The sequence below is a fragment of the Cutibacterium nasicola genome, from assembly GCF_051303185.1.
Classification (GTDB): domain Bacteria; phylum Actinomycetota; class Actinomycetes; order Propionibacteriales; family Propionibacteriaceae; genus Cutibacterium.
This window is the reverse complement of the sequence record NZ_JBPPGE010000002.1, coordinates 1-113,236: the sequence shown is the minus strand read 5'-3', so window position 1 is coordinate 113,236 and position 113,236 is coordinate 1. Positions and strand designations below refer to the sequence as shown.

Annotated in this window: 106 protein-coding genes, 5 tRNA genes, 3 rRNA genes, 6 pseudogenes and 1 riboswitch (1 of these 121 cut by a window edge); of the genes and pseudogenes, 70 read left to right on the top strand and 50 right to left on the bottom strand. The window is 62.8% G+C overall.

Annotation, left to right across the window (positions count from 1 at the left end; genetic code table 11):
* Positions 1-327: the 5' portion of a precorrin-6Y C5,15-methyltransferase (decarboxylating) subunit CbiT gene (gene cbiT, locus ACSJJT_RS04340; protein ID WP_202724899.1), read on the bottom strand. 270 nt of this gene lie to the left of the window's left edge; the window shows 327 of its 597 coding nt (coding positions 1-327); the start codon lies at positions 325-327; the stop codon falls past the left edge of the window.
* Positions 328-350: 23 nt separating this feature from the next.
* Positions 351-487: riboswitch (cobalamin riboswitch) on the top strand.
* Positions 488-527: 40 nt separating this feature from the next.
* Between cbiT and cobO the strand changes: the two genes are divergently transcribed.
* The 3 genes from cobO to cobA are packed head-to-tail and all read left to right on the top strand — an operon-like array spanning position 528 to position 4,350.
* On the top strand, positions 528-1,142 hold the full coding sequence (gene cobO / locus ACSJJT_RS04335; RefSeq protein ID WP_036979703.1) for a cob(I)yrinic acid a,c-diamide adenosyltransferase: 615 nt from the start codon (positions 528-530) through the stop codon (positions 1,140-1,142).
* Entirely contained in the window at positions 1,142-3,574 is a 2,433-nt protein-coding gene (gene cobBC, locus ACSJJT_RS04330; RefSeq protein WP_435917152.1) for a bifunctional hydrogenobyrinic acid a,c-diamide synthase/histidinol phosphate aminotransferase CobBC, read from the top strand. The genes cobO and cobBC overlap by 1 nt, the downstream gene beginning before the upstream one ends.
* Entirely contained in the window at positions 3,574-4,350 is a 777-nt protein-coding gene (gene cobA / locus ACSJJT_RS04325) for a uroporphyrinogen-III C-methyltransferase (protein ID WP_435917151.1), read from the top strand. Before cobBC ends, cobA begins: the two co-directional genes overlap by 1 nt.
* Here cobA and ACSJJT_RS04320 read toward each other — a convergent pair.
* Positions 4,344-5,096 carry a cobalt-precorrin-6A reductase gene (locus ACSJJT_RS04320; RefSeq protein ID WP_435917150.1) on the bottom strand — a complete coding sequence of 251 codons (753 nt, stop codon included), beginning with the start codon at positions 5,094-5,096 and terminating at the stop codon, positions 4,344-4,346. The two genes, cobA and ACSJJT_RS04320, sit on opposite strands and share 7 nt — an antisense overlap.
* A 225-nt stretch (positions 5,097-5,321) precedes the next feature.
* On the opposite strand from ACSJJT_RS04320, the gene cobT reads away from it, so the two are divergent.
* The 4 genes from cobT (at position 5,322) to ACSJJT_RS04300 (ending at position 8,744) form a co-directional block, all read left to right on the top strand.
* Positions 5,322-6,992 (top strand): nicotinate-nucleotide--dimethylbenzimidazole phosphoribosyltransferase, encoded by a 1,671-nt coding sequence (gene cobT / locus ACSJJT_RS04315; RefSeq protein WP_435917149.1) that lies wholly within the window; start codon positions 5,322-5,324, stop codon positions 6,990-6,992.
* Positions 6,989-7,828 carry an adenosylcobinamide-GDP ribazoletransferase gene (locus tag ACSJJT_RS04310; RefSeq protein WP_279186939.1) on the top strand — a complete coding sequence of 280 codons (840 nt, stop codon included), beginning with the start codon at positions 6,989-6,991 and terminating at the stop codon, positions 7,826-7,828. Before cobT ends, ACSJJT_RS04310 begins: the two co-directional genes overlap by 4 nt.
* Positions 7,825-8,589, top strand: coding sequence for a helical backbone metal receptor (locus tag ACSJJT_RS04305; RefSeq protein WP_435917147.1), 765 nt, complete (start codon positions 7,825-7,827; stop codon positions 8,587-8,589). Before ACSJJT_RS04310 ends, ACSJJT_RS04305 begins: the two co-directional genes overlap by 4 nt.
* 79 nt (positions 8,590-8,668) lie before the next feature.
* Positions 8,669-8,744 (top strand) — tRNA-Thr (locus tag ACSJJT_RS04300).
* A 188-nt stretch (positions 8,745-8,932) separates the two neighbouring features.
* Here ACSJJT_RS04300 and ACSJJT_RS04295 read toward each other — a convergent pair.
* From ACSJJT_RS04295 to ACSJJT_RS04285, 3 genes are read right to left on the bottom strand one after another with little or no spacing between them, the layout of a single operon-like run.
* On the bottom strand, positions 8,933-9,397 hold the full coding sequence (locus tag ACSJJT_RS04295; RefSeq protein WP_435917146.1) for an S-ribosylhomocysteine lyase: 465 nt from the start codon (positions 9,395-9,397) through the stop codon (positions 8,933-8,935).
* A gap of 44 nt (positions 9,398-9,441) precedes the next feature.
* Positions 9,442-10,623 carry a mannose-6-phosphate isomerase, class I gene (manA, locus tag ACSJJT_RS04290; RefSeq protein ID WP_435917145.1) on the bottom strand — a complete coding sequence of 394 codons (1,182 nt, stop codon included), beginning with the start codon at positions 10,621-10,623 and terminating at the stop codon, positions 9,442-9,444.
* A 48-nt stretch (positions 10,624-10,671) separates the two neighbouring features.
* Complete coding sequence (locus ACSJJT_RS04285) at positions 10,672-10,956, bottom strand: DUF3263 domain-containing protein (protein ID WP_435917144.1); 285 nt, start codon at positions 10,954-10,956, stop codon at positions 10,672-10,674.
* 336 nt (positions 10,957-11,292) lie between these two features.
* On the opposite strand from ACSJJT_RS04285, the gene groL reads away from it, so the two are divergent.
* Positions 11,293-12,924 (top strand): chaperonin GroEL, encoded by a 1,632-nt coding sequence (gene groL, locus ACSJJT_RS04280; protein WP_435917143.1) that lies wholly within the window; start codon positions 11,293-11,295, stop codon positions 12,922-12,924.
* A gap of 70 nt (positions 12,925-12,994) precedes the next feature.
* Here groL and ACSJJT_RS04275 read toward each other — a convergent pair whose 3' ends face one another.
* On the bottom strand, positions 12,995-13,546 hold the full coding sequence (locus ACSJJT_RS04275) for a hypothetical protein (protein WP_435917142.1): 552 nt from the start codon (positions 13,544-13,546) through the stop codon (positions 12,995-12,997).
* A gap of 266 nt (positions 13,547-13,812) precedes the next feature.
* A complete protein-coding gene (locus ACSJJT_RS04270; RefSeq protein ID WP_435917141.1) occupies positions 13,813-14,367 on the bottom strand; it encodes a hypothetical protein in 555 nt (184 codons plus the stop codon).
* Between the two features lie 649 nt (positions 14,368-15,016).
* Here ACSJJT_RS04270 and ACSJJT_RS04265 point away from each other — a divergent pair.
* Positions 15,017-15,808 (top strand): CPBP family intramembrane glutamic endopeptidase, encoded by a 792-nt coding sequence (locus ACSJJT_RS04265; protein ID WP_435917140.1) that lies wholly within the window; start codon positions 15,017-15,019, stop codon positions 15,806-15,808.
* A gap of 4 nt (positions 15,809-15,812) precedes the next feature.
* Positions 15,813-16,499 carry a copper homeostasis protein CutC gene (locus ACSJJT_RS04260; RefSeq protein WP_435917139.1) on the top strand — a complete coding sequence of 229 codons (687 nt, stop codon included), beginning with the start codon at positions 15,813-15,815 and terminating at the stop codon, positions 16,497-16,499.
* A 13-nt stretch (positions 16,500-16,512) separates the two neighbouring features.
* On the opposite strand, the gene ACSJJT_RS04255 is transcribed toward ACSJJT_RS04260, so the two are convergent.
* The 4 genes from ACSJJT_RS04255 to ACSJJT_RS04240 all read right to left on the bottom strand — a co-directional run bounded on the left by ACSJJT_RS04255 (position 16,513) and on the right by ACSJJT_RS04240 (position 21,955).
* Positions 16,513-17,331, bottom strand: coding sequence for a serine hydrolase (locus ACSJJT_RS04255; protein ID WP_435917382.1), 819 nt, complete (start codon positions 17,329-17,331; stop codon positions 16,513-16,515).
* Positions 17,332-17,551: 220 nt separating this feature from the next.
* On the bottom strand, positions 17,552-19,201 hold the full coding sequence (locus ACSJJT_RS04250) for a DNA repair helicase XPB (protein WP_435917138.1): 1,650 nt from the start codon (positions 19,199-19,201) through the stop codon (positions 17,552-17,554).
* A gap of 253 nt (positions 19,202-19,454) precedes the next feature.
* Positions 19,455-21,584: a helicase-associated domain-containing protein gene (locus ACSJJT_RS04245; protein WP_435917137.1), complete on the bottom strand. Its 2,130-nt coding sequence runs from the start codon at positions 21,582-21,584 to the stop codon at positions 19,455-19,457.
* A complete protein-coding gene (locus ACSJJT_RS04240; protein WP_435917380.1) occupies positions 21,584-21,955 on the bottom strand; it encodes a hypothetical protein in 372 nt (123 codons plus the stop codon). Before ACSJJT_RS04240 ends, ACSJJT_RS04245 begins: the two co-directional genes overlap by 1 nt.
* A gap of 571 nt (positions 21,956-22,526) precedes the next feature.
* Between ACSJJT_RS04240 and nagB the strand changes: the two genes are divergently transcribed.
* From nagB to ACSJJT_RS04225, 3 genes are all read left to right on the top strand, one after another.
* A complete protein-coding gene (gene nagB, locus ACSJJT_RS04235) occupies positions 22,527-23,312 on the top strand; it encodes a glucosamine-6-phosphate deaminase (RefSeq protein WP_435917136.1) in 786 nt (261 codons plus the stop codon).
* 141 nt (positions 23,313-23,453) lie between these two features.
* Positions 23,454-23,837: a cold-shock protein gene (locus tag ACSJJT_RS04230; RefSeq protein WP_435917135.1), complete on the top strand. Its 384-nt coding sequence runs from the start codon at positions 23,454-23,456 to the stop codon at positions 23,835-23,837.
* Positions 23,837-24,637, top strand: coding sequence for a DUF3027 domain-containing protein (locus ACSJJT_RS04225; RefSeq protein WP_435917134.1), 801 nt, complete (start codon positions 23,837-23,839; stop codon positions 24,635-24,637). Before ACSJJT_RS04230 ends, ACSJJT_RS04225 begins: the two co-directional genes overlap by 1 nt.
* A 24-nt stretch (positions 24,638-24,661) precedes the next feature.
* Here ACSJJT_RS04225 and ACSJJT_RS04220 read toward each other — a convergent pair whose 3' ends face one another.
* Complete coding sequence (locus ACSJJT_RS04220; protein WP_435917133.1) at positions 24,662-24,940, bottom strand: DUF2530 domain-containing protein; 279 nt, start codon at positions 24,938-24,940, stop codon at positions 24,662-24,664.
* A 123-nt stretch (positions 24,941-25,063) separates the two neighbouring features.
* Here ACSJJT_RS04220 and ACSJJT_RS04215 point away from each other — a divergent pair, with 123 nt between their 5' ends.
* Complete coding sequence (locus ACSJJT_RS04215) at positions 25,064-26,467, top strand: NCS2 family permease (protein WP_435917378.1); 1,404 nt, start codon at positions 25,064-25,066, stop codon at positions 26,465-26,467.
* Here the strand turns inward: ACSJJT_RS04215 and ACSJJT_RS04210 are convergent.
* Positions 26,442-27,151, bottom strand: a pseudogene (locus ACSJJT_RS04210) (hypothetical protein). The gene ACSJJT_RS04215 and the pseudogene ACSJJT_RS04210 overlap by 26 nt on opposite strands.
* Before the next feature lie 303 nt (positions 27,152-27,454).
* Here ACSJJT_RS04210 and ACSJJT_RS04205 point away from each other — a divergent pair.
* Positions 27,455-28,294 (top strand): hypothetical protein, encoded by an 840-nt coding sequence (locus tag ACSJJT_RS04205; protein ID WP_435917377.1) that lies wholly within the window; start codon positions 27,455-27,457, stop codon positions 28,292-28,294.
* On the opposite strand, the gene serC is transcribed toward ACSJJT_RS04205, so the two are convergent.
* Positions 28,291-29,409, bottom strand: coding sequence for a phosphoserine transaminase (gene serC, locus ACSJJT_RS04200; RefSeq protein ID WP_435917132.1), 1,119 nt, complete (start codon positions 29,407-29,409; stop codon positions 28,291-28,293). The genes ACSJJT_RS04205 and serC overlap by 4 nt on opposite strands.
* A gap of 96 nt (positions 29,410-29,505) precedes the next feature.
* On the opposite strand from serC, the gene ACSJJT_RS04195 reads away from it, so the two are divergent.
* From ACSJJT_RS04195 to ACSJJT_RS04175, 5 genes are all read left to right on the top strand, one after another.
* Positions 29,506-30,636 carry an N-acetylglucosamine-6-phosphate deacetylase gene (locus ACSJJT_RS04195; protein WP_435917131.1) on the top strand — a complete coding sequence of 377 codons (1,131 nt, stop codon included), beginning with the start codon at positions 29,506-29,508 and terminating at the stop codon, positions 30,634-30,636.
* A 127-nt stretch (positions 30,637-30,763) separates the two neighbouring features.
* Positions 30,764-31,486 carry a metal-dependent transcriptional regulator gene (locus ACSJJT_RS04190; RefSeq protein WP_435917130.1) on the top strand — a complete coding sequence of 241 codons (723 nt, stop codon included), beginning with the start codon at positions 30,764-30,766 and terminating at the stop codon, positions 31,484-31,486.
* Between the two features lie 20 nt (positions 31,487-31,506).
* Entirely contained in the window at positions 31,507-32,586 is a 1,080-nt protein-coding gene (locus tag ACSJJT_RS04185; protein ID WP_435917129.1) for a hypothetical protein, read from the top strand.
* Between the two features lie 108 nt (positions 32,587-32,694).
* Entirely contained in the window at positions 32,695-33,078 is a 384-nt protein-coding gene (gene trxA, locus ACSJJT_RS04180; RefSeq protein ID WP_435917376.1) for a thioredoxin, read from the top strand.
* 176 nt (positions 33,079-33,254) lie between these two features.
* The gene (locus tag ACSJJT_RS04175) at positions 33,255-34,871 is read left to right on the top strand and encodes an MFS transporter (protein ID WP_435917128.1); all 1,617 of its coding nucleotides are present in this window, start codon (positions 33,255-33,257) and stop codon (positions 34,869-34,871) included.
* A 3-nt stretch (positions 34,872-34,874) separates the two neighbouring features.
* Here ACSJJT_RS04175 and ACSJJT_RS04170 read toward each other — a convergent pair.
* Positions 34,875-34,947 (bottom strand) — tRNA-Arg (locus ACSJJT_RS04170).
* Between the two features lie 154 nt (positions 34,948-35,101).
* Here ACSJJT_RS04170 and ACSJJT_RS04165 point away from each other — a divergent pair.
* The gene (locus ACSJJT_RS04165) at positions 35,102-36,496 is read left to right on the top strand and encodes a UTP--glucose-1-phosphate uridylyltransferase (RefSeq protein WP_435917127.1); all 1,395 of its coding nucleotides are present in this window, start codon (positions 35,102-35,104) and stop codon (positions 36,494-36,496) included.
* The gene (locus ACSJJT_RS04160; RefSeq protein ID WP_435917126.1) at positions 36,493-36,864 is read left to right on the top strand and encodes a hypothetical protein; all 372 of its coding nucleotides are present in this window, start codon (positions 36,493-36,495) and stop codon (positions 36,862-36,864) included. Before ACSJJT_RS04165 ends, ACSJJT_RS04160 begins: the two co-directional genes overlap by 4 nt.
* 6 nt (positions 36,865-36,870) lie before the next feature.
* Here the strand turns inward: ACSJJT_RS04160 and mscL are convergent, their stop codons facing one another.
* The 4 genes from mscL to ACSJJT_RS04140 all read right to left on the bottom strand — a co-directional run bounded on the left by mscL (position 36,871) and on the right by ACSJJT_RS04140 (position 39,111).
* On the bottom strand, positions 36,871-37,239 hold the full coding sequence (mscL, locus tag ACSJJT_RS04155) for a large conductance mechanosensitive channel protein MscL (RefSeq protein WP_435917125.1): 369 nt from the start codon (positions 37,237-37,239) through the stop codon (positions 36,871-36,873).
* Positions 37,240-37,350: 111 nt separating this feature from the next.
* A complete protein-coding gene (locus ACSJJT_RS04150; protein WP_435917124.1) occupies positions 37,351-38,010 on the bottom strand; it encodes an SAF domain-containing protein in 660 nt (219 codons plus the stop codon).
* Between the two features lie 94 nt (positions 38,011-38,104).
* Positions 38,105-38,407, bottom strand: a complete 303-nt coding sequence (locus ACSJJT_RS04145) for an FmdB family zinc ribbon protein (RefSeq protein ID WP_435917123.1) — start codon at positions 38,405-38,407, stop codon at positions 38,105-38,107.
* Between the two features lie 83 nt (positions 38,408-38,490).
* The gene (locus ACSJJT_RS04140; protein ID WP_435917122.1) at positions 38,491-39,111 is read right to left on the bottom strand and encodes a 5-formyltetrahydrofolate cyclo-ligase; all 621 of its coding nucleotides are present in this window, start codon (positions 39,109-39,111) and stop codon (positions 38,491-38,493) included.
* A 70-nt stretch (positions 39,112-39,181) separates the two neighbouring features.
* On the opposite strand from ACSJJT_RS04140, the gene ACSJJT_RS04135 reads away from it, so the two are divergent.
* The 6 genes from ACSJJT_RS04135 to ACSJJT_RS04110 all read left to right on the top strand — a co-directional run bounded on the left by ACSJJT_RS04135 (position 39,182) and on the right by ACSJJT_RS04110 (position 43,423).
* Positions 39,182-40,489: a MoeA family protein gene (locus ACSJJT_RS04135; protein WP_435917121.1), complete on the top strand. Its 1,308-nt coding sequence runs from the start codon at positions 39,182-39,184 to the stop codon at positions 40,487-40,489.
* Between the two features lie 67 nt (positions 40,490-40,556).
* Positions 40,557-41,216: a GNAT family N-acetyltransferase gene (locus ACSJJT_RS04130; RefSeq protein ID WP_435917374.1), complete on the top strand. Its 660-nt coding sequence runs from the start codon at positions 40,557-40,559 to the stop codon at positions 41,214-41,216.
* 66 nt (positions 41,217-41,282) lie between these two features.
* Positions 41,283-42,074, top strand: a complete 792-nt coding sequence (locus ACSJJT_RS04125; protein WP_435917120.1) for a hypothetical protein — start codon at positions 41,283-41,285, stop codon at positions 42,072-42,074.
* A gap of 36 nt (positions 42,075-42,110) precedes the next feature.
* Positions 42,111-43,142, top strand: a complete 1,032-nt coding sequence (locus ACSJJT_RS04120) for a TlpA family protein disulfide reductase (RefSeq protein ID WP_435917119.1) — start codon at positions 42,111-42,113, stop codon at positions 43,140-43,142.
* A gap of 51 nt (positions 43,143-43,193) precedes the next feature.
* A tRNA-Ala gene (locus tag ACSJJT_RS04115) sits at positions 43,194-43,266 on the top strand.
* A 34-nt stretch (positions 43,267-43,300) separates the two neighbouring features.
* A complete protein-coding gene (locus ACSJJT_RS04110) occupies positions 43,301-43,423 on the top strand; it encodes a hypothetical protein (RefSeq protein WP_435917118.1) in 123 nt (40 codons plus the stop codon).
* Between the two features lie 121 nt (positions 43,424-43,544).
* Here ACSJJT_RS04110 and ACSJJT_RS04105 read toward each other — a convergent pair whose 3' ends face one another.
* From ACSJJT_RS04105 to ACSJJT_RS04090, 4 genes and pseudogenes are all read right to left on the bottom strand, one after another.
* A complete protein-coding gene (locus ACSJJT_RS04105) occupies positions 43,545-43,748 on the bottom strand; it encodes a hypothetical protein (protein ID WP_435917117.1) in 204 nt (67 codons plus the stop codon).
* Between the two features lie 168 nt (positions 43,749-43,916).
* Entirely contained in the window at positions 43,917-44,237 is a 321-nt protein-coding gene (locus tag ACSJJT_RS04100; RefSeq protein ID WP_435917373.1) for an ATP-binding cassette domain-containing protein, read from the bottom strand.
* A gap of 229 nt (positions 44,238-44,466) precedes the next feature.
* Positions 44,467-44,688, bottom strand: a pseudogene (locus ACSJJT_RS04095) (ABC transporter ATP-binding protein); the annotation flags it as partial.
* 105 nt (positions 44,689-44,793) lie between these two features.
* The gene (locus tag ACSJJT_RS04090) at positions 44,794-45,210 is read right to left on the bottom strand and encodes an ATP-binding cassette domain-containing protein (RefSeq protein ID WP_435917116.1); all 417 of its coding nucleotides are present in this window, start codon (positions 45,208-45,210) and stop codon (positions 44,794-44,796) included.
* Between the two features lie 571 nt (positions 45,211-45,781).
* On the opposite strand from ACSJJT_RS04090, the gene ACSJJT_RS04085 reads away from it, so the two are divergent.
* A complete protein-coding gene (locus ACSJJT_RS04085) occupies positions 45,782-46,048 on the top strand; it encodes an AAA family ATPase (RefSeq protein ID WP_435917115.1) in 267 nt (88 codons plus the stop codon).
* 530 nt (positions 46,049-46,578) lie between these two features.
* Here the strand turns inward: ACSJJT_RS04085 and ACSJJT_RS04080 are convergent.
* Positions 46,579-46,848, bottom strand: a pseudogene (locus ACSJJT_RS04080) (alcohol dehydrogenase catalytic domain-containing protein); the annotation flags it as partial.
* Positions 46,849-47,018: 170 nt separating this feature from the next.
* Between ACSJJT_RS04080 and ACSJJT_RS04075 the strand changes: the two are divergent.
* The 6 genes from ACSJJT_RS04075 to ACSJJT_RS04050 all read left to right on the top strand — a co-directional run bounded on the left by ACSJJT_RS04075 (position 47,019) and on the right by ACSJJT_RS04050 (position 52,598).
* Positions 47,019-47,474 (top strand): MarR family winged helix-turn-helix transcriptional regulator, encoded by a 456-nt coding sequence (locus tag ACSJJT_RS04075; RefSeq protein ID WP_435917114.1) that lies wholly within the window; start codon positions 47,019-47,021, stop codon positions 47,472-47,474.
* A gap of 133 nt (positions 47,475-47,607) precedes the next feature.
* Entirely contained in the window at positions 47,608-48,258 is a 651-nt protein-coding gene (gene deoC / locus ACSJJT_RS04070) for a deoxyribose-phosphate aldolase (protein ID WP_435917113.1), read from the top strand.
* A gap of 1 nt (position 48,259) precedes the next feature.
* Positions 48,260-49,591: an L-fucose:H+ symporter permease gene (fucP, locus tag ACSJJT_RS04065; RefSeq protein ID WP_435917112.1), complete on the top strand. Its 1,332-nt coding sequence runs from the start codon at positions 48,260-48,262 to the stop codon at positions 49,589-49,591.
* A 27-nt stretch (positions 49,592-49,618) separates the two neighbouring features.
* The gene (locus ACSJJT_RS04060) at positions 49,619-50,635 is read left to right on the top strand and encodes an aldose 1-epimerase family protein (protein WP_435917111.1); all 1,017 of its coding nucleotides are present in this window, start codon (positions 49,619-49,621) and stop codon (positions 50,633-50,635) included.
* Positions 50,636-50,637: 2 nt separating this feature from the next.
* Positions 50,638-51,564: a ribokinase gene (gene rbsK / locus ACSJJT_RS04055; RefSeq protein ID WP_435917110.1), complete on the top strand. Its 927-nt coding sequence runs from the start codon at positions 50,638-50,640 to the stop codon at positions 51,562-51,564.
* Entirely contained in the window at positions 51,564-52,598 is a 1,035-nt protein-coding gene (locus tag ACSJJT_RS04050) for a sugar-binding transcriptional regulator (protein WP_435917109.1), read from the top strand. The genes rbsK and ACSJJT_RS04050 overlap by 1 nt, the downstream gene beginning before the upstream one ends.
* Before the next feature lie 313 nt (positions 52,599-52,911).
* On the opposite strand, the gene ACSJJT_RS04045 is transcribed toward ACSJJT_RS04050, so the two are convergent.
* Together ACSJJT_RS04045 and ACSJJT_RS04040 are read right to left on the bottom strand one after the other, a co-directional pair.
* Positions 52,912-53,760 (bottom strand): MFS transporter, encoded by an 849-nt coding sequence (locus ACSJJT_RS04045; protein WP_435917108.1) that lies wholly within the window; start codon positions 53,758-53,760, stop codon positions 52,912-52,914.
* Complete coding sequence (locus tag ACSJJT_RS04040; RefSeq protein ID WP_435917107.1) at positions 53,757-54,272, bottom strand: MFS transporter; 516 nt, start codon at positions 54,270-54,272, stop codon at positions 53,757-53,759. The genes ACSJJT_RS04045 and ACSJJT_RS04040 overlap by 4 nt, the downstream gene beginning before the upstream one ends.
* Before the next feature lie 365 nt (positions 54,273-54,637).
* Between ACSJJT_RS04040 and ACSJJT_RS04035 the strand changes: the two genes are divergently transcribed.
* Positions 54,638-55,921: an IS256 family transposase gene (locus ACSJJT_RS04035; protein WP_435917106.1), complete on the top strand. Its 1,284-nt coding sequence runs from the start codon at positions 54,638-54,640 to the stop codon at positions 55,919-55,921.
* Between the two features lie 1,112 nt (positions 55,922-57,033).
* Here ACSJJT_RS04035 and ACSJJT_RS04030 read toward each other — a convergent pair.
* The 6 genes and pseudogenes from ACSJJT_RS04030 to moaA form a co-directional block, all read right to left on the bottom strand.
* Positions 57,034-57,186 (bottom strand): hypothetical protein, encoded by a 153-nt coding sequence (locus ACSJJT_RS04030; RefSeq protein WP_435917105.1) that lies wholly within the window; start codon positions 57,184-57,186, stop codon positions 57,034-57,036.
* Positions 57,183-57,620, bottom strand: a complete 438-nt coding sequence (moaC, locus tag ACSJJT_RS04025; RefSeq protein WP_435917372.1) for a cyclic pyranopterin monophosphate synthase MoaC — start codon at positions 57,618-57,620, stop codon at positions 57,183-57,185. Before moaC ends, ACSJJT_RS04030 begins: the two co-directional genes overlap by 4 nt.
* A gap of 44 nt (positions 57,621-57,664) precedes the next feature.
* The gene (locus ACSJJT_RS04020) at positions 57,665-58,975 is read right to left on the bottom strand and encodes a molybdopterin molybdotransferase MoeA (protein ID WP_435917104.1); all 1,311 of its coding nucleotides are present in this window, start codon (positions 58,973-58,975) and stop codon (positions 57,665-57,667) included.
* Entirely contained in the window at positions 58,972-59,394 is a 423-nt protein-coding gene (locus ACSJJT_RS04015; RefSeq protein WP_435917103.1) for a molybdenum cofactor biosynthesis protein MoaE, read from the bottom strand. Before ACSJJT_RS04015 ends, ACSJJT_RS04020 begins: the two co-directional genes overlap by 4 nt.
* On the bottom strand, positions 59,395-59,634 hold the full coding sequence (locus ACSJJT_RS04010; protein ID WP_435917371.1) for a MoaD/ThiS family protein: 240 nt from the start codon (positions 59,632-59,634) through the stop codon (positions 59,395-59,397). It lies immediately after the preceding gene.
* Positions 59,635-59,636: 2 nt separating this feature from the next.
* Positions 59,637-60,763, bottom strand: a pseudogene (gene moaA / locus ACSJJT_RS04005) (GTP 3',8-cyclase MoaA).
* 144 nt (positions 60,764-60,907) lie between these two features.
* Here moaA and ACSJJT_RS04000 point away from each other — a divergent pair.
* The 3 genes from ACSJJT_RS04000 (at position 60,908) to ACSJJT_RS03990 (ending at position 63,908) form a co-directional block, all read left to right on the top strand.
* On the top strand, positions 60,908-61,336 hold the full coding sequence (locus ACSJJT_RS04000; protein WP_323459898.1) for a TOBE domain-containing protein: 429 nt from the start codon (positions 60,908-60,910) through the stop codon (positions 61,334-61,336).
* Positions 61,333-62,118 (top strand): molybdate ABC transporter substrate-binding protein, encoded by a 786-nt coding sequence (modA, locus tag ACSJJT_RS03995; protein WP_435917102.1) that lies wholly within the window; start codon positions 61,333-61,335, stop codon positions 62,116-62,118. Before ACSJJT_RS04000 ends, modA begins: the two co-directional genes overlap by 4 nt.
* A 122-nt stretch (positions 62,119-62,240) precedes the next feature.
* Positions 62,241-63,908 carry an ATP-binding cassette domain-containing protein gene (locus tag ACSJJT_RS03990; RefSeq protein ID WP_435917370.1) on the top strand — a complete coding sequence of 556 codons (1,668 nt, stop codon included), beginning with the start codon at positions 62,241-62,243 and terminating at the stop codon, positions 63,906-63,908.
* Positions 63,909-63,920: 12 nt separating this feature from the next.
* On the opposite strand, the gene ACSJJT_RS03985 is transcribed toward ACSJJT_RS03990, so the two are convergent.
* The 6 genes from ACSJJT_RS03985 to ACSJJT_RS03960 all read right to left on the bottom strand — a co-directional run bounded on the left by ACSJJT_RS03985 (position 63,921) and on the right by ACSJJT_RS03960 (position 72,665).
* Positions 63,921-64,586, bottom strand: coding sequence for a helix-turn-helix domain-containing protein (locus tag ACSJJT_RS03985; RefSeq protein ID WP_501040128.1), 666 nt, complete (start codon positions 64,584-64,586; stop codon positions 63,921-63,923).
* 80 nt (positions 64,587-64,666) lie between these two features.
* Entirely contained in the window at positions 64,667-65,350 is a 684-nt protein-coding gene (narI, locus tag ACSJJT_RS03980; protein ID WP_435917101.1) for a respiratory nitrate reductase subunit gamma, read from the bottom strand.
* The gene (gene narJ, locus ACSJJT_RS03975) at positions 65,347-65,931 is read right to left on the bottom strand and encodes a nitrate reductase molybdenum cofactor assembly chaperone (RefSeq protein WP_435917368.1); all 585 of its coding nucleotides are present in this window, start codon (positions 65,929-65,931) and stop codon (positions 65,347-65,349) included. Before narJ ends, narI begins: the two co-directional genes overlap by 4 nt.
* 82 nt (positions 65,932-66,013) lie before the next feature.
* Positions 66,014-67,561, bottom strand: coding sequence for a nitrate reductase subunit beta (gene narH, locus ACSJJT_RS03970; RefSeq protein ID WP_435917100.1), 1,548 nt, complete (start codon positions 67,559-67,561; stop codon positions 66,014-66,016).
* Positions 67,561-71,292, bottom strand: a complete 3,732-nt coding sequence (locus ACSJJT_RS03965; protein WP_435917099.1) for a nitrate reductase subunit alpha — start codon at positions 71,290-71,292, stop codon at positions 67,561-67,563. Before ACSJJT_RS03965 ends, narH begins: the two co-directional genes overlap by 1 nt.
* A 56-nt stretch (positions 71,293-71,348) precedes the next feature.
* On the bottom strand, positions 71,349-72,665 hold the full coding sequence (locus ACSJJT_RS03960) for a nitrate/nitrite transporter (RefSeq protein WP_435917098.1): 1,317 nt from the start codon (positions 72,663-72,665) through the stop codon (positions 71,349-71,351).
* Between the two features lie 422 nt (positions 72,666-73,087).
* Here ACSJJT_RS03960 and mobA point away from each other — a divergent pair, with 422 nt between their 5' ends.
* From mobA to ACSJJT_RS03945, 3 genes are all read left to right on the top strand, one after another.
* Entirely contained in the window at positions 73,088-73,726 is a 639-nt protein-coding gene (gene mobA, locus ACSJJT_RS03955) for a molybdenum cofactor guanylyltransferase (protein WP_435917097.1), read from the top strand.
* 364 nt (positions 73,727-74,090) lie between these two features.
* The gene (locus ACSJJT_RS03950; RefSeq protein WP_435917367.1) at positions 74,091-74,591 is read left to right on the top strand and encodes a MogA/MoaB family molybdenum cofactor biosynthesis protein; all 501 of its coding nucleotides are present in this window, start codon (positions 74,091-74,093) and stop codon (positions 74,589-74,591) included.
* Between the two features lie 136 nt (positions 74,592-74,727).
* Positions 74,728-75,030 carry a DUF6457 domain-containing protein gene (locus tag ACSJJT_RS03945; RefSeq protein ID WP_435917096.1) on the top strand — a complete coding sequence of 101 codons (303 nt, stop codon included), beginning with the start codon at positions 74,728-74,730 and terminating at the stop codon, positions 75,028-75,030.
* Positions 75,031-75,486: 456 nt separating this feature from the next.
* Here the strand turns inward: ACSJJT_RS03945 and ACSJJT_RS03940 are convergent, their stop codons facing one another.
* The 8 genes and pseudogenes from ACSJJT_RS03940 to ACSJJT_RS03905 form a co-directional block, all read right to left on the bottom strand.
* A complete protein-coding gene (locus ACSJJT_RS03940) occupies positions 75,487-76,335 on the bottom strand; it encodes a HesA/MoeB/ThiF family protein (RefSeq protein ID WP_435917095.1) in 849 nt (282 codons plus the stop codon).
* Positions 76,332-76,787, bottom strand: a pseudogene (locus tag ACSJJT_RS03935) (hypothetical protein). Before ACSJJT_RS03935 ends, ACSJJT_RS03940 begins: the two are co-directional and overlap by 4 nt.
* A pseudogene (locus tag ACSJJT_RS03930) lies at positions 76,776-76,973 on the bottom strand (sulfur carrier protein ThiS); the annotation flags it as partial. The pseudogenes ACSJJT_RS03930 and ACSJJT_RS03935, both read right to left, overlap by 12 nt.
* A 175-nt stretch (positions 76,974-77,148) precedes the next feature.
* Positions 77,149-77,424 (bottom strand): glycine oxidase ThiO, encoded by a 276-nt coding sequence (locus ACSJJT_RS03925; protein ID WP_435917094.1) that lies wholly within the window; start codon positions 77,422-77,424, stop codon positions 77,149-77,151.
* Positions 77,425-77,476: 52 nt separating this feature from the next.
* Positions 77,477-78,136, bottom strand: a complete 660-nt coding sequence (locus ACSJJT_RS03920; protein ID WP_435917093.1) for an FAD-dependent oxidoreductase — start codon at positions 78,134-78,136, stop codon at positions 77,477-77,479.
* A gap of 48 nt (positions 78,137-78,184) precedes the next feature.
* Complete coding sequence (locus ACSJJT_RS03915) at positions 78,185-79,204, bottom strand: magnesium and cobalt transport protein CorA (RefSeq protein ID WP_435917365.1); 1,020 nt, start codon at positions 79,202-79,204, stop codon at positions 78,185-78,187.
* Between the two features lie 84 nt (positions 79,205-79,288).
* Positions 79,289-80,791 carry a uracil-xanthine permease family protein gene (locus ACSJJT_RS03910; RefSeq protein ID WP_435917092.1) on the bottom strand — a complete coding sequence of 501 codons (1,503 nt, stop codon included), beginning with the start codon at positions 80,789-80,791 and terminating at the stop codon, positions 79,289-79,291.
* Positions 80,792-80,876: 85 nt separating this feature from the next.
* Positions 80,877-82,406: a dolichyl-phosphate-mannose--protein mannosyltransferase gene (locus tag ACSJJT_RS03905; protein WP_435917364.1), complete on the bottom strand. Its 1,530-nt coding sequence runs from the start codon at positions 82,404-82,406 to the stop codon at positions 80,877-80,879.
* Positions 82,407-82,520: 114 nt separating this feature from the next.
* Between ACSJJT_RS03905 and rsmI the strand changes: the two genes are divergently transcribed.
* From rsmI to ACSJJT_RS03880, 5 genes are read left to right on the top strand one after another with little or no spacing between them, the layout of a single operon-like run.
* Complete coding sequence (gene rsmI, locus ACSJJT_RS03900; protein ID WP_435917091.1) at positions 82,521-83,378, top strand: 16S rRNA (cytidine(1402)-2'-O)-methyltransferase; 858 nt, start codon at positions 82,521-82,523, stop codon at positions 83,376-83,378.
* A complete protein-coding gene (locus tag ACSJJT_RS03895; protein ID WP_065673643.1) occupies positions 83,375-84,283 on the top strand; it encodes a TatD family hydrolase in 909 nt (302 codons plus the stop codon). Before rsmI ends, ACSJJT_RS03895 begins: the two co-directional genes overlap by 4 nt.
* Complete coding sequence (rsmA, locus tag ACSJJT_RS03890; RefSeq protein ID WP_435917090.1) at positions 84,280-85,176, top strand: 16S rRNA (adenine(1518)-N(6)/adenine(1519)-N(6))-dimethyltransferase RsmA; 897 nt, start codon at positions 84,280-84,282, stop codon at positions 85,174-85,176. The genes ACSJJT_RS03895 and rsmA overlap by 4 nt, the downstream gene beginning before the upstream one ends.
* A gap of 23 nt (positions 85,177-85,199) precedes the next feature.
* Positions 85,200-86,168 (top strand): 4-(cytidine 5'-diphospho)-2-C-methyl-D-erythritol kinase, encoded by a 969-nt coding sequence (locus tag ACSJJT_RS03885; RefSeq protein ID WP_435917089.1) that lies wholly within the window; start codon positions 85,200-85,202, stop codon positions 86,166-86,168.
* Positions 86,165-86,686 carry a MarR family winged helix-turn-helix transcriptional regulator gene (locus ACSJJT_RS03880; protein WP_435917088.1) on the top strand — a complete coding sequence of 174 codons (522 nt, stop codon included), beginning with the start codon at positions 86,165-86,167 and terminating at the stop codon, positions 86,684-86,686. The genes ACSJJT_RS03885 and ACSJJT_RS03880 overlap by 4 nt, the downstream gene beginning before the upstream one ends.
* On the opposite strand, the gene ACSJJT_RS03875 is transcribed toward ACSJJT_RS03880, so the two are convergent.
* The gene (locus ACSJJT_RS03875; protein ID WP_015583165.1) at positions 86,668-87,300 is read right to left on the bottom strand and encodes a TetR/AcrR family transcriptional regulator; all 633 of its coding nucleotides are present in this window, start codon (positions 87,298-87,300) and stop codon (positions 86,668-86,670) included. The genes ACSJJT_RS03880 and ACSJJT_RS03875 overlap by 19 nt on opposite strands.
* 130 nt (positions 87,301-87,430) lie before the next feature.
* Here ACSJJT_RS03875 and ACSJJT_RS03870 point away from each other — a divergent pair.
* The 5 genes from ACSJJT_RS03870 (at position 87,431) to pth (ending at position 91,261) form a co-directional block, all read left to right on the top strand.
* A tRNA-Gln gene (locus ACSJJT_RS03870) sits at positions 87,431-87,509 on the top strand.
* Between the two features lie 93 nt (positions 87,510-87,602).
* The gene (gene glmU, locus ACSJJT_RS03865) at positions 87,603-88,901 is read left to right on the top strand and encodes a bifunctional UDP-N-acetylglucosamine diphosphorylase/glucosamine-1-phosphate N-acetyltransferase GlmU (RefSeq protein ID WP_435917363.1); all 1,299 of its coding nucleotides are present in this window, start codon (positions 87,603-87,605) and stop codon (positions 88,899-88,901) included.
* Positions 88,898-89,866, top strand: a complete 969-nt coding sequence (locus tag ACSJJT_RS03860) for a ribose-phosphate diphosphokinase (protein WP_435917087.1) — start codon at positions 88,898-88,900, stop codon at positions 89,864-89,866. The genes glmU and ACSJJT_RS03860 overlap by 4 nt, the downstream gene beginning before the upstream one ends.
* 184 nt (positions 89,867-90,050) lie before the next feature.
* A complete protein-coding gene (locus ACSJJT_RS03855; protein ID WP_435917086.1) occupies positions 90,051-90,662 on the top strand; it encodes a 50S ribosomal protein L25/general stress protein Ctc in 612 nt (203 codons plus the stop codon).
* Positions 90,659-91,261, top strand: a complete 603-nt coding sequence (gene pth, locus ACSJJT_RS03850; RefSeq protein ID WP_435917085.1) for an aminoacyl-tRNA hydrolase — start codon at positions 90,659-90,661, stop codon at positions 91,259-91,261. The genes ACSJJT_RS03855 and pth overlap by 4 nt, the downstream gene beginning before the upstream one ends.
* Before the next feature lie 3 nt (positions 91,262-91,264).
* Here the strand turns inward: pth and ACSJJT_RS03845 are convergent, their stop codons facing one another.
* Positions 91,265-92,404: a PrsW family intramembrane metalloprotease gene (locus ACSJJT_RS03845; protein ID WP_435917362.1), complete on the bottom strand. Its 1,140-nt coding sequence runs from the start codon at positions 92,402-92,404 to the stop codon at positions 91,265-91,267.
* 26 nt (positions 92,405-92,430) lie between these two features.
* Here ACSJJT_RS03845 and mfd point away from each other — a divergent pair, with 26 nt between their 5' ends.
* The 15 genes from mfd (at position 92,431) to ACSJJT_RS03770 (ending at position 105,885) form a co-directional block, all read left to right on the top strand.
* A complete protein-coding gene (gene mfd / locus ACSJJT_RS03840; RefSeq protein ID WP_435917084.1) occupies positions 92,431-96,087 on the top strand; it encodes a transcription-repair coupling factor in 3,657 nt (1,218 codons plus the stop codon).
* A gap of 103 nt (positions 96,088-96,190) precedes the next feature.
* Positions 96,191-96,568 (top strand): hypothetical protein, encoded by a 378-nt coding sequence (locus ACSJJT_RS03835; RefSeq protein ID WP_435917083.1) that lies wholly within the window; start codon positions 96,191-96,193, stop codon positions 96,566-96,568.
* Positions 96,569-96,617: 49 nt separating this feature from the next.
* Entirely contained in the window at positions 96,618-97,340 is a 723-nt protein-coding gene (locus ACSJJT_RS03830) for an ATP-binding cassette domain-containing protein (protein WP_435917361.1), read from the top strand.
* A complete protein-coding gene (locus tag ACSJJT_RS03825) occupies positions 97,337-98,605 on the top strand; it encodes a DUF7224 domain-containing protein (protein ID WP_435917082.1) in 1,269 nt (422 codons plus the stop codon). The genes ACSJJT_RS03830 and ACSJJT_RS03825 overlap by 4 nt, the downstream gene beginning before the upstream one ends.
* A gap of 89 nt (positions 98,606-98,694) precedes the next feature.
* Positions 98,695-99,225, top strand: coding sequence for a hypothetical protein (locus ACSJJT_RS03820; RefSeq protein ID WP_435917081.1), 531 nt, complete (start codon positions 98,695-98,697; stop codon positions 99,223-99,225).
* Positions 99,226-99,289: 64 nt separating this feature from the next.
* On the top strand, positions 99,290-99,820 hold the full coding sequence (locus tag ACSJJT_RS03815; protein WP_117188739.1) for a hypothetical protein: 531 nt from the start codon (positions 99,290-99,292) through the stop codon (positions 99,818-99,820).
* Between the two features lie 5 nt (positions 99,821-99,825).
* Positions 99,826-100,458 carry a nucleoside triphosphate pyrophosphohydrolase gene (locus ACSJJT_RS03810; protein WP_435917080.1) on the top strand — a complete coding sequence of 211 codons (633 nt, stop codon included), beginning with the start codon at positions 99,826-99,828 and terminating at the stop codon, positions 100,456-100,458.
* 37 nt (positions 100,459-100,495) lie between these two features.
* Positions 100,496-100,627, top strand: a complete 132-nt coding sequence (locus tag ACSJJT_RS03805) for a hypothetical protein (RefSeq protein ID WP_435917079.1) — start codon at positions 100,496-100,498, stop codon at positions 100,625-100,627.
* Between the two features lie 84 nt (positions 100,628-100,711).
* A complete protein-coding gene (locus tag ACSJJT_RS03800; RefSeq protein ID WP_435917078.1) occupies positions 100,712-101,248 on the top strand; it encodes a hypothetical protein in 537 nt (178 codons plus the stop codon).
* 83 nt (positions 101,249-101,331) lie between these two features.
* On the top strand, positions 101,332-102,612 hold the full coding sequence (eno, locus tag ACSJJT_RS03795) for a phosphopyruvate hydratase (protein ID WP_435917077.1): 1,281 nt from the start codon (positions 101,332-101,334) through the stop codon (positions 102,610-102,612).
* A 293-nt stretch (positions 102,613-102,905) separates the two neighbouring features.
* Entirely contained in the window at positions 102,906-103,346 is a 441-nt protein-coding gene (locus ACSJJT_RS03790) for an FtsB family cell division protein (RefSeq protein WP_435917076.1), read from the top strand.
* A 7-nt stretch (positions 103,347-103,353) separates the two neighbouring features.
* Positions 103,354-103,878 carry a DUF501 domain-containing protein gene (locus ACSJJT_RS03785; protein WP_435917075.1) on the top strand — a complete coding sequence of 175 codons (525 nt, stop codon included), beginning with the start codon at positions 103,354-103,356 and terminating at the stop codon, positions 103,876-103,878.
* Positions 103,879-103,890: 12 nt separating this feature from the next.
* Positions 103,891-104,871, top strand: coding sequence for a Ppx/GppA phosphatase family protein (locus ACSJJT_RS03780; RefSeq protein ID WP_435917074.1), 981 nt, complete (start codon positions 103,891-103,893; stop codon positions 104,869-104,871).
* A tRNA-Leu gene (locus ACSJJT_RS03775) sits at positions 104,836-104,908 on the top strand. The genes ACSJJT_RS03780 and ACSJJT_RS03775 overlap by 36 nt, the downstream gene beginning before the upstream one ends.
* A 140-nt stretch (positions 104,909-105,048) precedes the next feature.
* A complete protein-coding gene (locus ACSJJT_RS03770) occupies positions 105,049-105,885 on the top strand; it encodes a Bax inhibitor-1/YccA family protein (protein WP_435917073.1) in 837 nt (278 codons plus the stop codon).
* Between the two features lie 50 nt (positions 105,886-105,935).
* Here ACSJJT_RS03770 and ACSJJT_RS03765 read toward each other — a convergent pair whose 3' ends face one another.
* A complete protein-coding gene (locus tag ACSJJT_RS03765) occupies positions 105,936-106,565 on the bottom strand; it encodes an NUDIX hydrolase (protein ID WP_435917360.1) in 630 nt (209 codons plus the stop codon).
* 145 nt (positions 106,566-106,710) lie between these two features.
* Positions 106,711-107,676, bottom strand: coding sequence for a hypothetical protein (locus ACSJJT_RS03760; RefSeq protein WP_435917359.1), 966 nt, complete (start codon positions 107,674-107,676; stop codon positions 106,711-106,713).
* Positions 107,677-108,150: 474 nt separating this feature from the next.
* On the opposite strand from ACSJJT_RS03760, the gene ACSJJT_RS03755 reads away from it, so the two are divergent.
* The 3 genes from ACSJJT_RS03755 to rrf form a co-directional block, all read left to right on the top strand.
* Positions 108,151-109,676: ribosomal RNA gene (locus ACSJJT_RS03755) — 16S ribosomal RNA — on the top strand.
* A gap of 263 nt (positions 109,677-109,939) precedes the next feature.
* Positions 109,940-113,022, top strand: a 23S ribosomal RNA gene (locus ACSJJT_RS03750).
* 98 nt (positions 113,023-113,120) lie between these two features.
* A 5S ribosomal RNA gene (gene rrf / locus ACSJJT_RS03745) occupies positions 113,121-113,236 on the top strand; the annotation flags it as partial.

Here is a 113,236-nt window from a genome sequence, read left to right as displayed (position 1 = left end):
CGGCAGCCCCTTGGCGAGGTCGGCGTCGATGACCTCGAACTGGCCGGGCAGAGTGAGTTCTGCGGCATTCGTGCGGGCATTGGCGGCCCGTTCTGCCTTGCGCTCCACCCCGATGGCTCGGCAGGTCGGATCGGTGCGACACCACTCGACACCGATCGACCCGGCGCCGGTGCCGAGGTCCCACAGCAGCTGGCCCGGCATGGGTCGCAACGCTGCCAGAGCGACGGCCCTCACCGGATGTTTGGTGATGAGGCCGTCATGGGCGAAGTGCGTCTCGTCGAGGCCAGGCGTGCGTCCGAGGAGGGTGGCGTCAGGATCATGGGTCATGAGGGAAGCTTAGGGCAGTGCCGGGTGAGGACAACCCGACCCGTGTGACACAATCGACGATGGCCCTCGGGGAGGAATCCGGTGTGAATCCGGAGCGGTCCCGCCACTGTGAGCGCCTCAGCGCGAGCCAGGTCGATCCTGCGGGTCAGGTCACGGAAATCCCGTGACCCGACGGGCGCGGACCCGCAAGGAGGTCGTTCATGCCGCACGCGCGCAGTGGCGCCACACCAGACGACGGGCTGTCCACCAGACAGCGACGATTACGGCCAGTTCTTGCTGTGAACACCGGCGAGGGCAAGGGCAAGACGACAGCGGCGATGGGTACCGCCCTGCGCGCCTGGAACCAAGGGTGGAAAGTCGGCGTCTTCCAGTTCGTGAAGTCCGGACGATGGCATGTCGGCGAGCAGGACGCCCTGCAAGCTCTCGGGAAACTCCACGAGGAGACCGGTGCCGGCGGTCCCGTCACATGGGAGGTCATGGGGACTGGATGGTCCTGGGCACGCTCCTTCGATGCCGCCGATGACCCCGAGGCCGCTGCCCGCGAGGGGTGGCGACACGTGTCGGAACTCCTGGCCAGCGAGGCGCTTGATTTCTACCTTCTTGACGAGTTCACCTACCCGCTGGACTGGGGATGGCTCGATGTCGACGAGGTCGTCGACACACTGGTCAACCGCCCCGGCACCCAGCACGTCGTCATCACTGGCCGTCGCGCCCCGGCAGCCCTCGTCGAGGCCGCAGACCTCGTCACCGAGATGACCAAGGTCAAGCACCCCTTCGACGCCGGTCAGCGTGGTCAGGCGGGAATCGAATGGTGATGCGCATTCCACGAATCCTCATCGCCGCCCCGGCGTCGGGAGGCGGTAAGACGACCGTCGCGACAGGTCTCATGGCAGCCCTGCGTGCCACCGGCCGGACGGTGGCGCCGTTCAAGGTCGGGCCGGATTACATCGATCCCGGTTACCACTCGATGGCCAGTGGTCGTCCGGGCCGCAACCTGGACTCCGTCATGTGTGGTGACGAGCTCATGGCTCCGCTGCTGGCCCATGGTTTCGTCACCCCCGATGCGGCGGACATTGCGGTCATCGAGGGAGTGATGGGCCTCTTCGACGGCCAGCTCGGGACCGGACGCGGGTCCAGCGCCGAGATCGCCACCTCGACCCAGACCCCGGTGGTCGTGGTCGTCGACACCGCTCATGCGTCCCTCACCCACGCCGCAGTGGTGGCAGGTCTGGCGACGTTTGATCCGAATGTCACGATCGCCGGTGTGATCCTCAACCGGGTCGCCTCTCCTCGTCATGGTGCCGAGGTCGTGCGCGGACTCGACCGACTCGGCATCCCGGTGCTGGGGCGGATTCCGCGCACCGAGTCGATCTTCGTGCCGTCTCGCCACCTGGGCCTGGTCCCGGCGGGGGAGTGGGAGCACTCCGCCTCCAAGGTCGCCGGCCTGGGTGACCTCATCGCCGAACACGTCGATCTCGACGCCGTTATGGACCTGGCCGATTCCGCACCCGACCTCGACGTCGAGCCTTGGGATCCGCGAGCCGCTCTGCAATCAGCTGGCTGGCAAGGCCATTCCTTCGACGAGCCGCCGGTGGTCGGAATCTTCGCGGGGCGAGCCTTCACCTTCCGTTACCCCGAGACCACCGAGATGTTGCGGGCGGCCGGGTTCCGGGTCGTCGACGTCGATCCCCTCACCGATCGACGTCTTCCGGACGGCATCCAGGGCCTGTACCTGGGCGGTGGATTCCCGGAGATGCACGCCACGGATTTGGAGGACAACACCGAGCTCGCGGCAGATGTCCGCGCCCATGCCGAGGCCGGGATGCCGATCGTCGCGGAGTGCGCCGGGCTTCTCTACCTCTGCCGTCACCTCGACGGGCGCGACATGGCCGGCGTCCTTCCGATGGACGCGGCGATGGCGACGAGGCTGACGATGGGGTACCGGGTCGCCACCCGCAACTCCATCAGCGTCGTCGGCCACGAATTCCACCGCACCACGACGACGCCATTGGCTGACGTCGACCCGGCTTGGCACATCGCCATGCCCGACGGCACCGATCGTGCCGAGGGAGCTCTGGGAGACCCTGCTTCTCTGGGGCGTCCCACCGTTCAGGCCTCCTACCTGCACCTGCACTGGGCCGGTCACCCCTCCCAGGCGGCGTGGTTTGCCCGTGAGGTGGCGAGGTTCCACGAGGGGAGAGGGGCCCAGGAGGGCGAGCCTGACCTCAATCACCACGGGGACAGCGACATTGCCGACGGTCTAGTCGACCTGGCCGTCAACGTCCGCGTCCTCGAGCCGCCGCAGTGGCTTCGCGACGCAATCACCTCCACCGAGCACGACTGGGCGCGTTACCCTGACGCCGCCCCGGCCCGGGACGCCCTGGCCACCATGCACGGTGTGGGAACCGACATGGTTCTGCCCACCTCCGGAGCAGCCGAGGCCTTCCCCCTCATTGCGACCACGCAGCCGCACCACGCTGCGGTCATCCATCCTCAGTTCACCGAGCCGGAGGCAGCTCTGAGATCAGCCGGGATTGACGTCGACCGAGTCATCCTCAATGCCTCCGACGGGTTCGCACTGGATCCGGCCCTCGTCCCGGAGGATGCCGACCTCGTCATCGTCGGTAACCCCACGAACCCCACCGGTCGGCTGCACCCGGCGTCCGACCTGCTGACCCTGCGCCGCCCTGGTCGGATCCTCGTCGTCGACGAAGCCTTCATGGACGCCACTGACGAGTCCCAGTCCCTCATCGGCAACGACATGGGCAACCTGCTGGTGCTGCGTTCCCTGACGAAGACCTACGGCCTGGCCGGAATCCGTGCCGGATACGTCGTCGGGGATCCGCGACTCATCTCACGTCTGGCGGCTCACCAGACCCCATGGTCGGTGTCCACCCCGGCCGTCGCGGCCATGGTCTCCTGCACCTCCGAGGAAGCGTCTCGGTTCCGCAACCAGCTGCGTGACGAGATTCCCGCGGCCCGCGCCGACCTCGTCGGACGCCTTCGAGAACTCGGTCTGACCATCGTCGATTCCGAGGCTCCCTTCGTGCTCGTCGACACCTCGTCAATCAGCGGCGAATCGGTGCGTCTTCCCCTGGCTGATCGCGGGTTTGCCGTGAGGCGCGGGGAGACCTTCCCCGGTCTCGGTCCCAGCTGGATCAGACTCGCCGTCCGTGACACGAAGACACATGCTGAGCTCGCCCGAGCCATCTCCGATCTGACAGCACACCAACCCAAGGAAAACTGATGTCCTACTCCCCAGAACTCGTTCCCGGCACTGTCACCCTCGTCGGAGGTGGCCCCGGTGATCCCGGGCTGCTGACCGTTGCAGGGCTGGAGGCAGTGCGTCAGGCCGACGTCATCCTCCACGACCGTCTCGCTCCGGTCGTCGTCATGGACGAGAATCCGGACGCCGAGAAGATCCCGGTCGGCAAGGTGCCGCGCGGGCCCTACGTCCCGCAGGAGCGAACCAACGAGCTGCTCATCGAGCATGCCAGGGCCGGGCGCAAGGTGGTGCGCCTCAAGGGTGGCGACTCCTTCGTCTTCGGACGTGGTGGCGAGGAGTGGCAGGCCTGCGCCGCAGCCGGCGTCCCGGTGCGCGTCATTCCCGGAGTCACCTCCTGCGTGGCCGGCCCCGAGCTCATGGGAGTCCCACTGACCCACCGTCACCTGGTCCAGGGATTCACCGTCGTCTCGGGGCACGTCGCCCCCGGCGACACCCGGTCCGAACTCGACTGGGCACAGATCGCCAAGACTGGCACCACTCTCGTCATCCTCATGGGCGTGGCGCACATCGGTGACATCGCTGCACGCCTCATGGAAGGTGGACTTGCCGGTGACACCCCCGTCGCCGTCGTCGCGGACGCCTCACTGTTCACCCAGCGATCCCTGACGACCACCCTGGAGAACGCCGCTGAGGACATGGCCGAGGCTGGCATCAAGCCGCCGGCCATCACCGTTGTCGGAGACGTCGCGGGCCTGGACCTCGACGAGACCCAGGTCCACGAACCGTCTGATCACTGAGATTTCACCGTCGCGAGGTGGGCGTTGATCCACTGCACCGCCTCGTCGACCTCGCTGAGCTCGTCCCCCCAACCAGGGGCCGGGCCGCGTGACACCATGACGATCTGGACGTCGGTCTCGGCTGCCAGACGGAGTTTGGGGTCCAGCTCGGTGCCCCCGGAGTCCTTCGAGACGACGGTCTCCACACCCCCGGAGAAGATCTCACGCTCCCGGGCTATGGTGAAAGGGCCACGCTCCTGCAGCACCGTCCAGCCCTCGGGAAGCTCCTCCTCGGGGGCGTCAACGCAGCGCACGATGACCCGACGCGGGCCAAGGCGCAGGTAATGGCTGATGGGTTGGCGTCCCACCGTCAGCAGGACGACATCAGGCAGGTCCGCAAGGGCTCGTGCGGCGGCGTCGTGATCGTCCACCCAGTGCCAGGTTGCGGCTTCGGGTTGGGTACGCCAGCTCGGCGGTGCGAGCCGGGCCAGCGGCAGGTTGAGATCGAGACACGCCTGTGCGGCGTGGCCGTGCATGGTCGCGGCGAAGGGGTGTGAGGCGTCCACCATGACCTTGACCTCGTTGGCGGTGAGGAAGTCCTTGAGACCGTCGACACCGCCGAACCCGCCCAGTCTCGTCGGTCCTGGGACGGGTCGTGGGGACTTCGTGCGTCCCGCCAGGGATGTGCACAGGTCGATCCCGTCATCGACCAGTCGAGTGGCCAGCTGCCGGGCCTTTGTCGTGCCGCCAAGAATGAGGACGTCCATGACTCCATCAAAGCAGGCTGTGGGACAATGATCCTCGACCGCGGTGGAACACCGGTGTGAATCCGGGACGGTCCCGCCACTGTGACGCCATCGAGGCGAAGTCAGACCAGAACCGCGCACACCTGCCCCGACCGGGGTGGGACCACATTGCGACGCACGTGCGTGGCGTCCGGGACTGCGAGGACACAGGCCCGGGGGATGCGGCGGCGTCCCCGACGATGGAGCATGATGGCCCGACTGTCTGAATCCGTGTCCGCTGAGAGCCTGCTTGCCCGTACAGTGCGCGGCATTCGAGGAGCTGACGCCAAGGCCCTGGAGGCTGCCCGAGCCCGTCAGCAGGTGCTCACCAAGCCCGAGGGTTCGCTCGGGCTGTTGGAGGATCTCTCGATCCGGCTGGCGGGAATGTACGGACAGGTACCGGTCCCTGTCCCGAGCCACCCGGTCGTCGGGCTGTTCGCAGGCGACCACGGGGTGTGGGCCCAGGGAGTCTCCCCGGATCCTCAGGAGATCACCACCCAGCAGATGGCCAACATGGCGGCCGGCGGGGCAGCGATCAGCGTGTTGTCGCGGCAGATGGGTGCGCAGCTGTGGATCACCGACGTCGGTGCCCTCCACGAGGTCGACGCGCCCATTCGCCAGCGTTGCGTGCGACGAGGCACCGATGACATCTCCCAGGGCCCGGCCATGAGTGCTGACGAGGCCGTCCAGGCCCTTGAAGTCGGTATCGAGACCGGCCTGGAGGCTGTCGAGGGGGGAGCAGACATCCTCGTCACTGGCGAGATGGGCATCGCGAATACGACGCCGGCCTCGGCACTCATCAGCGTCTTCACCGGGTGCTCTCCTGCTGAGGTGACGGGTAAGGGCGCTGGGTCGGACGACCGTCGTCACCAGCACAAGATCGGTGTCGTGTCCCGCGCACTCCAGGTCAACCGGCCCGACGCCGACCACCCGGTTGAGGCATTGGCGAAGGTGGGAGGTTTCGAGCACGCCGCCATGGCGGGGTACATCCTGGCCGCGGCCTCCCGGCGTGTCCCGGTGCTCATCGACGGGGTTATCGCCTGCTCGGCAGCTCTGACGGCCACCGCGATCTGCCCGGAGGTACGCGACTTCGTCATCACCAGCCATGCCGGCGCCGAGCCGGGAATCACCGCGTCCACCAGCGCACTCGGTCTTCCGGCCCTGCTGGATCTGGGGATGCGGCTGGGGGAGGGGTCGGGGGCCATCCTCACCCTGCCAATCGTTCAGGCCAGCGCCCACATCCTCAACGAGATGGCCACCTTCGAGGACGCCGACGTCACCGACATCAAGGTGACTGGGGAGACCGATCTTCCCGATGCCCTCGATACGAGCGCTCCCCCTTGTCGAGTCCTGGTTCTGGGGGGTGCGCGATCCGGGAAGTCGACCTTCGCTGAGTCGAGGTTGCCCCGTGACTCCAAGGTCACCTACGTCGCCACCTCCGAGCGGAATCCCGACGATGCCGAGTGGGAGGAACGAGTCCGACTACACCAGGCCCGGCGCCCGGCGACCTGGAAGACCGTCGAGACCCCGGATATCGCGTCCGTGCTGCTGGCTGACGACGACTCTCCGGTACTCGTGGACTGCCTCGGGGTGTGGATCACGCGGGTCCTCGACGAGGTCGGAGCATGGGTTGCTGATCCCGGGGACGAGTCGTGGCAGAGGTCCTTGAGAAATCGCGTCGATGAACTGACCGACGCCATCCGTCGTACTCGGCGCGACGTCACCTTCGTCTCGAATGAGGTGGGGATGGGCGTCGTGCCTGACACCCCGGCGGGACGGCTTTTCCGCGACGAGCTGGGGCGCCTCAATGCGGCTGTCGGGGATGCCTGTGACGAGGTGTGGATGTGCGTGGCTGGAATCCCGAAGAGGTGGGCATGAGCGACGAACAACATGCAGATCTTGGGAAGCTGGGACCCCTGCGTGGAGTGGCCGAGGCCCTGTCCCTCTTCACGATCCTGCCTGGGCCATACCTGAACGACATCGATCGTTCGCTGGCTCGGCGGGCCATCACGGCTTTCCCCTGGCTGGGACTGTGCCTGGGAGTGGTGGCCGGCGGAATCGTTGCCCTGGTGCTCGGGTTGGGGGCTGGGTCGTGGTTGGCCGGGGTGCTCGCCGTGTGTTGGCTGGCGGGAGCGACCGGAGGCTTCCACCTCGACGGAGTCGCCGATACTGCTGACGGTCTGGGCTCGCGAGCAGCGCCTGACAAGGCCCTCGAGATCATGAAGAAGTCCGACATCGGTCCGATGGGTGTCATCAGCATCGTCCTGGTACTGATCGTGGACGCGGCTGCCGTGGTGAGCCTGGCCGGAACGACCGTTTCGGGGGCATGGTGGCGTGTGGCGATGGTGGTTGCGCTCGGGCCGGCCATCGGTCGAGCTGCCATTCTCTTCGCCACGATGACCGGCGTGCCCTGCGCTCGTCCGGGTGGATTCGGGTCCCTCGTCGCCGGGGTGACGACTCCTGAATCAGCCTCGATCAACCTGACGGTTCTGGGAGCTGTCATGGCCTTGGCGGGTTTTGTCGCCGGAGGCTGGCGGTGGTGCCTGGTCGCCCTGTTTTGCGCCGCATTGGCCCTGCTCATAGCGTGGGCCTGGATTCATCACCTGGTGAGGCGTCTGTCCGGGATGACGGGGGACACCTTTGGAAGCATCAATGAGGTGACGCAGATGAGTTTCTGGGTGCTGTCCGCCCTGGCCGTGGCGGTGGTGTCATGATCGACGATCTTGGTGCCGACGTGCCGGTGAGCGGACGAGTGCAGCGGGTGGTGAGCCTGGTGCCGTCAATCACCGAGGCGATTGCGGCGACGTGTCCGCAGACTCTGGTGGGATGCACGGATTACTGCATTCGGCCTGCCAACCTGGACGAGGCTGTCGGCCACGAGGTGGCGCGAATCAGGGGGACGAAGAATCCTGATCGGGCAGCTATCACCGACCTGGAACCAGATCTGGTCGTCGCCAATCAGGAGGAGAACCGCGAGCACGACGTCACCTTGTTGCGGAAGGCCGGTGTGCCGGTGTGGGTGACGCGGATCGACACGGTGTCCGAGGCGATCTCAAGCCTGACGAGGCTTTTCATGGAAGGGTTCGGCGTCCGGCGACCGCGGTGGTTGCGCGATGCCGACGAGGAGTGGAGCCAGTCGTGGACCGGCGAGGTGCGCAGTGCCGTGGTTGCGGTGTGGCGGGATCCGTGGGTGTGCGTCGGACAGGACACCTACATCGCCGACGCGCTGAGGCATGTCGGGGTGGAAGTGATCGATCTACCGGGGGAGTCCCGTTACCCCCACGCCGAACTGGCCGACCTCATCTCCGCCCGTCCAGACCGCGTCATCCTGCCCGACGAGCCCTACCACTTCGGCCCTGACGACGTCCCAGCTTTTCCGGGCCTTGACGTCCGTCTCGTCGATGGTCAGAAGCTGGCTTGGTACGGGCCCGCGATGGTCGGTGCGCGTCGGTACCTCGCACAGGCGTTGGCCTGACGACACTGTCGGCACATGCGTCAGTGACGTCTTGGGGGCGATGTGTGCCACAATGTTCCACGTCGTCGTGAGGCGACAGGCCTCTGTAGCTCAGTTGGTAGAGCGCCGCTCTTGTAAAGCGATGGTCGCGGGTTCGAATCCTGTCAGAGGCTCCACAACAGCCACGAGCTGGACCCGGTTGTGAATGGTTCCCCATTGACGCCGCACCACGCACCATCGCTTCGACCTGGTCAAATCGGCGGGACTGGGTGTGCAAACCGTCTATTCCGGGATCTCGAGTGACCGACCACCAACCGGTCGAAGGGCGACGTGAACGGTGAGCCCTTGAGCCATGATCACCTTCTCAGGCCATCACCCGTTCCCACTGGTCACGATGATCCAGCATCCGTCGGGCGGCGTCCTGAGCGGCTTCGATCGAATGGTTGGTTCCCCAGCCGCACTGCACCTCATTGGCCGCGGGGGTGGCGTCGAGCTCGAGGATGTCGCGCAGGGTGGTCTCGACGAGCTCACAGGTGGCCGGGACGTCCGGCTCGCCAACCATGATGAGGTAGAACCCGGTCTGGCATCCCATCGGCCCGAAATCGATGACGGATTCCGAGTGATTGCGCACGCACTCGGCGAAGGAGTGCTCGATCGAGTGGACCGCAGGCATCTCCAGATGGTCCTTGTTCGGCTGGCAGAACCTCACGTCGTACTTGGTGAGGGTGTCTCCAGCAGGCAGGTGCTTGATGTCGGCCACCCGCACGAACGGGGCCGCCACCTTGGTGTGGTCCAGGTTGAAACTCTCGACGTTCATCTTGTGTGCCATGGGTCCATCCTCTCGTAAGCTCGCGAATTCCACACGGGGTCGCGTCACACCCCAGCAGCAGCGAGGAATCCGTCGCAGTTCCCGTCCACCTGTACCTGTTCGCCAGCGGGAACCCAGACGGCCTGTCCATGCACGATCTCGTCAGTGCCCTGGGAACTCGAGCACACCGCGTACCCACCGGTGATGAGCAGGATTCGGGCCAGATCGCTGGCCGGCAGGATGGCTGGACGGGCGGTGTCGAGGTCGAGTTCCCACAGCCGGAACTGGTCATCGGTGCTCGGGAAGACCCGCAGACCGGGATCTGCCTCCTCGGCCGCCATGACTCGTGGTTCCTGGGTTTGGAAATCCACGATCCCTATCAGGGAGTCGACGTCAATGTGTTTGTCGGTGAGTCCGCCACGCACGACGTTGTTGGAGTCGGCCATGATCTCGATGCCCGTGCCTGACAAGTAGGAATGCATGAGACCGGGAGGGACTGTCAGCGATTCGCCGGGCTTGAGATGGATCCGGTTGAGCATGAGTGCCGCCAGGATCGACGGATCCCCGGGGAAATACTCGTCGAGCTCGACGGCCGTGCGAGCGAACTCACCCAGCGGCGTGTCCTCTCCAACGTGGTTGACGGCCCCTGACACCACCTCGGTGACGATCTGTCGGCGCAGGTCATCCCCGGTGATGCAGTCAAGGAAGGTCTCAGCCAGCGCCGCCGGGCCGGAACGCTCGGTGAGCGACCCCAATACCGGGTCCGTCGGGGTGTGCACGTCAAGCCCATCGAACAGCTGGCGTGTCTCATGCGGATCGCGGAACCCGCACAATCCTTCGAAATCGGTGAGGGCAACGAGGAGTTCCGGCTTGGGCCAGTCGTCGACGAAGGTGCGCTGGGGATCGTTGACGTCGACACCGGCCTGGTTCTCGCGCGCGAACCCCTGTCGCGCCATGCGTGCGTCAGGATGGGCCTGGAGGCTCAGCGGGCGGCGAGCCGAGAGGATCTTGAGCAGGAAGGGCAGCCTGGATCCGAAGGCATTGCGGCTGCGCTCACCCAGCTCGTCGGGGTGAGCCTTGAGGTATTCGGTGAGGGGAATGCCGTCAAGGGTCGACGGTGAGGTTCCATGGGCTCCGAGCCAGTACTCGGCCCAGGGCTCGCCGTCGGCTTCTTTTCCCAAGATGTTGGGGATGGCGTCATAGGAGCCCCAGGAGTACGTCCGGACCGTACCGGTCAGGCGTTTCATAGTGTGCCTCTCGTCAATGGTGGCGCATCGTAGACAATGCCGCGTGTGTCATCCGAGCAGCTGTGCGCTGCGGTTCCTGCGCTGTTGATTGCGGATTCGTTGCAGCCTCCCGATGAGGGAAGGCGCATATCGCGCGGCCGGCTCATCGTCGATCAGCTCGTTGAGCCGTAAGTGGTAACGGGGGGACGACATGCCGAGCTTCTCGCGGATGACGGTCTCCTTGTCAACACTCGGATTCCCGGCCTGCCAGGATTCCTCGAGATCCAGAATCGCGCGGTCCGATGCACTGAGTTCGCCGGACGTCACGGTTTCGGAAGTGGGGGAATCTGACACAGACCCAGTGTAGGACCCGTACCACACACATCATCTGGTGACGGGGCTCAATCTGTCTGAGGCCATCGTCAACACCACAATCGGCCACCTTCCGCTCGTCAACCCTTTGCACTCGCCGGGTGCGAGTGCTAAACATGATACTGGCACTCGGCAAGCGAGAGTGCTACTGCCCGGGTCGGTGTTGCGAGCGCCGAACGAGGGTGGTCATCCCGGTGATGAGATCACCAGATCGTCCGTCGCGGGCATCACGGGGAATCAGAACGCGGGGTCGCTCCCGCCACATCATCTGACGTCCACGGGCTGCCAAGCCCACCGGAGCGGAGGAATCCCCTAAATATGGCAAAACTCATCGAATTCAACATCGAGGCCCGCCGCGGACTCGAGGCGGGTATGAACACCCTCGCCGACGCGGTCAAGGTCACCCTCGGCCCCAAGGGCCGCAACGTCGTTCTCGAGAAGTCGTGGGGCGCTCCCACCATCACCAACGACGGTGTATCCATCGCCAAGGAGATCGAACTCGACGATCCGTACGAGAAGATCGGCGCTGAGCTCGTCAAGGAGGTCGCCAAGAAGACCGACGACGTCGCTGGCGACGGCACCACCACCGCCACCGTCCTGGCTCAGGCCATGGTTCGTGAGGGCCTGCGCAACGTCACCGCCGGCGCCAACCCGATGGGCCTGAAGAAGGGCATCGAGACCGCCGTCGAGGCCATCAGCGCTCGCCTGTCCGAGATGGCCATCGACATCGAGACCAAGGACCAGATCGCCTCCACCGCCTCCATCTCGGCTGCCGATCCCACCGTCGGTGAGATCATCGCCGAGGCCATGGACAAGGTCGGCAAGGAAGGCGTCATCACCGTCGAGGAGTCCAACACCTTCGGTCTGGAGCTCGAGCTCACCGAGGGCATGCGCTTCGACAAGGGCTACATCTCGCCCTATTTCGTCACCGACACCGAGCGCATGGAGGCTGTCCTCGAGGATCCCTACATCCTCATCGTCAACTCCAAGATCTCCTCGCTGAAGGATCTCCTGCCGGTCCTTGAGAAGGTCATGCAGTCCGGCAAGCCGCTGTTCGTCATCGCCGAGGATGTCGAGGGTGAGGCCCTCGCTGGTCTCATCGTCAACAAGATCCGCGGCACCTTCAAGTCCGTCGCCGTCAAGGCTCCGGGCTTTGGCGACCGTCGTAAGGCCATGCTCAACGACATCGCCATCCTCACCGGTGGCCAGGTCATCTCCGAGGAGGTCGGTCTGTCCCTCGACGCCGTCACCCTCGACCTGCTGGGCCACGCCCGCCAGGTTGTCGTCACCAAGGACGAGGCCACCATCGTCGACGGTGCCGGCGACTCCGAGCAGATCGCCGGACGCGTCGCCCAGATCCGCAAGGAGATCGAGAACTCCGACTCCGACTACGACCGCGAGAAGCTGCAAGAGCGTCTCGCCAAGCTCGCTGGCGGCGTCGCCGTCATCAAGGTGGGTGCTGCCACCGAGGTGGAGCTCAAGGAGCGCAAGCACCGTATCGAGGACGCCGTGCGCAACGCCAAGGCTGCCGTCGAGGAGGGCATCATCCCTGGTGGTGGTGTCGCCCTCATCCAGGCTTCCAAGGCTGCCAGGATCGAGGGCCTGGAGGGTGACGAGCTCACCGGTGCCCAGATCGTCGTGACCGCGTGCTCCGCCCCCCTCAAGCAGATCGCCATCAACGCTGGTCTCGAGGGTGGAGTCGTGGCTGAGAAGGTCGCCGGCCTGTCCGTCGGAGAGGGCCTCAACGCCGCCACCGGCGAGTACGTTGACATGGTCAAGGCCGGTATCATCGATCCGGCCAAGGTGACCCGCTCGGCCTTGCAGAACGCCGCCTCGATCGCGGCTCTGTTCCTCACCACTGAGGCCGTCATTGCTGACAAGCCCGAGCCCGTGAAGGCTGCTCCGGCTGGCGGTGACATGGACATGGGTGGCATGGGCGGAATGATGTGATCCAGTCCACCTGACTAAATGGGGCGGCTCCGATTGGAGCCGCCCCATTGTTTTTGTCGGTGACAACGGTTCAGAGGTGATCCGTGGATATCCTGCGCGATGGTGCCGGTGTTCGGACGAGGTGAATGATCGATACTGCCAGTGCTGCGACGAGCAGCACCATGCCGATGATGACGCCTGCCCCCATGTTCACACGCAGTTGGTCCGGTGTGCCCGCAAACGCCTTGTTGAGAGCGTGCATGGCGTTGGCGGTGAGCACCAGCCAGATCAAAGCCATGCATCCGGAGGACACAGCGGCGATGACGTCACCGAGTTTGCTGGTTGTCAGAGCGGTGACGACCCCGGCGGCAATGAGGATTATTCCTGTCCAAATGAGCATGGTGTGGATCGGATTGGTAACTGCCGGTAACCATGAATTGATCAAACCAAGTGTCTGGATATCGTCACTACTTTGATCCTCGACGGAACTGATCGAGATGTGACCCATGCCATTCATGGTGGCGCTGCTGTCAGTAGCGCTCACAGAGAGCCATGTGAACATGGGGATGAAGAAAAGCAGTATTCCCACAAGTACCAAGGCCCCGCTGAATAGGAGTGACGCCTTGTCCTGCTTGAGCCACATCGTGAAATGGTGGGATGACTTTGGTGTGTTGGATGATGCGCCCGGGTAATACGGGCCAGACTGCCTGTATTGCTGGGGGTTGGATTGGCTGTACTGCCCGGGATTGGGCTGGCCGTATTGCTGTCCCGTGGGATACGGCGTGGGAGGCTGTTGGTGGGGGCGTGAGCCGTCAGGGTGAGGGGCTCGTTGAGGGCCAGGCCGGTTCGGGGATGGCGTCCACGATGGCGCAGGGCTGATGCGGGTCTTGTCGAAATCGCCGTTCTCACTCATCGAATGGCCCCCTTCATGGTCTTGGTTCCGTGGATGATGATCCAAGCAGCGATGACAATCAGAGCGACGACGGCAAGAATCTCCGAAACGATGATGAAATTTGTTCCGGCTCCGTTCTTTATCGAGATCGATGACAGGATCTGTGAGAATTCGGTGATCTCGCCTGAATCATCATCGTCAAAGGCTGCAACACCGAGCATCTGTGTTAACGATGACGTGACTCGTTCTGCCAGCCCCGTGATGATGCCAGCGGGGATGCGTGCTGCTACGCACATGTAGACTGCGCCGACGGTCATTCCAGTTGTGACGAGCACATTGCGACGGAGAAGAAGAAGGATGCCTGTGGCGATGAACAGCAAGGCGGCAAGCAAAGACGTGATGCCGGTGAAGTTTGTCATAGATGACACTGCGTCGAGGAAGGCCTTGGTGTCAGCGTCAGCTGTCATCGCTCCCAGATCAATTCCCTCGAACGGTTTGACAGACGCATCATGTGGAATGCCGTCTGGAACATTGGAAGCGTGCAATGTGACCATGGACAGCATGAGGCTCAACAAGGTGAGGATGCCACACAGAATTGCCGTGGCGCCTACGCTGAACCGAATCCAGTCGGCTGCTGGTCGCGACGTTGTGCGGAGTTGTTGCTGTGGGGCTGGGGATAAGGCTGACTCGACCCGTACGGGGACTGCCACGTAGGTTGCTGTGGTTGCGGTCCCTGGGGCCATCCACCGCTCGGTGGCTGCCTGGTCATGGGGGAGGTCCTCTCTGGCATGAAAATGTGCCACGTGAGAAACAATGAGCGCGTACAGAGTACGGCACCTCGACTCATGAATTGGAAGGAGTGTGCAGAATATGGAATGGTCCGCATCGTGCGATTTCTTTGGGCGAGTCCCCTGCGCTTGGGGGTCTCCGGTGGCCATGACGGTGTTGTCCTGGATTAGTATCCCCCTACAGACCTGATCGTTGCAGGCTGGGCTACAAGGTCATGGTCGCGCGGATCCACGGTTTTGGCCGTGCCAAAGGGGTGGTAGGGCGGTTGGCGTGTGGTGTTCTCGTCGTCTTGCCGCACTGAAGTGGTGGTTGCCTGCCGTCAAGTACTCTCGTGTAGTGCACCTGAATACCCGATGCCCGCAAGGAAGCCGGTTCTCCACATTTCTTGCTGGAGCTGGAACTCTCCATCCGCTGTTGTCATTGTTGGCGGCAATGACCATACTCGGGGTGGGACAAGGCGGTTTCGCTTGTGTGCTGACAGCGTCAGTGGGCGGTCCTCCAGACTCTCAAACCTCGACAATCCTGCTGTTGGCATCCTTCGCCGGGGTCTGGCTGGCGCTCTGGGCATGGATGCGTTTCGTCGAACAGCGACCTATGAGCTGTCTTGGTTTTCGGGGCCATGGCGACGACGTGTGGATTGGGCTCGTCATCGCGGTCGTGATCCTCGGTATTGACGTCGCGGTCATGACGGCCAGTGGCCAGGCGACGATGTCGTGGGGACGGCCGAGTGTCATGGCGGTGGTGCTCATCGTCGCCGCGATTGTGCTGTTTCTGGTGCAGGGATGCGCCGAGGAAGCCGTGCTACGCGGCTACCTCATGCAGTCAGTAGCCGCGAAATGGGGAGTTCTCGCCGGACTGGCCATTCAAGCTGTCGTCTTCGCCGCGCTGCACGGTGCCAACCCCGGTACGACATGGGTAGCTTTGGTGAACATCGCAGGATTCGGCCTCATGCAAGGGTTGCTAGTGGTGTGGCGGGGTAACCTGCTTGCGGCGATGGCGTTCCATACCGCTTGGAATTGGTTGCAGGGGATGGTGCTGGGTTTCGACGTGTCAGGCCTGCACTTTGATGAGAGCGTCATGACGACCGCGAGGACACCTGATTCTCGCTCCTGGCTCACTGGCGGAACGTTCGGGGCAGAAGGATCCGTCGTCAGCATGATCGTCTTGGTGGCCCTGATTACCGTCCTTGTGGTGACGATTCGACGCGACTGGCGCAACAATTAGGGCTATGCTATTGCTCGAGGTCATATGTCTGCACGAACACGACGCCAAGCGGGCAGCGGAAGGGGGTGCCGATCGCGTCGAGTTGGTTGGCACCATGGACGACGAGGGGCTGGCGCCAAGCCCTGAGCTGTTGGCACGCACCCTCAGCGCCGTCGACATTCCAGTGCGACCGATGCTGCGTCTCGATGGTGGATTTCGGGCTGATCCACGTCGTCAGGACGAGGCCTTACGCCTGGCCAGCGCATACCGTGACTTGGGCGCCGACGGCCCAGTACTGGGATTTCTCGATCCGGCGACTGGAGTTGATGTCAAGACCGTCACCGAGCTGACAGCGGGGTACCAGCATTGGACGTTTCATCGTGCCATCGATAACAGTCTGGAGCCGGACAAGGCGTGGGCGCAATTGCTCGGCTTGCCTGCGCTCGATCAGGTACTGACCGCTGGATCACCACGAGGTGTCGAGCACGGCATCGACGATCTCATTGCCCGAGCGAAGGCGGACCCTCGAGTTGCCAACCTCGTCATGGCTGGCGGTGGGCTGCGTGCTGAACACGTTCCGTGGCTGTACCAGGCCGGCATCCGGGCCTTCCACATTGGTAGCCCAGCGCGGCCTCAAGGGTCGTGGAAGGCGTGGGTCAATGCTGATTTGGTGAGGTCGTGGCGACATCTCCTCGACCGCTTGGCCGGGTGAGGCCAACCTTGCGTCAGTATGCCTGGATCCACACATCTCGGGTTCCCGGCGCCCGAAACTGAGCATGGCCATGGTCGCCCCTGACAGTCTGAGGAGCCGGGGAACCGGTCTGTTGCGCCGACGAGGCTGAGGTGCTGTGCTGATGGCGGGCGATGATTCGTGCCATTCCTTCGATGGTTTCGACGAGGTCGTCCATCGATGCGGTGGCGGAATGGGTGAGCCCCACGGCGGTGTACCCCGTTGTCCCGGTGGAGGCCACTGAATTGACGTGCCAACCATCGTCGCGCGGCAACCATCCATTCTTGACGAAGGGGGACTCCATGCCTGCCGTCATGCCCCAATTCTGGTCATCGTCGACGCTGGACATGAGCTCGCGGGCGTACGCACGCATGGATTCGGGAATGATCGTGTTAGGGCAGAAAATGTGATCGGCGAGCACAACTTGGTCAGCGGCGGTCGTTGACGTCAGGCCCCAACGGTTTTCGGGATCGAAGGTGGTGTGCGTGGCGCCCATGCGGCGCATCGCCGTACGGACCCCGCCAGCCTTGCCAACCTGCTTCCACAGCGTCGTCGTGGCATCGTTGCTCGAGCTTTCGATCATGGGGACGAGAAGGCTCTTCTCGTCCCTGGTGAGTGGGCGCTTGTCGTCAGAAGCCTGGATCAGCACGGTTTCCATGATCGCGAGTTTGATGATGGACGCGGTGATGTATGTGGTCGCGCCGTGATCGAGAACGTGGATGTCGCGCTGCCCGTGCACCCGCATCGCCACGGACTGCTCTCCCCTACGGGCCTTGAGGTATTTCTTCAGCTCATTCTGGTAAGGAAACGGCACATAGGGTCCGGGACCTGCAAGGTTTGCCGCCTTGGCGGGTGCAAGCTTGTGGGGTGCAGGCTTCTCCGGACGATTTTCGGCACGCACCATGGGCACACCGATGGCAGCCCCGCCAGCGACGACCAGGCCCCCTAGCGCTGCACGTCTGGTGATGAGAGCCTTCGCGGACAAGGCGTCCTCCTTCGTGGGCCTAGTGCTTTCACGTCTATTGTCACGCCGCTCAGTCGAGCGCGTCCAAGTCGCCCGCGTCAATGATGCGGTAAGAATACCCCTGCTCGGCCAGGAACCGCTGACGGTGGCTGGCAAAATCGGCATCAACGGTATCGCGCGAGACAACCGCGTAGAAACGAGCTACCAGGCCGTCCTTTGGACGCAGCAGACGGCCTAGACGTTGGGCCTCCTCCTGGCGTGATCCAAAGGCGCCGGAGACTTGGATGGCGACTTCGGCGCTTGGTAGATCAATGGAGAAGTTCACGACCTTGGAGACGACGAGCAGGTCGACCTGCCCCTCTCTGAAATCCTGGTAGATCTCCTGACGTCGAGTTGGCGTCGTTGACCCGGAGATGATGGGGCATCGCAATTCCTTGGCCAGTTCCTCCAACTGGTCGACATATTGGCCGATGACGAGGGTGGGCTGGCCACGATGACGCGCCACGAGGTCTTTCACGACCTTATTCTTGATGGGCAGGGTCGCGGCCATCCGGTAGCGGACGTCGGGTTCTGCCATCGCGCAGGCCATCCGGTCAGACTCAGGCAGGCTCACTCGAACCTCCACGCAGTCGGCTGGCGCAATCCACCCCTGGGCCTCGATCTCCTTCCACGGAGCGTCGTAGCGCTTGGGGCCAATGAGGGTGAAGACGTCGTCCTCATGCCCGTCCTCCCGCACCAAGGTGGCCGTCAGACCGAGACGCCGACGTGCCTGCAGGTCAGCCGTCATTCGGAAGACAGGGGCTGGTAGCAAGTGGACCTCGTCGTAGATCACAAGTCCCCAATCGCGCGCCTCGAACAGCTCCAGGTGAGGGTGCACGCCGTGACGCTTGGTGGTGATGACCTGATACGTGGCGATCGTCACCGGGCGCACCTGCTTGCGCGACCCGGAATACTCGCCGATTTCGTCAGGGGCGAGCGAGGTGCGTCGAACGAGTTCCTCTTTCCACTGTCGAGCTGAGACGGTGTTGCTGACGAGGATCAGGGTCGTGCAGCGGGCGAAGCTCATCGCGGTGGCCCCGACAATCGTCTTGCCGGCACCGCACGGCAGCACGACGACGCCGGATCCCCCGTCCCAAAAAGACTCCGCCGCGACCTTCTGGTAGGGCCGTACGCTCCATCCGTCCTCGTTGAGGGCGATGTCGTGGTGCTCGCCGTCAACGTATCCGGCAAGATCCTCGGCAGGCCAGCCGAGTTGCAACAACGCCTGTTTGAGAGTGCCGCGCTGCGACGGGTGGATCACCGCCGTCTCGTCGTCAATCTGGTCGCCGACAAGACCGCGTACTGACCTTGACCGCAGCACTTCGGTGAGCACGGCACGGTCTGGTGACACCAGCACCAGCCCGTGGGTGGGGTGCTTTTCAATTCGCAGCCGGCCATAGCGTGACATCGTCTCTGTCACGTCGATGAGCAGGCCGGACGCCACGGGGTAGCGTGAATACCGCATCAGGATGTCGACGACCTGTTCTGCGTCGTGTCCAGCGGCCATGGCGTTCCACAGGCCCAGCGGGGTGAGTCGGTAGGTGTGGATGTGCTCAGGGGCACGTTCCAGCTCCGCGAATGGAGCGATGGCATGACGGCACTCCTCTGCCTGCGGGTGATCTACCTCCAGCAGAAGGGTGTGGTCGGACTGGACAATGAGTGGGCCGGGTACGGGAGTCATCACCTCAAGTATCGCCCCATGGCTCGTGTTTGTTCCCGATGAGGTGGGCGGTGTCGGAGCTCGTGTGGCAATCGTGCGCGCAGTGGACATGCCTGCCACCGCACCTGGCAGCGATGGCGTTTTCGGGCCAGATCGCCACAGCCAGGGAGCGGGCGACGACGATGGCACCAATGCTGATGACCCTTGGCTGTGCGGTACAGATTTGTTCAGGCGGCCACCTGGACAACACCCATGCCGGGGCGGACCGGCCTGGTCAGGCAGGCTGGCAGGAGGTGATCCGGGACACCGGGACAATCGCCACCCCGCCGCCACCACGGATGACGCAGCGTACTGCTCCTGCTGCGACTGCCATGATCCGCACCGTCTGACGCACCGCAGTGCCATCGTCGATGACTCGCTCGATCTGCATCCACGCTCCCTCCTGTTGGGCTTGGTGCAATTGTGCGAGAAGCTGACGGCAATCCGAGAACCCGCGGCCCTTGTTGTTGAGCAGCGACGCGGCAAGGCCGTTCGGATCGGCGTGCGGATCCGTTGACGTGGGGGCATCGACCTTGGCACGTGGTGGCGGGGGAGCCGAGAACACGTCGCCATGGGAATCGCGGGCCACCGGGGACATTCCCAACTGGCGCAGGCCTGCCAGTACCTGGTCAGGTTCTGCCTGGGCCACTAGTACCTGCGGGCCGACTCGACGCAGTCCGACATCGGTGGCCAGCGAACTGCGCAACATCGCCTCGACGGCAGCCGGGTCGTCGACCTCCAGCAGGGCACCGGCGGCGGCCACTGACACCCGGCCGTGGTCACGTACGACGTCGTCAAGGAGGACCAGCAGGCCTTGGGGAACATCGCTGAGGGAGTGATCCGTCCACCACTGACGCACGCGTTCCCCAGTCCATCCGGCGTCCAGGGCGCGACGAAGGCTGGTCCGGTTGAATCGCCGTACGCCGGCGATGCCGGTGGACTCCCGGTCAGCCAGCAGAGCCAGGTCAGCGGCGGTGTCGGGGGTCAGCGGACCGGGAGCGACAGCGGTGAGATCGGACTGAAGGATGACCTCGTCGGTGCGCTCCGGCATGCCAGCACAGGTGAGGGAATCGACGAGATCGGTGCGTGCCCCCAGAGCGATCATTCCCAGCACCTGGCACTCGTCAAGGACAGCCTGGACCAAGGAGTCATCGACCGTGGTGCCCGGTTGACGCCACCGGATGCGGTCGGCGAGGAGGCCAGCCTCGATGGGAGTTCCGGGTTCAGATGTACTCAATTCCTCGTGGACGAGGCGTCGCCATGCTCGGGCGGTTGCCGGCGATGGGGCGTCCAGGGTGTTGTCCAGGGTGCCGGGAAGCTGCTGGATGCGTCTCCAGGCATCCCGCAAGCTCACCCACTGACCCCACAATGAATCAGTGCGCCAGCGGTCCGCGAGCGAGGTGGGTAGCCAGCCTCGTCCGTCGGCCCCGATGAATCCGCCAGCTGCTGCGACGGCGAGATGTACCCAGCCATCGTTGCCCGGTGCCACTCGCGACAGCACGGTGCGGGCGTCTCGCTTGGCCATGCCGCCACGGGCCAGCAGAGCACAGTCGTGACGCTCGACGCCCTCCAACAGGGCGGACATCGCGCTGACCGCCTCCAGCGCCGTCCCAAGGCCGGCACGGTTGACCAGGGTGGTCTGGCGGGGCTCAGGCCATGCCGGTGGGGTGGGGCTGGGTTGTTCGGCAAAGAGACGATTCCCGCGCAGGGGTAGGGCCACCTCGCGGGGCAGGATGACGGTGTCGTCGTCAAGGGGACGCAGCAGGCGGTGAGCCAGCGCTGTCTCGACGGGGGTCGTCGCAGTCTCGGGCATCACCGTGCGTCGGGCATTGGGGACGTGCCCGGTGGGGGACCACACCAGACGCTTCACCACGGCGCGCGCCGTGGGGCCTGCGCAAGCCAGTCTCTCGGCTACTTCGTCGGAACCCATGGGCATGGCGGAGACCGGTGCCAGACCGGCCGGGTACTCGGACAGGTGAGTGGTGACGACCTGAATGACGTGCAGGTGGCCGGAGCCTTCCAGGACGAGAGCCATGTCGAGCAGATCGGAGACGCCGTCCGCGACGTCTGCACGGATGGTGTCGGGCTCGGTCGGCCATCCCTGGCACATGGCGTCAGTCAGTTCAGCCAGTGTGAGATCTCCGAGTGCGGCCAAGGCGGTCAGCAGCCTCAGTCGCCACTGGTCAAGGCTGGAAATCGCAGCATTGATGGAGGCATGGGTACCAGCCCGCGAAGAGACTTCAGCGAGGTCACGGGGAGTGGGGTTCGTCAGGTCAGGACGCAGGGTCAGCAGTCGAGAGAGTCCCTGGGTATCCAGATCCCGAATCGTGGAGGCAAGGGTCGTCGGTTCATCAACCGCACTCATCAACGTGACCTCGGCTCTCGAGGTGTCAGCTGACGATCAATGAGGATGAACCCGAGCGCGAGCATCACGACGCATCCCAGGCGAGACATCCATGCGAACTGGGCCAGTACGGTTCGTACCGGCGACTCGATCGCACCACCGATGATGACGACGACCGTCACAGCGGTGAGAGCCTTGTTGAGGCGTCCGGCAGCGAAGGGGTGACGCCATGCCAGCCACCATGCGAGGAGCAGAGCCGGTATCGACAGCGGGGACCACACGCATCCCAGGGCGAGCACGACGATCCACGACCAGCCCAGCCCTCGACACAGGTCCATGAAGGACCGACTACCAGCGGTAGCGGGCATGCGCGGATCAAGCCGACGGGGCATACGAACAGTCTTGAGACGCGGCGGGGGAGTCGTCGAGACGGGGGCTTCCGACGGAGCTGCCCAGGTCGAGGAGTTACTGGTCAACCGGCTGGCGCGGATGGGTTCGCGTGGGTCCCGATGCTCAATGCGAGGGCCAGTCAGTCCTGCCTGGGTGGAGAAGGGCTCATGCGGTTCGTGGCTGCGTCGACGCTGCGGTATCAGCTCGGCTAGCGGACGGTAGTTCCCACTCTGATAACCACGGGGAGCGATCGATGGCTTCCCGGCAGCCGGGTTGGCCGGAATGCTCGGGGTTTCGAGGGGAGCGACCCGCGGGGCTTGGAAGGCACTCGGAGCAGGACGGGAACCGACGACGTCGATGGGCGCTCTCATGTCGGTGCTCTGTGCCATGTCTCCATGGTAAGGGGTAGGGCTCCATGGTAAGGGGTAGGGCTGGCCACGCAGTGTGCTCAGAGTGTGCGCAACGCTTACAGGTGATGATTGTGATCGTCCAGGAATGTTCACCGGGTCATAATCTTGATCCGGACACGACTATGACGCGCGGTGTGGCCGCGCATGTGAGGGAGGGGCCGACATGGAGGTCATCATCTGCGCTGACGAGCAGGCCGTCGGACGGATTGCCGCCGAGCGTATTGCCAAGGTTCTGGCCCGGGCCAAGACACCGGTGTTGGGAGTTGCCACCGGATCGACTCCGCTGACGACCTACTCCTCGCTGGTGGCTCTCGCTGGGGAGGGCAAGGCCGATTTCACCGGTCTGCGCGCCTTCGCCCTGGATGAGTACGTCGGTCTTCCTGCTGATGACGAGCGCTCCTACGCAGCCACCATCCGACACACCGTCACCGAGCAGCTCGGCCTGGACCCGGCTGATGTGCACACTCCCGACGGCATGGCGGACGACCTCGACGCGGCATGCGCGGATTACGAGAAGGCGATCAAGGAGGCTGACGGCGTCGATGTCCAGATCCTCGGTATCGGGGCCAACGGCCACATCGGCTTCAACGAGCCGACCAGCTCGCTGTCCTCGCGGACTCGCGTCAAGACCCTCGCCGAGCGGACCAAGGCTGACAATGCTCGCTTCTTCGAGGAGGGTGAGAAAGTTCCCAGTCACTGTGTCACCCAAGGACTTGGGACGATCATGGACGCCCGCAATGTCGTTTTGCTGGCCGTCGGTGCCAACAAGGCTGATGCCCTCGCCGGAGCCATTGAGGGTCCGGTCTCGGCGATGTGCCCGGCCTCGGTTCTGCAGTTCCACCCCCATGTTCTCGTGATCGCCGATGAGGCCGCAGCCTCCAAGTTGACGATGGCTGACTACTTCAGGTGGGCTGATGGGCAGCGGGGTGATCTCTCCGGCGTCATGTGAGACCCGTCAGCGTGATGCTCCTGACCTGCCGGGAACCTTCCCGTCGGGCCGTGAAAGGATTGTGAGTGGTGGACCGTCGACAAGGCTGTAGCCTTGTAGGGCGGTCCATTGACCGTCATGACCAGAAGGAGTGAGCCAGAGATGCCAACCGGAAAGGTGCGTTTCTACGACGCCACCAAGGGGTTCGGTTTCCTGACGAAGGACGGCGGCGGTGACGTGTACGTCAACGCTTCCGCCTTGCCCGCAGGGGTGAATACCCTGAAACCCGGTCAGAAGGTTGACTTCGGGGTTGTTGAGGGACGTCGAGGAGAGCAGGCCCTGTCCCTGCAGATCGTCGAGACCCCGGCCTCGCTGTCCAAGGTGAGTCGCAAGCAGCCACAGGAGATGGCGGTGATCTGCGAGGACCTCATCAAGATGCTCGACAAGATGGGCAATGGCTACCGGCACGGACGTCACCCCGATCCGCGCACCGCCGGCGCGGTGGCCAAGATGCTTCGTGCTGTTGCCGACGAGTTGGAGCTGTGATGACACAGGTGACGTCGAAGCCGCGCACTGCGACCCGGGCCATCAAGACTGACGCGACGATCGCGAAGGCTGTCGACCAGGCCCGGGAAGCGGCCGAACGTCGGGCGGGTGACTTCGGAGTGGGTGAGCACGTCGGGATGATCGTCGAGGATGAGCGCGTCCTGACCCACCTCTTCGAGTGCCCGCATCCGGGATACCGGGGCTGGCGGTGGGCCGTGACGATGGCGCGCGCCCTGCGCGGACGCAACGTCACCGTCAATGAGGTCACCCTCATTCCCGGCGACGACTCCCTGTTGGCCCCTGAGTGGGTGCCGTGGCGCGACCGAGTGCGTGCCGGGGACATCACCGCCGGCACCCTCATGCCCACCGCCGACAATGATCCACGCCTGGAGCCTGGTCACACCGGTGGTGAGCTCGCCGCCGACGAGGATCCCGCCGAGTGGGCTGCCACCCGAGCCGTGGCATCCGAGTTGGGGTTGGGCCGTGAGCGTGTGCTGTCGCGTGAGGGTCGTGACGTCACTGCTGAGCGTTGGCTTACCGGTGAGGGCGGCCCTGACAATGCCATGAGTCGTCATGCCCCTGCCAGCTGCGTCACCTGTGGCTACTTCGTGCGCCTGCAGCACTCCCTGGGGCGGGTCTTCGGGGTGTGTTCCAATGAATTCTCGCCCTCTGACGGCTCAGTGGTCCACGTCGATCATGGCTGTGGCGGTCACTCCGACGTCGTCGAGAAGCATCGCGGTATCGAACTGCCCGAGCCGGTCTTCGACACCATCTCCATCGACGACTCGTTGTTCGACTGAGTTGTGAGCCTCCGGTGGAGCGGCTCAGCAACGGGATCGTAACCAGCAGTATCCCGTGCCGACGATACCCAGAGCGGTGCCCGTCAGGCAGATCCAGAGCCAGTCGCGGTAGCCGGTTCCGGTGAGGCGGTCGAGCATGATCCAGCAGACGATGGACGCCACAGCGAAAGCGATGGTTCCCACGATGCCGACCGCCACCCCGTTCTCGTCAACGGGGGCGACATTGGCCTGGGTTAGCAGGTGTTCACGCTGGTTCGCCACGATCCCATCGTAATGCCCTGCAACGCTGCCGTGACATCTCATCCCTAGAATGCCCCCGTGTCCAGCAACACCGCATCAGCAAGACTCGACAATTGGTTTCATCTGACAGAACGAGGATCGACGAGACCCCGCGAGGTTCGCGGCGGCATCGTCACCTTTTTCACGATGGCCTACATCCTGGCCCTGAACCCTCTCATCATCGGTACCGCGGCCGACAAGAACGGCAAGCTCCTCAACGGTGCCCCGAAGTTCCTCGACGCCGCTGGCACCACTCTCAACACGGCTGCCATTGACGACAACAAGATGATGGTCATGGCCGTTACCGCCTTGGTGGCCGCGGTCATGACGATAGCCATGGGTATCTGGGGACGATTCCCGATGGGTATCGCAACTGGCCTTGGCATCAACTCTCTGCTCGCCTACGTCGTCGCCCCAACGATGACATGGTCCCAGGCGATGGGCCTGGTGGTCTGGGAAGGCGCCCTCATCCTCATCTTCGTCCTCACCGGCGTCCGGGAAATGATCTTCCGGGCTGTCCCGAACTCCCTACGTTCGGCGATCAGCGTCGGAATTGGCCTGTTCATCGCCTTCGTTGGTTTCGTGGATTCCGGCGTCGTCCGCCGCGGTTCCGGCACCCCGGTCACCCTGGGCGTCGGCGGCAGTCTGGAGGGCTGGCCGATCTTCCTGTGCCTGTTCGGATTCCTGCTTCTCGTCGTCCTGCACCAGCGTCACGTCAAGGGATCCATGCTCATCGCCATCATTGGTACCTCGCTGCTCGGTGTCATCATCGAAGCCATCGCGCACCTTGGACCACAGAGCGAGGAGAACCCCACCGGTTGGGCCCTCAACGTTCCGCGGCTGCCCGGAGCAGCTGACTTCCGCCTGCCCAATCTGGGCCTGCTGGGTCACGTCGACCTGTTCGGCGGCTTCCTGGCTGACGGGCATTTCCGCGTCGGAGTGTTCCTGGGAACCCTGCTGGTCGTCTTCTCCCTCATGCTTGCTGATTTCTTCGACACCATGGGAACAGTCGTCGCCATCGGTGACCAGGCCGGCATCCTTGACGAGACCGGCAATCCCGAGCACCTCAAGGGGATCCTCGTCGTCGACGCCCTGGCTGCCGTCGCTGGCGGTCTCGGCTCGGCCTCGTCGGCCACCGGTTACGTCGAATCCGCTGCTGGCGTGGGGGAAGGAGCCCGAACGGGTATCGCCTCCATCGTCACCGGTATCGGATTCCTGTTGGCGATGTTCCTCGCGCCGATCGTCTCGATCATTCCTTCGGAGGCGGCCGCACCAGTGCTGGTCTTCGTCGGATTCCTCATGATGGCCCAGGTCACCCACATCGACTGGAAGCACGTCGAGGAGGGTCTTCCGGCCTTCCTGGGCATGGTGCTCATGCCGTTCGCCTACTCGATCACCACGGGTATTGGCGCCGGCCTCATCATGTTCTGCATCACCAAGACCATCGCTGGCAAGGCGCGCAAGATCCATCCGCTGTTGTGGGTTGTTGCGGCCCTCTTCGTGGTCTACTTCGCCCAGTCGCTGCTCATGAGACTGCTCGGCCAGATGTGAGGCTGGTGGGTTGAAGCCCACTGACGGTGTCCGGTTGCCAGACCACCAAGAGGCCTGGCGCCGGACGCCCCAGGTCGCCGGCGAGGTCCATCCACCCCGGAATGAGTTGAGGAAACCCAGGACGGCGTCACCTTCACCTTGCCGCTCGACCGGTATTTTGTCGACGACGCCAGTCAGTCCGAGCCGAGTTGTCAGAACCTGCTCGGTGCTCGCATGGCCGATCCTCATGCCGGGTGCCGGTCGTAGCGGAATCCGCGGATCCTTGACCATGAGCCGCTCGATGGCACAGGTGCTGGGCAGGCCGACAGCCGCCAGATCGGAATTGAGCTCATGGAGCCGTGCCACCGACATCGGGATCTCGGTCCATCCCCACGACAGGTGGGTCAGCCACTCATTGACGAGTCGCCAGCAGCGGCCCAGACGATCAGCCTCGATGGAACGGCCACGGACCAGGTCTTCGACGTCATTGGGAGTTGGCCATCCCACCGGCAGCATCGGGTCTTCAACATTGGGCTTGTAGAGCGGGTGGAACGGGCTGTGCCACCCTGATCGACGATGGTGGTGGACGGGCACGCTGAAAGTGGCCTCGGTCCATGTGCGTAGCTTCGTTGCGAGTCCCTCGTCAGCCTCAAACATGTCGCGAACTTCGTCGATCGCGATGGTGTTGAGTCTCAACCCACCCATGGAAACAGGTTATTCGTCACGAGGTCAGCATAAGGTGTAATCCATGAATCCACGCCCCAGGCAGCACACCATCAGCGGGGTTCTCATCATCCTCGTACTGCTCGTCGTGGTGGGATCCCTGCTGTCACAGGTCGATCCGGCATGGCAGGATGTCTCTTCGTGACCCGACGATCCAGGACCCGACGTTCCCGCTGCGTGAGTGCGCTGGTGGCCCTGGGATGTGCCTGGGGGCTTTCGACTGGCCCCGCTGCCGCCGTCGATCTCACCGTCACGACGGACAAGGAGCTCGGCAATCCGGTGGGCATGGCCGCCGACCTCGACAACGACTGGTACTGGGTCACCGATGGTTCTCCGTCGACGGTCCGCTCCCTGCTTGCCCTCGACAAGACGGGTAAGCAGGTCCATCGGGTGAAGTGGGACCCGGCCTTCCACGACGTGGAGGCGATGTCATGGGCCAATGGAGTCCTCTATGTCGCCGACATCGGTGACGAGAAGGCCACGCGTCGCGGCATCCGAGTGATGTCTCCCACCGCGACGGCCGCCAGTCAATCCACCTACTACGAGTGGATGTTCACCTACCCTGACGGCGCCCACGACGCCAAGGCCTTGGCAGTCAGCCCGAAGGGGACCTTCTACATCATCACTGACGGCCCCCACCCGGCGATCTACCGTGGCGGCCCGCAGGTCAGCCGCACGGAGTCCAACCCCCTGGAAAAGGTGGCCGACGCCCCCGCTGGGGTCAAGGACGCCACCTTCCTGCCGGACGGGTCACGGATGGCCATGCTGACCGACCATGAGGTTCGCGTCGTTGACGCCTACTCCTGGAAGACGGTTGCCAACGCGGCGTTCTCGGGTGGGCAGGCCATCACCACCGACACCACTCAGAAGACCTTGGAGGTCGCGACCTCGGGCAGCAAGGTACAGGGAATTGACTTCCCGACGAAGCTGACTTCGATCTCGCCGACCCCCTCGTTGACTCCGAGTTCCAGGGCAGGGGCAACTCAGGCCACCGGAAAGCCCACCTCCAAGGCGCGCTCGGGCACCCTCATCGCGGTGTTGGGAGCGGTCGCGGTGGCGCTGTGCGCCGGCATCGTGACCTTCCTGCACGACCGCTCCCAGGACACCACCTGGCGACACCGTTAGTCGCGGTGCTCCAGGAGCCAATCCAGGCAGGCCGTCAACGCCTCGATGTCGCCCGGCTCGATCGAGCTGAAGGTGGCCACCCGAATCTGGTTGCGGCCCAGTTTGCGATAGGGCTCGATGTCGAGGATCCCGTTCTCGCGGGCGCGGGCACACAGCCGGACGGCGTCGACGGACTCGTCGATGTCGATCGTCACCACCACCGGGCTGCGCAGCGCCGGATCGGTGACGAACGGGGCCGTCAGCGGGTTGTCCTCCGCCCAGCGGTAGAGGATCCCCGAGGTCGACGTGGTGCGGGATGCCGCCCACGTCATGCCGCCCTTGTCCAGCAGCCAGCGGCACTGCGCCTCCAACATGACGAGGGTGGCCAGCGCAGGAGTGTTGAGGGTCTGATCAGCCCGGGAATTCTTCACCGCGACGCTGAGATCGAGCATCTGCGGTACCCAGCGGGCCGAGCCAGTCAGTCGTTCCGAGCGTTCGATCGCTGCTGGTGACAGAATTGCGAGCCACAATCCGCCGTCCGAGGACAGGTTCTTCTGCGGTGAGAAGTAGTAGGCGTCGGTCTGCGCCACGTCTGCAGCAACTCCTCCGGCGGCTGACGTGGCATCGATGAGAACCAGGGAATCCTGGTCAATCTCATCCGGTCGACGGACCGGGGCGATGACCCCGGTGGAGGTCTCGTTGTGAGCCCACGCATATGCATCGATCTCTCCGAGGGCTTGCGGCAGGGCAAGCTTGCCGGGCGGGGCCTGGAAAACTGCCGGATCAGCGAGGAAGGGGGCCCTCTGCAGAGCAGAGGAGAACTTCTTCGTGAACTCGCCATAAACGCCAGTTGCGGCGCGCTTCCCCACCAGGCAGACGGTCGCCATGTCCCAGAAGAGGGTGGCTCCGCCGTTGCCGAGGGCAACCTCGTGTCCGACCGGAAGGTCGTAGAGGGTGGAGAGCTCCTCGCGGATCGCGGCGACCACATGGCGAACAGGTGGTTGGCGATGGGACGTACCCATCACCGATCCCGGCTCGGACAGACTGGCCACCACCTCCCGTCGGATCCGGGACGGGCCACACCCGAAACGGGGGTCCGAGGGCAGGAGGTCACTGGGAATCCTTGGCTCAGCCATGCTCTGATCCTCGCAGATCCTGGGCCGGACGAAGCCCGAGTTCACGCTGTGGCCATGTGACAGTATGTGGAAAAACCCGCTGCCAAGGAGGCATCGATGATCAGCCGTATTGCTTCACACCACGTTGTCGCCCGTGACGGAAGTGAGTCACCGGCAACGATCACCGTCGAGGCCGGACGCATCATCAAGGTCGGCGAGGGCATCGATCCGCAGGCTGAGCTCGTCGACGAGTGGATCCTGCCCGGTTACGTCGACACCCACTGCCACGGTGGCGCCGGTGCTGACTTCACCGATCCTGATCGCGACGCCGCACTGCGGGCCGTCCACTACCACCGTAGTCAGGGCTCGACCACCCTGTTCGCCTCCACCGTGACCGCTGCCATTGGCGACGTCGTCGACCAGATCGGGCGACTCCGCCAGCTCATGGACGACGACGAGATCGCCGGCATCCACCTCGAGGGGCCTTTCCTCGCCGAATCGCGCAAGGGAGCCCACGCCGTCGAGCTCTTGTGTGATCCCGACCCGGCGTCGGTGGACCGACTCATCACAGTAGGCGGGTCTGCTCTCAAAATGGTGACGATCGCCCCGGAGCGCGAGCACGGCTTGGAGGCCGTCGCCACCTTCACCAAGGCCGGGGTGCACGCCGCCATCGGTCACACCGAGTGCGACAACATCACTGCCAGCGCTGCCGTCGACGCTGGATCTGACGTCATGACACATCTGTTCAACGCGATGCCGTCCATCCATCACCGCAAGCCCGGTCCAGTTCCGCCGATGCTCACTGACTCGCGTGTGGTCTGCGAGCTCATCTGTGACGGTGTGCACCTGGCGCCCGACGTCATTCGGATGGCCATCTTGGCTGCCGGACCGCAGCGCATCGCCCTGGTCACCGACGCCATGAGTGCCACCGGTCAGCCTGACGGCGATTACATCCTGGGCAGGTTGCCGGTGAAGGTCGTGGATGGTCGCGCCCGACTGCTGGCCGCCGACGGTTCGCTGGGAGCGATCGCAGGATCCACTCTGACGATGGGCCGCGCGGTCGAGTTCGTCACTGCTGTCGTGGGCCTGCCGCTGGGCCAAGTCGCCGTCATGGCAGCCACCACACCGGCCGAACTCCACGGTTTGAACGAGGTCGGCGTCCTGGAGGAGGGGCACTGGGCTGACATGTGCCTCACCGACGAGAAGGGCCATCTGGTTCGCGTCATCCGTCGCGGTGAGTCCGTCTGACGGTCATCGCAGGTACTTGAGCACTAAACTTCATGACGGGAGGTCACTCGGGCGTGAGCAATGACGCCCCGACCGTTTTGTCAGACAGCCTGTCCGGTGGGCAGGTGGCCAGCGACGCCCCTCGGCTGTGAGGGCGGGGAAGAGGTGCACCGTGAGCAGTGAGCTCGTTGATACCACGGAGATGTATCTGAGGACTCTCTACGAGCTGCTCGAGGAGGGTGTCGAACTGCGCCGAGCTCGTATCGTCGAGCGATTGCACCAGTCGGGCCCCACCGTCTCCCAGACCGTGGCTCGTATGGAACGTGACGGTCTTGTGGTCGTCGGGGCGAACCGCTCGATTTCATTGACGCAGGAGGGCCATGACGTGGCCGAGACGGTGATGCGCAAACATCGTCTGGCTGAGTGCCTGCTCACCGAGGTCATTGGTCTTCGACCCGACTTGGTCCATGACGAGGCGTGCCGTTGGGAGCACGTCATCTCCGGTGAGGTTGAGAAGCATCTCACCGAGATCCTCGACAACCCTGATGTCTCTCCGTACGGTTGCCCCCTTCCTCCCGAGCAGATCGGTCGTCGCCCGGACGACTCCGCGCGTTTCCGCGACGACTCCAAGCCCCTTGACGAGATCATTGCCGAGGCCGGTTGCCCGGTCAGCGTGACCGTCACCCGGTTGTCGGAGTTCTTCCAGGCCACCGAGGGTAATCTCACCGACACCTACGCCGCTGGTTTGCTGCCGGGCAGGAGCATTGAGGTCGACGATGATGCCGACGGCATCCGCTTGACGGGTCCGGACGGTTCGGTCGTCGTCGATCCCGAGGTCCTTTCCGGTCTGTTCGTCGTCCAGAACTGCTGAATCGCGGTGACGATGCCGCGATGAGTGTGCCCCAGACCCTGTGGCCCAGTCAGCTGCCAGATCTGAACCAGATCGTCACGCTCTGTGAGGCGGGTTGGTATGACACCGCCGATTCCATGTTGCGGATGGCGCGGGCGTCCGAATGCGACGATCCCCACCTGGTGCAGGCTGCTGCGGTGACGGCGGTGGCCCGCAGGGTCCTGGCCCTTGATGCCGAGGACTTCGAGGAGATCGGGGATCCTCTGCCTGCTGACCTGCGGTCCCGGCTCACTGACGCGGGTTTTCCGCATCATCCGCGGGCAACTGTGAGGGGAGCACTGGGAGACCTGGTGCCCCTCTACGAGCTCATGCTCGAGGTCCTCGACATCCGAATGCACCGTGAGGAGCCCCAGCAGGTTGTCGTGACCTGCCACATCCTGGGGGAGTACCTGGGCCAGCTGGCCTGGCAGCCGGTGCTCAGAGACGGCGGGGACCCGCTCACCCTGCCCGGTAAGGTGGGGGAGAAGTGGGGAGGCGACGGTCAGGATTGCGCCCACACCTCGGCCATGAATGCAACGGCTCGACGCAGCCTCCATGCTGCTCAGGGTGACCAGGAGGGTTACACCTCGTACCTGGACAAGTTCCATTCCAGGTTGGGCGAAGCCTTGGGTGTATGCGCGATGAACCACGCCACTATTGATGTCGGTGAGCGTCCGGACGTCGGTATCACCTGTCCGCACCCGTGCCAGTGGGTGCTCGCCGGTACATCGGAGGAACGCCGGGCCTTGGACTCCCGGGTGCGTCTGGCCCGTATTTTTCAGGAATCCGGTCTGGTGGCCCTGCGCCATCATGCCCCGGTGGGTCACTTCTTCGGGGTGCCGTCGGGCAGCGAGATCGGCAATGCCTGGGTGACGACCTGGAACAAGCTCAACGAGCAGTGGGCGGACGGGTCCAACCCAATGCTGGACCCCGCGGCTCCCGGCTACGACGTCAACGTCTCCGACGAGGCATTGCCGGGATTGTCCCGTGTGGTGTCGGTCATTGCCGCGCGGCCCGTGCGTGCCGGTCACCTGCTGCGTGATCTGGGAGCGACGGCGATTGCCGAGTTGAAAGGCGCGTGACATCCAGGTGAATACGGATTGGCACATTGGGAATACACCAGCACCTGACGCTGTTGCATCACACATGGGCCGAGGCGCCACGGCGTTGCGGTCGACCGAACCCAAGCAATTACCGGGAGGTACAACGTGGCTACCGTCGCATTGACCAAGGACAACTTCTCCTCGACCGTCGACTCCAACGATGTCGTCCTCATCGACTTCTGGGCATCTTGGTGCGGACCGTGCCAGCGCTTCTCGCCCATCTACGAGGACGCCAGCGAGCGTCACACCGACGTGACCTTCGCCAAGGTCGACACCGAGGACCAGCAAGAGCTGTCCGCCGGTCTGGAAATCACCTCCATCCCGACGATCATGGCCTTCCGCGCCGGGTACCTCGTCTTCCGTCAGTCCGGCCTGCTGCAGGGCCGTCAGCTCGACGAGCTCATCGAGAAGGTCAAGGGGATCGACGTCGAGGATCTCAAGAAGCAGGCTGAGACCCAGAAGCAGGGCTGACATCGGGGTTTCTCATTCCCGCCACTGTGTGCGGGTACGGGGGCCGACGACAGGATGGTAACGTCCTGCCGTCGGCCTTCTTCGTGTCATACGTGATTGAGTTATGGCTGCCGGTCGGGTCGCGGTGCCGAGCCCAGTGGTGCGTCGGTGCGACATCCCGTTCATAGGAGCTGTCCGTGACATCGAGAGCCGAGGTCGCCGAGCTCGTCGAAACGACGCAACCGGCAGGCCCGAAGCGCCGTGTCGGTGTGGTGGCGGCAGTTGCCACCCTGGGCTCCCTGCTCTTCGGCTATGACACCGGAGTCATCTCTGGCGCGCTACCCTTCATGTACCTGCCACATGCTGCTGGCGGCCTGGCCCTGACGGTGGGCCATGAAGGCGCCATCGGGGGAACACTCACCCTTGGTGCGGCCTTCGGCGGGCTCGTAGGCGGCATGATGAGCGATCGCTGGGGACGCCGGCACAACCTGCTGACCCTCGCCGTCCTGTTCATCACTGGTGCCCTCGGCACAGCCGTGGCTCCCAGTATGTGGGTGATGTATCCCTTCCGGGTGGTGCTCGGCTTTGCCGTGGGTGCGGCCTCGGCAACGGTGCCGGTCTATCTGTCGGAGACCTCTCCGAAGCGGATGCGTGGTCGCATCGTCGCTCTTGACCAGTTCATGATCGTCTTCGGTCAGCTGCTGGCCTTTTCCGTCAATGCCGCCATTTCTGCGGCACACGGCGGCCCGAGCCTGACGGTGACCGCCGACCCGTCCGGTCGGCTCGATCCCGGAACCTACTCCTGGGACAAGCTGCAGGCCCTGACGACGTCCCACGGCGGGACGATGAGTGACGAGGCATTCCATGCCTTCCTCGCCCAGCTGTCGGTGTCCGCTGGATCCGGCGGTGCATGGCGCTGGATGCTCGTGGTCTGCACCCTGCCGGCCATCGCTTTGTGGATCGGCATGAGGAAGATGCCCGAGTCGGCTCGCTGGCACCTCAGCCATGGTCAGCTCAGCGAGGCGATCGCCTGCCTCAAGCAGGTTCGCGAGGAGGGGGTCGACGAACCGCTCGTTGACGAGATCACCGAGATGGTCGAGCTCCACGGTGCGGGCGGCAGGCTCACTCATCGTCAGCAATGGGCCCTTGTCGTGGAGTTGCGCTGGACCCGACGGCTGCTGCTGGTGGGGATCTTCCTCGCCGCAGTCAACCAGACCACTGGCGTCAACACCGTCATGTACTACGCGCCGAAGGTACTGGAATTCGCCGGTATGAGCACCCAGGCCTCGATCATCGCCCAGGTGGCCAACGGCGTCATGTCCGTCATCGGCGCCGGCGCTGGCCTGTGGCTCATCGAGCGGTTCGATCGTCGTCACCTACTGATCTTCGACGTGACCGCCGTCGGTGTCTGTCTGCTCGGCATCGCTGCCACCTTTGGATTCGCGACCGCTCCCCAGATGGGCACGGGAGTGCCGAAGTGGGCACCCATCCTCGTGCTCGTTCTCATGAGCTTGTTCATGCTCATCGTGCAGTCCACCAACGGCACGGTGGTGTGGACCATGCTCGGCGAGATGTTCCCGACCCGGATGCGTGGAGCCATGAATGGTGCCGCGGTCTTCTGTGGCTGGTTGGCCAACGCGACGATCACCTGGACCTTCCCGGTCATGCTGGCAGACTTGGGAGGTGCCGGAACCTACCTCACCTACGGCATTGCCAACCTCGTCATCGCGCTCATCCTGGTGAAGGTGATGCCGGAGACGAGGGGACGCTCATTGGAGGAGATCGAGGTCGACATGAAACGGCGTTACGCCTGAGGGCGGCCCCGATAGGATTCGAACCTACGGCACATGGTTTAGGAAACCACTGCTCTATCCCCTGAGCTACGGGGCCCTGCCCACAAAGGGCCACACCAGCCTAGTCCGGTGTGGTGGGAAGGGCCAACCTCACCCACCAACCCCGACCACATCGGGGTGGCATGCTCCACCGTGCCGGTGGAGCCTCCTCGATAGACTGGTGACGTCTGTCTACCAGCAAGGGAGCAACAATGAGCGAAGAAGGACTTGAAGCTGCGCGCCGGAAGATGGCCGAGGCACGTGTCGATCCCGTCGCCATTGATGTCTTCACCTCCTACTATCACCAGCTCGAGACCGGTGACACCGGGCTCATCCGCGAGGACACCATCTCCCCGATGACTGATCCGCCGATGCTCGACGACGTCGAGGTCAGTGAGGAGCAGGCCGCCGAGGCGCTCGACAAGACCGTCATCATCAAGCTCAACGGTGGCCTGGGAACCTCGATGGGTCTGGACCGCGCGAAGTCCCTGCTCGAGGTGCGAGACGGGAAGTCCTTCCTCGACATCATCGCCACTCAGGTGCTGTCGGCTCGCAAGCAGTTCGGCGCCCGTTTGCCGCTGATGTTCATGAATTCCTTCAGCACTCGTGAGGACACCCTCAAGGTTCTTGAGAAGTACCCGGATCTGGCTGTCAAGGGATTGGACCTGGACTTTCTGCAAAATCAGGAGCCCAAGCTCGACGCCGAGACTCTCACCCCGGTCGAGTGGGAGAAGGACCCCTCCCTGGAGTGGTGCCCGCCGGGTCACGGGGACCTCTACACCGCCCTGTTCGGATCCGGTGTGCTCGACAAGCTGTTGGACGCTGGGTTCACGTACGCCTCGGTGTCCAACGGCGACAACCTGGGGGCGGTTCCCGACGGTCGTCTGGCCGGCTGGTTCGCCGCCTCGGGCGCCCCGTACGCCGCCGAGTTGTGCCATCGCACCATCAACGACAAGAAGGGTGGCCACCTGGCCGTACGCAAGTCCGACGGTCAGCTCATCCTGCGCGACACCGCCCAGACCGCCGATGAGGAGATGGAGTACTTCACCGACGAGAACCGTCATCCCTACTTCCACACCAATAACTTGTGGTTCGACCTCGAGGCCCTCAAGAAGGTCCTCGACGAGCGTCACGGCGTGATGGGTCTGCAGATCATCCGCAACGACAAGACCGTCGACCCAAAGGATTCCTCCTCAACCCCGGTCATTCAGATCGAGTCCGCCATGGGTGGTGCCATCGAGGTCTTCGAGGGCGCCACCTGCATCTGCGTGGATCGCTCCCGGTTCCTGCCGGTCAAGACGACCAATGAGCTGCTGCTGCTGCGCTCCGACGTGTACGACCTTGATGATTCCGCTCACCTGGTCAAGATGACTGACGACACCTGCGCCATCGACCTTGACAAGGAGTTCTACAAGAAGGTCAGTGACTTCAACGATCGCATCCCGGAGCCGCCGTCGCTGCGCAAGGCCACCTCTCTCACGGTCAGGGGAGACTGGACCTTCGGGTCGGGGGTCGTCGTCGAGACAGATGCCACCCTCAGCACCGAGAGGCCTCAGAGGATCCCTGACGGCACCGTGCTCACCGGCGAGCGTTCAGGTCAGAAGTGACATCTGATCAGCAATGTTGGGAGGCGGTGGCCGCGGCCCTCACCGGACAGCGGCTTACCGCCCCTGACGGGCCAGGTTGGGAGGCCGCCGACCTGGTGGATTGGCTGGCCGAGCAGGGCTGGCCGGCCTCACGACTGACGCAGCGGCGAGCTGAATGTCAACAGACCGGACGCTCGTGGCCCGACTCGCTCCCCGACGACCTGGCCTCCGGACTTGAGTTCGCCCGCTATGGAGCGGTGCTCGCCCAGACGCGTCGGATAGCCGGGCTGGACGGGTTGAGCTCGACAGTGCATCGCGGTGCGGTGGTCATCGGGCCTGACGAGGCTCGTCTGTTGTCCGAACGACCACCACACAGCGTGTTGCACTGAGTCAGGTCACTGAATCGGACGGGAGCGCAGCTCATCGCGGATCTCGATGAGGAGATCGGCGATGGTGGGGGCAGCCGCCGGCTCCTCCTCGGTGTGGTTGAGTTTCTTCGTTGCGATCTCCACGGGCTTGATGAGCCCGAAGTAGATGACGAAGGACATCACGAAGAAGGAGATGACGTCGGTGATGAAGGCACCGACATGAACCCCGCCCGGGACCCAACCGGAGAAGTTCGGGGTGCCCCCGACCTTGCCGAATAGATCCATGATGACCGCGGTGAATGACTTGACGACGGTGGAGAACGCGCCGCCAAGGATGAATGCCACAGCGAGCTCAATGAGGTTGCCGCGCATCAGGAAGTCCTTGAATCCCTTCACGGGTCTCCTTTCGAGTTGGTACTGCCCCGATGTTCTCGGGCCCGTTGAGAACCGTAACGGGACATCAGAGGTGCGGCTAATACCGTTTCCGCTGTTTCGCCAGATGCGAACTCACTCCACAACCAGTCCCAAGGGCTGCCCCTGGCCAGCCACAGCGATCGCCGCGGCATCGGCCGATCCAGTAGACACCACCACCAATTCCGTGGACGGGGAACCTTGTGCGAGTCCACCGCCGCTGGTGGGCAGGCTACGGATGATTGCGCCACGGGTGAGGATGTGCGGTGTTCCGTCCTCGCTAGGTGAGACGACAGATACCCGTTGGCCTACCTGCAGCATGCCGACCATTGACGAGTCGGCGAGATGAATCCCCACCAAGGCTTTTCCGGTTCCGACGCTGGAGCCGGACAGCACGGCTGATGCCGTCAGGATCGTTCCCTCAGTGATACGAGCTGATGCTTGGCGACCCTCCACCTGCGCGAGGGTCGCTGTTTCATGCGGTAGGACGGCAGGATCCATTCGGACGCTACGTAGGTCGGAACGTTGAATGGTGCGTCCGCCCTCGATGGGATGGGCGGCAACGATGACCTCTCGACCGGAAGTTGTCATGGCCTTTCCGGGGGAGGCCACGAGCAACACGGCCAGTGCGGCGAGAAGGGCCGCCAATCCGCGTCGATGACGGACGACGAGGACATGCAGACGCCGTCGCGCGGTGGTCTTGTGCTTACGGGTCGATTCTCGAGGGGCCTGGGAGTTTTTCGATGTCAGTCTCACACCCACAGTTATCGCCGAAGGAGACGACATCGTTCAGTTGTCCACAGGGCAGTTTTCGTCCACAGGAGGTTCTCGCCCTGCCAGGACCCGTCACTCAGGATGCGTTGTCGGAGGTCTTCGTCGTCGAGGAGGATGACGAGGACGACGTCGACTCGGATTTCGTCGAGGAAGAATCGGAGGAGGACGAACTCCCGGCAGTGGCCGCCGTGGAGCCTGCCTTGGTGTGATTGTCGGTGGAGTAGAAGCCCGACCCCTTGAAGACCACTCCCACCGCGCTGAAGACCTTGCGCAGCTCGCCCTCACAGGTGGGGCAGACAGTCAGCGAGGGGTCGCTGAACTTCTGCACGACCTCGAGGTCACGGTCGCAGTCGTTGCATCGGTATTGGTAGGTGGGCATGATCTCCTCGTTCCGGCCCGATCGGTGTCAGGCGCCTGTCGAATGATAGGCGCGCTGTCGGGTACCAGGAAATTCCGCGTCGTTCACTGGCCCAACAGGTGCAGGCCAGTGGGAGCGAGAGCAGCGGTGATCGGCTCGTCCCATGGATCATGGGGAACCTCGTCGACGATTTCGTCATCATTGACGACCGCCCACACCGGAACCCCAGGGGCTCGCTGGGGGAGGACACGGTCGTACCAGCCGCCTCCCACGCCGACCCGGTAGCCCGTCCGGTCGACCAACAAGGCCGAACACAGCACAACCTCGGCCTCGGCGATGGCCGAGTCCGGCAACACAGCAGCGACCGGCTCGGGAATCTCCCACAGTCCGGTACGCACGTTCATACCGTCGTACCACGCCCACGCTGGTTCATGCAGGGAGTGACCGTGGCCGTCGGTCAACACTGGAGCCAGGACTTGTTTTCCCATCATGACGAGGGTGTCGGCCAGTCCCACGGTGTCCGGTTCATCCCCACGAGACAGGTAGAGGGCGACCTTGTGGGCCCACAGCAGCCGACTCATGGCGTGCTCGGTGCGGCGGTCGTCCCTGCTGATCCTGGTTTGGTGGTCCACGGCTGCCCGGCGGGCCTGGCAGCGCCGTCGGAGCTCCTCCTTGCCGAGCCGAGGATCAGAGGGGTCCTCACTGGCGGGGCTGTGGTGCGTCATCACTCCCTCATGCTACGCCCTGGCCGAGTCGCTGCCGGGCAGACCGCGCCATGACCTCTAGGGTGATGCCATGGCCTTGTTCCACAGGAAGAAGCAGATCGATGCCCCGGAGCCCGAGGAGGAACCTCTCGGCCTTCCGGGAGCGCCCGAGACGGACATGTCCGGGCGTCGGTCAATCGTCGATCATCGCGACTACTTGTGCAGCCTCGTCCAGGCCGTTCCACCAGTCGCCATGGATGTGCCGCGGGCTGTGGGGCTGGCGGTGTGTGAGGACATCCACGCACCTCATGACGTGCCCGTGGTGACGACGGCTGTCATTGACGGTTATGCCCTCGATTCTGCGTCCACCAAGATGGCAGGGCGTTCCGGCTCCGTGGAGATCCAGATCGATCGTCGCCCTCCCACTCCAGTCACCCCGGGCACCGCTGTGCGCGTCATGGCTGGGTCGCTGTTGCCAGAGGGTACCGACTGCGTCCTCCCACCGGACCTGCTCGACGCCGATGGCGACATCGTGCTGTTCTCTCCGGTCAAGAGGTGGGCTGGAGCTCGTCTCGCAGGGTCGGACTACGGAACAGGCGAGGTCCTGGTACGCAATGGGACGATCCTGCATCCCGGAATCATCTCAATGCTGGCCTCAGCCGGTATCGACGAGGTGTTCGTCCGACCGCGTCCCAAGGTCGTCATCGTGGCGGTACGAGCTGATGAGGGCCAGCGTGAGGAGATCGAGAGGCGAGCCCGCGCCAATGGCGCCGAAGAGATTGCCTCCCTTGATGCCACGGCTGCAGCTATCGAATCCGCCACCCGCGCCCTCGACGCCGACGTCACCGTCATCTCCACCAACACCTCGTGCGACAGTGAGTTGACACGGCTGCTGTCCGATGCCGTACGCGGTGCGGACCTCGTCCTGGCCACCAGCGATCGCATGGTCGTTGGTCAGCAGGACGCCGTCTCGTCGGTACTGCCACGAATGGGGGGTACTGACTTCGCCAGGGTGGCGATGGAGCCGGGGGCCAATCAGGAATTCGCCCTCATCGACCCGAGCTTGGTCCCCCTAGTCGTCCTGCCAGCAGGCCCCGGGCCAGCTCTCATCTCGTTCATGGCCTTTGTGCAACCTCTGCTGCGCAAGCTGTCAGGCCTGCCGCCGGCTGATGTATTCAAGGCCGAGACGGATCGGCCGATTGCCCGTCACCCGGACTCCACGACCTTCGTCCCGGTGCGCCTGGCTCGAGTCGGAGGTCGTCCGGTCCTCTCACGAGCGGGAATGGGTGACGTCACCCACGCCGTCGACCTGTCGATGGCTGACGCAATCGCCGTCGTCGGGGCGGGCGATGAGCCGGTTCCGACCGGTATGCCACTGGTGTGCTGGTGGTTGAGGTGACGGCATGACCTCATCTCGTCTGCCGTGGGGAGTGACGATGCCACGTCACCATCACTGGCCGGTGACCCTGCAAGCCGGTGGGGTGGTGTTGCGTCCGTTCCGGCGAGCCGACGAGGTGAGGTGGACAACCACGCGTGAACTCGACTGGCAGTGGCTCGGCCCGTGGGAGGCGACGAAACCACCGGGGTCCCACGAGCGCATTGGCGGGTATCTCACGATGGTTTTGAGAAACCGCAAGCGTGCCAAGGAAGGCAGCAGCCTGCCGTGGGCCATCGGCTGGGACGACGGATGGCCCGATCATCGAACCGTCAACCGTGCCACGACGCCACTCATCGGACAGCTGACGGTGTCGTCGGTCTCCTTGGGATCGGCCATGACATGCTCGATGGGTTACTGGGTGGCGTCCGCCCATGCGGGTAAGGGTGTGGCGCCGACAGCGGTGGCGCTGGCGTGCGACTACCTCTTCCAAGTGATGGGGCTGCACCGAGTCGAGATCTGCGTTCGTCCCGAGAATGCCAAGAGCCTGCGCGTGGTGGAGAAACTCGGCATGGCGGAGGAAGGGATGAGGCCTGCATACCTGCACATTGACGGTGAATGGCGCGATCACCGGGTGTTTCGTCTGCTGGCCGACGACTACCCCGATGGCGTCCTGTGCCACTACCTCGCCAACCACCTTCTTCCGGGGTCGCCGATGGTGGAGGACGAGGACCGAACCACGCCGTTGTAATTCGTTTCTCGACACTCCGCGTGTGGTCCACGCGACACGCCGAGGAGCCCCCGTAGCGTGTCACTCGTGCAAGCCGTACAAGCCGTCCTCATCGCCATCGTCCTCGTGGGATGGATCGCCTATCTCGTCCCGATGGTCGTCAACCGTCGACGTTCTCAAGAGGTGCCCGATGACGCGCACGAGGACTTCCCGGACACCATGAACGTGGTCTCCCGAGGCTCCTGCACAGTTACCCCCGACACGACCGATGACGGCCCCGAGGTGGAGTTGTCCACCCCGTACACCAGGTCGTACGCCCGTCGCGACGTGAGGCGATCCTGGGCGGTGGCCGCCAAGCGTCGGATGACCACGATGTTGGTGCTGTTGAGTTTGACGGTGCTCTTCACGGTGCTTGCCATCGCCGACGTCACGCCGTGGTGGCTGGTGGCGGTCCTCGCCCTTCTTCTGGTCGGATTCTTCGCCCTGGCGCGGTGGTCCGTGGTGGCGATGGCGAAGCGTTTTGATCGTCGTTACGCCCTCATCGACAGGGGATGGGACGAGGACACCGTAGTCCTGGAGGTGAAGACGGAACCCTTTCGCACCGAGGACGAGCCCACCTCCTGGACGATCGACCTCAACCCTCCGGTGACGGCCCCGGAGGGCTCGCTGTGGGACGACGTCGTCGTCACCGCTCCGACTTATGTCTCGACGCCGTTGAGTGCTCGGACCGTTCGCACCATCGACCTGTCCGCTCCTGGCCCGGTTCCAGGCCAGGTCGACACCCCCGTCGTCACCGAGATCGAAGCCTCCGACGACCAGCAGGCATTCTCGCAGGATCGTGAGGGTCCCTCGGGGATTGTTCGAGCCTCCTCGGCCTGAAGCTCGGTTCTGACATAGGCCAGATGAGATGACACAATGGCACCCGTGTTTTCCGGTCTGACGCTGTGCACGGTGCTTGCCGCGGTTGTCCTCCTCGTCTCGGGGGGCAGCAAGGTTCAGTCTCACGACACAGTCAGTGATGCCCTCGACGCACTCGGCCTCCCCGGTTCGCAACTGCCGTCGGGGGTACTGTCCATGCTGCCCTGGGCAGAGATCGTGCTGGGGGCCCTGCTGCTCATCGTCGGTGGGGTGTTCGGAATCGTCGTCGCCTCCTGCGCTGTCGCGCTGTTCTGCCTCTACCTCGGCATCATCATTCGGGCAGTCGTGACGATTCCCGATCCGGTGGACTGTCATTGTTTTGGCGATCTGGCTCCCGGTGACGTCGGGATCCGAACCATCATGCGCAACGTCCTGCTGGTCGCAGCATCGGTACTGGCCCTCATCGCGGCCATTGACGACCGTCGTCCGGCCGTCGAGAGGATCATCAAGGCTTCGGCCGGTGATCTGTGGTGGTGGCTTGCCGCCGTGCTGACCGCCGCTGTCCTCGCGACGGTGCTCTACCGCCCGGTCGACGAGGTGGCCGAGGAGGATGACGACGAGGAGATTGCCGACTACGAGTCTGTGCCGATCCCGCTGGCATCGGTGACGGATGCCGAGGGACGCACCACGACCCTGCGCGGCCTGGTGGGACAGCGTCCGGCCTTGCTGCTCTTCGTGTCTCCCGGTTGCAGCCCGTGTGAGACACTGATGGCGAAAGTTCCACGATGGATGACGCTGTTGCCCGAGGTTGACGTGCGATGCCTGGTGATGGGCGAGTCTGCTCGCGAGGCACTTCCGGAGTCGCTGCGCCCGCTGTCCTTGGTCGACGAGGGCGGGTCCGCCAACTTGGTCTTCGAGGTTCACGGATACCCGACGGCATGGTTGCTGGGCGTGGACGGTCGTGTTGCAGGTGGACCGCAGAAGGGTCCGTCAAACATCGAGACGATGGTCCAGGACATGCGCACAGCCCTTGATGACGTCGCCAAGGAGCAGGAAGAGTCCGGAGCTGACGAGGTCCTTGTCGACTGAGTCGCGCCCGTGGCGCGGGTTGCCCGGATGTGGTAGCGTAACCGCGTTGTTGGGGCATTGGCGCAGTTGGTAGCGCGTCTCGTTCGCAATGAGAAGGTCAGGGGTTCGAATCCCCTATGCTCCACCCCACCACAAGGCCCGAACCCTTGCCATCCTCGATGGTTTCGGTTCGGGCCTTGTTGCTGTCTTGGGCTCAGGTGATCGTGCCCAAGCGCAAGCGCCGTCTGGACGGGATCGATCAGACCGTGCTGTTGGTGACCGTGCGGGTTGATGACTGGTGAGATCGTCACACACTTCGACGAGGTTTGTGGGACGACGGCCTCCACACACACCATCAGCCAGATCACGGAGAAGGCCACCGGCGGAACCCACCCAATGGGCGAGCAGACCGCTGAATGCGATCTATCCGGTGATCTTCGTCGACGTGATCGTGGTGATGGTCCCTGACGGGGCAAGTCCGTAACCCCCGTTCCATGCCGTGAAGGGCGTCACGGTGAATCGGGCCACGCCATCCTCGCCATCTGGGCTGGCGACGGCACAGCGGGTGCTCGGTTCTGGCTGCAGGTGCAGTTGCGCCTCGATTCGGTGCACTGTGCTTGTCAGCACGGTTCAGGGAGTGTCAGCCGTTGACCCTGCCATCGTTTGCGCAGCCACCGGTCGTGTGAGGCAACGACGACGGTGCCAGGGTATTGGACGAGTGCATCTTCGAGTGCGGTGACGAGGCTGAGCGAAAAGTGGTTGGTCGGCTCATCCAGCAGCAGGATCTCTGGCGGGTCAGCCAGCACTACCGCGAGGGCAACGACGTTGTTGGCCGACGCTGAGTTCCTGCACACGTCGGGTGTGGTCTCGACTAGCGATCAGCCCGAAGGTGCTCAGCGGCACCCGTGCCGCACGTTCCGCACCGACCAAATCTGTGTAAGCGTCGAGCACCGTGCGTGTAGGACCGCGATCGTAGGGGTCAGGTAGCGCGGTTTCTTGCGCAAGCAGCCGTACGCGGTCCACCGGGGTGCGCGTGACCTGCCCACTGCTTGGTTTCAGCGTGCCGGCGAGCAGGCCGCGCAAGGTCGATTTCCCTGATCCGTTCGGGCCGGTGATGAGCCATTTCTCGCCTCGGCTGATGCTGAGCGACGTGGCCGGGAACCGATCTTTCAGAGCCGCGTTGACGGTGGTGAGAGATGACCTGCGCGTTGCGGTCAGCGTAGAACTTCTTCGCCATGCGCACCTCGGAACGCGGGCGCCAATCCGAGTGTCCCACCATCTGCTGATCCTTTACCGCGGCACGAAGCCGGGAAAGCTCGGCTTGTTCATCGCGATACCACCGTTCCCATCTCTGCCGTGCTTCAGCTCGTGCGGCGAGGTAGTCGCTGTAGCTGCCGGTGAAGCGGGTGAGGCCGATCCCGGTTCCCGTGCCGTCGTCAACCAGCGGCCCCGCGACCGTGTGCGGGAGTGGCGACGGGTCGAGGTCGAGCAGCGACGTGGCCGTCTCATCAAGGAAAGCCCGATCCTGACTGGCAATAAGTAGCGGCCCTCTCCACGCCGTGAGCACGCTGACGAGATATGCGGTCGCGGCATCGTCAAGATGGTTCGTCGGCTCGTCCAGCAGCAGCACATCCGGTGCGCTCAGCAGCAGCCACGCCAGAGCGAGCCGAACTCACTGCCCACCGGAGAGCGTCCCTATCGACCGGTCGCGGTCGATTCCCCCGAGCCCGAGTCCAGTCAGCATCGCTGAGACCCTCGCCTCGATCTCCCACACCCCAAGACGCTCGGCCGTTTCCAGGGCACACGCATAGGCGTCGGCGGTGACTGGATCATCGGGGTTGTTCGCAGGCGCGGCACCGAGCCTGCTGACCTTTTCGGCTGCGCGTCGCGACGGGGTAACCACAGTCTCCATGGCATTCTCGATGATCTCAGCTGCGGAGAACGGGGACTCCTGATGAAGCAGCCCAATCACTGGTACATCGGCATCCGGTGCATTCACGGCGACCGTTCCCGATGTCGGCTCCAAGAATCCGGCGAGCACCCTGAGCAAGGTCGATTTCCCCGACCCGTTTTCCCCGATCAGCCTCACCCGGTCACCAGCAGGTACGACGAACGACAAATTCGTGAGTACCCGCCGATCAGGGTAGGAGAACGAGAGACCGTCCACTCGCAGATGCGAGCCCGTGGCAGTGAACGACGATGAAGCAAGTACGTGAGGCATGAGCAAAATCCCGAAGACGTGAAAGAACCTGCCGGGCAGACGGCCTCGGACGCAGGTCAGGGAAATGCTCAAATGATCACGACTCGACTCTACCGAGGTTTGTCATCGGATCAACCAAGCCGGAACCCGTGGGCGGTGCGGACCATTCCCGACGCCAATTCCGGTGATCGGCGGTTCGCAAGGTTGGTAGCTGGGTTCGGTCATCGCTGCCCTGGGGCATGGTGGACTCGCGCTTGGTTTGCAGGTGTCGGACGCGCATCGTCAGCCGTTGGTTGGTATGGGTCGCGATCCCGATCATGGGTGATCTGTTGGGGCGCGTATCCGGTGTACAACTCGACGGCTGATCGCGTTGCGCTGGACCTGTCGCCTGATCCTGAGCGGGGTCGCGACGTGCGGTCGCGGGGTTTGATGTGACGCCCAGTGTGCCGAGTCGGCGTTGGTGTGGCAGGCGGTTGCAGGTGCGGGGACACAGGTGTTGATTGCGCAAGTCCATCATGAATCGGTTGCGGCGCAAGTGCTGGCCGGCGATCTGGGGATCGTCACGGAGAACACCGCCAAGTGGTGGACCACTCACCAACACACCGGGGCCACCTTCCGGTCTGGGCAACTCGTCATCATCGACGAAGCCTCCCTCGCCGGCACCCTCTCCTTGGATCGCATCACGCAGGCTGCGCAGGAGGCGGGGCCAAGGAGCTCATGGAATTGATCTGCAAGTTCGTGCGGGAAGAGCAGATGATGCTCCCGACAGGGAACATCGACTTCGAGCTGCTGCTGCACCTGGCGACGAGAGCTGCACGCTTCGCCTGGCCGTGAGGTTACGTAACGTGTCTTGGCGTGCGTTGCTCTTCAGCAATGGTCCTGCTGTGCCTTCGGGGCTGTTCCACGACCGTGCGGTCGCGCAGCATGACGCCAGCGGTGATCAAGTGCTTGCGAACTGATCCCACTGTGTAGCCAAACTTGTCGCCCACGCATTCCAGGGAAACCCCCATACTCATGCATGGAGCGCATCGCCGAATCTCGCTGGTCGATGGTGAGTGGTTGCGGAGGTTGACGCCGCGTTCTCGCAGGAGGCGAGAGAGTCGCTCGTATCCAAGGCCAACCTGTGTCGGGTCGAACAGTTTTACCTCCGATCCTTGGCGCTGAGAGCGACCCTCGCCTACGGAGCAGCACCGACCCCAAGGGCTTCAGACGTGCGGATTTGGCGGATCGGGGCAGTTTCTGACGGTTGCTGGTCCGTCAGGGGTGATCCACTGCCAGTGTGGTCGCCACGGCGTAGCCACCACACTGCCAGCCCGAGGCACGCGACGGCGACTGCAATGGCCAAGGCGATCGCGTGGAGTGCCTCGGCATATGCGGCAGGATGCCTGCTACTCGGTCGCCAACGCGCAGCTCGGCAGGGGCATGGGCGGGTAGTTGTTCCACGGTGCCGACGAAGTCGTAGCCGGGGACGAACCCACTGCGCGGATGGAGGAGGTAGTCCCCATGCGCGGCGAGCGCATCGGTGACTCCGACTGCGGTGTGTGACGTGTACGAGCGCTCGCTGGGCTGGAACTACCAGCGGTTCATGTACGAGGCGCGGTGCTGCGGTGAATTGTTGCACTCGTAGAGCGGTGCGCTCCCGCCGTGGCTGTGATACGTAACATGTCATGTAGTTGATCGTAGTGAAAGTAGGTCACATGTCACATAAATCGACGGTGGTGCTCGAGTTTTCCAGCGAGCTTAAGCGTTTCGTTGCTGAGCTCAATGCGGCACTTGCTGCGTTGTTTCGTCCACTTGGGTTAACCTGCGTGCAGGCTGATGCGCTGATGACCCTCGGTGAGCTCGGTCCGGTGTCGCTCAAGGAACTTGCGGGCTGCTTGGTTGCTGAGTCGGGGCATCCGAGCCGTCTTGTGTCGCGGCTTGTTGATCTTGGTTACGTCACCCGGTCTGCCTCATCAGATGACGGTCGTGCGGTCATCTTGACGCTCACCGAGGAGGGGGCGTCTCTCGCTGCGGCGGCAGCGGACGTGCGGGCACCGCTGCTTACGGCGATAGCCGAGGGTTATGCCGCCCGGCTTGCTGAGGCGACGGCGTTGCTGCGTGAACTCCGTGCGGAGCTGGAAGACGACTCACCTCGGGGCATTGGCGGGTGAGGGATTTGTCACTATGACGCCATGCATGGGCTGCTTCTTCACGGAGTTTTGGGAACGTTCGCGAAGTTTAGGATTTACAAATGTTCCCATTGGTGGTTGTGTGGTTCCTGTCAACGCGATCAAAGGAGAACGCATGCCATCGAAGGCACATCTCATCGACCACACCCTGCTGGCCCCCACTGCTACTCGCGACCAGGTACTCAGCCTGTGCGAGGAGGCCAAAGAGGCCCACTTTGCCAGCGTGTGTGTCAATCCCTATTGGGTTCCCACAGCTCATGACGCGCTGCAGGGGTCTGGTCTAGCTGTATGTACGGTGATTGGCTTTCCGCTAGGTGCGACTACCACTGCCACGAAAGAGGCTGAGACTCGAGAGTCGGTGGCACACGGCGCGAACGAGATCGACATGGTAATGAACCTGGGGCTGGCAAAGGCTGGCGACTGGGAGGGGGTTCAGGATGATATTCGTGCCGTCGTCGAGGCAGCAGACGGCGCACTCGTCAAAGTCATCCTCGAAACGTGTCTGCTGGACAATGGCGAGATCGTTGAGGCCTGCTGTCGATCTGTGGCTGCGGGCGCTCACTTCGTCAAGACGTCGACGGGGTTCTCCACCTCCGGCGCGACGGAAGGCGCCGTCCGCTTGATGCGCGAAACGGTGGGGCCAGATTTCGGCGTCAAAGCCTCCGGTGGAATTCGCACAGCTGAGGATTTCACTCGGATGGTTGAAGCTGGTGCAAATCGGATCGGTGCTTCCGCCGGGCTCAGAATCATCAAGGAAGGCAACTGACATGCTCATCAAGCACAGCGCAGTGCAACAGGATGACGGTTATCTGGATCGAACGCCGATCTTCCAGTACATCCTTCTATCGATCTGCTTCCCATTATGGGGAGCAGCGGCGAGTCTCAATGACATTCTGATTACACAATTCAAGACGATCTTCACTCTCTCGGATGCGGCTTCTGCCTTTGTCCAGAGTGCCTTTTATGGCGGGTATTTTGTCATCGCCATTCCTGCATCGAGAGTGATCAAAAAGTGGAGCTACAAGCTCTCTATTCTCATTGGCCTGACGCTGTACATCGTCGGCTGCATGTTGTTCTTCCCGGCATCGCACATGGCGACGTACTCGGTGTTCCTCGTCGCTCTGTTTGCCATTGCGGTCGGTCTCAGCTTCCTCGAGACGTCCTGCAACACGTATTCATCAATGATCGGTCCCAAGAAGTCCTCCACGCTCCGGTTGAACATCTCGCAGACCTTCTATCCGCTTGGATCTATCTTTGGCATTCTGCTCGGCAAGTACTTGATTTTCTCCGAAGGGGATCGCTTGCAGGGGCGAATGTCCGGACTAGACGCGGAGAAGAAACGGGCCCTTGCTGAGGAGATGCTTGCGCGCACCCTCCTGCCCTACAAGTACATCGTCATGGTCCTCGTCGTGATGCTGATTCTCGTGGCTATCACCCAGTTCCCCCACTGCAAGCCCTTACGGCATACAAACTCAGGAGAGGATCAAGAGGCCAGCGCTAGCATTGGGGAAACGTTACGTTACCTCGTTCGCAATAAGACTTTCTGTCGCGGAATTTTCGTTCAATTCCTCTACGTGGGTTTGCAGACGGCGCTCTGGTCATTCACTATTCGCCTGGCTTTGTCTCTCGATCACACTATGAACGAACGAACTGCTTCTAATTTCATGATATGGGCGTTCATTGCATTCTTTCTCGGGAAATTCCTGGCGAACGTTCTCATGACTCGCATTGGCCCGAATAAAACGATCATCATCTACTCGACGCTGGGCTGTCTCGCGCTGCTGTACGTGATGCTCGTCCCCAACATGAGTGCAGTATGGGCAGCAATCCTGACCTCGGGTCTGCTCGGACCCTGCTGGGCCACGATCTACACCCGTACTTTGGACGCGATCACTGACAAGCGGCATACCGAAACTGGCGGCGCTGTCATCGTCATGTCCATCGTTGGCGGCGCAATAGTTCCACTCCTCCAAGGCATGGTCTCCGATAGGACTGGCTCGATGCCGTTCAGTTTCGTAGTGCCACTGGTTTGTTTCGCGGCTGTGCTGACGCACTTCATTCTCCTGCAGCGCTCCGATTCAGCGGCTGTGGCCGACTAACCATTTATCTGAATAAGGAAGTCTCTCATGTACACAATTCCATTGCATGAATCACTCTTCACCGCTGGGCGTGACACTGTTTTGTTGTCATCTGATGAGTTCACCGTCACCGCAAAGCGTTACGAAAGTGGCGTGGCGTCTGTGACAGTTTCGAACTCCCGTGGGCACGTAGAAGTTCTGCCGTTCATGGGTCAGATCATCTGGGACGTGGTCTTCGATGGTGTCTCACTCACGATGGACAACATGTTCTCCCAGCCTCAACCCGCGGATGTCATCGTCAATACTTATGGCTGCTTCGCCTTCCACTCAGGACTGCTCGCCAATGGCTGTCCAGCCCCTGAGGACACGCATCCTCTGCACGGTGAGTTCCCTTGTTCTCGTTTTGATGAGGGATGGCTGGAGGTCAGTGGTGGCACCATCGCCGTGAGTGGTCGTCGTGAATACGCCCAAGGGTTCGGGCACCACTACCAGGCTGTTCCTCGTGTGTCGCTTGCTACCGGGGCCACGATGATCGACATCGATCTGAGCGTGACCAACCTGTCGCACTACCAGCCGATGCCGTTGCAGTACATGTGCCATATGAACTACGCATGGATTGACGGTGCGCGCATGAGCCAGTCGATTGGTGACGTTTTCCAGCTGCGTCGCAGTGTTCCTGCCCATGTTTCACCCACGCAGGATTGGTTGGCATTTAACGAGGAGATTCTGGCTGGCGGAGTTGATTCTCAAGTTCTCGCTGACGGTAGCCGTTACGACCCCGAGATCGTCTATTTCGCCGATGATCTTCCGCAGTATGGCTCCACGGCACGTTTTGAGATGAGTTTGCCTGAGGGCGGGCGCTTCGTGACAGAGTTTTCGACCGAAGAGTTCACCACTGCTACGCGCTGGCTGTTGCACAACGCCGACCAGAGGGTGTGCGCGTTCGTGCTTCCCGGAACATGTCGCCCTGAGGGGCGCAACGCCGCGGAGGCGTCAGGCACCCTCATCAACTTGGAAGCGGGGGAGACCCGCCACTTCCACGTTCACACAGGAATGGACAAGTAGTCATGGACATCGCTGTCATCGGATCCAACATGGTTGACCTGATCACCTACATCAACCGGATGCCCGTGCTGGGGGAAACCCTCGAGGCGCCCGACTTCCAGATGGGCTGTGGAGGGAAAGGAGCCAACCAAGCTGTCGCCGCCGCCCGGTTGGGGTCTCAGGTGATGATGCTGACGAGGGTCGGAAACGATGTGTTTGCTGAGAACACGGTTCGCAACTTTGCTTCCAACGGCATCGACACTCGCCACGTGATGCGGACCGAGGCTTCCTCCGGGGTGGCCCCGATCTTCGTCGACCAGGAGTCACACAACTCCATTCTCATCGTCAGGGGGGCCAATGCTCTTCTCACACCCCAGGACATCGACGCGGCTATCGACGACATCAAGTCCTGCCGTCTGATCGTTTTGCAGTTGGAGATCCCGCTCGACACTGTGTATCACGCGATTGAGGTGGGGCACGGACTTGGGATCCCCGTCCTGCTGAACCCCGCTCCGGCGACTGCCAACCTCGACTACTCGCGGATCGCTTCAGTCGACTACTTCGTTCCAAACGAGACGGAGCTGGCGCTGCTGACTGGGAAGCCGGTTGACACCCTCGAGGAGATCACCGAGGCCGTGACCGAGCTCGTCGCGAAGGGTATGCACAACGTGATTGTCACTCTCGGGGAACGCGGTGTGTTGTGGGTCAGCGAGAAGGGGACCCAGTTGATTCCACCCGTCAGCGTCGATGCGGTAGACACAACCGGCGCAGGAGACGCCTTCATCGGCTGCTTCAGCCATGCTCTTGTCTCAAGGTGGCCCATCGCCGATGCTCTTGAAATGGCCAACGCGTACGCTGCCGACTCCGTCACCCGGAGAGGAACCCAGTTCTCCTACGCCACTGCCGAGGATTTCACCGCACGGACGGGGGTCAGTATGGACAAGCGGTAATGAAGTACGAGTTTGTGGGCGCTAGTCTCGCTGGTGCGGCCAGCAATCCGCTGGCCGCACTCGGCATCGTGACCGCAAGGATCTTTAGCATGGACGAGCGAGACGCCCAAGCCCTCGACGTGGTCCGCCTCTACTACGAGAGCGGCCTATCGCAAAGCGACATCGGCATCCAGATGGGAATCTCCCGGCCCACCGTCTCGAAGCTCATCCAGCACGCAAAGGACCGTGGCTTCGTCACTATTTCCATTAATGATCCTCGAGAGGACAGTTCAGTGCTCGCCGACGCACTGAGGACCCACTATGGGCTCACGGAGGTTCACGTGGTGGTCCCTCCGGTCGATGATGAGGCAGAGGTGCTCAAGGCTCTGGGACGGGGCGGCGCCCGCATGCTGGAGGATGTCGTCGCCGATGGGATGACCCTCGGACTGTCCTGGGGAGGCACCATGTTTGAAGTGGCTCGCCAGCTTGAGCATCAGGACCGCCGAGGTGTCGAGGTCATCCAGCTCAAGGGAGGGATGTCACAGTCGGACATCCCCACCAACGATGTCGAGACCATCGCCGCTGTATGCGAAGCATTCAACGCTTATGGTCGCTATTTGCCTTTGCCGGTGATCTTCGACTCTTTACAGGTGAAGCAACTGGTCGAGACGGAACGCCACATTGCCCAGATTCTGAACCTGGGCAAGCAAGCTGATGTTGCGGTCTTCACCGTGGGAGCGATGGACCGTGACGCGCTGTTGCTGCACATGGGCTATTTCACTGATGACGAGCTCAACCGGTTGCGCATGCAGGCGATAGGGGACATCTGCTCACGCTTCATCAATGCTGATGGTCAGCCCTGTAGTCCGGAGATCGATGCGAGAACGGTCGGCATTCAGCTGGATGAGCTGCGCCTCATACCAACTCGCGTCCTGGTGGCGGGAGGGCGCCGAAAGACCGAGGCGCTTCACACAGCACTCCGGACTGGGTACGCCACGCATCTGGTTACCGACAGATTCAGTGCACGCCGATTGCACGAACGTATGGGTGGCTGATCCAGGATCCCCGGAGTTTCTGCTGTCCCGTCAGGGGATGTAGTCTGCGTGACACGCTTCCTCTTCCAGATCGATCTGTGTAGGCATCGCTCTGCGTCCTCTCTGTAACGACGCGGGCCTCATCCCACGTGGATCGCTGGTTTGTAGATGTCTCCATCTGCCCCCAAAGATGAGGAAGTGGTCGGAACAGTGTGTGAATAATCCATCATGGGCGGCGGTGAGCGTCGTGCCTTCAAACGCTCTAATGCTTGCTGGAGAGGTTCGAAGGAGACCACGTCAAGGTCGTTGAGGCTAAGTAGGTTATGGGCCTGAGCTAGTTTCGTACGACTTCACCGTCCGGCAGTCTCACGGCCGTGACCGTCATGAGAGCGGTGACGGCCGTGAGCGCGGCGAAGGTGACCGGGTGGATTCCGTCAGTTACCGCGACGAGTAACGCACAAGCCGCGACGCCAGCCGCACTACCGAACTGGGTGGCGAGTCGTCCAGCAGTACTCGCGTGGACGATCTCGTCGGCGTCGAGCTGGTGGTAGGTCGCGGACATACAGAGCACGGTGAGCGCTCCGAGCCCGCCGCCCCGCAACAATAGGCCAGCCACTTGTGAGACGAGCAAGAGTGGCGCGCTGCCGCTTGAGAACGCAAATGGCAGTGTGCCGAGCACGGTGCTTCCGATATACAGATATGCGCAGGTGCGCGTACCCCACCGAGTTGTGAGCGTGGGTGCGAACGAACGGCTCCCGAACGCGCCGAGGCTCTGCACTGCCAGCAACAAGCCTGCGGTCAATGCTGACGTGCCAGCGTTCTGCTGATAATGCAGAGGGATAAGGAAAAGCCCGCCATAAAACACAATGCTCGCGAGTGCGAGTGTTGTCCACGCCGACGTGAAGGTGCCGCGGCGGAAAAGGCGCACATCAATGAGTGGTTCGGTGGTTCGCACTGCCTGGATCAGATACCCCCCGAGCAAGAGCACACCAATGCAGAAGACCCCGAGACTAAACCAGTGCGGGGCAGTACCGACGCTGTTGAGGCCGAACACTGTGATGACGAGCGCAGGTGCGAGCAGTAAGTAGTCGACGATGCTCAGCCGGGCGGCGGTGTTTGCGGGTGAGGGGCCAAGATAATGGAGAGCGAGCGCAATAGCGGCGATGCCGATCGGTAGATTCATGAGGAAATCGCGCGCCAGCCAAGCGTGTCAATGAGCATTCCGCCGAGAAGGGGCGCCACCGCGGCGCAATCACTGCGGGTAACCCGATCGCAGTCATCGCTCGGGTTGCCTGCGCCTTGCCCGCACTGGTCACCAACGAGCGTTTGCATGATTGGTATTGAGAATCCGGTGGCGAATCCCTGAATGACTCGAAAGGCAATAAGTGCTCCGATGCTCCAGGCGCTCGCGCACAGAGCTGACGCCAGTGTGAACACGCTCAGCGCAGTAAGCCATACGCGGCGGGCTCCGAAGCGCCGGGTTGCCCAGCCGCTGAGCGGGATCGCAAGGGTTGAGGCGAGGCCGTAACCGCTGATCACCCACTGACTGACGGCTACGGATGTGCCGAATGAGTCGCCGAGTCCGTGAATGGCGACGTTACTGATGCTCGTGTCGAGTAGCGGCAGGATGGCACCGAATACGAGCGCGACAACGACGTGACGGGTGGCGGGAGTGAGGCGGTCTTGGGTGGACATGTAGCTCCTTTCAGACGGAATCGCACGGAAAATGGGCGCACGAAGCCCACGCTGCGGCGCAGCGTGTGGTTGGGAAGTACTTTCGTTAGTTAGCGAATGGTCCGGTTTGAGTGAGTGCGCTCAGCATCCTTGCGAACTCGGCGCGGGTAGTCGCTGGCCAGCCTGAAAGGAACTCATCGAGCAGCACGACGAGGCGATGGCGCATCTCGTGTACGGCGTCGCGGCCTGTTTGCGTGAGTGTGAGCTGTGTCCAGCGCGGGTCACGCGGATCGGCGGCGCGTACGACGAGCCCTGCTGATTCAAGTGTTGATGCATGTCGCGAAACCACTGAGCGGTCGAGGGTCAACGAGATCAGCGAGAAGCTGATGGAAAATCCTGAGCTCGCCAGCTTGATCAGCGAGCTGTCGACCTCCGCTGATGATGCCAGCGAGCTGGTCAAAGGCCTGCTGCAGGCATCGATCAACGCTGGTCTGCAGGCACAGATGGATGCGCATTTGGGCTATAGCCATTCTGACCGCAAGACCAAAGCCCAAGTGGAAACCGCACAGGCGAACAATTACCGCAATGGGTCGTACACCAAGACCGTCAATTCTGGCTACGGCGCGGTGGAAGTGACCGTGCCCAGGGATCGTGCCGGCACGTTTACGCCCCGGATGGTGCCCAAGGGCGCACGCCGGCTCACAGAACTCGACGACATGATCGTCTCGCTATACGCCGGCGGGATGACAGTGCGCGATATCCAGCATCACCTCGCGACCACGCTCGGGGTGGATATGAGCCCGGATACGATCAGCACCATTACCGATGCGGTGTTAGACGAGGTCATGATTTGGCAAAACCGCCAGCTCGACGAGTTTTACCCGGTGATCTTCCTCGACGCGCTACGCGTCAAGATCCGTGACGGCCACCGCGTGGTCAACAAAGCCTGCTACATGGCGGTTGGTGTCGACATGGACGGCATCAAGCACATCTTGGGATTGTGGATCGCCGACAACGAAGGCGCTGCATTCTGGGCATCGGTGTGCGCGGATCTGGCCAACCGCGGTGTCCAGGACGTGTTCATCGTGTGCTGCGACGGGCTCAAAGGCTTGCCGGAAGCCGTGGGGGCCACCTGGCCGAATTCCATGGTGCAGACCTGCATTGTGCACCTGATTCGGGCTGCGAACCGGTGGGTGTCCTACCAGGACCGCAAACCCGTCTGCCGGGCGCTGCGTGAGGTCTACACGGCCGCAAACGAGGACACCGCCCGTGCCGCCTTGGATGCGTTCGAAGCCAGTGAACTGGGCCGGAAATACCCCCAGTCGGTCAAAGTCTGGCGCGACGCTTGGGAGCGGTTCGTGCCGTTTCTACAGTTTCCGCCGGCGGCACGCCGGGTGCTCTACACCACCAATTCAATCGAGTCGCTCAACGCTGAACTGCGTAAAGCTACCCGCAACAGGGGCCAGTTCCCGAACGATACCGCGGCGCTGAAGACGCTTTGGCTGATGATCTGCAACATCGAAGACAAGCGCGCTGCGCAGCGAGCGAAGAAAGCAAAGCGCGACGTTGAGTGCAACGGCTATATTGAAGGAGCGAAAGCCACCGGGTGGAAACAAGCCATCAACCAACTAGCCGTGGCTTACCCCGACCGATTCGCGGACTACTTGTAAACCAACCCCCCGCACACAAAGAATCGGACACTCTCAGCGCTAGCGCTTCCGCGATCTGTGTACCTGGAGTGTCCATGCCTTCGCTGTAGGCGTGCACAACACACGCGTGCAAGATGCACGAATAGTTTTGTTTTGTTGCTCTGACGAGTGAAAGGAGACCGAGGCGTTTTATCGGCGCCACCACGGTGGCTCTTCATAGGATCTGATCGCCTGACGCGCTCTTCCAAGTTATGGACAACGCCCAGGTATCACCCCACTTGTTGACCGTGTTAGTTAGCGCGGTGTGGAGCACATGTTCGCAGAGTCGTCTCTCGGGGGCCGGTGCCTGCGGTCCGTCGCCCTGCCACGGCCCGGATCCTGTCCAACAGTTTCGTGACCGATGTGACGATCCCAAGTATGACGGTGTGGAGTAAGCCGCCAATACGACATGGGAGCTACAACTATGGATGACGACGTTCTGATCTCCCTCGCTAGCCATGGGCAGTGAAACCGCGTACACGATGAAGCACTGCTCCGCCCCCAATGCCGTCGACGACAACGGCAAGACCCCTCTAGAGGCGGCCGGTGGACATCTCGGCTGAAGACTGACGCAATGAAATCGTCAGTGAGCTGTTGGATCAAGATATTGATGTGCCAAGTGCAAGCCGTGGCTCGGTCGGGGCGATGTCAATCTTCTTCGCGGCGTAGTACACGGATCTCGCGGCCAGCCCTGCGGTCGCGGAACGGCTGCTGAAGGCCAGCGCAGGTAGCGGACAGCTATCCGGCCACGACAGGAGAACCCCTCGATGGAGTTAGCCATTACGCGAATTCCAGAAGAGTGCCTTTCTGTGGTCTTATGGCCTCTGGCTCGCCCGAGACGATCTGCAATTGGGACGCACCACGAGCACCGGGGCCAACGCCCTCGACCAGGCCCGTAAGCTCGGCAAGACCGAGTTTGTACGCCGGGCTGAGGAGTGGCGGCTGCCCACCCTGACCAGGCCGAGTGGTGGACTCCATCCGTCATGCATACGCTGATGGGCCTCACACCGCTTCGTCGTTCGGCAAGGCGTAACAGAACGGGCCCACCTGGATGCGAGCGGATGCCGCCCCTGGCCATTCGTTGATCATCCCCACTAGTGTGCTGAGTCGTTCGGGGCCGGGGCCGTGCGATGCGACGACTCCAAGGTGGTGAACGTGGCCGCGAAGGTATCGAGATCATCGTCGGACGCCTCGTGGATGAAGCCGGCGCCCGGCCCGTTGTCGGGGGTGATGCCGCCGGGATTCACTTAGCGTCCTCTCGGGTCCATTCGCCGCTGCGGCCACCAGCCTTATGAGTAATCACTGCGTGTTCGATGGCGAAGCCACGATCGACACCCTTGACCATGTCGGCCACTGTGAGAGCGGCTACCGTCACCGCGGTGAGTGCCTCCATCTCGACCCCGGTGCGATCAGCGGTGCGCGCTGTGGCGCGGATACGTACTCGGTCGTTTTCGAGCCACAGGTCCACCTCGGCTCCATGCACGCCGATACGGTGCGCCAGGGGGATGAGGTCAGGTGTGTGTTTGATGGCCTGGATGCCTGCGATGCGGGCCACGGCCAGCACGTCTCCCTTGGGGACTGATTCGTTGTGCAGTGCGGACATGATCGGCTCGGAGCACGCTACGCAGCACTCTGCTGTCGCCTCACGCACGGTGGGGGTCTTGTCGGTCACATCGATCATGTGGGCCGACCCGTCACCTCGTAGGTGGGTGAAAGGAGACGCGCTCATGTGCGATCCCTCCTGGTCAACAGGATGCTCAATTCGTCGCCAATGTCGACGTGATCAACGCCGGGGCCGACGATGGCCAGTCCGTCGGTGGCCGGCAGAGCCGTCACCACGTGTGACTGTGAACCCAACGAGTGTACCGGAGCGACTCCTCCGGCGACCCAGCGCACGGGCATGAACTGTGTCTTGGAAACCGGAGAGCGCCACGATGCAGCAGCGGGAGCCCGCTTGATGGGGCGATTCAGCACTGGATCAAGGATGACAGACGTTTCGGCGGGCATCTCGTGAGTACCATCTGGAGGGAGGCCACGTAGCCGGGCCATCAGTGGCACGACGTAGACATGGAAGCTCACGTATGCTCCGACCGGGTTTCCGGGCAAAGCCATTACGGGCGTCGAGCCAATGAGACCTATCCCCTGTGGGCCGCCGGGTTGCTGGGCGACGGGGTGGAAAGTAAGTTCTGGCAGCCCTTGGCGCACGACCTCGTAAGCTCCCATGGAGATGCCTCCCGCCGTGACAACGAGATCTACCTGCCAAGAGGTGATGAGTTCACGCAACCGGGTCGGGTCGTCGGGCACCTTCGCCTGCTCGGTGATGATTCCACCGTATGAGTGCACCAAGCCTGCGAGCAGGACGCCATTGGAGTCCGGGATCTTCCCACGATCCAGAGGCTCACCGGCCTCGCTGAGCTCTGAGCCCGTCGTCAACACGCCGATCCGTGGTGCCGGATGCACCCTCAGATCACCGTATCCAACTGCGGCGGCAGCTGTGAGCGCCTCGGGAGTGAGGCTCGTCCCGGCTGCCAGCACCAGATCCCCAACGGTCAGCGCCTCGCCGCGGTGACGCACGTTAGCGCCAGCTGCGGGGGAGCGCATGATTGTCACCGTTGCAGGGGCATCAAACACGCCGGCGGCATGATCGGTGTCTTCCACCTTGACAACGGTGTCAGCTCCCTCCGGCATGTGAGCACCAGTCATGATGCGCTGGGCAGTGCCGACCTTCAACGGATAGTCGGCTGGAGAACCGGCTGGCACGTCGGCAGTCACCGGGAGAGTGACAGGTGTGTTTGGGGTAGCTGCGGAGACGTCATCGAAGCATACCGCGAATCCATCCATCGCAGAGTTGGTGAACGGCGGCACCTCGAGCCGGGCAACGATGTCCTCGGCTGTGACCAGTCCCAAGCACATGGACAGGGGCAACGTGACCGTCCCCGGTGTGGCGGGGAGGGCGGAGACCAGTTGCAGATGCTCCTCGATGCTCACTCGCTCGGGTGGAGTCACGGGCAGGACGAGACTCGATGTGTCGATCATAAGGCTTTCCTGGACAACCCGGTCCACTCGTGGGAGCCGTCGGCGAGCCACTGGCACTTCCACACCGGAAGTGTCGCTTTGACGGAGTCGACGAGATCGCAGGCTGCGTCGAAGGCCTGCCGGCGGTGTTCCGCAGACACCGACACGATCATCGCGATCTCACCGACGGCCACATGGCCGGTCCGGTGCACGGCGGCGACACCGTGCACCCCCTCTCGAGCACCGTACTGTGTGACCAGTTTTCGGAGGATCAGGTCGGCCTGTGGGTGGGCGCTGTAGTCGATGGCGACGACGGCGTGGCCAGCATCATGGTTACGCACAATGCCGGTGAAGGTCACCACGGCACCGCTGCGGTCGTCACCGCGAAGGCTGACGATGCGGGCGGCGTCGAGCGGCTGCTCGGAAATTTCGGCGTACATTCACCCTCCTGCAAATGGCGGAAGCACGTCGACCTGGGCGCCATCTGGCACCGTTTGGTCACCTCGGGCTGCAAATCCATTGACGAATAAGGTGCACACTCCCAGTACCCGCCCCAAATCGGAATGGAGCTTGCCGAGGTGCTCCAGCACCTGGTCAACGGTGAGGTCAACAGGCAACTCGATCATCTCTTCGGTGGTTCCCGCAGCCTCGGCGGTGCCACCGTAGTAATGCACCAGCACCATCACCCTCCTATGGCAGACATTCGACGTGAGGAATCGGCGAAATCGCCAGCATCGACACCGTGATGAGCATTCTTGCGCCACATCTCACCTTGCCACACCTTGATGACCTCGTCATCGTCGCCACCGGAACGCAACACCGAACGCAGGTCCGCCTCATGGGTCGCGAACAGGCAGCTGCGAATCTGACCGTCCGCGGTGAGCCTGGTGCGGGAACAGTCACCGCAGAATGGTCTGGTCACCGAGGCAATGGCACCCAGCCAGCCGGAGCGTCCATCTGGGGCGGTCACTCGCCATCGCTGCGCGGGAGATGAGCCGCGGGGCAGCTCGTCGGCGGTCAGGGTGAATCCCCCTGCTCGTACCGTGTCGAGGATGTCGTCGGCACTCACGGTGACCTCGCGTCGCCAGCCCGGGGCACCGATGGGCATGAACTCGATGAATCTCAGCTCCAAGCCGCGGTTCAGGCAGAACTCCAGCAGCTGCGGGACGTCGGTGCGGTACGAGTCGGCCTGGGGGACGGCGTTGATCCTCACTGGCAGTCCTGCGGTCAGGGTGGCGTCAATCCCGGCGATGACCTCACCCAGTCGATTGCGCCGTGATACAACAGCGAACCGTTGGGGATCAACGGTGTCCAGGGAGATGTTGACCCGGTTGAGCCCCGCGTCAACGAGCCCTGCGATGCGTCGGTGCAGGCCAATGCCATTTGTCGTCATCGCCGTCACCGGTGGGGCGTCATCTGCGCAGCGCATTGCTGCCGTCGCACGGACGAGGTGCTCCAGGCTGGGGCGCAGCAGAGGCTCTCCGCCGGTGAAGCGCACCTTGGTGATGCCGAGTCGTTCCACCCCGATGCGGATGAGACGGATGAGTTCATCGTCGGTGAGCATGTTGGCTCCCGGCAACCAGTGCATGCCCTCGGCGGGCATGCAGTAGGTGCAACGTAGGTTGCACCGGTCCGTCACCGAGACACGCAGGTCGGTGGCAACTCGTCCGTAACGGTCAGACAGGCGCCGTGAGGTGGGAGTGGTGGGTGGGGCAGTCACTCGGCTCACGGCTCACCGTCCTCCCGGTCTGCGTCTGGTGTCGATCCGGCATCGCTGTGAACATGAGGATATACGGCAGGCGTACCCAGACGAAGTGTGTTCAGTCCTGTCGTGCGCAAGGACGGCTGACATTGTGGGATGGCTTCACTAGAATTACTTCTCAAGTAAGACAGAAAGAGCCGTTTTCCACCGTAGAAACGGATTGAGTGGTGAAGAACATGGAGTTCCCTGACATGAACCCACCCAATTGTCATGCGCCTTCGCACCGAATCTCGGATGTTGCGACATTGCTGGGTGTCTCGGACGACACGGTGCGACGTTGGATCGATCAGGGGCAGGTGCATGCTGCCAAGGACGAGAGCGGTCGATTACGAGTGAATGGCGCCAGCCTTGCGGCCTTCCTCGCCTACCAGCAGCAGGAGCGTCACGGCCTGGTCGACGGCTCCCGTGCGCAGTCGATGCGCAATCACATCCAAGGTGTCGTCGCTGCCGTCACTTCCGACGCCGTGATGAGTCAGGTGGAACTTGTCACCGGTGATCTGCGCATCGTCTCGCTCGTCTCCACCGAAGCCGTACGAGAGCTTGATCTGCAGGTCGGTTCGATTGCTGTTGCTCAGGTGAAGGCAACCAATGTGTCCCTCCAACTTCCACGAACCAGGTGATCATCATGATTCGAGTACGCGCCTTCCTGGCCAGTGTCGCAGCAGCTGCCATGACGGTGTCGACGACAGCGTGCGGCGGTGGTTCCCCCTCGTCCGACCCTTCTGCGGACAGGACGAGATTGACGGTTTTCGCTGCCGCATCCCTCACGAAATCCTATGAGAAGATTGGTGAGCAGTTCGAGAGGACTCATCCGGGAGTCGACGTGCAGTTCTCCTTCGAAGGGTCCCAGGACCTTGTCGCCCAGCTGGCTCAAGGGGCCCCGGTCGACGTGCTGGCCACCGCTGACACCAGGAGCATGACCAAGGCATCCGATCAGGAACTGGTGGGTCCCTCGCGTGAGTTCGCCACCAACGTCCTCACCCTCATCACCCCAGCCGGTAATCCGGCGAAGGTGACCGGGCTGGACTCCTCCCTGGTCGGTGCCGATCTCGTCGTCTGTGCAGCCGAGGTGCCGTGTGGCAGCGCGACGTCGATCCTCGCCAGAAAACTCGGTGTCACCCTCGCTCCGGTAAGTGAGGAGCAGAAGGTCACTGATGTGCGCGGCAAGGTTGAGTCCGGGCAGGCTGACACAGGTATCGTTTACCGCACGGACGCCAAGGCAGCTGGCAACAAGGTGGAGATCGTACCGATCAACCGTGCGGGAGAGGTCGTCAACCACTACCCGATCGCAGTGGCAGCGAATGCTCCCCATGAGGCTTTGGCCAGCGAGTTCATCGACCATGTCATGTCTGACGAGGCCCAGAAGGTGTTGACAGACGACGGATTCTCCCCGGCGCGGTGATCGTGTCGGGTGAGGGGACGGGGGACGCCAAGCATGTCGAGGCGACGCTGGCTGAGGAGAGGCCGACTGTGGGCAGGTCCGGGCGGAAGATCTCAGGATGGCGCTCTTTCGACCCCACCCCACTGCCGGTGTGGACCACTGTCATCGCAGTGGTGGGCATCTGTGCCCTCGCTCTCCCCCTGGTGGGAATGGGCAACCGGGTGCCGTGGACACGCATCCCGCAGATCGTGGCTTCCTCGGAGGCTCGGGACGCCCTGTGGCTGAGCATGCGCACCTGTGTGGCAGCCACCGTCATCGATCTGATCCTGGGGGTGCCGATCGCGCTGCTTCTTGCCCGTGACTGGCCCGGTGTGGCAGCGGTGCGAGTGTTGGTGCTGCTGCCACTTTCCCTGCCGCCGGTGGTTGCAGGCTTGGCGCTACTGGCCACCTTCGGCAGACGGGGCATGATCGGTTCTTCCCTGCATGCAGTGGGGATCACCATCGCGTTCTCCACGGCAGCCGTCGTCATGGCACAAGTGTTCGTCTCACTGCCATTCCTCGTCACCACGCTCGAGTCGTCTGTACGAACCCGCTCGTGGGGTCTGGAACAGACAGCAGCAGCGCTGGGAGCTGGATCCTGGCGGATCCTCACGACGATCACGCTGCCCACCGTGGCCCCAGCCCTTGGCCGAGGTGCGGCTCTGGCCGCAGCGCGCTGCTTGGGTGAGTTCGGCGCCACGATCACCTTCGCCGGATCCCTGCAAGGGGTCACCCGAACGATGCCTCTGGAGGTGTACTTGGCTCGGGAAACCGATTCGGACACTGCCATGGCTCTGGGACTCGTCCTCGTCCTCGTCGGTGCAGTCGTTGTCGGACTCACCCAGCGGGCACCTGGTGGACGTTCCACGCCGCCGCGTGGGCCCGTCTCCAGTACAGCAGTGGGTGGGGCGGTCGGTCAGCGTATCCAGCGATCATCAGCCCAGGAACGGCCCCCGGTTCGTGCCCACGACCACTCCTTCCAGATGTCGTCCGATCCTTCCAACTCCACCACCACGGGATCGACCTCCACCGGTCTGGCCTCAGTTCATGTCGACGGCCAGATGTTGGCCCGCGACTGGTACGTGAGGCTCGACATTGACCCCGGTCAGGTCGTTGCCGTCATGGGGCCCAATGGGGCAGGCAAATCCACGCTCGCAGGGGTCGTCACCGGGCTGCTCGCCCTCGACGGCGGGCAGGTGCGCATCGGTGAGCGCATCGTCGACGCGGGTAATGGCCGTGTGCTGCGACCGGGACGTCGTGGGGTGGCCCTGCTCACCCAGGACGCGCGGGTCTTCGGACACATGTCCGTGCTCGACAACGTTGCCTATGGGCCACGTAGTCACGGACAGGGCCGGATGAGGTCACGGGCCATCGCTCTTCGACAATTGGAGGCGCTCGGGTGTGCCCACCTTGCCGCACGACGTGGCGGTCAGTTGTCCGGCGGGCAGACGGCGCTTGTCGGCCTGGCCCGTGCCTTGGCCGTCGACCCGGCCGTCCTCGTGCTCGACGAACCCACCGCTGCCCTCGACATCGACACGCAGATGCTGGTCCGCAGGCAGCTGCGCTCCCGATTGGAGCAGACCAGCACGACGACGCTGCTCATCACGCACGACGTTGCGGACACAACCTCGGTGGCTGACCGGCTGGTGGTGCTCGAGCGTGGTAGGGTCGTTGAGGATGGCACGGTTCAGCAGCTGCTGAACGATCCTCGCACCCCCTTCACGGCTCAGCTCGCCGGGCTGATGAGATTCACTGGGCAGGTGCCGGGCTGAGGGCCGTTGCCGTTACTCGACATGATTGGCGTTGAGGATGAGTTCACAGTTCATGGTGTCCGCATCCTGACGTATCGTGGCTGTGGCCAGGTTGCCCGCCGTGCATTCCATCACTCGCAGCAACATCCCGCGCTGAACCGCCAGCGCCACCGGGTCAGAGTATCCAGGATCGACGAACGGGCAGGCGCGTAGTACCAGGGCAGTGGGGAGACTCGGATGCGGTTCTGCGGAAAAACCGAAGGCGGTGAGAAATATCCGGATCTTCGTCATGTGGGCTGCCAGGCTGAACTGCGGGGAGGCTGCGAGGGTGGCGTGGTCCGGCACCTTGGCCGCGGCCAAGGCGTCATCCTCCAGATGACGTCCCAGGTCCAGCCCGGCGGTGATGGGATCGTCGCAGGAATTGTGGATCCACGTGATCGTCGATCTTGCAAGGTGACGCAGCAGGTCCACCGGTGAGCCCGGCCCCGACAACGTCCGATTCACATATCCCCAAGAAGGGCGACCTCGCCCGGTCACCGGCATGCGCTCCCGCTCCACCAGCCTCAGCGACACCAAGACGTTGAGTGGTTCGCGTATCGTGTTGACGTGCAGTCCACACTCACGGGCCAGATCGGTGATCGCCACCGGGCCGCAGTGGTTGGACACCGCACTGAGAACGGCTTGTTGCGCCGGGGTCAATGACGCGATGGCAGACAAGATGTCGTCGAGTCCTTGTACGTTCACGGCCTCACCACTCCACAGGGGCCGGCGGACCCCAATTACTCGCCTCGAGAGCGATACACGACATATGGTCTCGTCACGTAGCCCAGCGGTGCGGATACAGCATGCACGAGCCGGGTGAATGGCCACACGCTGATCAGGACCATCGCCGCCAGAACATGCATTTTGTAGTCCAACGGTACCGATGCCATCAAATCTGGTTGAGGGTGCAACAAGGCGATGGAGCGGAACCAAGGGCTGATCGTCTGTCGGTAATCGTATCCCCCACCTAACACCTGCTGGTGCAGCGTAGCCCAGCATCCCATCACCATTGCCACGGTGAGCAGCACATAGGTGACGATGTCCATTCGCGTCGTCGCCATTCTCACGGATCCCACGACGAGCCTGCGGTACAACAGGCCGAGAAGCCCCACGAAGGCGCACGTTCCGGCCAGACTGCCCAGAACGGTTGCCGTGACGTGGTACCCATCTTCGGTGATCCCGATGGCTGCGGTCCAGGATGCCGGTATCACGAGCCCCAACACATGGCCCAGAAAGACGAAGAGGACGCCGAAATGGAACAGTGGTGACGACCAGCGCAGGATGGCTGGTTCGTTCCACTGGCTGGACCGGCTCGTCCAGCCGAACTGGTCAGTACGGTATCGCCATATCATCCCCACAATGAGCAGAACGATGGACAGGTAGGGCAGTACCAGCCATGTGAGCATGGATCCCGTGTTCATGGTCTACTCCCAGTCGTGGAGTCCAAGGCAGTACGACCCACCAGCTCGAAGGGTGGGCCTTGGCTGATGAGACGCTGGTAGCGGGCGAGGGTCTGCTCGTCCAACGGTGACAGGAGGAGACACAATGCCTGCAGGAGATGTGCATATGGGCTGATTGCCGACCTCAGTGCTGATCGGATGACCTCCAGACCCTCTCGGTTGGCGCGGAGAAGTTCTTCACCGTCATCAGCGCGAGCTGCGAACTCCAAGACTACTGGAAGGTAGTCGGGAAGCTCATGTGGACTGGTCATCTCAAATCCGTTGCGTCGCATCACCTCGCGGAACCCCAGGATCGCAGCTCCTCTTTCCCGGGTGTCACCGGCGGAATAGTAACTGAGGTACAGAGCGCAGCGTCGCCGCTGATCGAAAGTCTCCACGTAGTGCTCCTGGAGGGCGCGCAGTCCCCAGTCCTCGGCGGTACGGCAGAAGATCATGATCTCCTCGCTGATTTGAGCAGGCATGAGATCACGTTCGTGACGCACGGCAGCGATGATGTCGGTCAGTCGTTCATCGGGGTAGTCCAGCAATAGACTCACCGCCATCTGCACGATGCGACGTTGGACGGGGGAGGAGTCCACGTGCGTCCTCGTCGGCATGCGTGCAGCCCCCAGGAAGACGCCCATCTCAGATCACCTCCAGAGGAAGGGTACGAGTCCCAGGTGGGGCAGAAGCCGGGGACGACATGCTGACCGTGTCATCGGTGCACAGATCTGTCGAGCAGCGGGGCACCTGGCTCACAGGGCAGTCGTCCAACTCCCTGATCCCGTTCGGCAGGTTGGTGCTGGTCGTGGGGATGACATAGCGGTCGTCGTACTTGGCGATGGACAGCAGTCGGTACATGTCCTGCATGTCGGCGCCGGTCATTCCGACCGTTGCGGGGATCGCCTCGTCACCTTCGTCGCCCAGGAAGATGTCGCGCATGTAGGAGCGCATAGTGGCAAGACGACGCAGCGAGAGCTCAACCGGGGCGGTGTCCCCGGCGGTGAACAGCCCGGCGAGGTATTCCAAGGGGATGCGCATCTGGCTGATTGCCGCCAGCAGCACCTTGTGGTTCTCACCGTCGTTTCCCGAGGCGGTGACGGTGTCGATGACCGGCGACAGCGGCGGCACGTACCAGACCATCGGTAGGGTGCGGTACTCCGGGTGCAGTGGCAGGGCAATCTGATAGCGGCTGATGAGCTGCCACACCGGTGACATTTGAGCTGCTTTGATCCAGGAGTGTGGGACGCCGTCGGCCCTGGCCTGTGTGATGACCTCGGGGTCGTTGGGGTTGAGGAGGATTTCTCTCTGGGCGGCATACAGGGTATGTGGGTCAGGTTGGGATGCAACCCGGGTGACTTGATCGGCGTCGTAGAGGAGCACTCCCAGGTAGCGCAGTCGTCCAACGCAGGTTTCCGAGCACACTGTTGGCTGTCCGGCCTCCAGACGTGGGTAGCACAGTGTGCATTTCTCGGCCTTGCCGGTGTGATGGTTGAAGAACACCTTCTTGTACGGGCAGCCGGACACGCACATGCGCCAGCCGCGGCAACGGTCCTGGTCGACGAGGACGATTCCATCCTCGGCGCGCTTGTAGATCGCTCCCGATGGGCACGACGACACGCAGGTCGGGTTGAGGCAGTGCTCGCAGATGCGTGGTAGGTAGAACATGAACGAGTCTTCGATGGATTTGCGCACCGTGAGGTTCATCTGGTGCAGCACCGGGTCCTGGTCGAGAATCTCCATGGATCCGCCAAGGTCGTCGTCCCAGTTCGGGCCCCAGTCGATGGTGTTCCGGTACTCACCGGTCAGGGCAGATGTGGCCCGGGCGGTGGGAACGTGTGGTGACGACGGTGTCGACAACAACTTGTCGTACTCGTAGGTCCAGGGTTCGTAGTAGTCGTTGACACCGGGAAGATTGGGATTGGCAAAGATCTTGCCCAAGGTTGCCATGCGTCCACCCTGACGTGGTACCAACCTGCCGGTACGAGTGCGTCGCCATCCCCCCTTCCACCGATCTTGGTTCTCCCAGCCGCGTGGATATCCGACTCCCGGGCGGGTCTCGACGTTGTTGAACCACATGTACTCGGTGCCCTCGCGATTGGTCCAGGCCTGCTTGCAGGTCACCGAGCAGGTGTGGCAGCCGATGCACTTGTCAAGGTTCATGACCATCGCGATCTGTGCCATGACCTTCATCAGAACGTCACCTCCTGGTCGCGACGCCGAATGAGCGTCACCTCGTCACGTTGGTTCCCGGTGGGGCCGTAGTAGTTGAAGGCGTAGCTGAGCTGGGCGTACCCGCCGATGAAGTGGCTGGGTTTGAGCATGATTCTGGTGAGTGAGTTGTGGGTGCCGCCACGCTTGCCGGACCGTTCACTGAGTGGGGTGTTCACGGTGCGTTCCTGACCGTGGTACATGAACACCGTTCCCTCGGGGATTCGGTGGCTGACGATGGCCCGGGCATCCACCGTGCCGTTGCGATTGTAGGCTTCCACCCAGTCGTTGTCGGTCACCCCGATCTTCTCGGCGTCCTTCGGCGACATCCAGATCGTCTGGCCACCACGGGCCAGGGTGAGCATGTGCAGGTTGTCGTAGTACTGGGAGTGGATGCCCCATTTGTTGTGCGGGGTCATGTAACGCACCGACACCACGGCGGCACCGTCGGAGTCGGTGCCCAGGTGTCCGACCGGTGGTTCGTCGTAGATGTGGGCAACGTCGAGTGGAGGTCGGTAGATTGGTAGGTTCTCACCTATGTCACGCATCCAGTCGTGGTCCAGGTAGTAGTGCATCCGCCCGGTGAGGGTGTGCCAAGGCTTGTGTCGTTCCATGTTGATGACGAAGGCCGAGTAACGGCGTCCACCATGTTCGGAGCCTGACCACTCCGGTGACGTGATGACTGGTTGTGGTTGGGTGACGGTGTCGGAGAAGGTTATCCTACGGTCCTGGGATCCGGCTGACAGGTCGGCCATCGTGGTTCCGGTACGCGCCTCCAGCTGCTCGAACCCAGTGGTGGCCAGACGACCGTTTGTGGTACCTGATGTGGCCAGGATCGTGTCGCAGGCCTTGATGGCGGTGTCGAGGAGTGGACGTCCGGCGCCGGGGCCGGTGTCGGCCACGCCGTGGCGTCGTGCCAGTTTGGCAACCTCCTTGTCGGGGTGGAAAGTCACGCCCTTTGTCGTCATGCCCAACTTGTCGGTGAGCGGCCCAAAGGTGTCGAACTTGGCCCCTACCTGGGTGTAGTCACGCTCGACGGTGATGAGTTTGGGCATCGTCACACCGGGTGTCCACTGCTTGTCGTCGCCTTCGTCACATTTCACGGTGCCGGCTGGGGTGGTCATCTCGTCGGGTGTGTCGTGCATGAGCGGGGCTGCGACGACGTCGGTACGGGTCCCCAGATGGGTACGTGCCATCTGTGAGACGAGGTGGGCGAGCGTCCGGAAGGTCTCGAAGTCGGTGCGTGCCTCCCACGGTGGGTCCACTGCCGGATTGAAGGAGTGGATGTAGGGGTGCATGTCCGTGCTCGAGAGGTCGTGTTTCTCGTACCAGGTGGCTGCCGGTAGGACGACGTCGGAGTGCAATGTGGTGGACGTGTTGCGGAAGTCTGCTGTCCACATGAGATCGAGTTTTCCGGCAGGGGCATCGTCGTGCCAGCGGATGCTGGTGGGACGTCTGTCCTCGGGCAGTTCGGTGGCACCGACGTCGTTCTCGCAACCGAGCATGTGTTTCATGAAGAACTCGGTGCCCTTGGCGCTGGAACCAAGCAGATTGGTACGCCAGTTCGCCAACAGACGTGGATGGTTCTGTGGTGCGTCGGGATCCTCACAGGCGAAACTCAAGGTGCCGTCCGCCAGTCTCTCACTGATGTACTCGGCTGGTTTCATGCCGGCTGCGGCAGCCTCGTCGGCCAGGTCGAGTGGGTTGCGGGTGAAGGTGGGATAGCTTGGTGTCCACCCTCGCCGGGCCGAGTCAATCATGCAGTCGGCTGTGGTACGTCCGGCAAGGGATCCGGCACCCAGCGGTGAGGCGATGCTCTCAGCTCGAGCCCCGTCGTAGCGCCACTGGTCGGTGGTGAGGTAATACCAAGCTGTGGCGATCATCTGACGGGCTGGTCGTGCCCAGTCCAGGGCGAAGGCGTAGTTGGCCCATCCCGTGAACGGGCGCACCTTCTCCTGACCCACGTAGTGTGCCCAGCCGCCGCCGTTGACTCCTTGGGTGGCGCACATGTTGGTCAGCGCCAGGAGAGTTCGGTAGATCTCGTCGGCATGGTAGAAGTGGTTGACACCGGCACCCATGAGGATCATGGATCGTCCGCCGGTCTGCAGTGAGTTGATGGCGAACTCGCGTCCGATCCGTTCGGCGGCAGCTGCCGGGACCCCGGTGAGCTCGGCTTGCCAGGCCGGGGTGCCAGGGACGGTCGGGTCGTCGTAGCCGGTGGGCCACTGACCGGGCAGCCCCTCACGATGGACGGCGTACTGGGCCAGCAACAGGTCGTAGACGGTGGTGACGAGATGGCCGTTGATCCTCCGGGCTGGTACACCACGGTGCACAGTCCCGCCCCCCAGACTCGTCTGGTCCGCGGTGGAGGGCAGGTCGAAGCGAGGTAGGGAGATCTTCACCGGCTGCCAGGAGTTGGTGTCCATCATGGTCGTCACCGGGTCGACACCGTCCATGTCGAGGTTCCAGTGCCCGACTCCGGACGTGGAGAACCGATCGGCCAGGGTACCCCCGGGATCCTTGGGCGATCCATCGGCTTCCATGACGAGCGGGCGGAACTCCGGATGCTCCGGACGGGTGTCGAGCTGTACCTTGTCAGCGGTGAGGAACTTTCCGGGGACGAAGGTCGTGGAGTCGTACTCGTCAAGTTCGACGAGGAAGGCTGCGTCGGTGTAGCGGCGCATGTAGTCCAGGAACATGGGTTCCCGACGACCGACGTGGAACTCCGAGAGGATGACGTGGCCCATGGCCATGGCCAGTGCCCCGTCGGTGCCCGAGGCGACGCGCAGCCACTCGTCGGCGAATTTCGTGTTGTCGGCGTAGTCGGGGCTCACGACGACGACCTTCTGGCCGTGATAGCGCGCCTCGGTCATGAAGTGGGCGTCGGGTGTGCGGGTCACCGGTACGTTGGACCCCCACATGATGAGGTACTGGGAGTTGAACCAGTCGCTGGACTCCGGCACGTCGGTCTGGTCCCCGAACACCTGGGGACTGGCTGGGGGCAGGTCGGCATACCAGTCGTAGAAGCTCAGCATGGTGCCACCGAGCAGTTCGGTGAACCGGGAGCCGGCACCGTAGGACACCATGGACATGGCTGGGATGACGGAGAACCCGGCGATGCGGTCGGGCCCGTGGGCCTTGATGGTGTGCACATAGGCCGCCGCGATGATTTGCGTGGCTTCCTCCCATGTCACACGTACCATACCGCCATGGCCGCGGGCACTCTTGTAGGCTCGGGAACACTCAGGGTCGTCGACGATGGCGGCCCAGGCGTCAACCGGATCGCCGAGTTCAGCCAGTTTCTCGCGCCAGAAGTCGAGCAGGACCGAACGCACGTAGGGATGACGGATGCGGGTGGGAGAGTACTCGTACCAGCTGAATGCTGCTCCACGAGGACAACCACGTGGTTCATAGTCGGGCATGTCGGGGCCGGTGGACGGGTAGTCGGTCTGCTGGGACTCCCAGGTGATGATGCCGTCCTTGACGTAGATCTTCCACGAACACGACCCGGTGCAGTTCACTCCGTGGGTGGAGCGAACCACCTTGTCGTGGGCCCAACGCTTCCGGTAGAAGGTGTCGGCCTCGCGCCCGCCTTCCAGGAACAGCTGGCGTGTGTCGGACGACGTCACTCCGCGACGCAGCCAGGTCCCCATCCTCAGCAATGTTGAACCACGTGGACGATTGGTGTCGGGTTGTTCGTCGTGCGTTGTCATCGGAAGTTCTCCTCCGTCAACCGAGTCATGATGTCTGGGTGGGGCTGGCCGGACCATCAGCCTGGATGGGGGGCACCGGGGCGGGCGTAACGGATCCAACAGATGATCGAACAGAGAATGCAGAAAGCGCTGCAGATCCAGAACCAGGTGACAGCTGTCATTGATGACAGGGCGACTCCGATGACGAATGGTCCGAAGCAACCGATGGCGGCGGTGAAACCGATGGCACCGCCAGCTTGTCGAGCAGGCATGATCATGGGCATTTGCTTGAAGGTTCCGGCATTGCCGATTCCGGCGAAGAAGAACATGGCGAGCATTCCCCACAGGAACCAGACGAACTGGTCGGGACTCGTCGGGTTGAGGAAGAAGGCGCAGAACCCCAGTGTCAACGCCATCCCGATGCCGGAGACAAAGGTCCATACCGCTCCCCCGAATCGGTCGCACAGTGGTCCCCAGATGACGCGGATCAAGGACCCGATGAGCGGACCGAGGAAGGCATAACTGGCGCCGGTCGGTAGGTTGGAGAATTGTCCAGCCAGGTTGCTGGTGTCCCCGTAGGTGTTGTTGATGAGCAGTCCGAACTGAGCACTGAACCCGCTGAACAGACCGAATGTCATGACGTACATGAGGGTCATGATCCATGTGTCCGTGTTGGAGAAGATGTCGATCTGCTGATGGAAGTTCGCCTTGACCGGAACATCCTTGAGCATGGTGAATGCCAGGATCCCTGCCAGGATTGTCCACGGCACGAAGACGATGGCGACGTTGTGCACCCACAAGGGGCTGCTGGCCGTGTGCTGCGGAGAGATCCACGTGATGCCAAGCAGTCCAAACCCCATGAGCCAGGGACCGAGCAGTTGGACAACCGACATGCCCAAGTTGCCGATGCCAGCCTGCACACCCAGTGCGGTGCCTTGCTTGCGCTTGGGGAAGAAATACCCCGTTGACGGCATGTAACCGGAGAACGAGCCACCACCGATACCGCACAGGAATGACAGCAGCAGCAGGGTGCCGAATCCGGTGGAGGGGTCCTGCACTGCGAAGAACCAGCCCATCATGGGGATGAGGTAGAGCAGCGAGCTGTATCCCACGAGTCTGCGGGTACCAATCACCGGGGGCAGGAACATGTAGACCAGCCGAATGAGTCCGCCCGACAGCCCAGGCATCGCGGTGAGCCAGTACAGTTGCGACTTCGTCAGGTGGAACCCAATGGCATTGAGCTTGGGCGCGATGGCGCTCACCAAGAACCATACACAGAATGCGATGACCATGGAGAACGTCGAAATGGTCAAGGTCCGCCATGCGATACGGGAATCCCAGCTTTCCTCGGGGTCCCAGTTCTCGATGCGATGGCGGGAGGGACTTGTGCTCACGGTGCCTCCGCGTGGGATCAGTTAATTAGCACGAAGTTTACCAGAGAAAACCGGTGCTGGGATGCTATCGGGCACTGCGTCCCAAGGTCGACATGGCCCAGGTTGCACTAGCGAGCTGGGGGCGGGCGACGAGGGATGTGATGACGTGCCTGGGAAGCACCGCGTTGGTGTGGGTTACATGAGGCTCGGAGACCTGCCAACCGGGTTGTGGAACCGACAAAAGCTTTCCACCTCGATGACGTCACCTTCACCGGGAGACTCGCCCAGTGAAACCAGGTGTCGTTCAGCGACGAGGTGTTGGCCTCATGGGCTTCATGTGCAGCTGGTCCCTCTCGTCATTTGCCAAGGACCGCGACCTGTCAAGACCAGATTTTCATCTTCTAGCGCCTGACAAGTCCTTGTTCTGAGGTTGCCTGCCCGTGGTGAGGCATGATCATGACATGACCGATCATCGTCTGGATGCCGTCATCCTCGCTGGAGGACGTGCCCGCCGACTGGGCGGGGTATCGAAGGCCGATTTGCGTGTAGGGGGGCGTCGTCTACTGGATGTCGTGATGGATGCAGTAGATCGGGCCCGTGAGGGGACGGAAGGCTGTGACGTCATCGTTGCCCGTGAATCGGTCGGGTTGCCTCGACGTGTATTGCGCACCATGGAGGAACCGCCCGGCTCTGGGCCGCTGGCCGGGATCGGCGCAGGATTGCGGGTTCTGCCTCCCGCTCGGCCGGGCGACTTGGTACTCGTCTGCGCAGTGGACTCCCCGGGGATTGGGAAGTGTATTCCGCAACTGTGCCGTGCCTTGGATGACACCTCGGTGAGCCACCTCGCCGGGGCGGTGGTCTTCGGAGGAACCCCGCAGCCTCGTCGTCAACTCCTGCAGGGGGTGTATCGACGAGTATCGTTGGAAGCAACAATGGTTGCTTCCGGCATGGTCATCAACCGCTCGGTGCACAGCGTGCTGGGAAATTTGGATTTACTCGATGTGCCGGTGAGCCCAGAAGTCTGTCGTGACCTCGACACCCCGGATGACCTGGAATGGTGGCGGAACCATGTCGCCGATTGAGCCTCCGGTTGACATGTTCTCGGAAGCCTTACTCGTCTGTTGCCCCGTCTGTTGTCCCGTCCTGGGTCATTCACGTTGGTCGAGGTGTGCGAGACGCTTTCTCTCAGAGAAACAGATGTTGAGCGCCTCTCGTCGCGGAAGGACCGCGCTCGGCCAGAAGCTGGGCATTGACGTGACTCCCAGGTGATGAAGAAGCTTCTGTTGGCGTCGCTGATGTTCGGCTTGCTGGCAGGCCTGCAGGCGATGACAGAATCTCTCCCCGCGCAACGTTCGGGGCATGCTTTCCAGCGAGTATGCGCTCCACTCAGCCGACTGGGGGTTGGTCAACGGTACTGCTGGTGAGGTCCCCGATAGTATTTCCCGCGTGGAAGAGATCAAGGCCCGTGTTATCACCGTTTCGGACCGTTGCGCCTCGGGAGCAGCGACGGATCGGTCTGGCCCTTTGGCCCTTTCGTTGCTCGCTGGCTTGGATTACAGCTGGCTTCGCCCCGAACCGGTGGTTGTCGTGCCCGACGGCATCGACTCGGTGCGTGGCGCCCTGAAGGACGCGCTGGCGCATGGATGCCGTCTTGTCGTCACCACTGGCGGAACGGGGGTATCGCCGCGTGACCTCACCCCGGAAGCTACTGAGCCAATGCTGGTTGCACGTCTGGATGGGTTGGCGGAACAGATCCGAGCCAATGGCGGTCATACTTCCGCCGTAGCGGGGCTTTCGCGCGGGCTGGTGGGAGTCACTTCGCGTGACTGTCAGGGGGCGCTCATCGTCAATGCCCCGGGATCCACCGGGGGGGTGAGCGATACCCTCGCCGTGATCGGTCCGGTGCTCGGGCACATCTTTAGCCAGCTTGCAGGTGGGGGACATTGATGCCCACCACACGCGGGACGGTGCGTCACATCTCGCAAGTCTGCGGAGTACGCTTTAGTTATGTGCGCCCCGTCCTCGGGTTGTTGTTGGGTCATAGGGTGTCTCCAGGACGAGAACAGGTGAGCTACTACGTGTGATGCCCATAAGATGTCAGGAGGAAATCGTGCCGCATCATGACGACAACCCGGAGAAAATGGCCCGGATGCGTGAATGGTTGAAGACCGCTGCCGACGAGCTGAGTGTTGACCCAACCATTTTAACAGATGCCGAGCAGCCCCTGCTCGATATGGTCTCGGCCATCTCTCACGGACCGTCACGCCCGGGGGCGCCGCTTACAGCCTTCCTCGTTGGTCTTGCCACTGCACAAGGTGGCGATGCGACGGAGCTGGCGAAGAAACTGACGCGGATTGCCGACCAGCGAGGCTCGGCACGAAGCTAAGGCCGTGCGAGGGGCGGTCGGATCGAGGCACCGAGCCGTGCGGGCGTTTCCCACTGCCTTGTCAGTGAGTTTGGTACGAGAGCTGTCGTAGCGTTTGACTGTGCTGTTGCACAATGCGGCAGTACGCTGCAACGAGTGTTTCTCTCGCGGCGGTCGTCGCATCCGGTGCCCGATACGGTTTTCCATTGCTGCTGTTAGCTATAGCGGTGTCTTGACCCAGAGCTAGTTGGGGCACGGGTGGGCCATGACGACGCCTCGGGGAAACCCACTTGTCGTTGTGTGGCGCGAACCCTCAGGAAAGCAGGGGCAACCATGCTGTCTGTCTTTGGCCCAACCAGCGCCATTCGCGGGCCCACCCTCGATCAGGCGGGGAAACCGCCGTACTGCAGTCGCTTCGTCGGAACGCCCAAATGTATCGAGACGCCAGAACAGTGCACCAAAATCATTGGTGATGGCTCACCGATCGGACGGGGGAAGCCACGTCACCGGTTCTCGGTCCGGTTCTGGGGCGAAACTGAGGGTGCGGGCGCCCATGTCGAGAGCGTCGACGACGACGAGCTTCCCCACGGAGGGCGCCCCGACCCCAGTGAGCACCTTGATGGCTTCGGCGGCCATCATTGACCCCACTTGACCGACGATCGGGCCGAATGTGCCTCCGACAGCGGCCGACGGTATTGAGTCGGCAGCGGGAATTTCGGGAAACAGGTCACGCAACATCGGTCCATGACCAGGCCAGAAGACCGATATCTGTCCTTGGTACTGCAGAATCGTTCCCCAGACCAGCGGGGTGCCGGTAATCTCGGCAGCATCGGAGACTAGGTAGCGGGTCGTGAAATTGTCCGTGCAATCGAGGACAAGGTCGTGATCCTTGACTAGGTCGAGCGCATTGTCGGTTCCCAAACGGGCGACGACGGCCTCCACCGCCAGCTGCGGGTCCAATCGGTGCGCCGCATCCTTGGCGCTAACGGCTTTGGGCCTTCCCACGTCGGCTTGGCGGTGGATCACCTGACGCTGCAGGTTGGACTCGTCAACGACGTCATCATCAAGGATTGTGAGGTGGCCGACCCCAGCCGCGGACAGGTATAGCAGCACCGGGGAGCCAAGTCCTCCGGCTCCGGCGACGAGTACCCGACTATCTCGTAGCCGCCGTTGGGCATCTTGCCCGAATCCGGGTAGGACGATGTGGCGGTCGTATCGGGTTAGGTCACGGCTGGTCAGCGACGTCTCAGGGGGCAAGTCTCCTACGGCATCGCGGTCACTGGCGGCACATAATGCCGCGTTGCCCACCGGGTTCGGAGCGCTCACAGGTTGTCGTCCTCTCTCGGGTCACGTACCCGTCGGTGACAATACCGTCGAAGGGCGAGCTGCCTCGCGCTAGACGCCGAGGTGGGATGCGTCCCGACCTGCGAGCTGCCCGTCCAGCCGCTTCGGCCATCCTCATTGCCTTGGCCGTGCCCACCGGTATTGTGGGCATGGGTTACTGCCGACGCCAGGAGCACCGCGTCGCACCCCAGTTCCATGGCCAGGGCGGTGATGCGGTGCCGCTGCAGGATCTCAAACACCGACTGACGAGCCCCGGCGACGACTCGACGTATGGCTACGGTCGCCAGTTGGGTTCCCGAAGCCACCAAGGCCCGTTCGAGGGTGACCATGCTCGTGCTACCGCCGGTGCCCATGATGAGTCGGGGTGTCAACTCCAGACCACCGATGCGCAGCGGCTCGTCGGGGTCCGTCGTTGCCCTCCTGTTCACGGCCATCGTAATCTCCAGAGGAGAGCCATCGACGGTCCGCCCGTCGGCTCTCAGCGTCTTGCCGGTACGGGCACTCACCAGATCAAGAATCGTCTCGTTACCGTCGTCGGCGTACGGATCTCCGTTGATCATCGTGGTGGTGCAACCGACATGGCTAGTCGCCATGTGTTCACCATTGTTCGTCGTCATGATGGCTACTTACCGGTTGCAGAATCGGAATGGGCTGACTGCCGTGAGTAGGACCGGGTCATTGTCCTTTTCGGTGTCGCAGATGAAATCTGCGTCAATCATGGAGCCAATAGCGGCCACAAGAATGCCGTGTCGAAAGTACCCCATCGAGACGGTGAGCCCGCCGCTACCCGTCCGATCATGGGCATGTCGTCGGGGAACCCGGGCGGGACTTGGCCGTCTTCTCGTAGATCTCGCAGTCGAGGATTCCGGGCACCAAGCGGTGGGCATCGCGTGGCAATTGATGGACTCCCTCGGCACGCACCCCCACCATGCCATCTTTCCGGGTCGTCGCGCTCAGGACGACGGTGTCATTGACGCGCGGGACAATGTAAACTGCATTGCCCTGCACGACGCCGCGGATGGTCCTTGTCACCAACAGCTGCAAGGCTTCGGGGACACGAAGGCACAGCACCTCACCTCGCACCGGTTTCTATCCCGGTCGCGAATACGACGTGACCGACGTGCTAGCTTCTGCCGTCGGCACCACGCAGACCAATCGCGCGATGATTCTCATCGAAGAGAACCTCACTGGCTCGGGTAGGCACGATCCGGTCACCAAGGATCTCCAGGATGGCACTGCACAGCCGCTGGGGATCGATTTGGTGATCGCCAGGCATGGCGACAGCCTCGACGCATCCTGGGCCCAGTGCTGGTTCTGCCACGCGTGCCTGATAGACGCTGATTCGGTTGATGTCCATGCCCATCCGGTGCTGGAGTTCCAGCAGTTCATTGAGGGTTTGATGATCGGCAGAATCCTCAGCGCAGACGAAGGTGGAACCCTCTCGATACCCGACTCCACCATCAGCGGGTAGCGGGCCGGTTGGTCCCAGACGGCCTCGGAGACCGGGGCGAGCATCCCGGCAGCAGCGAAACTGGTACCGGAGACTGGGGCGTCGCCCAAGATGGAGCCCTCGAGCCCGTGACGACGCAGTCGCCAGGTCGATGGTCCCGGCTTCGACGATGACGGCCGAGGAAGGGCGACCACGCCCCCACGGTGGAGGAATCGAAGCCTCGGGCCTCTGGCGGCTCTTATCGGCGTGACCCGTACCAAGTAAAAGCGGTCGGCGAATATGCCCGCTCAGCCGCGTCTCGTTCCGTGCGACTCCCGCGGAAACTTCTCCCATGATGGATCGTGGTCATGGAGGTATGGCCCGTGGCTCCGTCCTCCAGGCCTACAGCCAATTGTTCCTACGGAAGATGACGTAGAGAATCACACTGCTCGCCACCATGGCGAGTATGGAGTAGAGATAGCCAAATCGCCAGTGCAACTCAGGCATATTGTCGAAGTTCATACCATAAATCGACCCGATCAGGGTGGGGACGACGAGGATCGCTGCCCACCCAGAAATAATTTTGAGGTCCTCGTTGGATCGCTGGTCGACGAGGGTCGCATTCACGGTGAGGATCTGGGTGAGCAACTCCCGGATATCGGTGATTTGCGAGGAGATTCGGGCCAAGTGGTCGGCGACGTCGGCCAGATATGCCTGCAATTCTGGGGGCACTTGGTGCTTGGCCGATCCAGCCCTGAGAGCGGCAATGATGGGAATGAGTGGGTTGGTGGCGTGCTGCAGGTCGATAGCTTCTCGGGACAAGCGGTAGATGCGCTCGGGGGCCGCAGAGTCCCCGCTGAAGACCTGCCTCTCGATCTGCTCGATGTCGAACTGGATGCCACTGATGACGGGAAAGGTCTGATCAACGACACCGTCGAGGATGGTGTAAAGCACTGACTCCGGCCCATGACGCAGCAATTCCGGAGCACTGGGAAGACGCGGGGTCCACCTCAGGCTCGACAACTCGTCAGGGATGCGTTGCACGATGACGACGACGCAGTTGCGCTGCTTGATGACCTCGGCCTCGACGAAGGCCACATCCTCCATTGAGTCGATGTAGAACGGCGGGTGCAACACCAGGAACAGGGCATCCCCGTGGCGTTCCAGCTTGGGACGCTGGTGGCCTTCCACCAGGTCCTCGGCCAGTAGTGGGTCGAGGCGCATGAGGTCGACAAGGCGCTTGATCTGGGTCCGGTTCGGACTCTGCTCGACGATGATTCCCAGTCGCTCGGGGTGGCCGTCCAGCCAGGACAGCGTCGCTTCGATGTCAGCCTGGTGTTCCGGGTCGGCCGGGACTCCCTGCTCGAACCACTTGATGTCGACGATGCCGGGTTTGGTGTCGGCGATCGGTCCGGTCGCCACCGGTGAGGTGCCGCCGTGGGTTCTCGCGCTGGTTGGCGTGGTGTTCCTTGGCTGGGGTGTTGCTGCCATCGATCGCCTCCTCCGTCATCTGGGCCGCAAGCCTACTGCGTACGGCGTCGATCTCCCCTCACGACGACGACGGTCGTCGGGGGTGTCGTCGTCAACGTACATGCCAGGAGTGTCGAGGATGATGTTCGTGCCTCCGGCCGCGTCGGACAGCTCGTTGGGTGCGAGCCACTTGGCGAGGTGATAGACGCCGACTGTGACGATGGTGCCCAGGGCGATGCCGCCCAGGGTGAAGGAGTCGCTGAACTTCAGCGAGACGTCACCGACGCCGATGATGATGCCGGCTGCCACCGGGACGAGGTTCACCGGATTGCCGAAATCGACGTTGTTCTCCTTCCAGATCTTGGCACCCAGCAAGCCGATCATGCCGTAGAGGACGACGGTGATGCCGCCCAGTACCCCACCGGGAGTTGCCGAGATGACGGCACCGAACTTGGGGGAGAAGCCGAACAGGATCGCCACGACCGCAGCCACCACATAGGCGGCTGTGGAGTACACCCTCGTCGCTGCCATCACACCGATGTTCTCCGAGTAGGTTGTCGTCGGGCCCGCGCCGAGGAAGGTGGCCAGCATGGAGGTCGCACCGTCAGCGGCGACCGCTCGTCCGACCTGGTGATCGAGGTTCGTGCCGGTCATCTCGGCAACGGCCTTGACGTGACCGGTGTTTTCGGCGATGAGGGCGATGACGACCGGCAGGGCCAACAGGATGAAGGCCAGGTGGAAGGTCGGAAGGTGGAACCCGACGACGTTGGTGGCTGCGTAATGGGATCCGTTCTGGGCTTGGGGCAGATACTTCCACGTGTCCAGGTTCGTCACCGGGGGCAGGCCGAACCATGCCGAGTCATGCACGACCGACCAGTCCACTCGCGGTGCGACGCCGCCGTCGGCATGATGCAGTGGACCGAACACCAGATCTTCGATCCACGACAACACGTAACCGATGACCAAGGCCAGGAAAATGGCGATGCGGGAGATGAATCCGCGCGGTCCCACCGACAGTGCGATGACCAGCAACATGACGATGAGTGCGGTCCACTGATCGGTGGGCCAGTAGGTCTTGGCAACCACCGGGGCGAGGTTGAAGCCGATGAGCATGACGACGGCGCCAGTCACCGTCGGCGGCAGCACCTTGTGCACCACACGCGAACCGGCTGCCTGGATGATGATGCCGCAGATGAAGAGGGTCAGGCCCACGCACAACAGGGCGCCCGAGACGTCATTGGGTTTGCCGCCGGAGGCGTAGATGGCCGTCGCCACGCCGGGGAAGGCTGCCGAGGAGCCGAGGTAGGACGGCACCTCATGCTTGGTGACGAAGATGAAGACGAGGGTCGCGACACCCGACATCATCACTGCCAGTTGCGGGTTGAGGCCCATGAGGACGGGGAAGACGAAAGTTGCCCCGAACATCGCCACCACGTGCTGGGCTCCCAGCCCGATGGTTCGTCCCCATCCGAGCCTCTCGTCGGGAGCCACCACCTCACCTGGCTCCAGTACACCGCCGTTGTGCAGCTTCCAGATCATGGGCGTCCTTCCGGGTTGGTTCCCTTCCGGACCCTCAGCGTATCTGTTCGACGAGCAAATCCCCGTCGGGCGTCCGATGACCGACTCAGATCCAGGAGCGGAACCACATCCGTGCCAGCCATGCCTTTCGGGTCATGAGGCTGTCGGTGAGGATGGGATAGATGAAGGCGAAATCGGCCGCGACCAGGGCCATGACCGTGCCAACGACGATTGCACCGATGCGGCGTCGGCTGGTGGCCTTGGCCGGGCCAAGGATCTGACCGAGCCAGATCGCCAGGATCGTCACTGTGAACGGAATGATGCAGATGGCGTAGAAGAAGAACAACGGACGGTTGTCGTAGCGGAACCACGGGATCCACGTCGACATCATGGCGACGATCGGCAGGGTGAACCGCCAGTCACGGGCGAAGATCCACCAGATCACCGCGGCCACGAGGGCGAGTGCTGCGAACCACCACAGCACGGGGGTTCCGGTCGCGGAGATGACACGTAGGCAGGTGTCACCGACGGCCTCGCAACCTTGTTGTCCAGGCTTGATGTCGTTGACGGCGTCAATCCCGAGCGGTCGCTGATTGATCAACCAGCCGGATGGATTCGAGGCGTAGACGTGGGTCTGCGTCATCATGTATGAGCCGGTGTGGAAGTCGTACATCTGCTGGTGATAGTCCCACAGCGCGGCCAAGGGCTTTCCGGTCACTTTCGACAGACCCGGATCAGGATTCGGGCCAGCCCAGGACTTTCCGAAGACCATGTGTGGGTAGACCGAGAGCCACCGTGCCCACGTGGCGATGTAGCTGCCCACGGCCACGACGACCATGTAGAGGAAGGCCGGTATCCCGTCGCGCAGGAAGGACCACCAAGCCTTCTTGCCAGCACCGGCCAGTCGACGCGCCGACCAGTCCCAGATGACCGAGACGATGCCCATCGTCGCCAGCACGAACACGGAATTCCACTTGGTGGCGCAGGCCAGACCGAACATGACCCCTGCCACCAGGCGCCACGGCCGCCACCCCAGAGCTGGACCGAACACCCCATCAAGATGGGGTGTGCCGACGGCCCTCAGGTGAGCTGCCAGACGATGACGGAACCAGTCCCGGTCAGCTGCCACCGCGGAGACGCCCGCCACCAGGAAGAAGGCCTGGAAGATGTCGAGCAGTCCGACCCGGCTCATGACGAAGGCCAGGCCGTCGAGGGTGAGCAGGATGCCAGCAATGGCACCCACCATTGTGGATCGGGAGAGACGTCGAGCCAGCCGGATCGTCATGAGGACGAGCAGGGACCCGAAGACCACGGAGGCGAATCTCCAACCGAAGGAATTGAAACCGAACAGGTGTTCCCCGATCGCGATGAGCCACTTTCCCATCGGGGGATGGACGACGAACTCGGCGTCGGGTGTCCAGGTGCTCGTGATCCCGTTGACGATGTCAGCATTGGCCTTCGCGGCGTCGGGCCAGGTGCCCTCGTACCCCTGCTGGAGCATCGTCCAGGAATCCTTGGGGTAGTAGGTCTCGTCGAAGACGAGGTTCCTGGGAAAGCCGACATTCCACACCCGCAGCAGAAAAGCCACTGCGGTGATGAGGGCCGTGACGACCCAGCTCGTGTACTCGTCGGTCATTCGACCGTCGTCGAGACGCTCGATGGTCGACAAGGATCTTCTCGCTGCTGCCACATCGCCATGGTAGAGGGTCGGTGGGACGCCACCGTCGGTCCGGCGTGGGACGATGGTCAGGTGAACCAGGCACAATCGGGACGAGTCATCCTTGCGGGCACTCCCATCGGGGATCGCCGTAGCGCCTCGCCTGCCCTCGTCGAGACCCTGCGTGACGCCCGCATCATCGCAGCCGAGGACACCCGGCGACTACGCGACCTGTTGCGCCGCCTTGACGTCGAGACCTCTGCCCGGGTGGTGTCCTACTTCGAGGGCAACGAAGTGGCCCGAACCTCCGAGCTCATCGAGTGTCTCCTCGACGGTGATGACGTCGTGGTGGCCACCGATGCCGGAATGCCCTCAGTCTCTGACCCGGGATACCGGCTCGTCACCGCTGCCATCGAGCACGACATCGTCGTCACCTCGGTGCCCGGTCCGACTGCCGTGACGACCGCCCTGGCGATCTCGGGAATGCCGACTGACAGGTTCTGCTTCGAGGGATTCCTGCCGCGCAAATCGGGGGAGAGGCGGCGTCGTCTGGCTGAACTTGCCGACGAACCGCGCACCACTGTCGTCTACGAGGCTCCCCATCGGCTCGCCGATCTGCTCGACGATGCCGCTGAGATCCTCGGCACCGACCGACGCGCTGCGGTGTGCCGGGAATTGACGAAGACCTACGAGGAGGTTCGTCGCGGCGGTCTGGCAGAGCTGGCTGAATGGGCTCGTGAGAACGCCCGCGGCGAGATCACCATCGTCATCGAGGGAGCCAGGGGGAACTCCGTGAGTCTTGACGAGGCCGTCGAGATGGTCGCTGACCTCGCCGACGACGGAATCAAGCCGTCCAAGGCCAGCGCCCAGGTAGCACGGGCCACCGGTGTCGACCGACATGAGCTCTACGACGCCGTCCAGAATGCCTCGACCGACCAGGAGGAATCGTGAACGAAGCCATCCGTGAGGTACTGGCCGAGGCTGGCCTGCCGCCCCTGCCCGAGCCATTGGCCGCCCCTCTGGTGGACTCCCACACCCACCTCGACACGGTGGCCGACATCGTCCACCTCGATCCCGCCATCAGTCTGGCCGCCGCTCGTGAGGTCGGGGTAACCCACATTGCTCAAATCGGGTGCGACGTGGAGGGGTCCGAGTTCGCCGAGGAACTGGCGCGAACCCACAAGAACGTCATTGCGGCGGTGGCGATCCATCCCAATGACGCCGCCCGTCTGGGACGCAAGAAGATCGGCGATGCCCTCAAGCGCATCGATGACCTTGCCAGCGCCGGCGACCACGTCCGGGCCATCGGCGAGACTGGCATCGACCACTTCGGCACGACTGACGACGAGGGCCAGGCCCTCCAACGGGAGGTCTTCGCCGCCCACATCGCCCTGGCCCATGAGCACGGTCTCACCCTTGCGATCCACATGCGTGATGCCCGCAACGGTGGTGAGGGAGACGGTCCGACCCAGGGCCGACAGGCCCACGAAGACGTCGTCGACGTTCTCGACTCAGAAGGTTGGCCGGAGCGGGTCATCATGCACTGCTATTCCGGTGATGCCGACCTGGCCCGGATCTGCCTGGGGCACGGGGCATACCTGTCGTTCTCCGGGACGATCACTTTCAACTCTGCCGGCCCTCAGCGCGACGCCCTGGCGATCGCTCCCGACGACCGCATCCTCGTCGAGACCGACGCACCGTTCCTGACCCCGGTGCCACGCCGCGGCAAGCGCAACGGTCCCTATCTGCTGCCGCACACCGCCCGTTTCGTGGCACAGCAGCGTGGGTGGGACGAGACGCGCGCCTGCCAACAGCTCACTGACAACGCCTTTTCCGCTTATGGAGGTGCCTGGTGACCGAAACCGGATTGCTCGATCCCGCGTCGATCCGACGCATTGCCGGTCAGATCGGCCTGAGACCGACGAAAACCCGGGGGCAGAACTTCGTCCACGACGCCAACACGGTGCGCCGCATCGTGTCCCTGGCCCACGTGGGTCCCGATGACCGTGTCATCGAGGTCGGCCCAGGCCTGGGGTCGCTAACCCTCGGGTTGTTGGAGACCGGTGCCCAAGTCATCACCGTCGAGATTGACGAGGTGCTGGCCAACCAGCTGCCCGACACCGTCGCCGAGCGGATGCCCGAGGCTGCCGACAGGCTGGAGGTCATCCTCTCCGACGCCCTCGACGTCGATGCCGTCCCCGGTGCCGATCCGACCGCGTTGGTGGCGAACCTGCCCTACAACGTCGCTGTCCCGGTGTTGCTGCACATGCTGGCGATCTGTCCGCAATGGTCGACGGGTGTCGTCATGGTGCAGTCGGAGGTGGCCGACCGTCTGGTGGCCGTTCCGGGGTCCAAGATCTACGGGGTCCCCAGCGCCAAACTGGCCTGGTATGCCGAGGCGACCCGGGTGGGAAATGTCGCCCCGACGGTTTTCTGGCCGGTGCCCAACGTGGATTCCGGGTTAGTCCGGATCACGAGGAGACGTCCCCCCCAGATCGATGGACGAGCCCCTGAGGCCACTCGCTCCCAGGTCTTCCGCGTGGTTGACGCGGTCTTCGCGTCCCGTCGCAAGATGCTGAGATCAGCGCTGGCCGGGCTGTGCGGCGGATCGATGGCTGCCTCTGAGCTCATCAGCTCTGCCGGGATCGACCCGACGGTGCGGGGAGAAGCCCTTGGCATCGTGGAGTTGACCCGTGTCGCAGAGGCGCTGGCCCAAGCCGGTGTCCTCGGCGATCCGGGTCAGGTGTGAACTTCTGCCGGTACGGTAAGCACATGATGATGGACGATCCGTTCGACCTGCTCCGTCCCACGACTGTGACGGTGCGGGTCAGCGCCAAGGTCAATCTGGCGCTGGGGGTCGGCAGCCTTGCGCCTGACGGTTTCCACCCGCTGGCAACGGTCTTCGAGGCGATCGGGATTCACGACGAAGTGACGGTGACCCGTCGTGACGACAAACGCATCACCCTCACCGTCTCGGGAGAGGATGCCGACCAGGTTCCCACTGACGAGACCAACCTCGCCTGGCGGGCCGTGGAGATGGTGCGTGAGGAATTCGCCCTGGAGCGGGGGGAGCGCGATCATGGCGTCGATATTCACATCGACAAGTCCATTCCTGTCGCCGGTGGCATGGCAGGTGGGTCCGCTGATGCCGCTGGAGCCCTGCTCGCCGCAGCCGCCCTGTGTCGTCTTCCCGATTCTCCTGAGAGTCTGCAGCCGCTGGCCGCGCAGCTAGGCTCCGACGTGCCCTTCTGCCTCATGGGCGGGGTGGCGCTGGGTCGAGGGCGAGGGGACCGTCTGGCTCCGGTGATTTGTCGTGGCCGTCATCACTGGGTCATCGCCACCTCGAACCAGGGACTGTCCACCCCAGCCGTCTACCGACGTTTCGACGAGATGGGCGGGAACCCTGGGGGAGAGTCAGTTCCCAACGACCTCATCTCAGCCCTCACGCGGGGAGATCTCGACGCGGTCGCGGCCACCATGAGCAATGATCTTCAGGCCCCCGCTGTTGACCTGCGTCCCGAACTCGGCGAGGTGCTGGAAGTCGGGAAGGAAGCTGGAGCTCTTACCGCTCTCGTCTCGGGTTCCGGACCCACCTGCGCCTTCCTCGTGCGCGACTCCGCCGGGGCCAAGAAGGTCAGCGGGGCCGTGTCCGCCCTACCGCAGGTCAATCGCACCAGGACGGCCCGCGGCCCGGCCTCCGGCGCTCAGGTGTTGCCGGGGCCGGTGGGGAGCTTCGCATGACGACCTCCCACCAGCACCAGGACCCGAAGGACGCCGTCGACGTCATTATCGCGGCATGGGCGAGGGAGCGACCCGACCTGCCCGTCGAGGTGATGGAGGTGTGGTCGCGCGTCACCAGGCTGGCACGTCGCCTTGATCGAGACCGGTCCAAGGCATTCTCACAATGGGACCTGGAGGGCTGGGAATTCGACGTCCTGGCAGCCCTGCGACGCTCCGGGGAGCCCTATCAGCTCAGCCCCGGGCAGCTCCTCAGCGAGCTTGAGGTCGCCTCGGGGACGATGACGAATCGGATTACCAGACTGTCAGATCGTGGCCTGGTGTATCGTCTGCCTCACCCCAAGGACGGTCGCGGGGTCATCGTCGAGCTCACCGATGCCGGACGAGATCGGGTCGACGGAGCTCTGGCAGCCTTGTTGGAATCCGAGGGACGTCTCCTCGACTCGATGGACCCGCAGGCCGTTGAGCAACTGGGCCGGGGACTGCGCGCGGTGCTGGCTCGTCAGGAAGAGCTGGACTGATCCTCTTCCCGCTCGCTGTGGCGGGTGAGACGTGGGTTTTCCGACACCCGTGCCAGCCCGTTGAAGGCCAGGTCGACGAGGTGAGCGGCGACGATTTCCTTGGCTGGTTCCCGGGTGTCGATCCAGGCCTGTCCTGCCATGCCCACCATCCCGGTGAGTGCCGGGGCATAAAGGGGTGAGAAGGAGGCGTCGAAGCCGTGACGGTTGAAGTTGTCGGCGAGAATCCCTTCCGCCCAGGAAGCGACGTCAGAAAGGATCGAGGCGTAGGAGCCGGTCGTTGATCCGACCGAGGAATCTCGGGAGATGATGCGAAATCCATCGGGGCGATCATCGATGTAGTCCAGCAGGGCCAGCACCGCGGACTCCAGGGTGCGGCGTGGTCCCTGCTTCGGGCGGGTCATCGCGGCATTGAGGGAGTCCTGCAGCAGGCGCACCTCCCGATCGACGACGACGGCGTAGAGCCCGTCCTTGGACCCGAAGTGCTCGTAGACGACGGGTTTCGAAACTCCTGCGGTGGCAGCGATCTCCTCGACGGAGGTGCCCGCGACGCCGTTGTCAGCGAAGAGACGACGCGCCACGCTGATGAGCTGCTCGCGGCGCTGTCCGCTGGTCATCCGAGCCCGGGGGTGCCTGGAAGGTCGGGATGCGGGCGTCGACGTCATGGCATCGAGCCTACTCAGGCCCGTTGCGTGGCCGAATCGCGGTCCATGCTCTAGGGTTGGGGGGACTCGGTTTGCCGAGCGTTCCCCGGTTGGTCTGCCGGCAGGGCCCGCCTGACTTTGAATCAGGATCAGCGACGCAGGTTCGACTCCTGCCCGGGGAGCTCATCTACCCTGTCGTACCTCCTCACGGTGCGGTGCGACCGCGTGACGGCTACAGTTGGCCCTGCATGCCGCATTCGAACTGGGAGAGCACCGTGACGTCCAGCCCGTCCACTGACCGAACCGAGATCGACGGAGTGGCCGCCGTCATCGTGCTGGCTGCTGGCGGTGGCACCCGCATGAAGTCCTCGAAGTCTAAACTGCTCCACGAAGTTGCCGGTCGACCCATGCTGTCGTGGGCCGTAGGAGCGGCACGCGGACTCAACCCAGAGCATCTCGTCGTGGTCGTCGGACATCGTCGCGATCAGGTAGAGGCCCATCTGGCTGATGACGCCCCCGACGTCACCACCGCGGTTCAGGCCGAGCAGAAGGGCACCGGTCATGCTGTCGCGTGCGGTCTTGACGGCCTGGGCGAGCTTCACGGTGAGATCGTCGTCACCTATGGCGACGTCCCCATGCTCACCGGAGAAACCCTCCGGCAGATGGTCGAGGTCCACCGCGAGCGTCGCAATCTCGTCACCGTTCTCACTGCCGAGGTCGATGATCCCACGGGATATGGGCGCATCCTACGTGACGGGGAAGCCGTCGTCGGAATCGTCGAACACAAGGACGCCGACGAGGCACAGCGGGCCGTCCGAGAGATCAACTCCGGCATCTACGTCTTTGACGCCGAGGCCCTGCGCGACGGCGTGTCCAAGCTGTCCAACGACAACGCCCAGGGTGAGTACTACCTCACCGACGTCGCCACCATGGCTGCCGATGGCACCATCGAGGTCCCCGGTCGTGGTCGTGTCGGCGCCTTCCGTATTGACGACGTCTGGCAGACCGAGGGAGTCAACGACCGGGTTCAGCTGGCTCGCATGAATGCCGAGGTCAACCGACGCGTTGTCACCGCATGGATGCGCGCCGGGGTCACCGTCATCGATCCGTCCTCCACCTGGATCCAGCCGGATGTCGATCTCGGCAATGACGTCACCTTGTATCCAGGAGTTTTCCTCAACGGAGCCACGACGATCGCCTCCGCGGCCATCATCGGGCCGGATGTCATCGTCACCGACTCCGAGATTCGGGAAGGGGCCACTGTCACTCGGTCCGAGGTCACACTCGCCGTCGTCGGTGAGGGAGTGCGCGTCGGCCCGTTCTCCAACATCCGCCCCGGCTCCGTCCTCGACCGCGACGCCAAGGTCGGAGCCTTCGTCGAGACCAAGAACACCCACGTCGGAACCGAGGCGGCCATACCCCACATGGCCTACGTCGACGATTCCGAGGTGACTGCAGGATCCTCCGTCGTTGTCGGATCCGTTCTCTCCCGGGAGTGCGCCGCTCCCGCCACCGACTCGGACATCACGTCCGACAGCCAAGACGACACCCTTAGCCCGGAGGCTGACCAGTGAGTGGAACCACCCGTCCGAACAACAAGCACCTCATGATCTGCTCAGGACGGGCCTATCCCGAACTTGCCGAGCAGATCGCCGCCGAACTCGGCGTCGACCTCGTCCCCTCGCGTCAGGTCACCTACGCCAACTCCGAAATCTACGTGCAGTTCCAGGAGTCCGTGCGTGGCTGCGACGCGTTCGTCATCCAGTCCCACAGCGCCCCGGTGAACGAGGCCATGATGGAACAGCTCATCATGGTCGACGCCCTCAAGAGGGCCTCGGCCAAGCGCATCACCGTGGTCTCCCCGTTCTACCCCTACGCCCGCCAGGACAAGAAGCACTTGGGCCGCGAGCCCATCTCTGCTCGCCTCATGGCCGACCTTTACCAGGCCGCCGGCGCCGACCGCATCATGTCGGTCGATCTGCACGCTGCCCAGATCCAGGGATTCTTCGACGGACCGGTCGATCACCTCTGGGCCCTGCCGGTGCTCGCCGACTACGTCGCCTCCAAGTACGACAACTCCGACATGGTCGTCGTCTCCCCGGATGCCGGCCGTGTGCGTCTGGCCGACATGTGGACCGATAAGATTGGCTGTCAGCTGGCCATCATCCACAAGCGTCGCGACCCGAACAAGGCCAACGAGACGACCACCCATGAGGTCGTGGGTGAGGTCGAGGGCAAGACCTGCCTGCTCGTTGACGACATGATCGACACCGCCGGTACGATGTGCCAGGCAGCCTCGGCCCTCAAGAAGCACGGTGCCAAGCGCGTCATCGCAGCCGCCACTCACCCGATCCTGTCGGATCCTGCCGCCGAGCGCATCAACAACTCCCCGATCGAGGAGCTCATCGTCACCAACACCCTCAGGATTCGTGACGACATCAACATCCCCTCGATGACGGTGTTGTCCATCGCCCCGCTCATCGCAAAGGCGATCCAGGAGGTCTTCGAGGACGGGTCGGTCACCAGCCTGTTCCGCTGACATGAGAGCTCAGCCGCCCATGGCACCGCTTGTGCTGTGGGCGGCTTTGCATTTGGGGGACGACGTCGTCGTGCCGTACAGTGGCCTTGCTTGGCGAGGGACCGCAAGGTCCGTGATCGACTGGCCGCCCGATTGGGCATCCTCTCGTCGAGCCGTTTCACGTCAACGAGAAGGAGACACTGCCATGGCAGACATCATTCACCTCAAGGCTGAAGAGCGCGCTGAGTTCGGTAAGGGCGCTGCCCGTCGCATTCGTCGTGACGGCAAGGTCCCTGCCGTCATGTACAGCCACGACCACGAACCGATCCACGTGACCCTCGAGGGCCACGCCACCCTTCTCGCCCTGCGTACCGAGAACCCGCTGCTGTCGATCGAGATCGAGGGCAAGGAGCCCAAGCTCGCCCTGCCGAAGGACGTCCAGCGTGACGTCCTCAAGGGCTTCGTCCGTCACGTCGACCTGCTGTCCGTGCGTCGTGGCGAGAAGGTTGACGTCAACGTCGCCCTGCGTATCGCAGGTGAGTCTGCTCCTGGCACCATCGCCATGACCGAGTTCAACGAGATCGAGGTCGAGGCTGACCTGCTCAACATCCCGGAGTCCATCGAGATCGACGTCACCGGTCTCGAGGCCGGTACCACCATCTACCTCGGCGACCTCAAGCTCCCCGAGGGCACCACCCTCAAGGGTGACCCTGAGGCCGTTGCAGCCACCGTCGTCTTCCCGGAGACCGAACCTGTTGAGGACGCGGAGTCCGAGGGTGAGGGCGCCGAGGGCGAGGAGAAGGCCGAGGACGAGTGAGCCCTTCCTGGCTCGTGATCGGGCTCGGCAACCCGGGCCCGCGCTATGACGGTACCCGGCACAACGTCGGGGCAGACGTCATCGCTGAGTTGTGCCGTCGGGCCGGCGAGAAGCTCTCGTCGGCCCGCGGGCAGGGGGCCGAGCTGGCTCGCACCCGCATCGGCTCGGCTGGTCTCGGTGTTCCGGCCTCGGAGACCCAGACCGTCACCCTGATGCGCAGTCGCACCTACATGAATGAGTCAGGGGTCGCCGTCCGCAAGGTTGCGGACTTCGCAGGTATCACCCCTGACCGCCTCATCGTCATCCATGACGAGATTGATCTCGATCCTGGCCGTCTGCGCCTCAAGTGTGGTGGTGGAGACAACGGACACAACGGGTTGAAGTCCATCAGGTCCCATGTGCACACCGGTGACTTCATTCGAGTGCGGGTCGGCGTCGGGCGTCCTCCGGGCCGTCAGGACCCTGCCGACTGGGTATTGGCTCGTGTCCCTGCCAAGCAGCGCGTTGACATGGACGTTCAGGTGGCCTTGGCTGCCGACGCCGTCGAGACGATCATCACCCAGGGGCTGACGGTGGCCCAGAACCGTTTCAATTCCTGACTCTCACCAATTCGCCGGAGGCTGCATCTGTGGGACCTGCGGCATGAAGGGTAGTTGGCCCAATTTGTCGGGGCGGGTCCGCAGCCATTCCGAGAGCTGGTCACGTCGACGCACCAGTTCGGGACCGCCCTCACCCTTGGCGATGCGGTTCTGCGCGAGCGCGGCCTCCGTGACAGCAGTGATGGTCCGTTCCTGGCTGCGCTTTGCTGCCCTACCGTGCTTGCCCGAATCAGCGAGCACGGCGCGACGCTTGCGCGGATCGGCGACCATCTGCGCCTCGGCAGGAGTCACCAGGCCCGCCTCGACCATGAGCGGGAGCTGGGAGCGAACCGCCTCGGACTCCTTGCGACGGTTACGAGTCGTCATGACGACGGTACCGATGAACACCGGGACGAAGAGCACCACGTAGATGAGGACCATTGCCGTCAGTTGGCCGTTGACACCCAGCCCCATGGCGGTTGCCACGAGCGTCGGGCCACCGTTCCACAGACCATGCAGCAGGCAGGCGACGAGATAACCCAAGATGACCTTCCAGAATCCGTCCTTGTTGCGCCAGGCCCAGACGCCGACCGCCGTCGCGGTGGTGTAGAGCGGGTGGCCGAAGACGCCGAACCCGGTCCGCACCAGGGTCATGACGACGATGTCTCCTGTCCCCTCGGCGGTCGCGAAATACCCCAGGTTCTCCACGAAGGCGAAGCCCAGGGCGCACACCCCCGCGTAAAAGATGTGGTCGGTCAGAGAGGTGAGCTCGAGCTTGCGCACTCCAGTGATGAGCAGCACGAAGACCGAGGCCTTGGCGAACTCTTCGACGAGTGGCGCGACGATGGCGGCGGTGCCGAAGTCACTGGCAGGGATGGCTGCCTCGACGAGCATGGAGAAGATGACGGCCGCTGACCCGCCCCAGATCAATGCCATCACGGTGAGACGGGTGGGCTCCGGCTCCCACTTGTCGAGCCATCGGTAGCACAGCAGGCACATGACGAGGGCCACGGTCGAGGGGATCGTGCCGACGATGAAATATGCCGGCGATCCTGTGCTGATGACGGCCACCATGAGGAGGATGACGATCGCTCCCAGAACCGTGATGATCATCGGCAGGACTCCGCCGCGTCGAACGGGTTTGGGGACGACTGGGTACTGGATCGGTGGGGTGCTCACGTCGTCATGCTATGGGTTGGTGGGCCAGGGAGAACAGCCCAGAACGTGACGGGCGGGTAGCTGTCGGTGCCACCACGTACCCTGTTTTGGTGACTTCTGGCGGATTGATCTCCCTTCTCTCCCGCGAGCCGGTGCTCTCCCAGTCCGTGGAGGATGCTTTGACCCGGCGTATCCCCACTCTCGACCTGCAGGTGGCTCCGTCTGCCCGTCCGGCCGTGGCGGCTGTGCTCAGCCAGGCGCTCACTGGTTCCGGACGGTTGCCGGTGCTGTTGGTGACGAGCACCTTCCGGGAGGCTGAAGAGTCGGTGGCCACCCTGGAGACGTGGCTCGGCCCCGATGACGTCTGTTACTACCCATCCTGGGAGACACTGCCCCACGAGAGGTTGAGCCCGCGCACTGACACCGTTGGTCGACGGATGGAGGTGCTGCGTCGGTTGTGTGGCACTGAGGGAGAGGTGCCGCAGATCGTCGTCGCCCCGGTGCGATCCCTGCTTCAGCCCCAGGTGGCTGGGTTGGGTCGCATCAAGCCGGTGCGCCTGGCCGTGGGGGAGGAGCACGATCTCAGCGTGCTGGCGACCGAGCTCGTCAACGCTGCTTACAGTCGGGTTGACATGGTGGAACGCCGAGGCGAATTCGCGGTACGCGGCGGCATCGTCGATGTCTTCCCGCCGGTGCTGGAGCACCCGGTTCGTATCGATTTCTTCGGTGACGAGATTGAGGAGATGACCTCCTTCGCGGTGGCTGATCAGCGATCTACCGACGAAACCCACCAGGAGCTCATGTGTACTCCGTGCCGCGAGCTCATTCTCACCGATGAGGTCCGTTCCCGGGCCAAGACGCTGCTGCCGAACCACCCCGAGCTGGCGGACATGCTGGAGCGGATTGCCGACGGCCAGGCGGTTGAGGGGATGGAGGCCCTCATGCCAGCCCTGGTCGACGAGATGGAGCTGCTCGTCGACGTCCTTCCCGAGTACGCCATGGTCATCCTCTCGGACCCCGAGATGGTGCGCTCCCGGGCAGCGGACCTGGTCCGCACCTCCGAAGAATTCCTGGGAGCCGGGTGGGCGGCTGCCGCCGGTGGTGGCCAGGCCCCGATCGACCTGGCGGCCTCGGGGTACCGCAGCCTGTCCCACGTGAGGGCCCACTGCCTGGAGCGCGGCATGGCGTGGTGGTCGATGTCCTCCTTCGCCCTGGACGACCCTGCTACGGATGTTCTCGCTGACGACGACGTCACGACCGCCCCGCACACCGTCACCCCGCACTTGGAGGCTGTCGAACCGTGGCGCGGAGACGTGGAGGCGGCCGTCAAGGATCTCACCACCAGACTCGGTGAGGGCTGGACGGTCGTGCTGTGTGCCGAGGGTGAGGGCATCGCCAAGCGCATGGCGGAGCTGCTCGGTGAACATCACGTCGCGGCCAAGCTGGTCGACGAGGTCGACGCCGACATCACCGAGCCATGCGTCCAGGTCGTCCGGCTGCATCAGCGTCATGGTTTCGCCGCGGATTCCCTCAAATTGTTGGTGGCTTCCACCGGAGACCTCGCTGACTCCCAGGACCCAGCCGTCAGTGGCGAGCGGCGCATGCCCCGACGCCGTCGCAATCAGATCCAGCCGCTTGAGCTCAAGTCCGGCGACCTCGTCGTCCATGAGCAGCACGGTGTGGGCCGATACGTGGAGATGGTGCAGCGCACCGTCGGTGGTGCTACCCGCGAGTACCTCGTCATCGAGTACGCCCCCTCCAAGAAGGGTCAGCCCGGCGACCGTCTCTTCGTCCCCGTCAACTCTCTGGACCAGGTGACCCGCTATGTCGGTGGTGATGCTCCCAGTCTGGACCGGATGGGTGGCGCCGACTGGCGCAAGCGCAAGTTTCGTGCCCGCAAGGCGGTCCGTGAGATCGCCGCTGAACTCATCAAGCTCTATGCCGCCCGGCAGGCCACCAAGGGCCACGCCTTCGGCCCCGACACCGCCTGGCAGCGGGAGCTGGAGGACGCCTTCGCCTACGTCGAGACCCCTGATCAGCTCACCACCATCGCCGACGTCAAGCACGACATGGAACAGGTCGTCCCGATGGACCGCCTGGTCTGTGGCGACGTCGGTTACGGCAAGACTGAGATCGCGGTGCGCGCTGCCTTCAAGGCCGTCCAGGACGGCAAACAGGTGGCCGTGCTGGTGCCAACTACCCTTTTGGTGCAGCAGCACTTCCAGACCTTCACCGAGCGATACGCGGGGTTCCCGGTCAAGGTCGCGGCCCTGTCTCGATTCCAGACCGATGCCGAGGCTCGCGAGACCTTGGAGGGGATCAAGCGCGGCACGGTTGACGTCGTCGTCGGCACCCATCGCCTACTGGCCAAGGAGGTCGAGTTCAAGGATCTCGGCCTGGTCATCGTCGACGAGGAACAGCGCTTCGGTGTCGAGCACAAGGAGGCCCTCAAGCGCATGAGGGTCAACGTCGACGTGCTGGCGATGAGCGCCACCCCGATCCCGCGCACCCTGGAAATGGCGGTGACCGGTATCCGTGAGATGAGCACGATCGCCACGCCGCCGGAGGAGCGTCATCCGGTGCTCACCTTCGCCGGTCCCTACGACGAGGGTCAGGTGGTTGCGGCCATCCGTCGCGAGTTGGCTCGTGAGGGTCAGGTCTTCTACATCCACAACCGGGTGCAGTCCATCGAGAAGACGGCGGCCAAACTGCGCGAGCTCGTCCCGGAGGCACGGATCGTCACCGCCCACGGCCAGATGAACGAGAAGCAGCTCGAGCAGATCATGGTGGACTTCTGGGAGCGTCGCGCCGATGTGCTGGTCTGCACCACCATCGTCGAGTCGGGTATCGACATCTCCACGGCCAACACCCTGCTCATCGACCGCGCGGACCGCATGGGGTTGTCCCAGCTACACCAGTTGCGCGGGCGTGTCGGCCGTTCCCGTGAGCGTGGCTATGCCTACTTCCTCTACCCGGCTGACAAGCCGCTCTCCCAGACCGCCCACGATCGCCTGGCGACGATGGCCGCCCATACCGATCTGGGTGCCGGTATGGCTATCGCCATGAAGGATCTCGAGATTCGCGGCGCCGGAAACCTGTTGGGCGGCGAGCAGTCCGGTCACATCGCTGACGTCGGATTTGATCTCTACATCCGTCTGGTGGGTGACGCCGTCGCGGAGTTCCGTGGTGACGCCAGTGCCGCCGACGAACCCGAAATGCGCATCGAACTCCCGGTCGACGCCAACCTGCCAGTTGAGTACGTCGAGACCGAGCGGCTTCGTCTGGAGATGTACAAGAGGTTGGCCGAGGTGCGCAGCGACGAGGAGGTCGACGCCATCGCCGCCGAGCTCGTCGATCGCTACGGTCCGATGCCCGAGCCGGTACAGGCCCTCCTCGGGGTGGCTCGGTTCCGTCTCATGTGTCGCAGGGCAGGTATCCACGAGGTGGTCCCGTCGGGACGTAACATCCGGTTTTTCCCGGTCCATTTGCCGGAGTCGCGCGTGATGCGACTCAAGAGGCTGTATCCGGGGTCAGTGGTCAAGGAGACGGCTGGGCTTGTCATGGTTCCCAAACCGACTACCGCGCGGATCGGGGGGCAGTCTCTGGCAGGTCAGGAACTGCTCGATTGGGCTACCGGTCTCGTGGCCGGGGTGTTGGACACCAAAGACGGGGCTGTGCCACGTTCTTGACCAGTCGAGTTAGGGTATGCTGACATCGGAACACAAGATAAGTCCATGGTTTTCTCGAGGTTGAGAGGATATAGAGATTATGCAGAATAAAATTGGACGGGTCATGTCTGCGGCTGTGATCGCCGGATGTGACTTGGGGTCGATTTCTGTGCCAGCGTTTGCTGAAGGTAGTTTCAAATCGCATCTCGGTAGCGTCAGAGTGGGGTTTGAAACGCGGTCTTGGCACGACAATGCAAACGATAATGCTAAAACGATTGTCTGGCACAATGGTAAGTGTTCCGCGAAATCCATCACTTGGGGTTTGCATAAGGATAGGTGGGTTCTTCCAGATATTGCAAGAGGGAATAAGGCGCTGCTGTGCAAGTATTCAGCTACTCACACGGGTTGGGGAATACAGCCTGCTGGTGACTATCACCTGACGGTGGAGGGGATTGATGGCGGCTCAGTGGTGTCGCTCCCCTCGATGACGATCAGCTATTGATGTTTCACGAGTGCTGAGTGCCATGAAACGCGCACTGCTGGAATCTGAAGTGACGATCGAAGGAGTTTATTTTTCCTATGGTCGACACGGTGAGATTTTCCATGGGTTCGACTGTGAGCTTTATAGCGGGAAAACTGTCCTTCTGGGTCCTAATGGTGCTGGGAAGTCGACGTTGTTTCGAATCATGGCAGGAATCCTTAAACCGTCTGCTGGACGGGTAATCCTGCCTGATTCCCCAGGACCCGTGTCGCCCTCACGGTCACAGGTCGCACTCATGCCCCAGGATGTCCCACCGATACCCGGACTCCGTGTCGATGAACAGGTGGCCTATTCCGGCTGGCTAGCGGGCCTGTCGCGTCGAGATGCGCAGAGTCGAGCCGTGGGGGTACTGGCAGCAGTCAATCTCTCTGACAAGGCGTCCTCGCGGGCCTCGCGCCTGTCAGGAGGACAGCTACGCCGTGTCGGTCTTGCTCAAGCTTTGGTGGTGAACCCGCAGGTTCTCCTGCTGGACGAGCCAACCGCAGGTCTCGACCCAGCCCAACGCCATTCCTTCCGAGAGGTTCTCAAGTCGGTGCCATCTGGAGACCAAGTCGTCGTCGTGTCAACCCATCTGGTCGATGACATCGAGGACCTTTACGACCGTGTGGTCGTCATGAATGAGGGTTGCGTCATCTTCGCAGGAACGCCCGATGAGTTCATCAATCTTTCGGAACCGGGTCCCAATCGCGCCGAACGTTCCTACCTTGGCCTCGTCGGATCGGAGCGGGCATGACCTGGTTGACGCGCATCCGGATCTCACCAGGCATCTGGTTGGCACCGGTCATGGCTCTCACCTCCATGACATACTTCGACGCTCCGGCCGCCCAGGGATACGCCCTCGCATCAGCCACCCGCGACGCCTACAGTCTGCTGCTTGTCGCTGCGCTCTCATGTGCTGCCGGTGCCTGGGAAGGTCATCGACTCCAAACGGGTGGGGTGCTATCCGGAGTAGCGCGTCGGTCTCGGTTCGCGATCATGGCAGCCCCATGGGCCTCTGCGGTGGTTGTTCCCACCGTCTTGGACGTAGTGATCTTCATCCGTGACGGGGCGTTCACCAGCATTGACGCCGTGCCCGTCATCGTGACGACCATCGGCACTGTGTGGGTGTGGGCCTTGGCTGGAATGGCGGTCGGAGTCGCTGTGCGTCCCGCACTGTCGGTGCCGCTCAGTCTCACGGTTCCGGTCTTGTGGCTCATCATGCTTCCAGCCAGCGAAACCTTGTGGATGCGACATTTGACCGGAGGCTGGCCCTCATGTTGCGGCGTCAACAGCACGCTGTCGTGGCGTGCCATTTTAGCGACGTGGACGGTGCTCGCCAGCGTGCTGGCGGCAAGTCTCCTCGTGTTGTGGACACGTGGTCGTGCCGTGGGTCCCGGTCCTCGTATGGTCGCCGGATTAGTGGCCGTTCTGGTCGCGAGTGGCCTGGTGGGTGGTGCCAGCATGGTTCGGGGGATGGGCCCCGATCCCATCGCGCCGCGAACCCATGGTTTGCACTGTGACGTGGTGGCCAAGGTAAAGGTCTGTGTGTGGCCCGAACATGAGCCTGCCGCGGCTAGGTTCAAGACCGTTGTGGCCACAGTGGTTCCGGTCTGGCGTCAGGCAGGCGTTACACTGCCCGAGGTCATCACCGAGGTCAGCCCCCCGGATTCCGCATCATCGCGTTCGCGTGATGGCCGAGACGCGTACATCTATCTTGGGCAACCATCCCCAGCTCCGGACGACCTGCTGGGGGCCTTGACGAGTGATCTTGCCACGGCACCATGTCTGGAACGGGAGAACGCCGAGATCCCGGCGTGGGCTACGGCCGACCAAGGGCGTTACCGAGCGTGGCTGCAGCTGTCGGGTGCACGGGCCTTGGGTCTATCGGAGAAGGACGTGAGGGATGGGAACATTCCCACAGACCAGTGGCACTGGGCGCAGAAAGTCCTTACGCAGCCTGCTGTCCAGCAGACGAAGGCGGTGAACATTGTTGCCACTAGGCTGTCCTCGTGCCGGTGAAGGTGGTTGGGCCAGTTCGGCGGTGAGGTGCCATGATTTGGTGGTGTAAAAACCGCGGCGTCGCAGTTGTGCTGGCGTGCTCGGTCAGTATGGCAGTCTTGGTGGCCCTCACCGGAAATTCGATTCGCGATATTCCGGTCATCTTCGGAGGGGTCGCACTGCGGGCACCACTGGTGTTCTTCGGGTCCCTTGTCGTCATTGTGGCTCACGGCTGGTCGGTGGCCAGGAATCCGGTCGAGTTGGAGTTGAGATCTCGGCGTCCGGTGCGTTGGGCTGATGTTGGGCTTATGGTTGCCGCAGCCCTGCCTCTGCTGGCCACCATCGTGTGTCCCGGCCTTATCGAGGTGGGTTTGGTGATCTCGCGCAATGCCGTGATCGGTATGGGACTGACCCTCCTGTGTGCGCGTTTCATGTCGCGGGGGCTTGCCTCGATGCCTGCTGTGGGTATGTTCCTGATCGGAGTGCTAACGGGACGCGGATACGGCCACGAAGCGTGGTGGAACTGGGTTGTCAGCTCTAGCGCGAGTCCGGTGGGAGCGGCGTGGTTCCTCGGGTCCGTCATCGCCGGGTCGGCTGCCACACTCACGGGTCGGGCGCGGAAGCCGAGAGTCTCGTCGTAGGATGCTGCTGACAGGCTTCTTCGCCGTGCCGAGGGCGCGGCACCGAATTCAGGAGGGTTGCCCCATGGCATTGTCGCGTCCCATGCCGATCCGCATGGTCGCTGTCGCAGTGACCGGATTCCTCGGTATAGCAGGGTTGTCCGGGTGCGCGAGCTCCCCCAATACCGCGGCCACGGTGGGGGGCACAACGGTGTCGATGAAGTCGATCGATGAGGCAGCGGATCACTGCTCGAAGTACATCAATCCCAGCACGGAGCTCACCCCTCGCCAGGTCATCTCCTCGACGGTCATTCGTGGTGCCGTCGCCCAGGAGGTCCTGGACAACCGCGGGGAGAAGCTTTCCAATGCCCAGCGCGACCAGGTCATCGCCCGCAATGGCATGACGGCACTCACCTCCGACCCGGTCTGCCATGCGATGGTCCGTGACTTCGCCGGCCTGTTCCATCTGTTCGACCGCGAGGGTGAGAAGAAGGCCATGGCCGACCTGGCCGCGGTCGAGGTCAAGACGAATCCGCGGTTGGGCACCTGGGACGCCAAGAACCTTGCGGTCCACGGGAGTTCCTCGCTGTCGGACCCCTTCACCTCTCGCTCCTGATCCTGATGGCGTCGGACGACTCCCGACCGAGGGCTGATTTCTCCGACCTCGTCGCCGTCATGGCGAGGTTGCGCGACGAGTGCCCGTGGGATCGCAGCCAGACCCATCGCTCCCTCGTGACCTATTTGGTCGAGGAGACCGGAGAGGTCGTCGATGCCATTGAGGCCGGCACTGACGACGACCTCGTCGAGGAATTGGGCGACCTATTGCTCCAGGTGGTCTTTCACGCGCGCATCGCGGAGGAGGAGGGCGTCTTCAACATTGACGAGGTCGTCGGTGGGATCGTTGCCAAACTCGTGACCCGTCATCCTTATGTCTTCTCGGACGAGGACGTCCCCGAGGACCTCGACGCCGCATGGGAGGCGCGCAAGGCAGCGGCCAAGGGACGCATCTCCAGCCTCGATGGCATCGCGCACTCGCTGTCGAGCGTGGCCCGCAGCGCCAAGGTCATCTCACGGGCTCGCAGCCGTGGCGTGGACGTTGAACTGCCTGAGAAACCCATCACCGCCGAGCAGACCGGAGATGAACTCCTGACCCTCATCGCCCGTGCCCAGGCTAGCGGCGTCGACGCCGACCAAGCTCTGCGCGACCAGTTGCGCAGGCTAGAGAGCGACATCCGGGACGCCGAAGGACGCTGAAGCATACGCGGTATTGTCTGAGGGGAATTCCTGTGTGATGAGGAGAGGAGACCGCGATGGATCCGCGCAGCCTCCGCCCATCAAGGACCAGATGATCGTCGTGGGTATCGACGCTGACCCCGAGATGACCTACACAATCGGCATCGTCAAGAACGCCACCAAGACCTGATGGTCCCTCTACGCCGGGCCTCACGTGGTGTTGAGGTTCCACCACCACTACGGTTATCCGAGACACGGAGGAGGTGAACGAACGATGCGACGAACCCTGGCGACGGTGCTCGTCGCCGTCGTCACCGTGGGTGCACTGACCGGATGCAAGGGCAGCGACAATGATCCCGCTGGCCTGACCGAGATCTCGGACATGCCGGAAGCGCCCGCATCCACGGTTTCGCCGTCCGCCACGGGCCGAAAACCAACTCCTGGGCAGATCAACCCCAACTCCGATGCGACGGCAACCCTGCGCAGGGGAGGTATGAAGGACTACCTGCCAGGCCTGATCGGGATCGTCAGTGATCGCGTCGTCACCGGGACCATCTCCCAGACCATCGTCGTCGAGGCCGGGGCCATTACCGACTACTACTTTCTGTGTGACACCCCTGATGCCCAGATCACGGTGACCGAGAACGATGGCGCAGCCGAGTCCACGCCGTGCCATGAGGGGTACGCCCACATCAGCTCCGGCAAGCGGACACAGCACGAGAAGATTGACCTGCTGATCGAGGTTCCTGGCGACGTCACCTACGAATTCGTCATCACCGAAAACCCTGCTGACGGCCACGACAGGAAGTGACGGGGAGCCCTGAAATGCCGCCGGTTGGCAGGCTTCGATACGCTTTGAGGTGGACGCAAAGATCCTCTCTGAAAGGTTGGTCCATGGCAACCATCGAATTCATCGAAGCCCGTGAGATCCTCGACTCCCGCGGCAACCCGACCGTTGAGGTCGAGATGATCCTCGACGACGGCACCGAGGCCCGCGCCGCGGTTCCGTCCGGCGCGTCGACCGGTCAGTTCGAGGCCGTTGAGCTGCGTGACGGCGACAAGAAGCGCTACTCCGGCAAGGGTGTTCTCAAGGCTGTTGAGAACGTCAACGAGAAGATCGCCGAGGAGGTGCTCGGCTGTGATGCCAGTGAGCAGCGCATCATCGACCAGATCATGATCGAGCTCGACGGTTCCGACAACAAGGGCAAGCTGGGCGCCAACGCCATCCTCGGCGTCTCTCTGGCTGCTGCTCACGCCGCTGCTGACTCGGCCAGCCTTCCCCTCTACCAGTACCTGGGCGGACCGAACTCCCACGTGCTCCCCGTCCCGATGATGAACATCCTCAACGGTGGCGCTCACGCCGACTCCGACGTCGACATCCAGGAGTTCATGATCGCTCCGATTGGCGCTGAGTCCTTCAAGCAGGCTTACGAGTGGGGCGCTGCCGTCTACCACTCCCTCAAGAAGGTCCTCAAGGACAAGGGCCTGGCCACCGGCCTGGGTGACGAGGGCGGCTTCGCCCCGAACCTGCCCAGCAACGCCGCTGCCCTGGACCTCATCCTCGACGCCATCAAGGCTGCCGGCTTCGAGCCCGGCAAGGACGTTGCCCTCGCTCTCGACGTCGCTGCCTCCGAGTTCTTCGAGGATGGCAAGTACAACTTCGAGGGTCAGGCGAAGTCCTCCGCCGAGATGATCGACTACTACGAGGGTCTCGTCGCCAAGTACCCGCTGGTTTCCATCGAGGATCCGCTGGACGAGGAGGACTGGGACGGCTGGTCCGAGTTCACCAAGAAGCTCGGCGACAAGATCCAGATCGTCGGCGACGACCTGTTCGTCACCAACCCGAAGCGCCTCGCCAAGGGCATCGAGACCAAGGCCGCCAACGCCCTGCTCGTCAAGGTCAACCAGATCGGTTCCCTTTCGGAGACCATCGACGCTGTCGAGCTGGCCCACCGCAACGGCTACCGCTGCATGATGTCTCACCGTTCCGGTGAGACCGAGGACACCACCATCGCCGGTCTCGCCGTCGCCCTGTCGACCGGTCAGATCAAGTCCGGTGCCCCGGCCCGTGGCGAGCGGATCGCCAAGTACAACGAGCTGCTGCGCATCGAGGAGGAGCTGGGCGACTCCGCCGAGTACGCCGGCGCTTCTGCCTTCCCGCGTTTCCAGGCCTGAGTGACGTCACAAGGCGCTGCTCGCAGTGCCCGACATGGCATGACCGCCCCGGTACTTCCGGGGCGGTCATGCCATGATGGACCACGATGGCCAGCACACCGAGCAACCGAAATCGTCCGTCCGGGCAGTCCCAGCGACCGGCCGGGGGACGGACGCGCCCATCCTCCCCGAACCGTTCCGGCCCGAGGAACCGAGGTACCTACGAGCGCACCACGCGCACGGAACCGCCGCGACATGACGCTCCCAAGGACGAGCAGCCACGTCGATTCGGTCTGACACTGCGGGCAGTCGTCATGGGAGTTGTAGTCCTGCTGGTGCTCATCATGATCGCGCCCAGCCTGGGTATTTTCTTCTCCCAGCGTTCCCAGATCTCCCGTATCCAGGACGACGAGGCCACAGCGCGGGCCTCCATCTCGACCCTCCAGGGCGAGGTCAAGAGGTGGCATGATCCTGACTACGTACGCGCACAGGCGCGGGCCCAGCTTGGGTGGGTGATGCCGGGAGAGACCGGCTACCAGGTCATCGGGGAGGACGGCAAGGTCATCGGATCCACGACCTCACTGGACGAGAAGGATCCTGCGACCGAGGCCAGCGCTGACGCCCACTGGTGGAGGCGAGCCGCCGAGTCGATCCAAGACGCTGACCATCCCGTAGCGCCCACCTCCACCCCTGGGACGATAATGACACCGACACCCTCGGCGAAGCCATCTTCCGCGAGTCCGTCGCATCGATGAGGTGACCATGCTTGAAGAATTCACTGAGGACGACCGTCAAGCCGTCCGGGACCAGCTTGGTCGCGAGCCACGAGGAGTCGCCGGCGTGGCCTGGCGGTGTGGCTGTGGGAAGCCCGGGGTGATCGCGACCGAGCCCAGGTTGCCCAATGGCACTCCCTTCCCGACGACCTATTACCTGACCTGCCCGCGTGCAGCATCCCTCATCGGCACCCTCGAGTCCTCCGGTCTGATGGCTCGGATGACCGCACGACTTGACGAGGACGAGCAACTCGCCGATCACTACCGACACGCTCACGAGGCCTACGTGGCCGATCGCACCCGAATCGGCGAACAAGCCGGTCTGGATCCGGTCCCCGAGATCGATGGGGTCTCCGCAGGCGGCATGCCAACCCGTGTCAAGTGCCTGCACGCCCTGGCCGGGCACGCCCTGGCCGCCGGGCCAGGCGTCAACCCCTTTGGCGACGAGGTCGTCGAGAAATTGGGGGAGTTCTGGTGCAATCCGTGCTCACCCGAACACCGCGACCCGCAGTGACAGAAGGACGTCATGACTGACAATCGCACCGTCGCAGCCATCGACTGCGGGACGAATTCCATCCGCCTGCTGATCTCCTCGGCGGGCCCAGAAGGTCACCTCGTTGAGCAGGCACGAGACCTGGAACTGGTCAGGCTGGGTCAGGGGGTCGACGCCACCGGTGCCTTCCACCCTGACGCCCTGGAACGCACCTTCACGGCCTGCCGCACCTTCGCCCGGATCATCGCCGAGCACCACTGTGACGAGGTTCGCTTCGTCGCGACCTCGGCCGCTCGTGACGTCTCCAACCGAGACGAGTTCTTCGCTGGGGTGCGTGAGGCCCTTGGCGTTGACGCCGAGGTGATCGCCGGCACCGAGGAGGCAAGTCTGTCCTTTGTCGGAGCGATGTCCGGGATCGAGGTGAGTGAGGAGCCCGTTCTCCTCATCGACTGTGGCGGCGGTTCCACCGAGCTGGTGCTCGGCCATGGACGTCAGATCGAGTCCCGGACGAGCCTCAACATCGGCTCCGTGCGGTTGCGAGAGCGCTTCCTGCGCGGCGATCCGCCCACAGCCGAACAGATCGACGAGGCCCGTACCTACGTCCGGGAGATGGTCGCCGAATGCCCTGTCGATGTGGCCTCGGCACACACCGTCGTAGGGGTCGCCGGCACCATCACCAGCCTTTCGGCGATCAACCAGGGGCTGACGCAATACGACCGATCCAAGGTTCACCGTTCAGTGCTGACAGCCGATCAGGTGGCGGACCTCGCCGACACACTGCTCGCGTCGACGGTCGACGAGGTCGAGCAGATGGGACCGTTGAAGCGACGCCGTGCCGAGGTGCTTTGCGGCGGCGCCCTCATCATTGACGAGGTGTGTCACCGGGCGACAGCCGGGGAGCTTGTCGTCTCGGAGAAGGATATCCTTGACGGCATGGCGCTGGCGATGCTGGCCCAGGGGGAGCCAACCTCCTCCCCAGCCCCCGTAGCCCAACGGCAGAGGCAGACGGCTTAAACCCGTCCCAGTGCGGGTTCGAATCCCGTCGGGGGTACCCGGACATGCATCAGCTATGCGGTGTACGACCCCAGTCGTCGGTGTGGTCCGAATGTCGTCCCGCAGTGCGGGGCAGGTTTCACGCTTTCGCGGTGTTGTTTACAGTAGATGTCACCACGACTTTCACAGGAGGATCACATGGCCAACCCGGTATTCAGCCGAGCCGAGGCCTTCCAGCCACATGGCAATCCCTATGGCCAGCCGGCCTATGCCGGCCAGGACTACGGGGCGCAGTACGGCATGTCCGGACAGCCCGGATCCGAATGGGGCGTTCTGTCGCACGATGACATGCACGAGCAACACGCTGAGCGTGCCATGACCTTTGACGACGTCCTGGGCCGGACCGGTCTGGTGCTGCTCATCATCGCCGTCATCAGCGCCGTGAGCTTCACCCTGATTGGTCCGAATGTCGCTGCCAGCCGTGCTGCCCTGCTGGTGGGATCGATCGCAGCCTTCGTCACGGCCATGATTGTCAGCACTCGCCGCAAGGTCCCGGTCGCTGGCGTCATCTTTTACTGTCTGTGTGAGGGTCTCGTCCTGGGTTCCATGTCGGCCATCTTCGAGGCCCTGTACCCGGGAATCGTCGTGCAGGCCGTCCTGGGCACCTTTGCCGCCGCCGGCGTGACCCTGGCTGCCTACAAGTTCTTCAATGTCCAGGTGACGCCGCGATTCCGCCAGATCGTCATCATCTCGACCTTCGGCTTCGCCATCGCGATGCTCATCAACATCGTGCTGATGCTCTTCGGGATCCACCTCGGGCTGGCTAGCTTCGGTCCGATCGGGATTCTGTGCTCAGCCTTGGGCGTTGTGCTGGCTGCCATGAACCTCGTGATGGATTTCGACTACGCCGAGTGGGGAGTGCGCAACCAGGCTCCCGTCTCTGAGTCCTGGCGAGCTGCCTTCGGTATCGCGGTGACGATGGTATGGCTCTACACCGAGATTCTGCGGATTTTCAGCTACCTCCGTGTTGAGTGACGTGAACGGCGGAAGGGGCCCGGTCATGATGACCGAGCCCCTTCGTCATGTCAGGTACTGGGAACATCGCGCAGATGGGTCTCGAGGCACATCCGGGTCGCGGCTCCCCAGGACAGACGACGCCATCGCCACAATGGGATCCATTGGGCCGACTGGGTAGTGCCACCGACGTCAATGACGTAAGGATCGGTGGGGTTCTCGCTCGTAGCCGAGTAGATGATCCGCAGGGCATGGAAGTCTTCCAACACACCCGAGGGGGAACGCCCGATCCAGTGGTCAGACTGTAAGTCGATGATGCGGTTGAGGCGGACTCGCTGCCCGGACTCCTCCATCACCTCACGGGTGACGGCCTGGGCGGGGGATTCCCCAGGCTCCAGACCACCGCCGGGCAGGGCCCACAGACCCGGGACGGCGGTTCGTGGTGAGCACTCGGTGCCCAGCAGTCCTCGACGCGATCGCACGACGGCGTAGGCGGCAATGCGTTGGTAGGGGCGAACCGATTCGCCGACTTGGCGATCGTCCGACAGATCCGGCACGCCGTCCCGGGTGCGGGGCGGCTGGGAGGTGGATGTCCTGGGCCCGACATAAGCCGTGACGACGATCTCGTCGTCCACCCGATCAGCTGACAGGTACTCCTTGACGACGAGGCCATGGCGCCACAGCTCAACGTGCGGATTCATACCGTGACGGACGTGGAAGGCATGGGTCTGCCCACTGCCTGGCGTTCCGACTGCGGTGATGAGCACACTTTCATTCAACCACCTTGCCCCTAGGAAGCGGTCCAGCTCCGTGATGAGCTGAATCACACAAGGGGAGTTCGAGGGGTCATTTGATCTTGCCCGTGACGTCGGCGCCGTTGGTGTCAAAGGCTGTCGAGACGCCATTGACGCTGATGTGCATGACGGGCATGTCGAGCTGTTCGTCCAGTGAGATGGTCCATGCCATGTCCGACGGCTTCTCGCCGGTTCCCACTGCTGCCAGCTCCATGATGTCGACGATGACGTCCGGTGCGAGGAGCGCGGGGCAGAAGGTCGAGGCGGCATCCCCCTTGCGCTGGACGGCCCACGCCGGCATATCGGCTGACCGGGTACGCCGCATGACTATGCCAGGCGTGGCGGTGGGGGTGTCGACCATGACTCCCTTGCCAGGCTGGTAACTGATCTGGCCAACCTCCTTGGCCCCTGCGACGGCGTCAGCCAGGGCCTCAGTCATCCCAGTGGCGGTGGCGAAATCGATATGGCTGATGACTGACCCGTCACGTCGAAAGAAGACCGTCCGGCTCTCGGGCTTGGTCGAGACTGTCATCAGGATGGTGCCTTCGTTGTACTCGACGATCTGCAAGTTCTGGTTCATGTGAGATCCGGATATCTCAGCTGCTTGGCGCAGAATCGTCGGCATCTTTTCGACGGCGAAGTCGTCAGGGTTGAAGGGACGCGACGCCGTCTGTGTGCTCTGGGTCGCGGACGACTCGATCGTTCCGTTCTGCCAGGTCCACACCGTAGGAGAACCACCGGCCTGGACCGTGATGCTCATGGCCTTCTTGGTGATGTCCACCTTGGTGACAGGACCATTGCCCGACGCGGCTACCAGCTCGTTGATGATCGCCCGGGAGTGGGTGCCGTCGAGTGGGGATGTCGAAGGAGTGACCTTTGAGGAGGGGACGAGAGCAGTACGGCTGGGTTCGTCCGAGGGGGCAGGAGGAGACGAGGTGGTACATGCTGCGAACAGACATAGAGTGATCCCACTGGCAACCACGCCAGCAACTCGGCGGCACTCCTTGGCTCGAATCATCACGGGTTGAGTCTATGAGCAAGGTGGATACAGGCTGACGATTCCCTCCCGATGCGATGCTGAGCGGGGTTGTGGTGGTTTGGTTTGCGTTGTGGTTGGTTGGTGTGTAGTGTTCTTCGGGCTGTCGGGGATTGCTTGTGGGTGGTTTCTGGTGGTGGCTGGTTCTGCTGGTTGGTCTCGGTTTTGTGTGTCGGGGCTTGGTGTGGTAGGGTTGGTCGGGTCGCCTTGGGGTGGTCCTGCTTGTTGGTGGGGTTGTTCTGTGGGTGTGATGTTTGAGAACTACTCAACAGTGTGTCTTTGATAGTCAATGATTTTTTGATGCATCTTTTTGGTGTGTCGGATTTGTTTATGGATTCCTTTGTGATTCTGGACATGGACTGGATTTTTTGGTCAGTGTTTGGGGTTAGTGTTTTGGATTCTTCATGTTGACACCGTTGCCCTGTGCCTGTGTGGTGTGGGGTGGGTGATATTTTTTCATTGGAGAGTTTGATCCTGGCTCAGGACGAACGCTGGCGGCGTGCTTAACACATGCAAGTCGTACGGAAAGGCCTCTTTTTGGGGTACTCGAGTGGCGAACGGGTGAGTAACACGTGAGTAACCTGCCCACAACTTTGGGATAACGCTGGGAAACTGGTGCTAATACTGGATATGTGCTCCTGCTGCATGGTGGGGGTTGGAAAGCTTCGGTGGTTGTGGATGGGCTCGCGGCCTATCAGTTTGTTGGTGGGGTAGTGGCCTACCAAGGCGGTGACGGGTAGCCGGCCTGAGAGGGTGACCGGCCACATTGGGACTGAGATACGGCCCAGACTCCTACGGGAGGCAGCAGTGGGGAATATTGCACAATGGGCGCAAGCCTGATGCAGCAACGCCGCGTGCGGGATGACGGCCTTCGGGTTGTAAACCGCTTTCAGCAGGGACGAAGCTTGTGTGACGGTACCTGTAGAAGAAGCACCGGCTAACTACGTGCCAGCAGCCGCGGTGATACGTAGGGTGCGAGCGTTGTCCGGATTTATTGGGCGTAAAGGGCTCGTAGGTGGTTGATCGCGTCGGAAGTGGAAACTTGGGGCTTAACCCTGAGCGTGCTTTCGATACGGGTTGACTTGAGGAAGGTAGGGGAGAATGGAATTCCTGGTGGAGCGGTGGAATGCGCAGATATCAGGAGGAACACCAGTGGCGAAGGCGGTTCTCTGGACCTTTCCTGACGCTGAGGAGCGAAAGCGTGGGGAGCGAACAGGCTTAGATACCCTGGTAGTCCACGCTGTAAACGGTGGGTACTAGGTGTGGGGTCCATTCCACGGATTCCGTGCCGTAGCTAACGCATTAAGTACCCCGCCTGGGGAGTACGGCCGCAAGGCTAAAACTCAAAGGAATTGACGGGGCCCCGCACAAGCGGCGGAGCATGCGGATTAATTCGATGCAACGCGAAGAACCTTACCTGGGTTTGACATGGACTGGGAGTGCTCAGAGATGGGTGCGCCTCCTTGTGGGGCTGGTTCACAGGTGGTGCATGGCTGTCGTCAGCTCGTGTCGTGAGATGTTGGGTTAAGTCCCGCAACGAGCGCAACCCTCGTTCACTGTTGCCAGCACGTTATGGTGGGGACTCAGTGGAGACCGCCGGGGTCAACTCGGAGGAAGGTGGGGATGACGTCAAGTCATCATGCCCCTTATGTCCAGGGCTTCACGCATGCTACAATGGCCGGTACAAAGAGTTGCGAGCCTGTGAGGGTGAGCGGATCTCGGAAAGCCGGTCTCAGTTCGGATTGGGGTCTGCAACTCGACCTCATGAAGTCGGAGTCGCTAGTAATCGCAGATCAGCAACGCTGCGGTGAATACGTTCCCGGGGCTTGTACACACCGCCCGTCAAGTCATGAAAGTCGGTAACACCCGAAGCCGGTGGCCTAACACGTTGTGTGGGGGAGTCGTCGAAGGTGGGACTGGTGATTAGGACTAAGTCGTAACAAGGTAGCCGTACCGGAAGGTGCGGCTGGATCACCTCCTTTCTAAGGAGCGTTTTGTAAGGGCTCATTCAGTGCGTCTCGTGTGGGGCGTTGGTGGATGGGTTGGCTTCTTGTGGAGTATTGGCGTCCTGTGTGTTGTGGCAGGGTCTTAGGCATGCTGTTGGGGTTCTGGGGTATCACACTGTGTGTGGTGGCCTGGTGCGGTGATGCTGCGTCTGCTGTGTGGTGGGTGTGGTGTTGATTCGTGTGGTGGTTGAGAACTGTATAGTGGATGCGAGCATCTTATTATTTTTGTGTTTTGTGTTGTGTAAGTTGTGTAGTGCGATCGGTGGATGCCTTGGCACCAAGAGCCGATGAAGGACGTTGTAACCTGCGATAAGCCCTGGGGAGTTGGTAAACGAGCTGTGATCCGGGGGTGTCCGAATGGGGAAACCTGGAATGTCCGGAGTAGTGTCCGGTGGCCCTGCCCTGAATGTATAGGGGTGTGGGAGGTAACGCGGGGAAGTGAAACATCTTAGTACCCGTAGGAAGAGAAAACAATTGTGATTCCGTGAGTAGTGGCGAGCGAAAGCGGAGGAGGCCAAACCGTGTGTGTGTTCAAGCCGGCAGGTGTTGCATGTGCGGGGTTGTGGGGGCCTTTGGGTTCTGCTGCCGCAGGATCGGCCAGTGATAAATGTTGCGTGAAGGTGAAGCGTCTGGGAAGGCGTACCGGAGTGGGTGAGAGTCCCGTAACTGTAAGCGTGGCACTGGTGAGGGTTGCCCCAAGTAGCGTGGAACTCGTGGAATTTTGCGTGAATCTGGCGGGACCACTCGTCAAGCCTAAATACTCCTTGGTGACCGATAGTGGATGAGTACCGTGAGGGAATGGTGAAAAGTACCCCGGGAGGGGAGTGAAATAGTACCTGAAACCGGTCGCATACAAGCCGTCAGAGCCTTGTGGGGTGATGGCGTGCCTTTTGAAGAATGAGCCTGCGAGTTAGTGATGCGTGGCGAGGTTAACCTGTGTGGGGGAGTCGTAGCGAAAGCGAGTCCGATAAGGGCGCTAGTCGCGTGTTCTAGACCCGAAGCGGTGTGATCTATCCATGGCCAGGATGAAGCGTCGGTAAGACGTCGTGGAGGTCCGAACCCACTTCAGTTGAAAATGGAGGGGATGAGTTGTGGATAGGGGTGAAAGGCCAATCAAACACCGTGATAGCTGGTTCTCCCCGAAATGCATTTAGGTGCAGCGTTGCGTGGTTCTTGTCGGAGGTAGAGCACTGGATGGTCTAGGGGGCCTATCAGCTTACCGAAATCAGCCAAACTCCGAATGCCGGCAAGTGTGAGCGTGGCAGTGAGACGGCGGGGGATAAGCTTCGTCGTCGAGAGGGAAACAGCCCAGATCATCAGCTAAGGCCCCTAAGTGGTGACTCAGTGGAAAAGGATGTGGAGTTGCGTAGACAGCCAGGAGGTTGGCTTGGAAGCAGCCATCCTTGAAAGAGTGCGTAATAGCTCACTGGTCAAGTGATTCCGCGCCGACAATGTAGCGGGGCTTAAGTTATCCGCCGAAGCTGTGGCAGACCCTGTGTGGGTTTGGGTAGGGGAGCGTCCTGTGTGAGGTGAAGCTGCCGGGTGACCGTGTGGTGGATTGTGCGGGAGTGAGAATGCAGGCATGAGTAGCGAATGACGGGTGGGAAACCCGTCCGCCGATTATCCAAGGGTTCCAGGGTCAAGTTAATCTGCCCTGGGTGAGTCGGGACCTAAGGCGAGGCCGACAGGCGTAGTCGATGGATAACCAGTTGATATTCTGGTACCGGCTTGTCACCGTTCGTGTCGAGGTGTGTGATGCTAAGCGTGCGAGCCTGCCATTGTGGCATCGTTGATGTTGTGGTGGTGTGGTGAGTGTGTGAACCGATCATGTAGTAGGCAAGCTGCGGAGGGACGCAGGGAGGTAGCTCATCCCCGGCGATGGTTGTCCGGGGCTAAATGTGTGGACCGTCTGGTAGGTAAATCCGCCGGGTGTGTGGTTGAGGCATGATGGCGAGCCCATGTGTGTGGGTGAGTGAGTGATCCTGTACTGTCGAGAAAAGCTTCGTGAGCGAGGTGGCTGGTCCGCCCGTACCCTAAACCGACACTGGTGGATAGGTAGAGTATACCGAGGCGATCGAGATCATCATGGTGAAGGAACTCGGCAAAATGCCCTCGTAACTTCGGGATAAGGGGGACCTGAGCTGTTGCTGCCACGTGCTGGTGGTTGCGGTGAGGGGCGCAGAGACCAGGGGGAAACGACTGTTTACCAAAAACACAGGTCCGTGCGAAGTCGTAAGACGATGTATACGGACTGACTCCTGCCCGGTGCTGGAAGGTTAAGGGGAACTGTTAGCGTGTGCGAAGCGGTGAACTTAAGCCCCAGTAAACGGCGGTGGTAACTATAACCATCCTAAGGTAGCGAAATTCCTTGTCGGGTAAGTTCCGACCTGCACGAATGGAGTAACGATTTCCCTACTGTCTCCACCATGAACTCGGTGAAATTGCATTACGAGTAAAGATGCTCGTTACGCGCAGCAGGACGGAAAGACCCCGGGACCTTTACTATAGTTTGGTATTGGTGATTGGGACGACTTGTGTAGGATAGGTGGGAGACTGTGAAGTGGCCACGCCAGTGGTTGTGGAGTCATTGTTGAAATACCACTCTGGTCGTTCTGGTTATCTCACTTTGGGCCGTGATCCGGTTCAGGGACAGTGCCTGATGGGTAGTTTGACTGGGGCGGTCGCCTCCTAAAAGGTAACGGAGGCGCCCAAAGGTTCCCTCATCCTGGTTGGTAATCAGGTGGTGAGTGTAAGTGCACAAGGGGGCTTGACTGTGAGACTGACAGGTCGAGCAGGGACGAAAGTCGGGACTAGTGATCTGACGGTGGCTTGTGGACGCGCCGTCACTCAACGGATAAAAGGTACCCCGGGGATAACAGGCTGATCTTGCCCGAGCGCTCATAGCGACGGCATGGTTTGGCACCTCGATGTCGGCTCGTCGCATCCTGGGGCTGGAGTCGGTCCCAAGGGTTGGGCTGTTCGCCCATTAAAGCGGCACGCGAGCTGGGTTCAGAACGTCGTGAGACAGTTCGGTCCCTATCCGCTGCGCGCGGAGGAATCTTGAGAAGGGCTGTCCTTAGTACGAGAGGACCGGGACGGACTGACCTCTGGTGTGCCAGTTGTTCTGCCAAGAGCATGGCTGGTTGGCTACGTCGGGTCGTGATAACCGCTGAAAGCATCTAAGCGGGAAGCATGCTTCAAGATGAGGGTTCCTACAGGTTTCTGGTAAGGTCTCCGGTAGACGACCGGGTTGATAGGCCAGGCGTGGACGCATCGTAAGGTGTGGAGCTGACTGGTACTAATAGACCGAGGACTTACACATTCTGTTTTGAGACGTCAAGAATGGTGTTGTGTCGCATCCACTGTACGGCTCCCAGCCCCCACGCGGGGTTGCGCCAAGCCTGACTGGCCCCATAGTTTTCCGGTGGTCATGGCGGAAGGGAAACACCCGGTCCCATACCGAACCCGGTAGTTAAGCCTTCCAGCGCTGATGGTACTGCATGAGGGATCATGTGGGAGAGTAAGACACTGCCGGA

What these genes read in the sequence shown, in the direction of transcription:
- cobT (WP_435917149.1), top strand. Translation starts at nt 5,322, where the DNA reads ATGATGGCCCGACTGTCTGAATCCGTGTCCGCTGAGAGCCTGCTTGCC.
- ACSJJT_RS03945 (WP_435917096.1), top strand. Translation starts at nt 74,728, where the DNA reads ATGCCCATAAGATGTCAGGAGGAAATCGTGCCGCATCATGACGACAAC.
- mfd (WP_435917084.1), top strand. Translation starts at nt 92,431, where the DNA reads ATGGGTTGGTGGGCCAGGGAGAACAGCCCAGAACGTGACGGGCGGGTA.
- ACSJJT_RS03810 (WP_435917080.1), top strand. Translation starts at nt 99,826, where the DNA reads ATGGCGTCGGACGACTCCCGACCGAGGGCTGATTTCTCCGACCTCGTC.
- ACSJJT_RS03855 (WP_435917086.1), top strand. Translation starts at nt 90,051, where the DNA reads ATGGCAGACATCATTCACCTCAAGGCTGAAGAGCGCGCTGAGTTCGGT.
- ACSJJT_RS03805 (WP_435917079.1), top strand. Translation starts at nt 100,496, where the DNA reads ATGAGGAGAGGAGACCGCGATGGATCCGCGCAGCCTCCGCCCATCAAG.
- ACSJJT_RS04320 (WP_435917150.1), bottom strand. Translation starts at nt 5,096, where the DNA reads ATGGACGTCCTCATTCTTGGCGGCACGACAAAGGCCCGGCAGCTGGCC.
- ACSJJT_RS03765 (WP_435917360.1), bottom strand. Translation starts at nt 106,565, where the DNA reads ATGAATCCGCACGTTGAGCTGTGGCGCCATGGCCTCGTCGTCAAGGAG.
- ACSJJT_RS03780 (WP_435917074.1), top strand. Translation starts at nt 103,891, where the DNA reads ATGACTGACAATCGCACCGTCGCAGCCATCGACTGCGGGACGAATTCC.
- serC (WP_435917132.1), bottom strand. Translation starts at nt 29,409, where the DNA reads ATGGCTGAGCCAAGGATTCCCAGTGACCTCCTGCCCTCGGACCCCCGT.
- ACSJJT_RS04310 (WP_279186939.1), top strand. Translation starts at nt 6,989, where the DNA reads ATGAGCGACGAACAACATGCAGATCTTGGGAAGCTGGGACCCCTGCGT.
- ACSJJT_RS04230 (WP_435917135.1), top strand. Translation starts at nt 23,454, where the DNA reads ATGCCAACCGGAAAGGTGCGTTTCTACGACGCCACCAAGGGGTTCGGT.
- narJ (WP_435917368.1), bottom strand. Translation starts at nt 65,931, where the DNA reads ATGGCGGTGAGTCTATTGCTGGACTACCCCGATGAACGACTGACCGAC.
- ACSJJT_RS03820 (WP_435917081.1), top strand. Translation starts at nt 98,695, where the DNA reads ATGGCAGTCTTGGTGGCCCTCACCGGAAATTCGATTCGCGATATTCCG.
- ACSJJT_RS03875 (WP_015583165.1), bottom strand. Translation starts at nt 87,300, where the DNA reads ATGACCAGCGGACAGCGCCGCGAGCAGCTCATCAGCGTGGCGCGTCGT.
- ACSJJT_RS03835 (WP_435917083.1), top strand. Translation starts at nt 96,191, where the DNA reads ATGTCTGCGGCTGTGATCGCCGGATGTGACTTGGGGTCGATTTCTGTG.
- ACSJJT_RS04040 (WP_435917107.1), bottom strand. Translation starts at nt 54,272, where the DNA reads ATGTCCACCCAAGACCGCCTCACTCCCGCCACCCGTCACGTCGTTGTC.
- ACSJJT_RS03825 (WP_435917082.1), top strand. Translation starts at nt 97,337, where the DNA reads ATGACCTGGTTGACGCGCATCCGGATCTCACCAGGCATCTGGTTGGCA.
- rbsK (WP_435917110.1), top strand. Translation starts at nt 50,638, where the DNA reads ATGGACATCGCTGTCATCGGATCCAACATGGTTGACCTGATCACCTAC.
- deoC (WP_435917113.1), top strand. Translation starts at nt 47,608, where the DNA reads ATGCCATCGAAGGCACATCTCATCGACCACACCCTGCTGGCCCCCACT.
- ACSJJT_RS04015 (WP_435917103.1), bottom strand. Translation starts at nt 59,394, where the DNA reads ATGTACGCCGAAATTTCCGAGCAGCCGCTCGACGCCGCCCGCATCGTC.
- ACSJJT_RS04250 (WP_435917138.1), bottom strand. Translation starts at nt 19,201, where the DNA reads ATGACTCCCGTACCCGGCCCACTCATTGTCCAGTCCGACCACACCCTT.
- ACSJJT_RS04060 (WP_435917111.1), top strand. Translation starts at nt 49,619, where the DNA reads ATGTACACAATTCCATTGCATGAATCACTCTTCACCGCTGGGCGTGAC.
- ACSJJT_RS03965 (WP_435917099.1), bottom strand. Translation starts at nt 71,292, where the DNA reads ATGACAACGCACGACGAACAACCCGACACCAATCGTCCACGTGGTTCA.
- ACSJJT_RS04000 (WP_323459898.1), top strand. Translation starts at nt 60,908, where the DNA reads ATGAACCCACCCAATTGTCATGCGCCTTCGCACCGAATCTCGGATGTT.
- groL (WP_435917143.1), top strand. Translation starts at nt 11,293, where the DNA reads ATGGCAAAACTCATCGAATTCAACATCGAGGCCCGCCGCGGACTCGAG.
- ACSJJT_RS03880 (WP_435917088.1), top strand. Translation starts at nt 86,165, where the DNA reads ATGACGACCTCCCACCAGCACCAGGACCCGAAGGACGCCGTCGACGTC.
- ACSJJT_RS04140 (WP_435917122.1), bottom strand. Translation starts at nt 39,111, where the DNA reads ATGACGCACCACAGCCCCGCCAGTGAGGACCCCTCTGATCCTCGGCTC.
- ACSJJT_RS03785 (WP_435917075.1), top strand. Translation starts at nt 103,354, where the DNA reads ATGCTTGAAGAATTCACTGAGGACGACCGTCAAGCCGTCCGGGACCAG.
- ACSJJT_RS04145 (WP_435917123.1), bottom strand. Translation starts at nt 38,407, where the DNA reads ATGCCCACCTACCAATACCGATGCAACGACTGCGACCGTGACCTCGAG.
- ACSJJT_RS04185 (WP_435917129.1), top strand. Translation starts at nt 31,507, where the DNA reads ATGAGTGTGCCCCAGACCCTGTGGCCCAGTCAGCTGCCAGATCTGAAC.
- ACSJJT_RS03910 (WP_435917092.1), bottom strand. Translation starts at nt 80,791, where the DNA reads ATGATCTGGAAGCTGCACAACGGCGGTGTACTGGAGCCAGGTGAGGTG.
- ACSJJT_RS04265 (WP_435917140.1), top strand. Translation starts at nt 15,017, where the DNA reads ATGACCATACTCGGGGTGGGACAAGGCGGTTTCGCTTGTGTGCTGACA.
- ACSJJT_RS04135 (WP_435917121.1), top strand. Translation starts at nt 39,182, where the DNA reads ATGGCCTTGTTCCACAGGAAGAAGCAGATCGATGCCCCGGAGCCCGAG.
- ACSJJT_RS04045 (WP_435917108.1), bottom strand. Translation starts at nt 53,760, where the DNA reads ATGAATCTACCGATCGGCATCGCCGCTATTGCGCTCGCTCTCCATTAT.
- ACSJJT_RS04215 (WP_435917378.1), top strand. Translation starts at nt 25,064, where the DNA reads ATGGCCTACATCCTGGCCCTGAACCCTCTCATCATCGGTACCGCGGCC.
- narH (WP_435917100.1), bottom strand. Translation starts at nt 67,561, where the DNA reads ATGAAGGTCATGGCACAGATCGCGATGGTCATGAACCTTGACAAGTGC.
- ACSJJT_RS03920 (WP_435917093.1), bottom strand. Translation starts at nt 78,136, where the DNA reads ATGGGAGAAGTTTCCGCGGGAGTCGCACGGAACGAGACGCGGCTGAGC.
- eno (WP_435917077.1), top strand. Translation starts at nt 101,332, where the DNA reads ATGGCAACCATCGAATTCATCGAAGCCCGTGAGATCCTCGACTCCCGC.
- ACSJJT_RS04275 (WP_435917142.1), bottom strand. Translation starts at nt 13,546, where the DNA reads ATGTGGCTCAAGCAGGACAAGGCGTCACTCCTATTCAGCGGGGCCTTG.
- nagB (WP_435917136.1), top strand. Translation starts at nt 22,527, where the DNA reads ATGGAGGTCATCATCTGCGCTGACGAGCAGGCCGTCGGACGGATTGCC.
- ACSJJT_RS04075 (WP_435917114.1), top strand. Translation starts at nt 47,019, where the DNA reads ATGTCACATAAATCGACGGTGGTGCTCGAGTTTTCCAGCGAGCTTAAG.
- narI (WP_435917101.1), bottom strand. Translation starts at nt 65,350, where the DNA reads ATGAACACGGGATCCATGCTCACATGGCTGGTACTGCCCTACCTGTCC.
- ACSJJT_RS04240 (WP_435917380.1), bottom strand. Translation starts at nt 21,955, where the DNA reads ATGCCCCGTCGGCTTGATCCGCGCATGCCCGCTACCGCTGGTAGTCGG.
- ACSJJT_RS04205 (WP_435917377.1), top strand. Translation starts at nt 27,455, where the DNA reads ATGGCCGCCGACCTCGACAACGACTGGTACTGGGTCACCGATGGTTCT.
- ACSJJT_RS03885 (WP_435917089.1), top strand. Translation starts at nt 85,200, where the DNA reads ATGATGATGGACGATCCGTTCGACCTGCTCCGTCCCACGACTGTGACG.
- cobA (WP_435917151.1), top strand. Translation starts at nt 3,574, where the DNA reads ATGTCCTACTCCCCAGAACTCGTTCCCGGCACTGTCACCCTCGTCGGA.
- ACSJJT_RS03800 (WP_435917078.1), top strand. Translation starts at nt 100,712, where the DNA reads ATGCGACGAACCCTGGCGACGGTGCTCGTCGCCGTCGTCACCGTGGGT.
- moaC (WP_435917372.1), bottom strand. Translation starts at nt 57,620, where the DNA reads ATGATCGATGTGACCGACAAGACCCCCACCGTGCGTGAGGCGACAGCA.
- ACSJJT_RS04195 (WP_435917131.1), top strand. Translation starts at nt 29,506, where the DNA reads ATGATCAGCCGTATTGCTTCACACCACGTTGTCGCCCGTGACGGAAGT.
- fucP (WP_435917112.1), top strand. Translation starts at nt 48,260, where the DNA reads ATGCTCATCAAGCACAGCGCAGTGCAACAGGATGACGGTTATCTGGAT.
- ACSJJT_RS04220 (WP_435917133.1), bottom strand. Translation starts at nt 24,940, where the DNA reads ATGAGATGTCACGGCAGCGTTGCAGGGCATTACGATGGGATCGTGGCG.
- ACSJJT_RS03905 (WP_435917364.1), bottom strand. Translation starts at nt 82,406, where the DNA reads ATGACCGACGAGTACACGAGCTGGGTCGTCACGGCCCTCATCACCGCA.
- ACSJJT_RS04110 (WP_435917118.1), top strand. Translation starts at nt 43,301, where the DNA reads ATGGTTTCGGTTCGGGCCTTGTTGCTGTCTTGGGCTCAGGTGATCGTG.
- ACSJJT_RS04020 (WP_435917104.1), bottom strand. Translation starts at nt 58,975, where the DNA reads ATGATCGACACATCGAGTCTCGTCCTGCCCGTGACTCCACCCGAGCGA.
- ACSJJT_RS04305 (WP_435917147.1), top strand. Translation starts at nt 7,825, where the DNA reads ATGATCGACGATCTTGGTGCCGACGTGCCGGTGAGCGGACGAGTGCAG.
- manA (WP_435917145.1), bottom strand. Translation starts at nt 10,623, where the DNA reads ATGAAACGCCTGACCGGTACGGTCCGGACGTACTCCTGGGGCTCCTAT.
- ACSJJT_RS03790 (WP_435917076.1), top strand. Translation starts at nt 102,906, where the DNA reads ATGGGAGTTGTAGTCCTGCTGGTGCTCATCATGATCGCGCCCAGCCTG.
- cobO (WP_036979703.1), top strand. Translation starts at nt 528, where the DNA reads ATGCCGCACGCGCGCAGTGGCGCCACACCAGACGACGGGCTGTCCACC.
- ACSJJT_RS03760 (WP_435917359.1), bottom strand. Translation starts at nt 107,676, where the DNA reads ATGATTCGAGCCAAGGAGTGCCGCCGAGTTGCTGGCGTGGTTGCCAGT.
- ACSJJT_RS03770 (WP_435917073.1), top strand. Translation starts at nt 105,049, where the DNA reads ATGGCCAACCCGGTATTCAGCCGAGCCGAGGCCTTCCAGCCACATGGC.
- ACSJJT_RS04295 (WP_435917146.1), bottom strand. Translation starts at nt 9,397, where the DNA reads ATGGCACACAAGATGAACGTCGAGAGTTTCAACCTGGACCACACCAAG.
- ACSJJT_RS04120 (WP_435917119.1), top strand. Translation starts at nt 42,111, where the DNA reads ATGGCACCCGTGTTTTCCGGTCTGACGCTGTGCACGGTGCTTGCCGCG.
- ACSJJT_RS04260 (WP_435917139.1), top strand. Translation starts at nt 15,813, where the DNA reads ATGCTATTGCTCGAGGTCATATGTCTGCACGAACACGACGCCAAGCGG.
- ACSJJT_RS03815 (WP_117188739.1), top strand. Translation starts at nt 99,290, where the DNA reads ATGGCATTGTCGCGTCCCATGCCGATCCGCATGGTCGCTGTCGCAGTG.
- ACSJJT_RS04245 (WP_435917137.1), bottom strand. Translation starts at nt 21,584, where the DNA reads ATGAGTGCGGTTGATGAACCGACGACCCTTGCCTCCACGATTCGGGAT.
- ACSJJT_RS04165 (WP_435917127.1), top strand. Translation starts at nt 35,102, where the DNA reads ATGAGCGAAGAAGGACTTGAAGCTGCGCGCCGGAAGATGGCCGAGGCA.
- ACSJJT_RS04050 (WP_435917109.1), top strand. Translation starts at nt 51,564, where the DNA reads ATGAAGTACGAGTTTGTGGGCGCTAGTCTCGCTGGTGCGGCCAGCAAT.
- ACSJJT_RS04225 (WP_435917134.1), top strand. Translation starts at nt 23,837, where the DNA reads ATGACACAGGTGACGTCGAAGCCGCGCACTGCGACCCGGGCCATCAAG.
- cobBC (WP_435917152.1), top strand. Translation starts at nt 1,142, where the DNA reads ATGCGCATTCCACGAATCCTCATCGCCGCCCCGGCGTCGGGAGGCGGT.
- ACSJJT_RS04035 (WP_435917106.1), top strand. Translation starts at nt 54,638, where the DNA reads ATGGAAAATCCTGAGCTCGCCAGCTTGATCAGCGAGCTGTCGACCTCC.